This window comes from Rhizobacter koreensis (assembly GCF_013366375.1).
GTDB lineage: Bacteria > Pseudomonadota > Gammaproteobacteria > Burkholderiales > Burkholderiaceae_C > Schlegelella_A > Schlegelella_A koreensis.
This window is the reverse complement of record NZ_JABWMJ010000016.1, coordinates 1-84,051: the sequence shown is the minus strand read 5'-3', so window position 1 is coordinate 84,051 and position 84,051 is coordinate 1. Positions and strand designations below refer to the sequence as shown.

The 84,051-nt window shown below is 68.1% G+C and carries 76 protein-coding genes and 1 pseudogene; 33 read left to right on the top strand and 44 right to left on the bottom strand.

Annotated features, from left to right (window positions below; translation table 11 throughout):
• Positions 1-294: 294 nt before the first annotated feature.
• The 3 genes from HQN59_RS23805 to HQN59_RS23795 are packed head-to-tail and all read right to left on the bottom strand — an operon-like array spanning position 295 to position 4,110.
• Complete coding sequence (locus tag HQN59_RS23805; protein WP_176071635.1) at positions 295-1,077, bottom strand: enoyl-CoA hydratase-related protein; 783 nt, start codon at positions 1,075-1,077, stop codon at positions 295-297.
• Positions 1,078-1,121: 44 nt separating this feature from the next.
• Entirely contained in the window at positions 1,122-2,132 is a 1,011-nt protein-coding gene (locus HQN59_RS23800; protein WP_342451294.1) for a tripartite tricarboxylate transporter substrate binding protein, read from the bottom strand.
• Between the two features lie 4 nt (positions 2,133-2,136).
• Positions 2,137-4,110, bottom strand: coding sequence for an acetoacetate--CoA ligase (locus HQN59_RS23795; RefSeq protein ID WP_176071634.1), 1,974 nt, complete (start codon positions 4,108-4,110; stop codon positions 2,137-2,139).
• A gap of 209 nt (positions 4,111-4,319) precedes the next feature.
• On the opposite strand from HQN59_RS23795, the gene HQN59_RS23790 reads away from it, so the two are divergent.
• Genes HQN59_RS23790 through HQN59_RS23760 form a run of 7 tightly spaced genes read left to right on the top strand, consistent with a single transcriptional unit; the run spans position 4,320 to position 10,994 of the window.
• Positions 4,320-5,153: an IclR family transcriptional regulator domain-containing protein gene (locus HQN59_RS23790; protein ID WP_176071633.1), complete on the top strand. Its 834-nt coding sequence runs from the start codon at positions 4,320-4,322 to the stop codon at positions 5,151-5,153.
• Positions 5,150-5,911, top strand: a complete 762-nt coding sequence (locus HQN59_RS23785) for an enoyl-CoA hydratase-related protein (RefSeq protein ID WP_176071632.1) — start codon at positions 5,150-5,152, stop codon at positions 5,909-5,911. Before HQN59_RS23790 ends, HQN59_RS23785 begins: the two co-directional genes overlap by 4 nt.
• Position 5,912: 1 nt before the next feature.
• A complete protein-coding gene (locus HQN59_RS23780) occupies positions 5,913-7,337 on the top strand; it encodes an MmgE/PrpD family protein (protein WP_176071631.1) in 1,425 nt (474 codons plus the stop codon).
• 7 nt (positions 7,338-7,344) lie between these two features.
• On the top strand, positions 7,345-8,487 hold the full coding sequence (locus HQN59_RS23775; RefSeq protein WP_176071630.1) for an acyl-CoA dehydrogenase family protein: 1,143 nt from the start codon (positions 7,345-7,347) through the stop codon (positions 8,485-8,487).
• 14 nt (positions 8,488-8,501) lie between these two features.
• The gene (locus HQN59_RS23770; protein WP_176071629.1) at positions 8,502-9,311 is read left to right on the top strand and encodes an NUDIX hydrolase; all 810 of its coding nucleotides are present in this window, start codon (positions 8,502-8,504) and stop codon (positions 9,309-9,311) included.
• Positions 9,312-9,336: 25 nt separating this feature from the next.
• Entirely contained in the window at positions 9,337-9,807 is a 471-nt protein-coding gene (locus tag HQN59_RS23765; protein WP_176071628.1) for a MaoC family dehydratase, read from the top strand.
• Complete coding sequence (locus HQN59_RS23760; RefSeq protein WP_342451293.1) at positions 9,804-10,994, top strand: acyl-CoA dehydrogenase family protein; 1,191 nt, start codon at positions 9,804-9,806, stop codon at positions 10,992-10,994. Before HQN59_RS23765 ends, HQN59_RS23760 begins: the two co-directional genes overlap by 4 nt.
• Before the next feature lie 18 nt (positions 10,995-11,012).
• On the opposite strand, the gene HQN59_RS23755 is transcribed toward HQN59_RS23760, so the two are convergent.
• A complete protein-coding gene (locus HQN59_RS23755) occupies positions 11,013-13,007 on the bottom strand; it encodes an acetyl/propionyl/methylcrotonyl-CoA carboxylase subunit alpha (protein WP_176071627.1) in 1,995 nt (664 codons plus the stop codon).
• 15 nt (positions 13,008-13,022) lie between these two features.
• Positions 13,023-14,594, bottom strand: a complete 1,572-nt coding sequence (locus tag HQN59_RS23750) for a carboxyl transferase domain-containing protein (protein WP_176071626.1) — start codon at positions 14,592-14,594, stop codon at positions 13,023-13,025.
• 169 nt (positions 14,595-14,763) lie between these two features.
• Between HQN59_RS23750 and HQN59_RS23745 the strand changes: the two genes are divergently transcribed.
• Positions 14,764-16,263 carry an acyl-CoA carboxylase subunit beta gene (locus HQN59_RS23745; RefSeq protein WP_176071625.1) on the top strand — a complete coding sequence of 500 codons (1,500 nt, stop codon included), beginning with the start codon at positions 14,764-14,766 and terminating at the stop codon, positions 16,261-16,263.
• A 32-nt stretch (positions 16,264-16,295) separates the two neighbouring features.
• A complete protein-coding gene (locus HQN59_RS23740; protein ID WP_176071640.1) occupies positions 16,296-17,795 on the top strand; it encodes an acyl-CoA carboxylase subunit beta in 1,500 nt (499 codons plus the stop codon).
• A 42-nt stretch (positions 17,796-17,837) separates the two neighbouring features.
• Here the strand turns inward: HQN59_RS23740 and HQN59_RS23735 are convergent, their stop codons facing one another.
• The 5 genes from HQN59_RS23735 to HQN59_RS23715 are packed head-to-tail and all read right to left on the bottom strand — an operon-like array spanning position 17,838 to position 24,663.
• Positions 17,838-19,847: an acetoacetate--CoA ligase gene (locus tag HQN59_RS23735; protein ID WP_176071624.1), complete on the bottom strand. Its 2,010-nt coding sequence runs from the start codon at positions 19,845-19,847 to the stop codon at positions 17,838-17,840.
• 23 nt (positions 19,848-19,870) lie between these two features.
• The gene (locus HQN59_RS23730; RefSeq protein WP_176071623.1) at positions 19,871-20,716 is read right to left on the bottom strand and encodes an alpha/beta fold hydrolase; all 846 of its coding nucleotides are present in this window, start codon (positions 20,714-20,716) and stop codon (positions 19,871-19,873) included.
• Positions 20,717-20,733: 17 nt separating this feature from the next.
• Positions 20,734-21,894 carry an acetyl-CoA acetyltransferase gene (locus HQN59_RS23725; RefSeq protein ID WP_176071622.1) on the bottom strand — a complete coding sequence of 387 codons (1,161 nt, stop codon included), beginning with the start codon at positions 21,892-21,894 and terminating at the stop codon, positions 20,734-20,736.
• A complete protein-coding gene (locus HQN59_RS23720) occupies positions 21,891-22,319 on the bottom strand; it encodes a Zn-ribbon domain-containing OB-fold protein (RefSeq protein ID WP_176071621.1) in 429 nt (142 codons plus the stop codon). Before HQN59_RS23720 ends, HQN59_RS23725 begins: the two co-directional genes overlap by 4 nt.
• Before the next feature lie 58 nt (positions 22,320-22,377).
• Positions 22,378-24,663, bottom strand: a complete 2,286-nt coding sequence (locus HQN59_RS23715; RefSeq protein ID WP_176071620.1) for an acyl-CoA dehydrogenase family protein — start codon at positions 24,661-24,663, stop codon at positions 22,378-22,380.
• Between the two features lie 161 nt (positions 24,664-24,824).
• On the opposite strand from HQN59_RS23715, the gene fabG reads away from it, so the two are divergent.
• Together fabG and HQN59_RS23705 are read left to right on the top strand one after the other, a co-directional pair.
• The gene (gene fabG / locus HQN59_RS23710; protein WP_176071619.1) at positions 24,825-25,583 is read left to right on the top strand and encodes a 3-oxoacyl-ACP reductase FabG; all 759 of its coding nucleotides are present in this window, start codon (positions 24,825-24,827) and stop codon (positions 25,581-25,583) included.
• A gap of 18 nt (positions 25,584-25,601) precedes the next feature.
• On the top strand, positions 25,602-27,728 hold the full coding sequence (locus tag HQN59_RS23705; protein ID WP_246295124.1) for an acetate--CoA ligase family protein: 2,127 nt from the start codon (positions 25,602-25,604) through the stop codon (positions 27,726-27,728).
• A gap of 6 nt (positions 27,729-27,734) precedes the next feature.
• On the opposite strand, the gene HQN59_RS23700 is transcribed toward HQN59_RS23705, so the two are convergent.
• Positions 27,735-28,193: a MaoC family dehydratase gene (locus HQN59_RS23700; RefSeq protein WP_176071618.1), complete on the bottom strand. Its 459-nt coding sequence runs from the start codon at positions 28,191-28,193 to the stop codon at positions 27,735-27,737.
• Between the two features lie 140 nt (positions 28,194-28,333).
• On the opposite strand from HQN59_RS23700, the gene HQN59_RS23695 reads away from it, so the two are divergent.
• Genes HQN59_RS23695 through HQN59_RS23685 form a run of 3 tightly spaced genes read left to right on the top strand, consistent with a single transcriptional unit; the run spans position 28,334 to position 31,777 of the window.
• A complete protein-coding gene (locus HQN59_RS23695) occupies positions 28,334-29,467 on the top strand; it encodes an acyl-CoA dehydrogenase family protein (protein ID WP_342451292.1) in 1,134 nt (377 codons plus the stop codon).
• A complete protein-coding gene (locus tag HQN59_RS23690) occupies positions 29,464-30,555 on the top strand; it encodes an acyl-CoA dehydrogenase family protein (RefSeq protein WP_176071616.1) in 1,092 nt (363 codons plus the stop codon). The genes HQN59_RS23695 and HQN59_RS23690 overlap by 4 nt, the downstream gene beginning before the upstream one ends.
• A 13-nt stretch (positions 30,556-30,568) precedes the next feature.
• Positions 30,569-31,777, top strand: coding sequence for a CaiB/BaiF CoA transferase family protein (locus HQN59_RS23685; RefSeq protein ID WP_176071615.1), 1,209 nt, complete (start codon positions 30,569-30,571; stop codon positions 31,775-31,777).
• A 32-nt stretch (positions 31,778-31,809) separates the two neighbouring features.
• Here the strand turns inward: HQN59_RS23685 and HQN59_RS23680 are convergent, their stop codons facing one another.
• On the bottom strand, positions 31,810-32,718 hold the full coding sequence (locus HQN59_RS23680) for an enoyl-CoA hydratase/isomerase family protein (RefSeq protein WP_176071614.1): 909 nt from the start codon (positions 32,716-32,718) through the stop codon (positions 31,810-31,812).
• Here HQN59_RS23680 and HQN59_RS23675 point away from each other — a divergent pair.
• From HQN59_RS23675 to HQN59_RS23655, 5 genes are read left to right on the top strand one after another with little or no spacing between them, the layout of a single operon-like run.
• On the top strand, positions 32,705-33,676 hold the full coding sequence (locus HQN59_RS23675) for a Bug family tripartite tricarboxylate transporter substrate binding protein (RefSeq protein WP_176071613.1): 972 nt from the start codon (positions 32,705-32,707) through the stop codon (positions 33,674-33,676). The genes HQN59_RS23680 and HQN59_RS23675 overlap by 14 nt on opposite strands.
• A 55-nt stretch (positions 33,677-33,731) precedes the next feature.
• Positions 33,732-34,703, top strand: a complete 972-nt coding sequence (locus tag HQN59_RS23670; RefSeq protein ID WP_176071612.1) for a Bug family tripartite tricarboxylate transporter substrate binding protein — start codon at positions 33,732-33,734, stop codon at positions 34,701-34,703.
• Between the two features lie 5 nt (positions 34,704-34,708).
• Positions 34,709-35,176 carry an acyl-CoA thioesterase gene (locus tag HQN59_RS23665; RefSeq protein WP_176071611.1) on the top strand — a complete coding sequence of 156 codons (468 nt, stop codon included), beginning with the start codon at positions 34,709-34,711 and terminating at the stop codon, positions 35,174-35,176.
• The gene (locus HQN59_RS23660) at positions 35,173-36,096 is read left to right on the top strand and encodes a thioesterase family protein (RefSeq protein WP_176071610.1); all 924 of its coding nucleotides are present in this window, start codon (positions 35,173-35,175) and stop codon (positions 36,094-36,096) included. Before HQN59_RS23665 ends, HQN59_RS23660 begins: the two co-directional genes overlap by 4 nt.
• Positions 36,089-37,303, top strand: coding sequence for a CaiB/BaiF CoA transferase family protein (locus HQN59_RS23655; RefSeq protein WP_176071609.1), 1,215 nt, complete (start codon positions 36,089-36,091; stop codon positions 37,301-37,303). The genes HQN59_RS23660 and HQN59_RS23655 overlap by 8 nt, the downstream gene beginning before the upstream one ends.
• A 75-nt stretch (positions 37,304-37,378) precedes the next feature.
• Here HQN59_RS23655 and HQN59_RS23650 read toward each other — a convergent pair whose 3' ends face one another.
• The 22 genes from HQN59_RS23650 to HQN59_RS23550 all read right to left on the bottom strand — a co-directional run bounded on the left by HQN59_RS23650 (position 37,379) and on the right by HQN59_RS23550 (position 60,258).
• A complete protein-coding gene (locus HQN59_RS23650; protein WP_176071608.1) occupies positions 37,379-38,458 on the bottom strand; it encodes an MBL fold metallo-hydrolase in 1,080 nt (359 codons plus the stop codon).
• A 4-nt stretch (positions 38,459-38,462) separates the two neighbouring features.
• Positions 38,463-38,732, bottom strand: a complete 270-nt coding sequence (locus HQN59_RS23645) for a hypothetical protein (protein ID WP_176071607.1) — start codon at positions 38,730-38,732, stop codon at positions 38,463-38,465.
• A 243-nt stretch (positions 38,733-38,975) separates the two neighbouring features.
• The gene (locus HQN59_RS26640; RefSeq protein ID WP_259372774.1) at positions 38,976-39,104 is read right to left on the bottom strand and encodes a hypothetical protein; all 129 of its coding nucleotides are present in this window, start codon (positions 39,102-39,104) and stop codon (positions 38,976-38,978) included.
• A gap of 86 nt (positions 39,105-39,190) precedes the next feature.
• A complete protein-coding gene (locus HQN59_RS23640; protein ID WP_176071606.1) occupies positions 39,191-40,363 on the bottom strand; it encodes an acyl-CoA dehydrogenase family protein in 1,173 nt (390 codons plus the stop codon).
• Between the two features lie 19 nt (positions 40,364-40,382).
• Positions 40,383-41,153 (bottom strand): enoyl-CoA hydratase/isomerase family protein, encoded by a 771-nt coding sequence (locus tag HQN59_RS23635; protein ID WP_176071605.1) that lies wholly within the window; start codon positions 41,151-41,153, stop codon positions 40,383-40,385.
• The gene (locus HQN59_RS23630; protein ID WP_217704289.1) at positions 41,150-42,322 is read right to left on the bottom strand and encodes an acyl-CoA dehydrogenase family protein; all 1,173 of its coding nucleotides are present in this window, start codon (positions 42,320-42,322) and stop codon (positions 41,150-41,152) included. Before HQN59_RS23630 ends, HQN59_RS23635 begins: the two co-directional genes overlap by 4 nt.
• Before the next feature lie 10 nt (positions 42,323-42,332).
• Complete coding sequence (locus HQN59_RS23625) at positions 42,333-43,490, bottom strand: acyl-CoA dehydrogenase family protein (RefSeq protein WP_176071604.1); 1,158 nt, start codon at positions 43,488-43,490, stop codon at positions 42,333-42,335.
• Positions 43,491-43,500: 10 nt separating this feature from the next.
• Entirely contained in the window at positions 43,501-44,289 is a 789-nt protein-coding gene (locus HQN59_RS23620) for an SDR family NAD(P)-dependent oxidoreductase (RefSeq protein WP_176071603.1), read from the bottom strand.
• Positions 44,290-44,296: 7 nt separating this feature from the next.
• Positions 44,297-44,788, bottom strand: coding sequence for a MaoC family dehydratase (locus HQN59_RS23615; RefSeq protein ID WP_176071602.1), 492 nt, complete (start codon positions 44,786-44,788; stop codon positions 44,297-44,299).
• Positions 44,789-44,834: 46 nt separating this feature from the next.
• Positions 44,835-45,722 carry an SDR family oxidoreductase gene (locus tag HQN59_RS23610; RefSeq protein WP_176071637.1) on the bottom strand — a complete coding sequence of 296 codons (888 nt, stop codon included), beginning with the start codon at positions 45,720-45,722 and terminating at the stop codon, positions 44,835-44,837.
• The gene (locus HQN59_RS23605) at positions 45,719-46,180 is read right to left on the bottom strand and encodes a PaaI family thioesterase (protein WP_176071601.1); all 462 of its coding nucleotides are present in this window, start codon (positions 46,178-46,180) and stop codon (positions 45,719-45,721) included. Before HQN59_RS23605 ends, HQN59_RS23610 begins: the two co-directional genes overlap by 4 nt.
• The gene (locus tag HQN59_RS23600; RefSeq protein WP_176071600.1) at positions 46,177-46,668 is read right to left on the bottom strand and encodes a PaaI family thioesterase; all 492 of its coding nucleotides are present in this window, start codon (positions 46,666-46,668) and stop codon (positions 46,177-46,179) included. The genes HQN59_RS23605 and HQN59_RS23600 overlap by 4 nt, the downstream gene beginning before the upstream one ends.
• Positions 46,669-46,706: 38 nt before the next feature.
• Positions 46,707-47,852, bottom strand: coding sequence for an acyl-CoA dehydrogenase family protein (locus HQN59_RS23595; RefSeq protein ID WP_176071599.1), 1,146 nt, complete (start codon positions 47,850-47,852; stop codon positions 46,707-46,709).
• Positions 47,849-49,858 (bottom strand): acetyl/propionyl/methylcrotonyl-CoA carboxylase subunit alpha, encoded by a 2,010-nt coding sequence (locus HQN59_RS23590; protein ID WP_176071598.1) that lies wholly within the window; start codon positions 49,856-49,858, stop codon positions 47,849-47,851. Before HQN59_RS23590 ends, HQN59_RS23595 begins: the two co-directional genes overlap by 4 nt.
• An 8-nt stretch (positions 49,859-49,866) precedes the next feature.
• A complete protein-coding gene (locus HQN59_RS23585) occupies positions 49,867-50,664 on the bottom strand; it encodes a crotonase/enoyl-CoA hydratase family protein (protein ID WP_176071597.1) in 798 nt (265 codons plus the stop codon).
• A gap of 2 nt (positions 50,665-50,666) precedes the next feature.
• Positions 50,667-52,256, bottom strand: a complete 1,590-nt coding sequence (locus HQN59_RS23580) for an acyl-CoA carboxylase subunit beta (RefSeq protein ID WP_176071596.1) — start codon at positions 52,254-52,256, stop codon at positions 50,667-50,669.
• Between the two features lie 118 nt (positions 52,257-52,374).
• Entirely contained in the window at positions 52,375-53,541 is a 1,167-nt protein-coding gene (locus HQN59_RS23575) for an MFS transporter (RefSeq protein WP_176071595.1), read from the bottom strand.
• Positions 53,542-53,648: 107 nt separating this feature from the next.
• On the bottom strand, positions 53,649-54,602 hold the full coding sequence (locus HQN59_RS23570) for a hydroxymethylglutaryl-CoA lyase (protein WP_176071594.1): 954 nt from the start codon (positions 54,600-54,602) through the stop codon (positions 53,649-53,651).
• 12 nt (positions 54,603-54,614) lie between these two features.
• A complete protein-coding gene (locus HQN59_RS23565; protein WP_176071593.1) occupies positions 54,615-56,639 on the bottom strand; it encodes an acetyl/propionyl/methylcrotonyl-CoA carboxylase subunit alpha in 2,025 nt (674 codons plus the stop codon).
• Between the two features lie 10 nt (positions 56,640-56,649).
• Positions 56,650-58,257: a carboxyl transferase domain-containing protein gene (locus HQN59_RS23560; protein WP_176071592.1), complete on the bottom strand. Its 1,608-nt coding sequence runs from the start codon at positions 58,255-58,257 to the stop codon at positions 56,650-56,652.
• A gap of 49 nt (positions 58,258-58,306) precedes the next feature.
• Positions 58,307-59,095, bottom strand: a complete 789-nt coding sequence (locus tag HQN59_RS23555; protein WP_176071591.1) for an enoyl-CoA hydratase/isomerase family protein — start codon at positions 59,093-59,095, stop codon at positions 58,307-58,309.
• Positions 59,092-60,258, bottom strand: a complete 1,167-nt coding sequence (locus HQN59_RS23550; RefSeq protein WP_176071590.1) for an acyl-CoA dehydrogenase family protein — start codon at positions 60,256-60,258, stop codon at positions 59,092-59,094. The genes HQN59_RS23555 and HQN59_RS23550 overlap by 4 nt, the downstream gene beginning before the upstream one ends.
• Before the next feature lie 249 nt (positions 60,259-60,507).
• Between HQN59_RS23550 and HQN59_RS23545 the strand changes: the two genes are divergently transcribed.
• From HQN59_RS23545 to HQN59_RS23520, 6 genes are read left to right on the top strand one after another with little or no spacing between them, the layout of a single operon-like run.
• On the top strand, positions 60,508-61,131 hold the full coding sequence (locus HQN59_RS23545) for a TetR/AcrR family transcriptional regulator (protein ID WP_176071589.1): 624 nt from the start codon (positions 60,508-60,510) through the stop codon (positions 61,129-61,131).
• Between the two features lie 6 nt (positions 61,132-61,137).
• Complete coding sequence (locus HQN59_RS23540) at positions 61,138-61,644, top strand: MaoC/PaaZ C-terminal domain-containing protein (protein WP_176071588.1); 507 nt, start codon at positions 61,138-61,140, stop codon at positions 61,642-61,644.
• Positions 61,645-61,691: 47 nt separating this feature from the next.
• Complete coding sequence (locus HQN59_RS23535) at positions 61,692-63,365, top strand: FAD-dependent oxidoreductase (RefSeq protein WP_176071587.1); 1,674 nt, start codon at positions 61,692-61,694, stop codon at positions 63,363-63,365.
• 10 nt (positions 63,366-63,375) lie between these two features.
• Positions 63,376-64,251 carry an SDR family oxidoreductase gene (locus tag HQN59_RS23530; RefSeq protein ID WP_176071586.1) on the top strand — a complete coding sequence of 292 codons (876 nt, stop codon included), beginning with the start codon at positions 63,376-63,378 and terminating at the stop codon, positions 64,249-64,251.
• Entirely contained in the window at positions 64,248-65,138 is an 891-nt protein-coding gene (locus HQN59_RS23525; protein WP_176071585.1) for an SDR family oxidoreductase, read from the top strand. The genes HQN59_RS23530 and HQN59_RS23525 overlap by 4 nt, the downstream gene beginning before the upstream one ends.
• Complete coding sequence (locus HQN59_RS23520) at positions 65,135-66,382, top strand: CaiB/BaiF CoA transferase family protein (protein ID WP_176071584.1); 1,248 nt, start codon at positions 65,135-65,137, stop codon at positions 66,380-66,382. The genes HQN59_RS23525 and HQN59_RS23520 overlap by 4 nt, the downstream gene beginning before the upstream one ends.
• A gap of 85 nt (positions 66,383-66,467) precedes the next feature.
• Here the strand turns inward: HQN59_RS23520 and HQN59_RS23515 are convergent, their stop codons facing one another.
• On the bottom strand, positions 66,468-67,643 hold the full coding sequence (locus HQN59_RS23515) for a CaiB/BaiF CoA transferase family protein (RefSeq protein ID WP_176071583.1): 1,176 nt from the start codon (positions 67,641-67,643) through the stop codon (positions 66,468-66,470).
• 426 nt (positions 67,644-68,069) lie between these two features.
• Between HQN59_RS23515 and HQN59_RS23510 the strand changes: the two genes are divergently transcribed.
• The 8 genes from HQN59_RS23510 to HQN59_RS23475 all read left to right on the top strand — a co-directional run bounded on the left by HQN59_RS23510 (position 68,070) and on the right by HQN59_RS23475 (position 77,620).
• The gene (locus HQN59_RS23510; RefSeq protein WP_176071582.1) at positions 68,070-69,227 is read left to right on the top strand and encodes an acyl-CoA dehydrogenase family protein; all 1,158 of its coding nucleotides are present in this window, start codon (positions 68,070-68,072) and stop codon (positions 69,225-69,227) included.
• A gap of 244 nt (positions 69,228-69,471) precedes the next feature.
• A complete protein-coding gene (locus tag HQN59_RS23505; protein ID WP_176071581.1) occupies positions 69,472-70,272 on the top strand; it encodes an ABC transporter ATP-binding protein in 801 nt (266 codons plus the stop codon).
• A complete protein-coding gene (locus tag HQN59_RS23500) occupies positions 70,262-72,214 on the top strand; it encodes an AMP-dependent synthetase/ligase (RefSeq protein ID WP_176071580.1) in 1,953 nt (650 codons plus the stop codon). Before HQN59_RS23505 ends, HQN59_RS23500 begins: the two co-directional genes overlap by 11 nt.
• 2 nt (positions 72,215-72,216) lie before the next feature.
• On the top strand, positions 72,217-73,104 hold the full coding sequence (locus tag HQN59_RS23495; RefSeq protein ID WP_176071579.1) for a branched-chain amino acid ABC transporter permease: 888 nt from the start codon (positions 72,217-72,219) through the stop codon (positions 73,102-73,104).
• 5 nt (positions 73,105-73,109) lie between these two features.
• Entirely contained in the window at positions 73,110-74,183 is a 1,074-nt protein-coding gene (locus HQN59_RS23490) for a branched-chain amino acid ABC transporter permease (RefSeq protein WP_176071578.1), read from the top strand.
• Positions 74,184-74,233: 50 nt separating this feature from the next.
• The gene (locus HQN59_RS23485; protein WP_342451291.1) at positions 74,234-75,478 is read left to right on the top strand and encodes an ABC transporter substrate-binding protein; all 1,245 of its coding nucleotides are present in this window, start codon (positions 74,234-74,236) and stop codon (positions 75,476-75,478) included.
• Between the two features lie 65 nt (positions 75,479-75,543).
• Positions 75,544-76,794, top strand: a complete 1,251-nt coding sequence (locus tag HQN59_RS23480) for an ABC transporter substrate-binding protein (RefSeq protein WP_176071577.1) — start codon at positions 75,544-75,546, stop codon at positions 76,792-76,794.
• 31 nt (positions 76,795-76,825) lie between these two features.
• On the top strand, positions 76,826-77,620 hold the full coding sequence (locus HQN59_RS23475) for an ABC transporter ATP-binding protein (protein WP_176071576.1): 795 nt from the start codon (positions 76,826-76,828) through the stop codon (positions 77,618-77,620).
• A gap of 138 nt (positions 77,621-77,758) precedes the next feature.
• Here the strand turns inward: HQN59_RS23475 and HQN59_RS27125 are convergent.
• The 9 genes and pseudogenes from HQN59_RS27125 to HQN59_RS23425 form a co-directional block, all read right to left on the bottom strand.
• A pseudogene (locus HQN59_RS27125) lies at positions 77,759-78,583 on the bottom strand (hypothetical protein); the annotation flags it as partial.
• Positions 78,580-78,969 carry a MaoC family dehydratase gene (locus tag HQN59_RS23460; RefSeq protein ID WP_176071575.1) on the bottom strand — a complete coding sequence of 130 codons (390 nt, stop codon included), beginning with the start codon at positions 78,967-78,969 and terminating at the stop codon, positions 78,580-78,582. The gene HQN59_RS23460 and the pseudogene HQN59_RS27125, both read right to left, overlap by 4 nt.
• Before the next feature lie 11 nt (positions 78,970-78,980).
• Positions 78,981-79,382, bottom strand: coding sequence for a MaoC family dehydratase (locus HQN59_RS23455; RefSeq protein WP_176071574.1), 402 nt, complete (start codon positions 79,380-79,382; stop codon positions 78,981-78,983).
• Positions 79,379-79,792: a Zn-ribbon domain-containing OB-fold protein gene (locus tag HQN59_RS23450; RefSeq protein WP_176071573.1), complete on the bottom strand. Its 414-nt coding sequence runs from the start codon at positions 79,790-79,792 to the stop codon at positions 79,379-79,381. Before HQN59_RS23450 ends, HQN59_RS23455 begins: the two co-directional genes overlap by 4 nt.
• A gap of 2 nt (positions 79,793-79,794) precedes the next feature.
• Entirely contained in the window at positions 79,795-80,946 is a 1,152-nt protein-coding gene (locus HQN59_RS23445; protein WP_176071572.1) for a thiolase family protein, read from the bottom strand.
• A 22-nt stretch (positions 80,947-80,968) separates the two neighbouring features.
• A complete protein-coding gene (locus tag HQN59_RS23440) occupies positions 80,969-82,084 on the bottom strand; it encodes an NAD(P)H-dependent flavin oxidoreductase (RefSeq protein ID WP_176071571.1) in 1,116 nt (371 codons plus the stop codon).
• A gap of 28 nt (positions 82,085-82,112) precedes the next feature.
• Entirely contained in the window at positions 82,113-82,874 is a 762-nt protein-coding gene (locus HQN59_RS23435; RefSeq protein WP_176071570.1) for an enoyl-CoA hydratase/isomerase family protein, read from the bottom strand.
• A gap of 103 nt (positions 82,875-82,977) precedes the next feature.
• On the bottom strand, positions 82,978-83,580 hold the full coding sequence (locus HQN59_RS26385) for an SDR family oxidoreductase (RefSeq protein ID WP_342451290.1): 603 nt from the start codon (positions 83,578-83,580) through the stop codon (positions 82,978-82,980).
• Positions 83,581-83,626: 46 nt separating this feature from the next.
• Positions 83,627-84,051, bottom strand: a 425-nt coding sequence (locus HQN59_RS23425) for an AMP-binding enzyme (RefSeq protein WP_425342768.1), incomplete at its 5' end; no start/stop codon positions are given.

The window sequence follows — 84,051 nt, the reverse complement described above, 5'->3', positions numbered from 1 at the left end:
TACAGGGGCTCAACCGGGGCGCCTCCGGCGGCCTGGCAGGGGCCCGGGATTGAAGAACTTCAAACCGCAGCCAATCCACTTAACTCAGGCCGCTGCGTGTTCAAACCAGCGGAGCCGGCTCTCGCCAGCATCGAGAGATTTTGTCTGCGAATTTCTAACTCACGACACTAGGCCTCGTTCAACGCCGCTTTGGCCGACCGCGCGTACGTCGGTTCAAGCCTCGCGCTATCGGGTCCGATTGCGACGATCGGCACAGCAAGCGCGGGGCACCTGCCCGACGGTAGGGCGCGGCGGTCAGCGAAAGAGCGAGAAGTCAGGCTTGCGCTTCTCCAGGAAGGCGCTGGCGCCCTCCTGCTGCTCGCCGGTCTGGAAGTAGTTGGGCGCCACTTCCTTGATCAACTCGTTCATGTCGCGGCCCATGATGGGCTGCATGTGGTGGTAGAACGAGCGCTTGACGATGCGCAGGCAGGTCGGACTCAACGAGAGCAGCTCGTCGGCGTACTTGCGCACTTCCTCGTCGAGCTTCTCCTTGGGCACCACGGAGTTGACCAGACCCCATTCGAGCGCCTGCTGCGCCGTGTAGCGCCGACACAGCATCCACAGTTCTCGCGCACGCTTGTGGCCGAGCACGTTGGCTGCATGCGAGACGATGTAGCCGCCCGCCGGCGAGCCCACCCGTGGGCCGTTCTGACCGAAGATGGAGTGGTCCGCCGCGATGGTGAAGTCGCAGAAATAGGCGATGTGGTGACCCGCGCCGATGGCGTAGCCGCTGACGCGCGCGATCACCGGCTTGGGGCATTCGACGATCAGGCGGTTGAACTTGAAGTCCAGATCCTGCAGGCCACTCTTGCCGCCGCTGCCCTTCTCCCAATTGACGTCGCCGCCGACGCAGAACGCGCGATCGCCGGTGCCCGCAAGCACGATGACGCCCACCTTGGGATCCGCCGCGGCCTCGGCGAGCAGGCGTTCCATCTCGACGATGTTGTCGCCGGTGAAGGCATTGAGCTGCTTGGGCCGGTTGATGGTAATGGTGCCGACAAAATCCTTGACGTCGAGATAGACCTCTTTGTCTGACATGCTCATGGATCTCCTGTAAGGGTTGCGGGAACGGGGGGTAGATTTCAGTTGATCCTGATCTGGGCGTCACGGACGATCTTGCCCAGGCGGACCATCTCGGAGCGGATATGCGCCGCGAATTCCTCGGGTGTGGAGGTGGTGACCTCGGCGCCGAACGCGGCCATGCGCTCGCGCGTTTCCGGCAGCGCCATCACCTCGATCACCGCTGCGTGCAGGCGTTCGATCACCGGCCTCGGCGTGCCCGCGGGAGCCAGCAACCCGACCCAGGCAGTGGACTGGAAGCCCGGATAGCCGGACTCGGCCACCGTGGGCAGACCGGGCAGCACGGCCAGTCGCTTCGGGCTCGTCGTCGCCAGGGCCTTGAGCTTGCCGGCCTTGATCTGCGCAGCCGAGGACGAGACGCTGTCCACAAGCACAGGTACCTGGCCGGCGATGACTTCGGCGACCGCCGGCGAACTGCCCTTGTACGGGATGTGCAGCAGATCGATTCCCGCCGCCGCCTTGAACAGTTCGGCCGCCAGGTGCGTCGACGTACCGTTTCCGGACGAGGCATAGCTGAGCTTGCCCGGTTGCGACTTGGCGAGCGCGACCAGCTCGGCCAAGCTGTTGACCGGCACCGAAGGATTCACCGAGATGATGTTGGGCACCTCCGCCAGCAGGCTGATGGGTGCGAAGTCGGACACGGGGTCGTAGGCGAGCTTGCCGAACAAGGCCAGGTTGGCGCCGTGCGTCGCGTTGAAGCCTATGAACAGCGTGTAGCCGTCGGCCGGCGATCGCGCCGCCGCTTCGGCGCCGATGTTGCCGCCGGCGCCACCTTTGTTGTCGATGACGATCTGCTGGCCCAGCCGGTCCGCCAGGCGCAACGACAGCGTGCGCGCGACGTTGTCCAGCACGCCGGCCGGGGTCGACGGGACGATGATGCGCACCGGCTTGTCGGGGTAGCGCGGTTGCGCCCCAACGGTGACGGCGACGACGGCAAGGGCCGCCGCACCCAGGCGGATCTGGCGTATGACGTTCACTGTGCGTCTCCTGTGTCGATGCACGGCGTGGAACACCGCACTAGTGGCGGCGCAACGCCAAGTTCAAGAACCAGTCGAGGCTCGCAGGGTTCGCCAACGCATCGCGATGGGCGACCTTGTGCGCCGGCTGCCCCAACAGCAGCTTCTTCACGGGCACCTCGAGCTTCTTGCCTGTGAGCGTGCGCGGGATCTCGGGCACTTCGATCACGTCGTTGGGCACATGGCGCGCCGACAGCTGCTCGCGGATGGCCGCCTTGATGCGCTCGATCAGCGCGGCATCGAGGGAGCAGCCCGTTCGCAGCACGACGAACAGCGGCATCCAGCTCTCGCGCCCGAGGTACTCCAGGTCGACGACGAGGCTGTCCAGCACCTCGGGCAGCGCCTCGACCACGCGATAGAGCTCGCTGGTGCCCATGCGCACACCGTGGCGGTTGATCGTGGCGTCGCTGCGGCCGTAGATGACGGCGCCACCGCGGGGCGTGATGCGCAGCCAGTCGCCGTGCCGCCAGACGCCCGGGTACACGTCGAAGTAGGTCTCGTTCAGGCGCTTGCCGCCAGGATCGCTCCAAAGGTAAAGCGGCATCGACGGGATCGGCGACACGCACACCAGTTCGCCCACTTCGTCGACCAGTTCGCGCCGGGCGTCGTCCCATGCGCGCACGTCGGCACCCAGGCAGCGCGCCTGCATCTCGCCCACGAACACCGGCAGCGTGGGCACGCCGCCCACAAAGGCGCCGGCGAAGTCGGTGCCGCCGGACATCGGCGCGAGCCACACGTCGCGGCGCACGTTGTCATAGATCCAGCGGTAGCTCTGCGGCGCCAGAGGCGATCCGGTGGAGCCGATCGTGCGCAGCCGGCCCAGCGCCGCGATCCGGCGCGGCTCGACGCCGTTCTTCTCGCACATCGAGAAGAAGGCCGCGCCGGCGCCGAAGAAGTCGAGGTCCATCTCGCCACAAAAGCGCCACAGCGTGCCGTAGTCGGGCCACGCCGGGTTGCCGTCGTAGATGCACATCACCGCGCCTACCAGCAGCGAAGCCACGTTGAGGTTCCACATCACCCAGCCGGTGGTCGTGAACCAGTGGAAACGGTCACCCGCGGCCACGTCGTTGTGCAACGCCATGGTCTTGACATGCTCGATCAGGATGCCGCCGTGTCCGTGCACGATGGCCTTGGGCAGCCCTGTCGTGCCGGAGGAGTACACGACCCACAGCGGGTGGTCGAAGGCGAGGCTTTCCACACGCAGAGGCGTCGAACGCCCGACCGTTTCGGCCCAGGCCACGCCATTTGGCCAGCCGCGTGGTTTGGCGGCGGCATCAAGGTAGGGCACCAGCACCAGCCGCTCCACGCTGGGCAGGTCTTCCAGCAGCCGGGCGACGATCTCGCGCCGGTCGTGCGCCTGGCCGCTCCAGCGGTAGCCGTCGACAGCGATCAGCACCTTGGGCTCGATCTGGCGAAAGCGGTCGACGACCGCCGCCAGACCCATCTCGGGCGAGCAGAGCGACCACACCGCGCCGACGCTTGCAGCGGCCAGGAAAGCCGTCACGGCCTGGGGGATGTTGGGCAAGTAGGCCACCACACGATCGCCGGGCCGTACGCCCTGCTCGCGCAGCCACAGCGCCAGCGAGGCCGTCTCGCGCTCGAGCCGCTCCCACGAAACCTCGTCGCGGGCGCCGGCCTCGTTGCGGAAGACCAGCGCCGGACGGTCGCTGCTGCGCTGGCGGAAAACCTGGTTCACGTAGTTCGTGCGCGCGTTCGGGAACCAGCGCGCGCCCGGCATCGATCGCTCGGCGAGGACTGGGGCTCGTTCGCCCTCCAGCGGCAACGCGAAGTGCTCGACCAGTGCGGTCCAGAAGGCATCGAGGTCGTCGACTGACCAGCGCCACAGCGCTTGGTAGTCGGCGAAGCACAGCCCCTTCTCCCGGGCGAGCCAGCCCTGGAACGCAGTGATGCGGGCCGCCGCCGAGCGTTCGGCCGTGGGCTGCCAGATCGGCGGAAGGTCGTCGTCGGTCGTCATGCTGCGGCATTGGCGAACAGCTTTGCCGGCAATGATATACCGAACGATCGTTAGTTTGATCGACTACTTCAATATCCTGGCAAAGGCTCTCCTGGGGTCATCACCGATGCCTGATCCGTTGACGTCATGAACGGAGCTTGTTAGCGTGAGCCTTGTATTGAACGGCCATTCCGATATCAGAACACATGGAGACATTGTTCCTGCCTGCCGTGGACATCCGCGAGCCGATCGATGACGAGTCGCGGGCCGACCCGGCGCCGATGGCGCTGTCTCGGGTGCTGACCCTGCTGCGCCTGCTGGCGGCCGAGCCCGCCGGGCTGCCGCTCGCGCGATTGCACCCGATGCTCGGTGCACCGAAGACCAGCGTGCACGCCCTGCTTCGCGGTCTGGTCGGCGAGGGATACGTGCAACGTGACGGCGTGATGTACCGACTCGGCCCGCAGTCGTTCGTGCTCGGTGCCGCACTCGTCTCTGCACGTTCGCTCGCGACGATTGCGATGCCGTTCCTGCACGAGGCCCGCGAGAACTCTGGCGAGACGGCCGTGCTGGCGGTCATCGACCGCTCGGCCAGGGTGCTGACCTATGTCGCGGTTCTCGAGAGTCACAGGCTGGTGCGCTATTCAGTGCCGGAAGGGACCACACGACCGCTGTTCGCAACCTCGGCCGGGCGGGTTCTGCTGGCGCACCAGGACCCGACCTGGATGGCCGAGTACCTGCGTACGGCTGAACTCGAACCGCTTACCTCCAAGACCGTGACCGACCGGCGCCAGCTCGCCCGCTTGATCAAGCGCGCACGCGAGCAGGGCTATGGCTCGACGCTTGGCGAAGTCACGCTCGACGTCGCCGGATTTGCGGCACCGGTGTTCGATCACGACGGCCGGGTGGACGCTGCGATCGTCGTCGCTGCTCCGCTCGATCGCGGGCGCGCCGCTGGCGAACGGCTCGCGACGGCGGCACGGCAAGCCGCTGCGCGGCTTTCCGAAGCGCTGGGTCATGGGCCCCGATATCCGCAACCAAACCGCAAGGCACGCGAATCCGCATGAACAACGAACTCCTCTACGAAGTCGAAGACGGTATCGCCGTCATCACCATTAACCGCCCGGAGCGCAAGAACGCCATCAACCGTGCCGTGCGCCAGGCCATGTTCGAGGTCTGGCCGCGTTTCGAAGCCGACGAGTCGGCGCAGATCGCCATCCTGACCGGCAAGGGAGACACGTTCTGCGCCGGCATGGATCTGGTGGAAGCCGCCGACACGGCGCTGCGCATACCGCCGCGCAACTTCATGCCGGTGCTCGGCGAGACCATCGAAGTCACGAAACCGGTCATCGCCGCCGTGCAAGGCTACGCCTTTGCCGGCGGCTGGCTGCTGGCGCAGATGTGCGACCTGTGTGTGGCCGACGAGACGGCCAAGTTCGCCATCACCGAGGGCCGCGTGGGCCGCGGCATGCCTTGGGCGTCGCCGGTGATCCACATGCTGCCGCAGCGCATCCTGATGGAGGTGGCGATGACCTGCGACCCGCTGTCGGCGCAGCGCGCCTACGAGCTCGGCTACGTGAACCGGGTCACGCCGCCGGGCCAGGCGCTGCAGGGCGCCAAGGAACTCGCCGCCCGCATCCTCGTGAACGCGCCTCTAACCGTGCGCGGCGCCAAGGAAATGGTTCGCATGGCCACCGAGATGGGCCGCACAGCGGCACTGCGCGCGTCCTGGCGCGCCTTCGATGCCGTTTATCTCAGCGAGGACGCGCTGGAAGGGCCGCGCGCCTTCCGCGAAAAGCGCAAGCCGCAATGGAAAGGACGTTGACATGATCGCGAACATCTCTCTTTCCCGTACCCCTGTCGTCGCTGGCCGCATCGGCCCCGCACAAGGCCTCACTGCAGCGCTGGCCGAGCGCGCTGCCGCGTGGCGGCATGAGGAGCTGGCCGCAGACATGCGGGAACTCGTGCGCCAGTGCGTGCTCGACTGGATTGCGGTCTGCCTGGCCGGCGCCCATGAACCGCTGACGCGGATGCTGGCCGAGGAGGCGCGCGAACAAGGCGGGCACGCACAGGCCACGGTCGTCGGCCAGGGGTTCGCCACGAGTTGCCGGCAGGCTGCCCTGGTCAACGGCGCCGCCTCGCATGCGCTCGACTTCGATGACGTCAACATGAGCTTCAGCGGCCACCCGAGCGTGGTGTTGGTGCCGCCCCTGCTGGCTCTGGCCGAGGCGCGTGGCGCCAGTGGGGCCGAGTTCATGGCCGCGTTCGTCGCCGGCTACGAGACGCTGTGTCGCATCGGCGCGGCCGTGTCGCCGGGCCACTACACCGCAGGGTTCCATGCCACCGCCACGCTCGGCACGTTCGGCGCCGCAGCTGCCTGCGCGCATCTGCTCGGCCTGGGTGCCGCCGACACGGCGGTGGCGCTCGGGATCGCGGCCACCGAGGCGGCAGGCCTGAAGTCGATGTTCGGCACGATGTGCAAGCCTTTGCACGCCGGCAAGGCGGGTGCCGACGGCCTGCTGGCGGCGCAGCTGGCAGCCCGCGGCTTCACCAGCCGTGCCGACGCGATCGAAGCCAGCCAGGGCTTCGCAGCGACGCATGGTCCGGACTTCCGTCCCGAGGCAGCGTTGCGCGACCCGGACTGCGGGCTGTACCTGCGGCAGAACCTCTTCAAGTACCACGCGGCCTGCTACGGAACGCACGCTGCCATCGAAGCCGCCCGGTGCCTGACGGAGCGTCACGAACTGCGTGACGAGGACGTGATGCGCGTCGTCGTGCATGCGTCTTCGATGAGTGACAGCGTATGCAATATCGCCGAGCCACGCAGCGGACTGGAGGCCAAGTTCAGCCTGCGCCACACAGTGGCGATGGCCATTGCGGGGATCGACACCGCCAAGCTTACCAGCTACTCGGACGCGCAGACCGACGATCCCGACCTGAAGCGCCTGCGAGAACGCGTGCGCGTCGAACTGCACGGCGAATGCTCCGAGCTGACCCAGGCTGAAGTGGTGATCAAAACGACGCACGGTGCCACGCTACGGCAACGCCATGACGCCGGAGTGCCCGAGCGCGACTTGTGCGCGCAGCGTGCCCGCCTCGAGCGCAAGTTCCGCTCGATGGCAGCACCCGTCGTCTCCGCCGAGGTGTGCGATGAGTTGATCGATCTGGTGGATCGCCTCGACGAGCTGCCCGACCTGTCTCCGCTGGCCGGCCTGCTGGCGGGGGTACCTCTGGACGCTGCGAGGCATTGAAGCAGTCATGAACTTCCTCGACGAAGAACGACAAGCCTGGAAGGACTCGGTGCGCCGCTGGCTGGACCGCGAAGTGGGCCGCGAATATGTCCGCAAGTGCGACATGGACCGTGCCTTTCCTTACGAGGCCTACGAGAAGGCGGCCAAGCTCGGCTTTCACCGACTGCTGGTACCGGAGGCCGACGGCGGCGACGGCGGCGATGTCTTTTCCTATGCGCTGATGTGCGAATCCCTGTCGGCCTACGGCGTCGACTTCTCCGTGGCGATTGCCGGCGGCATATTCACCGCGATGAACTTTTCCCTGCATGGCACGGCAGACCAGAAGCAACGCTTTCTGCAGCCCTTCATGCGAGGAGAGATCCGCTTTCCGATCTCGATGTCGGAGCCGGGCGCCGGCTCCGACGTGGCCAACGTGCAGACCCGCGCCGAACGCGACGGCGAGCATTACGTGCTCAACGGCCAGAAGCTGTGGTGCAGCGGCGCCGGCAACCGCGGTGCGGTGATCCTGATGCTGGTTCGCACGGCGCAGACCCCGGACAAGCGCGACGGGCTCAGCGTTTTCATCGTCCCCAATGACCTGCCAGGGCTGACGATCAGGCCGCTTCAGACGCTGGCGCGGCGCTCGGTGGTGACGACCGAGATCTTTCTCGACAACGTGCGCGTGCCGGTGGCGAACCTGCTCGGCGAGCCGGGGGAAGGCTTCAAGATCATTGCCGGCGAGCACTTGGCGCTCGAACGTGTCGCGGTGGCGGCGAGCTACGTCGGCAATGCCCAGGGGGCCGTCGACGACGCTCTCGCCTATGCCCAGCAGCGCGTGCAGTTCGGCAAGCCGATCTTCGAGTTCCAGGTCATCCGCCACATGCTGGCCGACATGCAGACCCAGACCGACGCTGCGCGGCTTCTGACCTACCGTGCCGCCGACTTGGCGGCGCAGGGGCTGCCGTGCCGCAAGGAGGTGGCGATGGCCAAGCTGTTCGCGTCCGAGACGCTGCAGACGGTCTCCCGGCAGGCGGTGCAGATCTTCGGCGGCCTCGGCACGACGCCCGAGGCCGACGTCGAGCGCTACTTCCGCGAGGGCATGCAGGCCACCATCGGCGGCGGCACCTCGCAGATCCAGCGCACCATCATCGCGCAGGAAATGCGCCTCTGACCCGCGAGCCGCCCATGGCCGACCACATCGTGTCCGCGCCAAACCCCGCGGTACAAGCCGCCACGCTCGTGCTGGTGCGCGACGGGCCTGGCGGGCTTGAGACGCTGATGGTCGTGCGCCATCACGAGATTGATTTCGCGCGTGGCGCGGCGGTGTTCCCGGGCGGCAAGGTGGCCGCGGCCGACCGCGACGAGCGGTTGCGGCGGCACCTGCGTTCTAGCGTCACTTTAGACGGGGATGATGCCGCCCTGCGCATCGCCGCCGTGCGTGAAGCGTTCGAAGAAAGCGGCTTGCTGCTGGCGCGCCGCCATGGTCGGCTGCTCGACGCCGACGCACTCTCCGAACTGTGGCGCCGCTGGCATGAGCGCACGGCGGCGTCGGCCGAGGCCTTCGTCGACATGGTGCGTGCCGAAAGCCTAGAGCTGGCACTGGACCTGTTGCACCCGTTCGCGCATTGGGTGACACCCGAGGTCTCGCCCAAGCGCTTCGACACCTACTTCTACATCGCCGCCGCACCGCCGGGTCAGGTGGCCTCGCACGATGGCCGCGAGGCGGTCGATTCGTTCTGGGTCAACCCCCGCGACGCCTTGCGCGACTGCGAGGACGGACGTCGCGTCATCATCTTCCCGACCCTGTGCAACCTGGCGCTGCTCGGAACGAGCCCCGATGCTGATGCAGCCATCGCCGCCGCGAGGGCGCGTGCCGTGCGGCGCATCCAGCCCACGCTGGGTCGGCATGGCGACGGACGTCACATCCCTGTGCTGCCCGCGGACAGCGGCTACCCACCGCTGTCCTCGGCATTGATGAATCTGGTCGCACGCTGACCCAGGACCGGCCAGAGGCACACCCATGGATATCCTTGGCATCGGACTGCACTTCGAGGACCTGCCGGTCGGGCGGCGGTTCCGCACCATCGGCCGCACCGTGACCGAGGCCGACATCGTCAACTTCTGCTCGTGCACCGGCATGACCGAGGTGCTGTTCACCGACCTGGAGTTCCTGCGCACCGAATCGGACATCAAGGGCCGGGTGGCCCCTGGCGCGTTGGCCTACACCTTCGCCGAGGGGCTGCTGGTGCACGCCACGATGCAGCACACGGGCTACGCGTTCCTCGAGATGGACTTCAAGGTCCACAACCCGGTGTTCGCCGGCGACACGCTGCACGTCGAGTGTGAGGTGATCGAGGCGCGGCGCAGCAAGAGCCGCCCCGGCCGCGGCCTGGTGCGCACGTGCAACCGCATCGTCAAGCACGACGGAACGCTGGCCATCACCTACACGCCGCTGCGCATGATCAAGTGCCGCGCGGAAGTCGTCGCGTGAATCCACGGCAGGTCGCCGGCGCGTTGAGCACACCGGCCTTCGCGCTCGGCGAGGAGCAGCGCCAGATCCAGCAGATGGTGCGCCGCCTTGCGCGCGAGCGCGTCGCGGCGCGTGCCGACGCGATCGACCGCACGGCCGAATACCCGCAGGACATGTTCGAGTTGCTGCGCGACGCGGGCCTGTTTGCGATCCCCTTTCCGCATGAATTTGGCGGCACCGGCAGCATGCTGTCGGCGGCTGTGGCCATCGAGGAACTGGGGCGCGTCTGCTACAACACCGCGTACCTGCTCGTCGTGCAGTGGGTGCCCTTCGGCGCCATCCTCGCCGCCGGCACCGACGAGCAGAAGCGCCGCCTGCTCGGGCCGCTGGCGGCTGGCGACTTGCGCGGCGCGTTCTCGACCACCGAGCCGCACAGCGGCTCCGACGTCGCCGGCATCCGCACTCGCGCGCGCCGCTGCGAAGGCGGCTACCGCATCAGCGGCTCGAAGATCTGGTGCACCAACTCGCCGGTGGCGGATTTCGTGCTCGTCGCCGCAAAGACCGGCGAGGCCGGCACCGCGGGCGCCATCAACCTGTACATCGTCGAGCGCGGCAGCAAGGGCTTCACGGTCGGGCGCAAGGAGGACAAGATGGGCGCGCGCGGCGTGCCGTCTTGTCCGCTCTTCCTCGACGACGTGTTCGTGCCCGAGGCCAACCGCATCGGCGACGACGGGCACGGCTTCAAGGCGGTGATGGAGGCATTCAACAAGAGCCGGCCGCTCATCGGCGCACGCGGCGTGGGCCTCGCGCAGGGCGCCATCGACCTGTCCATCGAGTTCGTGAAGAGCCGCGTCACCTGGGGCCGCGCGGTGAGCGAGTACCAGGGCATCCGCTGGATGCTGGCCGACATGGCGACGCAGACCGAAGCGGCCCGGCAACTGGTCTACAGCGCCGCCGCCGCGGTGGACGCGGGCCTAGCCGGCACTGCGCTGGCGCCGGTGGCGGCCATGGCCAAGTGCTTCGCCACCGATACCGCGATGCGCGTGGCCACCGACGCGGTGCAGCTGTTCGGCGCCGCGGGCATCTCGGCCGACGTGCCGATCAACCGCTACTTCCGCGACGCGAAGGTGCTGCAGATCATCGAGGGCACCAACCAGATCCAGCGCAACATCATCGGCGACAGCCTGCTGGGCAAGGCGCAGCGCTGAGCGTCGCCCCGCCGGCGATCACTCCGGAGTGATCGACACCACCACCGCGTTGCGCTCGACCGTCTGCCCTGCCTGGCAGGCCACCGACGACACCGTGCCCGAGCAATCGGCCACGATGCGCATCTCCATCTTCATCGACTCCAGGATCGCGACCACCGCGCCCTTCTCGACGCGATCACCCGGCGCCACCTGCACCTTCAGGATCAGCCCCATCATCGGCGCCTTCACATCGCCGCTGGCCTGCGCCGACGCGCTGATGTAGGAGAGATACGGAATCGCCTTCAGCGCGTGCATGCCGCGTCCGTCCTGCACGTACAGCATGTCGCCGTCGCCGTGCACGCTGACCATCTCGCGCCGGCCGTCGACGACCGCCAGGAATCGGTCCGGTGCATCGGCGGGCGCCAGCCGCAGGCGCAGCCGCGCGTCGTCGACACCGACCAGCACGCTGCCGTCCGCGCCCACCGGACCGAAGCGGATCTCGGCGCTCACGCCGTCCGTGGCCTCGACATGCAGGCTGGGAACCGGAGCCAGCCCGTCGTCCCCGGCGCCGAGCTGCCAGCCGCTGCCGGCCCAACCTGTCCAACGGCTGCGGCCTTCGTGCTCGCGCTGGCCGCGCAGCCACTGCACGGCCGCGATGGCCAGGGTCTGGCCGTCGTGGCGCGCCTTGTCCAGCGCCCAGCCTTCGATCTGCTCGTCGATCAGCCGGGTATGGAAGGTCGCCTTGCGCGTCTCGGGCAGGTCGATCAGGTGCTGCAGGAAGCCGATGTTGCTGGTGACACCAAACACCACCGTCTCGTCGAGAGCGCGTTCGAGCCGGTCCAGCGCCTCCTGGCGCGTGGGCGCGTGCGTGATCAGCTTGGCCAGCATCGAGTCGTAGAAAGGCGTGACCTCGCTGCCCGATTCGATACCCGTCTCGACCCGCACGCCGGCGCGCGGAAAGCGCACCTGCGACAGCCGGCCCGTGGACGGCAGGAAGTTGGCCGCCGGGTCTTCCGCGCAGATGCGCGCCTCGACGGCATGGCCGCTGATGCGCACCTCATCCTGGCGCAGCGGCAGGCCCTCGCCGGAGGTAGTGCGCATCATCAGCTCGACGATGTCCAGGCCGGTGACCGCTTCGGTGACCGGGTGCTCGACCTGCAGCCGCGGGTTGACCTCGAGGAAGTGGTAGTCCTGCTCGCCGACGATGAACTCGACCGTGCCGACGCCCCGATACGCGAGCCGCTCGCCCAGGCGCACCGCGTCGGACGCCATGCGCTCGCGCATCGCGGCACTGAGGTTCGCGGCGGGCGCCTCCTCGATCACCTTTTGATGGCGGCGCTGCAGCGTGCACTCGCGCTCGTACAGGTGGATGACCTTGCCTCGGCCGTCGCCGGCGATCTGGATCTCGATGTGGCGGCCACGGCGGATCAGCTTCTCGACGATCAGGCCGGCGTCGCCGAAGGCGTTTTTCGCCTCGCGCATCGCCGACTCGATCTCCTGCTCGAGGCCGTCGAGCGACTCGATGCCGCGCATGCCCTTGCCGCCGCCGCCCGCGGCAGCCTTCAGCATCACCGGCAGGCCGATGCGGCGCACGGTGGCGGCGATCTCGGTCGGATCGGTGCTCGGTGTCCGGCTGCCGGGCACGATGGGTACGCCGGCGGCTTCGGCCTCGCGCTTGGCCGCGGCCTTGTCGCCCAGACGCTCGATGACCTCGGGCGTCGGGCCGATGAAGACCAGCCCGGCCGCCTCGACAGCGCGCGCGAAGGCGGCGTTTTCGGCCAGGAAACCAAAACCCGGGTGGATGGCCTCGGCGCCCACGGCCTTGGCCGCGGCGATCACCGCGTCGATGCGCAGATAGCTCTCGGACGCCGCGGCGCCGCCGATTTCGACCGACTCGCCGATCTCGCGCACATGCAGGGCGTCGCGGTCGGCCGCGGAGTGCACGCCCGCGGCAGCCACGCCCAGGCGGCGGCAGGTGCGGGCGATCCGGCAGGCGATTTCGCCGCGGTTGGCAATCAGAATCTTCTTGAACATGTCGCTTCGCCAGTCCTACATGCGGAACACGCCGAAGCGCGACGGAACCGCCGGCACCCGGCCGGCCAGATCCAGCAGCATTGCCATCACGTCGCGCGTCTCGGCCGGCTCGACGATCAGGTCGCACCAGGTGTTGCGCGCGAAGTTGTAGGCGTTGGCAAAGTCCTCGAAGGTCTTGCGCACCGGCGCCTTGTAGGCCTCGCGTTCGGCGTCGGTCCAGCTCGTGCCGTCGCGCTTGTGCTGGTCGTCCTTGACCATCGCCAGCGTGGTGGCAGCCTGATCGGGTCCCATGATCGCGGCGCGGCCGTTGGGCCACATGATCATTGCGTTGGGCTTGAAGGCGCGGCCGCACATGGCAAGGTAGCCCGCGCCGTAGGAACCGCCGATGATCAGCGTGTACTTGGGCACGTTGGCGCAGGTCATCGCGGTGATCATCTTCGCGCCGTGCTTGGCGATGCCGGCCTCCTCGGCCTCGCGGCCGACCATGAAGCCGTTGATGTCGGCCATGAACAGCAAAGGGATGTCGCGCTTGCAGCACAGGTCGATGAACTGCGTGGCCTTGAGCGCGCTCTCGGAGAACAGCACGCCGTTGTTGCACAGGATGCCGATGTCGAAACCCTGGATGCGCGCGAAGCCGGTGATCAGCGTATCGCCGAAATCTGGCTTGAACTCGTGCAGGTCGCTGCCGTCGATGAGGCGCAGCAGGATCTCGCGGTTGCTGGTGGGCACGCGCGGATCGGCGCTGATCAGGCCGTAGATCTCGCGCGGGTCGTGCAGCGGCTCGCGCGGCTGGGCCACGTCTCGCCGCTGCTTCGGCACATCGCCGAGGTGGCCGACGAGGTCGCGCAGGATGGCGATGGCGTGCGCGTCGCTCTCGGCCAGCCGGTCGGTGACGCCGTCCTCGCGGTTGGCGCGCTCGGCATCGGCGGGCGCCGGCACGGCCGAGCCGAAAGCCAGCGCACCGCGATCGCGCACCACCACCACCTCGTCGCACATTGCCGCGACGAACGCGGCCGAATCCGCCGCGGGCCCGTGGACGCTGCAGATCTGCGCGATGCCCTCGCGCGACATGCGCGTCTGGTTGTACAGGATCGATCCGAACTGGCCTTCGTCGGCAAACACCCCCTGCTTGGCACCGGGTGGCTGCGCGCCCGGCTGCAGCATCGTCACGCAGGGCAGCCGGTGCTGCCACGCGAAGCGCTGGGCGCGCACGTGCCGTTTGCAGGTGTGGGCGTTGTAGGCACCGTCGTTGACGGTCGGATCGCTGGCGATGACCATGCACGGCCGCCCGGCAATCATGCCCACGCCGGTGACGACGCCGGCACCAGGCGGGTCGTCGCCGTACAGACCCTCGCCCGCGAGCTGGCACAGCTCCAGGAAGGGCGACCCTGGATCGAGCAAGGCGCTGATGCGCTCGCGCACCAGCATCTGGCCGGCATCGCGCAGGCGTTGGCGCGCCGGGGCCGCGCCCGCCGCCAAGGCCGCGGCGCGGCGCGCGCGCAGATCGGCCAGGCGCGCCTCGTAGGCTGTACGGTTGACCTGCAGCTCGTCGGCGCTTGCGGTGATGGCGGATGCGAGAACGCTCATGGCGCACTCCGGCTGCGGCTCGGTGGCGCCATCAAGCGCACTCGAAGGGTGATGGGATGCATGTGTCGTAGGACCTGTGTCGCGAAGCAGCGCCGCATTGCAGGAGCGGCGGGCATGTCGCTAGAATACCAAACATTTGTTAGGTCCACCAACTCGCCCGCACACTCTCATGACGACCCACGCAGCGTCCACCCGAACCCGCGACTCGCGAGTTGACCAGCGACAAGACGCCTACCAGGGCCTGCTGGCGACGCTGCGTGCCCGCCACGACGAGGCGCTGGCAGGCGGCAGCGAGAAGGCCCGCAAGCTGCACCTGAGCCGCGGCCAGCTGCTGCCGCGCGAACGTGTGCGCGCCCTGCTCGACCCCGGATCACCCTTCTTCGAGATCGGCCAGCTCGCCGGCGCCGACCTGTACGACGGCGTGCCGCCCGGCGCCACCATGATCACCGGCGTGGGCAAGGTCTGCGGCCGCTGGTGCATGCTGCTCGTCAACGACGCCACCGTCAAAGGCGGCACGATGTTCGGCATGACGACCAAGCGCCACACACGCGCCCAGTTGTTCGCCTGGCACCACCGCCTGCCCTGCATCACGATGGTCCAGTCCGGCGGAGGCTTCCTGCCCGACCTGGCCAACATCTTCCCCGACGAGGGGCAGGCCGGTTCGATCATGTACAACCAGGTCAAGATGTCGGCAGAAGGCATCGCGCAGATCGCGCTCGTGCACGGGCCGTCCACCGCCGGGGGCGCCTACATCCCGGCGCTGTGCGACGAGGTGGTGATCATCCGCAACCAGGGTGCGATGTTCCTGGGCAGCCCGCAGCTCGTCTTCGCGGCCACCGGCGAGGTGATCGACGTCGAACCGCTGGGCGGCGCCGAGATGCACAGCCGAGTGAGCGGCGTCACCGACCACATGGCCGAGAACGACGAGGACGCGCTGGCCATCACCCGGCGCATCGTCGACCACCTGGGCGAGCCGCCGCGCCTGCGCTGGACGCGCGCCGAGCCCAAGCCGCCACTGCATGACCCGCAAGAGCTCACGGGCCTAGCCGGCGTCGGCGTCATCGAAGGCGCGGGCTGCCACGACATCCTCGCGCGTCTCGTCGACGGCAGCCAGTTCCAGGAATTCAAGCAGCTACACGGCGAGACGCTGGTGTGCGGCTTCGCTCACATCGAAGGTTACGAAGTCGGCATCGTCGCGGGCCACGGCGAGCTCACGGCGCAGGCCTGCGCCAAGGCAGCGCACTTCGTGCAGCTGTGCGGCCAGCGCGACATCCCGCTCGTGTTCCTGGTCGATTCGCCCGGCTTCGCCGACAGCGGCCAGGCCGGTCAGGCCACGGTCGGCAGGCATGGTGCGAAGCTGCTGAACGCGGTGGCCAATGCCGAGGTCCCCAAATTCACCGTCATCACCGGCCGCGCCCACGGCGCGGCCTACCACGCACTGGGCGGCCGCGCGCTCAAGCCCAATGCGTTGCTGATGTGGCCCGGCGCCCGCGCCTCGGCCCAGCTCGACGCGCCCGACGACGAGGCTGGGGCGATGAACTGGGCGCGGCACCTGTGGTGCGACGCCATCGTCGAGCCCGAGCAGACCCGCGCCGTGCTCGCCCAGCTGCTCGACATCGCCGGTCGTTTGCCGGCCCGGCCCACCACCTACGGCGCGTTTCGCATGTAGCCGGCACCGGCTGCGCGCAAGCTTCGAGCGGCATGTCACCGTTTCAGACCGCAGCTGCCACCGCAGGCGCCGCCTTCGACGGGCGATGCGCCGCCTTCGATGGAATGGCCGCGGCGCTCCAGATACGCCGCGACGAGGCCTCGGCAGGTGGCAACGAACGGGCCCGCAAGCTCCACCAGAGCCGCGGCCAGATGCTGCCGCGCGAACGCATCGCGGCGTTGCTTGACCCGGGTGCACCATTCTTCGAGATCGGCCAGCTCACCGCCGCCGACCTGTACGAGGGCGTGCCGCCGGGCGCCACCCTGATCACCGGCGTGGGCCGGGTCGCGGGACGCGCCTGCATGCTGATCGTCAACGACCCCACGGTGAAGGGGGGCACGATGTTCGGCATGACCACCAAGCGGCATGTGCGGGCGCAGATGTTCGCCTGGCAGCATCGGCTGCCTTGCATAACGATGGTCCAGTCGGGCGGAGCCTTCCTGCCCGACCTGGCCAACATCTTCCCCGACGATGGCCAGGGCGGATCGGTGATGTACAACCAGGTCAAGATGTCGTCCGAGGGGATCGCGCAGATCGCCCTCGTCTTCGGCCCTTCGACGGCCGGCGGCGCCTACATCCCGGCGCTGTGCGACGAACTGGTGATCGTGCGCAACCAGGGTGCGATGTTCCTGGGCAGCCCGCAGCTGGTGTATGCCGCCACAGGCGAGGTAATCAACTCGGAGGCACTGGGAGGCGCACTGATGCACAGCAGCGTGAGCGGCGTGGCCGACCATCTGGCCGAGGACGACGCCGATGCGCTGGCCATCACGCGCCGCATCGTGCATCATCTGGGCGAGCCGTCGCCGCTGCGCTGGACCCGCGCCGACGCGCAAGCACCGATGTACCCGGCCGCCGAACTGCGGGGCCTGGCCCGCCTGCCCGGCCAGGGCGCCGCCGACGGCCGCGAGATCATTGCGCGACTCGTGGACGGCAGCCGCTTCCAGGAGTTCAAGCCCCTGCATGGCGAGACGCTGCTGTGCGCGTTCGCCCGCATCGAAGGCTTCGAGGTCGGCATCGTGATGGGTCAAGACGCGCTCACGGCCCAGGCCGGCGCCAAGGGCGCACACTTCGTCCAACTGTGCGGCCGGCGCGACATCCCGCTGGTGTTCCTCGTCGACTCGCTCGGCTTCGCCGCCAGCGACGAAGCGAGCCAGGGCGGCATCGGCAGGCATGGCGCCAAGCTGCTCAACGCGGTGGCCAATGCCGACGTACCCAGGTTCACCCTCATCGTCGGCCAGGCCCATGGCGCCGCCTATCATGCGCTGTGCGGGCGCGCCTTCAGGCCCAACGCATTGCTGATGTGGCCCAACGCGCGCGCCGCCGCTTCGCCAGATGCGCCCGACGACGAGGCCAACCCCCTGAATTGGGCACGCCACCTGTGGTGCGATGCGGTCGTCGAGCCCGAGCAAACGCGCAGCGTGCTGGCCCAGTTGCTCGACATCGCCGGCCGCACGCCGGCCCAGCCGAGCGCCTACGGCGCGTTTCGCATGTGAGCAGGCCGCCGGGCGACCTCGGCTGAAGCCCCCACCCGGACCTCAGCCGAGCCGCCCGTCACCCTCGAGCCAACGCGCGACTTCGCCCTTGAAGTCCACGAAGTACTGCAGCGCGGCCGGATTCATCATCGCGTCTCGGCTGGCCACCTTCTCCGGCGCCGCGCCCAGCAGGATCTTGCGCACTGGCACTTCCAGCTTCTTGCCGGTGAGCGTGTAGGGCACCGCGTCGATCGCGTAGAAGCGGTCCGGCACGTGGCGCGGCGAGCCCTGGGTGCGCAGCGCCCGCGTGATGCGCGCCTGCATCGCGGCGTCGAGCGCATGGCCCGGCTTGGCGACGACGAACATCGGCATGAAGAACTTGCCGCCCGGCAGATCGAGATTGACCACCAGGCTGTCCTGCACGCCCTCGACGTTCTCGACGATGCGGTAGATCTCGGCCGTGCCGATGCGAACCCCGGCGCGGTTGAGCGTCGAGTCGGAGCGGCCGTAGATGTAGCAGCCGCCGCGCCGGTTGACCTTGAAGAAGTCGCCGTGTCGCCACTGGCCAGGGTAGACGTCGAAGTAGCTCTCGCGGTAGCGCCGATGGTCGGTGTCGCCCCAGAAATACAACGGCATCGACGGCATCGGCTTGCGGATCACCAGTTCGCCGACGCTGTCGATCAGCGGCTGCCCGTCGTCGTCCAGCGCGTGGGCATCGACGCCGAGCAGCCGCGTCTGGATCTCGCCGGCGTACACCGGCAGCGTGGGCGAGGCGCCCACGAAGGCCGAACAGACGTCGGTGCCGCCGCTCTGCGAGGTCAACCAGAGGTCCTGCTTGACCTCGCGATAGAACCACTCGAAGGTCTCCGGGGACGCAGGTGCCCCCCCCAGAAGCACCGACTGCAGTGCAGACAGGTCGTACTTCTGCGCCGGCCGCACGCCGGCCTTCATCATCATCTGCACGAAGGTCGGGCTGGCGCCGAACATCGTCACGCGATGTTCGGCCGCGAGTTGCCACAACCGCTCGACATCGGGCGCCAGCGGGTTGCCGTCGTACAGCACGATGCGCCCGCCCTGGCACAGCCCCATGACCATGAAGTTGAACATCATCCAGCCGGTGGTCGTGTAGAAGAACAGGCACGAGTCCGGCGTCTGGTTGGCGTGGAAGGCGATGACCTTGTGGGTTTCGAGTGTCATGCCGCCGTGGCTGTGCGTGATCGCCTTCGGCAGGCCGGTCGTGCCCGAGGAATACAGGATCCATAGCGGGTGCGAGAACTCCACGTCCTCGTAGTGGAAGTCCTCATGCCGCAACGCCCGTTCGCTCATCACCTCGGACCACAGGCGCGCGCGCGGCGTCGGCCTTGGCGCGGCCGGGTCGAGGTCGGGCAGGAAGACCAGGTGCTCCAGCGTTGGCAGGCCTTCCACGAGTTGCGCCAGTTCGCCGCGGCGGTCGTAGTCCTTGCCCCCAAAGCGGTAGCCGTCCACCGCGAACAGAAGCCGGGGCTCAATCTGCTGAAAGCGTTCGAGGATGCTGCGCGCGCCGAAGTCGGGCGAGCACGCGGACCAGACGGCGCCGATCGCGGTGGTGGCCAGCAGCGCCACCACGGCCTCCGGCGTGTTCGGGAGGGTCGAGACCACGCGGTCTCCGGGTCGGATGCCCATGCGGCGCATGGCCTCGGCCAGCGTGGCCACCTGGTCACGCAGATCCTCCCAGTTCAGGGTTGTGGGCAGGCGAATCTCGCTGCGATGGTGGATGGCCGGTCGCCCGCGCTGACCCTTTCGAAGCATGTGCTTGGCGAAGTTCACCCTTGCACCGGGGAACCACACCGCACCGGGCATCACTCGCTCGTTCAGCACACTCGTGTACGGAGCGGACGAGTCGATCTCGAAGTACTGCCACAGCGCCTCCCAGAAGTCCTCCACGAAGTCGACCGACCATTGCCACAGCGCGGCGTAGTCGGCGAAGTCCAGGCTGCGGTGCTCGCGCAGCCAGTCCATGAACCGGGCCAGCTGCGACGTCTGCACGAGCGCCGGGCTCGGGGTCCACAGCAGGTCGCCTTCCTGGATTGTCATGAGAATGCTCCGGGTGAAGTCTGTCAGCGATGCGTCTCAGCCGCATGCGCATTGCGGCCGACGAAGCCGATCAGCAGCCTGTTGACCGCGTCGGGTGCCTCGAACGCGACCCAGTGGCTCGCATTGGGGACGACCCGGCAGACGATATGCGGTGCGCAGCGGCGCAGATACCCGGCGCGTGAGGCGGTATCCGGCCGCGGCAGTGGATCGCGCGCCGGCAGGATCGCCAGAATCGGACAGGCCACCCGTCGAAGGCTGGGCCCCAATGTGTCCTGATAGCCCAGGAAACGCGACTTGAAACGCGTCATGGCGTGGTTGCGGCGCTGCATCGCCACCGTCAGCGCGTCGATGTTGCGCGGATCGGCGATCATCATCATCTCGAGGTTGGCGCGGTGGATGGCATCCGCTTCGGCGTCGCTCGCGCCGGGCGGCACGGGCCTCAGCGGTGGGCGATGCCAGCCGTCCGGCGGAAAGCCGCCCGGCGCCAGCAGGCAGGCGGCGAACACGTGTTCGGGCAGTTGCGCCGCCAGCCATGCCGCCACCACCCCACCCCAAGAAAAGCCGGCGACGGCAAAGCGCAGCCCCGGTGGCACCAGCCCCGCGGAGAGGGCCGCCGTCAGGCAGCGGCCGTAGCCGTCGAGGTCGGTGTCACGCGGCACGTCGATCGACTCACCCATCCCGGGCAGGTCTGGAATCACCAGAGTGAACCGGCGCGACAGCGGCTCGATGTTGCGGACCCAATGTGTCCACGAGCCGGTGCCACCGTGCAGCAGAAGCAGCACGGGCCCGCTGCCCACCCGCAGCGCCTTCACGCCGGCGACCGTGACGTGCTCGATCCGCAGACCGGGGTAGAACGCCTCGGGGCGCATGTCGTGCGAGTGTGAACTCACAGCGTGATCTCGGTGCCGAGCACGTTGGTGATCTGGCTGGACAGCACGCCGCCGTTGCCGTGGCACAGTGCCAGCTCGGCGCCCGCCACCTGCCGCTCGCCGCCTTCGCCACGAAGCTGCCGCACCGCTTCCACCAGTGTGAACATGCCGTACATGCCAGGGTGCACGCAGGACAGGCCGCCGCCGTTGGTGTTGACCGGCAGCGAGCCGCCCGGCGCGATGGCGCCGCTGGCGACAAAGGGTCCGCCCTCCCCCTTGGCGCAGAAACCCAGGTCCTCGAGGAACAGGACGGTGTTGATCGTGAACGCGTCGTACAGCTCCACCACGTCGAAGTCGCGCGGCGACACGCCGGCCATGGCCATCGCGCGCTGCCCCGAGTCGATGGCCGCGGTGCGCGTCAGGTCGGCCATGGCGACGATGTTCATGTGCGTGGTGGCCGCCGCTGCGCCGAGCAGGTAGACGGGCTTCTTCGGCAGGTGGCGCGCGCGATCGGCGCGCGTCATCACGATCGCCGCGCCGCCGTCGGTGACAAGGCAGCAGTCGCGCGCCGTCAGCGGGCTCGACACCATGCGCGAGGCCAGCACGTCGGCCACGGTCAGCGGGCCGCGCATGAAGGCCTCGGGATTCTTGTTGGCCCAGACCCGGGCCGCCACCGCCACGGCCGCCAGCTGCTCGCGGGTCGTGCCGTACTCGTGCATGTGACGCGAGGCCGCGAGCGCATACGACGTCGCCGGGAAGATCGGCGCGTAGGGCGCCTCGTAGGCGAAGGGTTTGACCGACGACACCAGCTTGCCGGCGGCGGTGCGCTGGTTGCTGCCGTAGAAGATCAGCGCCGTCTCGCACAGGCCGGCGTCGAGTGCCATGGCCGCCATCTGCGTGTATGACAGAAAGGTCGAGCCGCCGGTGCGGTTGTTGTCGGTGAATTTCGGCTGGATGCCGAGCATCTCGGCGATCAGCAGCGCCGACAGCGGGTTCGAGTTGCCCGGCAGCGAACCGAAAACCGCATCGACGTGGCGCGTCGTCAGGCCGGCCTCGGCCAGCGCCTTGACGCTGGCCTCGACGGCGATCTCCTCCGAGCTGCGGCCCGGCGCCTCGCCCAGGCCGGCGAGCGCCGCACCGACGATCGCGGCGCGGCCGCGGATGCCGTGGCCGCTCATCGCGTGCTCCCTGCGCCATCGGCAGCGGCGTCAGGATCGAACACCACGCAAGGCTCGCCGCCGGCCCCCTGCCCGACGCGCGCCCGCACCGCCATGCCGATGCGCACCGTGTCGGGCGGGACGCCGTCGACGCGTCCCATCATCCGCGGGCCCTCGGCGAGATCGACCAGCACGACGTTGTATGGTCCGCCCTTGTCGGCGCTGCGGTTGACGACGCTGACGGCATACACCGTGCCGCGCCCGCTCGGCGCCTGCCACTCGAGCGCGACACTGCCGCAGTGGCTGCACGCCAGTCGCGGATAGAAGACGTGCCGCCCGCACGCGGCGCAGTGCTGGATGCGGAAGTCGCCTGAGGCCAGGTGCTGGGCGAACACCGCGTCGGGGCCCGGTCCTCGGGTCCAGTCCGCGCTGGGGTCGATCGTCATGGGGTCATGCTCCTGGGGCAGGGGATCGGGTTCGTTCGGCGCAAGCCGCGGCGGCGCTTCAGCCCGGCAGCTCGAGCACTGCCTTGGCGAGGATGTTGCGCTGGATCTCGTTGCTGCCGCCGTAGATGCTCGCCGGGCGCGCCGCGAAAAACGCATGTGCCGGATGCAGGGCGCCGCCAGGCAAGGCAATCGACTCGTCACCGACGCCGGCGGCGCCGGCGGTCTCGAGCATCAGGTCGGCGACGCGCTGCTGCGCCTCGGTGACCCAGATCTTCAGCATCGACACTTCGGCGCCGAGCTCACCGCCGCGGCGCAGCACCTCGACGCAGCGCACGTACATCGCCTCGAGGTCGTCGATGTCGAGCCGCAGCTGGTCATAGCGCGCGCGCCAGGCGGCATCGCCGTCCAGGCCCGAGGCGCGCCCCAGCTCGAGCAGGCGCCCGAGCGGCGCGCGCGCGGCGCGCGGGCTGCCGATCATGATGCGCTCGCTGCCGAGCAGCGACTTGGCCATCGTCCAGCCCTGGTTCAACGCGCCGACGAGATTGGACTTGGGCACGCGCACGTTGTCGAAGAAGGTTTCGCAGAACTCGGCATTCCCGCCCAGGTTGCGGATGCGCTTGACGGTGATGCCGGGCGTGCGCATATCCACCAGCAGGAAGCTGATGCCCTCCTGCTTCTTGGCCTTCGGGTCGGTGCGCACGAGCAGGAAGATCCAGTCCGCCTCGTGCGCGAACGAAGTCCAGATCTTCTGGCCGTTGACGACGAACTCGTCGCCGTCGAGCACGGCGGTGGTGCGCAGGCTGGCGAGGTCCGATCCCGCCGACGGCTCGGAGTAACCCTGGCACCACAGAACTTCCCCGGAGAGGATGCGCGGCAGGATCTCGCGCTTCTGCTGCTCGGTGCCGTAGCGGATGATCAGCGGCCCCAGCATGATCACCGCCATGTTCGGCGCAATGACGATGCCGTGGCGGTCGAACTCCGACTGCAGGGCCACCTGCTCGTAGCCCGACAGGCCCATGCCGCCGTATTCCTTCGGCCAGTTCGGCGCCACCCAGCCCTTGCGGTAGAGCTTCTCGTGCCATGCACGCGTTTGCTTCAGGCTCAGGCGGGTGGGCGGGAAACGCCAATCGGACGGGAAGTTCTCGGCCAGCCAGCGCCGCAACTCGTCGCGGCGGATCGGCTGCTCGCCGCCGGCGATGATCTCGGGCGCCGACGCTTCCTGACCGTCGCCGGCCCGCTCGTTGTAGCGGCGCCGGTGCGTCGTCGCGTCGCCGAGCCACACGGCGCCGAACATCGCCTTCTTCAGGTACAGGCCGATGTTGCACTCGTCGGTGTAGCCGATCCCGCCATGCAGCTGGATGCAGCCCTTGGTGACCTCTAGCGCCGCTGCCGAGGCGCGCGCTTTGGCCTGGCTCGCGGCGATCGCCACGCGGTGCCCGTCGGCGTCGTGTGCGTCTGCCACGGCGGCCGACTGCAGCACGGCCGAGCGCGTCAGTTCGATCTGGATCAGCATGTCGGCGGCGCGGTGCTGCAGCGCCTGGAAGCTGCCGATCGGGCGCCCGAACTGCTCGCGCATCGAGATATAGGCCACGCTCGTCTCGAGCGCCTTGGTCATGACACCGAGCAGCTCGGCGGACGCGGCGATGCGCGCCAGGTCGAGCGCCCGGTCGAGCACGGCCCTGGCGCGCTCGGCGCCGGCCACCACCTGCGCCGGCCCGACCTCGGCCGCCTCAAAGCGCAGCTCGCCCCAGAAGCCGCCGTCGACGCGTGGCTGCGTCGCCAGCTGCAGACCGCGCTGGTCCGCCTCGACGAGCAACAGCACCGAACCCTGCGGCGCCTGCGCTGCCACGACGAAGGCGTCGGCCCCTGCGGCGCCAGCGACGAAGCGCCGGCACCCCTCCAGCACGAGACCCGCACCGCGCGGTTCGGCGCGCAGCGTGGCGTCGTCGTCTGCGGCGAGCGCGAGCTGCGCCTCGCCGCGCGCCAGCGCCGGCAACCAGCGCTCGCGCAGTACGCTCGACTCGCCGTGCAGCAGTGCCCACGCCGGAAGCAGCGCACCGGCCACGAGCGGCTCGGGCGCGAGCGCGCGTCCACACTGCTCGAGCAGCACCGCAGCCTCGACCACACCGAGCCCGCTGCCACCGAGCGACTCGGGCAGGCACAGACCGAGCCACCCGAGGCCGGCCAGGCGCTGCCAGCGCGCCCGGTCGTGCCCTGGGAACTGGCCGCGCCATTCGCGCAGCCGATGTGCCTCGCCGTCGGCCGCGAAGAAGTCCGCTGCCGCAATGCACAGCATGCGCTGCACGTCGGTGCGCTCGTCAAGCCTCTGCGTCAGATCGATCATGTGCACCTCCGTCCGTGGCCAAACTAGCCGCATCGACACCGCGGGTACGGGGCGCGCAGAGCGAACGCAGGCCCACTCCCCGCATGTCCCCCCTGGCGCGGCGCGTCAAGCTGTGGCAGTCTCTAGTCTAACAAACACTCGTTTGGCACGGGAACAGCAGCATGTTCAACGGCAAAGCCCTTGAGGGGAAGGTCGCCATCGTCACCGGCGCGGGGCAGGGAATCGGCGCGGCCATCGCACGCGCGTACGGCGCGCAGGCGGCCCCAGTCGCGGTGGTCGACTGGGACGTCGAGGCGGCCGAGCAGGTCGCACAGTCGATCCGCGCCGCCGGCGGCAAGGCTGCGGCCTTCAAGTGTGACGTCGCCGACCGCGCGGCGGTCGACGCGATGGTTGCGGCGGTGGCGACCGCCTTGGGGCCGGTTGACGTGCTCGTCAACAACGCAGGCATCACGCGCACCGCGATGCTGCACAAGATGTCGGCCCATCAATGGCAGCAGGTGATCGACGTGCACCTCACCGGCAGCTTCAACTGCCTGCAGGCGGTGGTCGGCGGCATGATGGAACGCCAGCGCGGCTGGATCATCAACACCGTATCCACCGCCGGCATCCTGGGCACGATCGGCCAGATCAACTACGGCTCCGCCAAGGCCGGTCTGATCGGGTTCACCAAGTCGGCGGCGCGCGAGCTGGCGCGCTACAACATCATCGTCAACTGCGTCGCCCCCGGCGCCGCCACACCGATGACCGAGACCATCCGCACCGACGAACGGTTCAAGCAGCGCACGCTGGACCGCATCCCGCTGGGGCGCTGGGCCGAGCCGGAGGAGATCGCGCCGCTGTGGGTGTTCCTGGCCTGCGAGGGCGCGAGCTACGTCACCGGTCAGCTGATCGGCGCCGATGGCGGCATGTCGATCCACTGAGCTGCGACGCACCACCCGATGAACTCCCCCATGGCACCGCGCGGCGCGCTCACGCCGCTGTTCGAACCGCGCGCCATCGCCGTCTACGGGGCGTCGTCCGACCCCACGAAGATCGGCGGCAGGCCGCTGAACTTCCTGAAGTCCAGCGGCTTCGATGGTCCGCTGTACCCGATCAACCCGAAGGCGGCGCAGATCCAAGGCCTGCCCTCGTTCGCCACGGTCGGCGCCGTACCGGGTCCGGTGGATCTGGCCATCGTCGCCGTGCCGGCACCGGGCGTGCTGGCCGCGCTCGAGGACTGCGCCGCCAAAGGGGTGGGCGGAGCCGTCGTGCTGAGTTCTGGTTTCGCCGAGGTGGGCGGCGCTGGCGTCGAGTGGCAGGCCCGCATCACGGCGTTGGCGCGGCGCACCGGGATGCGCGTGGTCGGCCCCAACTGCATGGGCCTGATCAACGTGCGGCGGCGCCTGCTGGGCACCTTCACGCCCAGCGCCGCCGGTTTCGGCCTGATGCCCGGGCGCATCAGCTTGGTCAGCCAGAGCGGCGCCTTCGGCGGCTATTGCCTGTCGCTCGTACGCCAGCGCGGCCTGGGGCTGAACCTGTGGATCACCACCGGCAACCAGTGCGACGTCGATGTCGCCGACTGCATCGACCACTTCGCGCGCGACGAGGGCACGCAGGTGATCGCCGTCTACCTCGAGGCGGCCACCGACAAGCACCGCCTGGTGGACGCCTTGGCGCTGGCGCGCGAGCGCGGCAAGCGTGTCGTCGTCATGAAGGTCGGCCGCTCGGAGGCAGGCGCCCAGGCTGCGGCATCGCATACCGCGTCGCTGGCCGGAGCCGACCAAGTCTACGAGGGTCTGTTCCGCCAGTATGGCGTGTGGCGGGCGCGCAGCATCGACGAGCTGTTCGACGTGGCGTACGCCTGTTCAGTGCCCGTGCCGGCACCTTTGGGCCGTCGGGTCGGCCTGCTCACCGTCTCCGGGGGCGTGGGCGCGCTGATGGCCGATGTGGCCGGTGACTGCGCACTCGACGTGGCGCCGATGCCCGACGATGCACAGCGCCGGTTGAAAGAGCTCGTGCCTTTCTGCGGCCCACGCAACCCGGTGGACATGACGGCGCAGCTCGTCAACGACCTGACGCTGTTCGGCCGCAATTTCCAGATCATGCTGGAGGACGGCGGTTACGACGTGGTGGTCGCGTTCCTGTCCAGCGTCGGGCAGGTGATGGACCTCAGCCGCTCGTTGCTAGAGCAACTGCAGGCCGTGCTCGCTCGCTTCCCGGATCGGACCGTGGTCTTCTCGTCGCTGGCCACACCGGAGGTGCGCCAGATGTACGAGGCCGCCGGCGTGCTGTTGTTCGACGAACCCACGCGCGCGGTGCGTGCTGCCAGCGCCTTGGTGCACTTCGCCGAGCAAGCGCGCCGTGCGGCACGGCAGGATCCACCGCCGCCCCTGCCCACCGGCGCGGTGCCGCCACCGGCGCGGGCCGTCAACGAGGTGGACGCCAAGGCGATCCTGGCCAGTGCGGGCATCCCCGTGGTGGCCGAACGCGTCGCGGCGGACGGTGACGCAGCCACCCGCGAGGCCGCAGCGTTGGGCTATCCCGTGGTACTGAAGATCGCCTCGGCGGACATCGCACACAAGAGTGAAATCGGCGGCGTCATCGTCGGCTTGCGCGACGAGTCACAGGTGCGCGATGCCTACCGCACCCTGATGCAGCGTGCCGCCGATCGCGCGCCGCTGGCGCGCGTCGACGGGGTGGTCGTTGCGCGCATGGCCGAACCCGGCGTGGAGACCATCCTCGGGGTCGTGCGCGACCCGGTGTTCGGGCCTGTGGTGATGTTCGGGCTGGGTGGCATCTTTGTCGAAGCCTTCCAGGACGTGGTCTTCCGCGTCGCACCTTTCGGCGTGACCGAAGCGCAGGCCATGGTCGCCGAAGTCAAGGGCCGCGTGCTGCTTCGAGGGGTGCGCGGCCAGCCACCGGCCGACGAGGACGCATTGGTGCGGGCGATCGCGGCGCTCTCGGTGTACGCCGCGGCGCACGCCGAGGCGATCGATAGCATCGACATCAACCCGCTGCTGGTACTGCCGCGCGGCCGCGGCGTGCTGGCGCTCGATGCCCTGATCGTGCCAACCGACGCTGCCTGAAGGGCGTCAGACGAGATCGTCGACGCGGCCGCGGCGCATCATCAGCTTCTCGCCGAACTCGAACACCTGTTCGTTTCGCTGGTTGAAGACCCGCACCCGCCCTTGCATGATCCCGCGCTTGCCGTCGGAGAGGTTCTTCTTCGCCTCGACGGTGATTTCGGCGCGCAGCGTGTCGCCCGGGCGTACTGGCACGGTGAACCTGAAGTCGTTCAGTTCGAGCGCGGCGATCGTCGCCGGCCCCAGGATCTCCTCCATCATTCCCGCCGCGAGTGCCGCCGTCAGCAAACCAGGGCAAATGCGCCCGCCGAAGTCGGTGTGCTTCTTCGCGAACTCCTCGTTGATGAAGATCGGCAGCTTCAGCCCGGCGAGGGACGTGAACAGCACGATGTCGGTCTCGGTGACGGTTCGGCCGTAACTTCGGAACACGTCCCCGGGGTTGAGGTCATCGAGCGAGCGGTTGGACATGGCTTCTCCTGGGCATTCAGGATTCGGGTTGAACCGGGTGGGCAAACTAACAGTTGGTAGAATACTCTGCCATTTTGGCTTGTGCCACCCCGCCCCGGAACCACGCCCACCCCATGTTGTTCTTCGAGCCCGGACTCGCCTTGCCTCCCACCGCCGTGCGCACGGCAGCATTGCGTGCGCAGGTGCGCCAGTTCATCGCCGAAGAGATCGCCAGCGGCGGATTCGAGCCGCAGTGCAACTCGTGGACCGAAGGTCTGGACGGCGCGTTCAGCCGCAAGCTCGGACAGCGCGGCTGGATCGGCTACCACTGGCCGACAGCCTACGGCGGCCACGGTGGCAGCGCCTTCGACACGCTGACGATCAACGAGGAACTGCTCGCCGCGGGTGCCCCGGTGGCTGCGCACTGGATCGCGGCGCGGCAGAGCGCACCCTTGTTGATGCGCTTCGGCAGCGAGGCTCAGCGCCAGGCGTTCCTGCCGCGCATCGCCGCCGGCGACACCTATTTCGCGATCGGCATGAGCGAGCCGGACGTCGGCTCCGACCTTGCCTCTGTGCGCACCCGCGCCGAGTTCTCGGGCGGCCGCTGGCGGCTCCAGGGCCGCAAGGTTTGGACCAGCGGCGCGCACATCGCGCACTTCGCCATCGTGCTGTGCCGCACCGCGCCGCTCGACCCCAAGACGCGGCACGCGGGCCTGAGCCAGTTCATCGTCGACCTCAAGGCGCCCGGCGTGTCGATCCGGCCCATTGTCATGCTCGACGGCAGCCACCACTTCAACGAGGTCACCTTCGACGGCGTCGAGCTGGCGCCTGACAGCCTTGTCGGCCAGGCCGGCGACGGCTGGAAGCAGGTGACGAGCGAACTTGCTTACGAACGCAGCGGTCCGGAGCGCTTCCTCAGCACCATGCCCATCGTCGAGCGTTGCCTGCGCCTGGTCCTCACGGACGCACCGGCTGCGGCTGACATCGCGGCAGGCCGTCTGTTGGCGCGGCTGATGACCCTGCGCAACATGAGCCTAGCCATCTGGGGCGCGCTCGAAGCCGGGCGATCACCGGCCATCGAAGCCGCGATGGTCAAGGACCTGGGGACGAACTACGAGCGCGACACGCTCGAACTCGTGCGCGACGCGATGGACGCCGACGCGCGTGTGGCCGGCGATTCGGCCCTGGCGCACCTGTTGGTCGCCGCCTGGCCACTCGCCCCCACCTATAACCTGCGCGGCGGCACCAACGAGATCCTGCGCAACATGATCGCCAAGCAACTGCAGGCACGATGAGCGAGCTCGCCCAACCGTTGGCCGAAGCGGCCGACCGACTGTTCTCGCAGCGCTGCGACAGCCGACTGGTGGCTTCGGCCGATGCGGGCCAGTGGCCGCAGGCGCTGTGGTCCGCTGTCGACGAGTTGGGGCCGGGCCTGTTGCTCGCGCCCGAGTCCGCAGGCGGCGCCGGCGGCGACTGGCTGGACGCCTGTACGCTGCTCGAGCGTGCGGCGGCACACTGCGTGCCGCTGCCGATCGGGCAGACGCTGCTGGCCGGTTGGCTGCGCTCGCGCGCCGGGCTGCGGCCGGTCAGCGGGCCGGCCGCCCTGGCCTTCACCGCAGCCCCCTTGGCCGCGATGCGCGAGGCCGGCCGCGCCGATGCGGCGGAGTCCGACGTTGCGCCCGTGCTTTGGGCGGAACACGCCCACCAGATCGCCTTCGTCGGCGCGGACCCCGCTGGCACGGCCCAGCTGCTGTGGCTGCCGAAGGGGTGCATGCAGACGCGTCCCCTCACGCGCAGCTTCCCCCCTTCGGCGCGCGTGACCTGTACCGGTGTCGCGCTGCACGCACCCGCGAGCGCCGAACCGGCTCGGGCCTGGTGTGTGCCCTTGCCCGGACTCAGCCTGACCGAGGTGCGCGCGCGGGCCGCTCTGCTCACCGCCGCGCAGATGGCCGGCGCGCTGGGGCGCCTCCTCGACATGACGCTGGCGTACACCGGAGAACGCGTACAGTTCGGTCGCTCGATCGGCCAGTTCCAGGCCGTTCAGCACCAGCTGGCGCAGCTGGCCGAGGAGGCCGCCGCCTCGCGCGTGGCGGTACATGCGGCCGCGGCCACCGAAGACCCACACTGCTTTGTTGCCGCAGCGGCCGCGGCCAAGGTGCGGGCGGGCGAGGCCGCGAGCCTGGCTGCGCGCATTGCGCACCAGCTGCACGGCGCCATCGGCGTCACCGCCGAGCACGCGCTGCACCTGTCCACGCGCCGGCTGTGCTGGTGGCGCGACGAGCACGGCAGTGAGGCCTTCTGGGCGCGCGCGCTGGTGCAGGCCCTGAGGGACGGCGGCATGCGGTCGGCCTGGCAGGCTGCGGTGGCCTGCACCTCGCGTTGAACGGACTCGAACCATGAGCGCACTGCGCGGCATCCGGGTGATCGACCTCACCGCCTACCTGCTCGGGCCCTTCGCCACGCAGATCCTCGGCGACATGGGCGCAGACGTCGTCAAGATCGAGTCGCACGAGGGCGACATTGTGCGCGGTATCGGACCGACGCGTTCGCCGGGCATGGGCGGCATCTTCCAGCAGAACAACCGCAACAAGCGCAGCGTCGTGCTCGATCTCAAGCAGCCGGCCGGCCGCGATGCGCTGCTGCGCCTGGCCGCCAAGGCCGACGTGTTCGTCTACAACGTTCGTCCGGCGGCGATGGCCAGGCTGGGGCTCTCGTACGAGGCGCTCGCTGCCGTCAACCCGGGCATCGTCTACGCCGGCGCGGTCGGCTTCGGCCAGGACGGCCCGTATGCCGCGCGGCCCGCGCTGGACGACCTGATGCAGGGCATGTCAGGCATCGCCGGGCTGTACGCGCGAGCCAGCGGCGGCGAGCCGCGCTACATCCCGATGGCCATGGCCGACCGCTACACCGGCATCGCGCTCGTCAATGCCATCCTCGGCGCCCTGGTGCACAAGCTGCGCACAGGCGAAGGGCAGTCGCTGGAGGTGCCGATGTTCGAGTCGCTCGCGCAAGGCGTGCTGGGCGATCATCTGATGGGCCATTCGTTCGATCCACCGCTGGGGCCGCCGGGCTATCCGCGCCACCTGAGCCCCGACCGCCGGCCCTTCCGCACGCAGGACGGCTACCTGTGCGCCTTCCTCATCAGCGACGGCCAGTGGCGTGCCGTGCTCGATCGCATCGGCGAGCCCGAACTGTTGGATGATCCGCGCTTTGCCACGCTGCAGGCACGCACCGACCATTCGCGCGAGGTGTACGCCTGGCTGGACGCCGTCTTTCGCACGCGCACCACGTCCGAGTGGCTGGCCATCCTGGGTGAGGCCGATGTGCCGGCTGGCCCGCTGCACACGCTCGAGTCGCTGCTGGAAGACCCGCACTTGAACGCCGTGGGCTTCTTTCAGCACCTGCAGCATCCGACCGAAGGCACGCTCGTGAGCCTGCGGCCGCCGTCGCGCTGGTCACGCACGCAGCCGGAGATCCGGCGTGCGCCGCCGCGCCTGGGCGAGCACAGTGCCGAACTGCTGCGCGAGGCCGGCTATTCCGCCGCGGAGATCGCCGAGATGGCGGCCGCCGGCGTCACGGTCGCGGCGGGCGACGGGTGCGGCTGATGGCCATCGCCCGTCGCCCGCCGCGCGCGGAACTACACGCCGCGGAAACGCGGCGCACGCTTCTCGAGCAGGGCCGCAACGCCTTCCTTGGCATCGGCCATCTCGAGCGTGCGCGACTGCAGCAGCGCCTCGATCTCGCCAGCCGACCTCGGGTCCCATTCGAGGCCACGGTAGAGCGAGCGCTTCATCATTCGAACGGCCACCGGTGCATTGGCTGCGATCTCGTCGGCCAGTTCGCGAGCCCGCGCCAACACCTGTCCCGGCTCAACCGCATGGTTGGCGATTCCCAGCTCAGCGGCCTCGGCGCCCGAAAACACGCGCCCGGTGAACAGCAACTCCGCCGCACGCGGAACGCCGCACACGCGTGGCAGAAGATAGCTGATGGCCATGCCCGAATGCAGGCCCAGGCGCGCGAAATTGGCACCGTAGCGCGCCTCGCGGTTGGCCACGCGGATGTCGCACACCAGGCCGAGCCCGAAGCCGCCGCCGATGGCGTGGCCGTTCATCGCCGCAATCACCGGTACTGGCACGTCAAGGATGCTCAGGAACGGCCGGTAGATCGCGTAGGACGCCTCATGCGGCAGTTCGCTGCCCCGCTCGAGCAACGCGCTGCGGAAGTCCGCGCCCGAACAGAAGTTGGCCTCGCTGCCGGTGATCACGACACAGCGGATGGCACGGTCTCCCTTCACTTCGTCGATGACCTGCTGGAATGCCTGCAGCAACTCGGGCGCCATCGCATTGCGCTGCTCGGGGCGGTTGAGCGTGATCTCGCAGACGGAGCCGCGACGATCGACGAGTACGGCAGAAGCGGTCATGGAGTTCCTTTGGATTGGCACATGGCAAGTGTAGGCGCGGCGGGCGGCGTGGGCAGTCCGTCGAAGCCTGCGCGAGGCGCCATGTGAGGAGAACCCATTCAACGGGGGTGCAATGAAAATGCTCAAGCGACTTCTGATCGGCCTGCTGACCGCAGCGGGCCTGATGGCCTCGGTGCCGGCTTCGGCTCAGGCCTGGCCTTCGCGGCCGCTGCAAATGATCGTGCCTCAGGGCGCGGGCGGCAGTACCGATGCGCTGGCGCGGCTGGTGGCGCAGGCGCTGGGTGAGCGTCTGGGCCAGAACGTGGTGGTCGACAACCGCGCGGGCGCTGGCGGCGTGCTCGGAATCGGCGCTGCGGCCAAGGCGGCACCTGATGGGTATACGCTGCTGCTTGGCTCCAACACCACCGTGGCCGCCAACGCGTTCCTGTATGCGAGCTTTCCGGTCAAGCCGCTCGAAGACTTCACGCCGCTCGCGATGGCCGCCGATGCGCCATTTGTCTTCGTCGTACCGGCCCACTCGCCGCTCAAGTCGATGAGCGACCTGATGGCCGCGGCCAAGGCGGCGCCGGGCAAGCTCAACTATGGATCGGGGACCAGCTCGGCGCTGCTGTGTACCGAACTGCTCAAGCGCGCCGCCGGAATCGACTTGACGCGCGTGCCCTACAAGTCGTCCGCGCAGGGACTCAACGATCTGATCGGCGGGCAGCTCGACGTCACCTGCGAGCCGCTGTCCAGCAGCATGCCCAACGTCAAGGCCGGCCGCATGCGCGCTCTGGCACAGACCGGCGCCCAGCGCTCGCCCCTGGCCCCCGACATCGAGACCGTGGCCGAAGCGGGGATCAAGGGCTTCGAGTACAGCGCCTGGTTGGGATTCTTCGTGCCGGCGGGCGTGCCGCGCGAGATCTCGTCACGCCTGGCGGCAGAGTTGCTGGCGGTGCTGAGGCTGCCGGCAACGGCCGACAAGATCCGCGGCATCGGTTTCGAGCCCCGCACCGCGGACGCCGACGCGCTGGCAGCGACGCATCGCGCGGAAATGGCCACCGTGGCGGCCACAGTGCGGGCAGCCGGCATCAAGGCCGAGTGAGGCCACATCCCGATTGCACAACCCTGTTGCACTCCCTCTCCAGGAGCGAACCCCGATGAACCGCCGTACTTCCGCGCTGCGACGTCTGCTGCTCAGCGCGACCCTGCTGCTGCCGCTGCTGGCCGACGCCGCCGAGCCCTATCCCTCGCGGCCGATCCGCATGATCGTGCCCTTCGGCGCCGGCGGCACCAGCGACGTGGTGGCACGGCTGCTGAGCGCCAAGCTCTCCGAGTCGCTCAAGCAGACCGTCAACGTCGACCCGAGGCCGGGCGCCAACGGCATCATCGGCACCGACATCGTGGCCAAGGCCGCGCCCGACGGCTACACGCTGCTGCTCACCGTGGCCAGCGCGCAGACGCTGACCCCCGCGCTGTACAAGCTGCCCTTCGATCCGGTGAAGGACTTCGCGCCGGTGTCGCTGGTGGCCAACCTCGGTGGCGTGTTCCTCGTCAACGCGAACCTGCCGGTGCGCACGATGCAGGAGTTCGCGGCCGAGGCGCGCACGCGCCCAGGCCGCTTCAGCTACGGCGCCGGCACGAGCCTGTTGCGCCTTATCGGCGAGCAGCTCAGGCAGGCCATCGGCGCAGACATCACCATGGTGCCGTACAAGGGCACCGGTCCGCAGATGGCCGCGGTGGTTGGCGGCGAGGTGGACGCGGTGGTCGACCCCTTTGTCGGCATGGCCCACGTCAAGTCGGGCAAGGTGCGTCCGCTGGCCGTGCTGATGAACAAGCGCTCGCCGCTGCTGCCCGACGTGCCCACCTTCGAAGAAGCCGGCATCAAGGGCATCGCGCTCGACTCCTGGGCTGCGGTGCTGGCGCCGGCGGGCACGCCGCCGGAGATCGTCGCCAAGCTGTCGTCGGAGATCGCGCGCATCGTCGCATTGCCCGACGTGCGCGAGCGTCTGGCGACACTCAACTACGAACCGGTGGGCAGCACGCCGGCCGAGCTCGCCCGCACGATCGACGCCGAGATCGTCAAGTGGAAGCGCGTGGTCAAGGAATCCAACTACAAGGCCGAGGAATGAACAGAATGGCCGCAATCCGACCACCGACCGCTGCAAGCCTGCCCCTGTTCATCGAGACCCATCTCGGCCGCGTGTCGCCCCTGGAGTGCGATCAGCTGGGCCACATGAACGTCCAGTACTACGTGGCCAAGGTCTCGGATGCGGCCTGGCACGTGATGGCGTCGATCGGCATCACGCCCGGCTACATCCGAGAGCGGCGCCGCGCGCCTGCGGCGGTGAAGCAGGAGGTTCTGTACTTGAAGGAGTTGCTCGCCGGCGACCTGGTTCGCATGGAAAGCGGCGTGCTCGAGGTCAGCGAGCGCAAGATCACCTTCTTCCACCGTCTGACCAACGTCGAGACAGGCCAAACGGCGATGAAGAGCAAGGTCTTCACGGTGATGATGGACCTGGACGCGCGGCGCTCCACAGCGCTGGATGCCGAGGTGCTAGCGCGTGCGCGCCAACGGCTGCTGCCCGCCGGGAGCGACGAATGACGGCGCCGGGCCACCTGATGAGTGAACGCGTCTTCGTCACCGGCCTCGGCTCGGTGAGCATGTCCGACTGCGACCAATGGGGCCACATGAACGTGCAGCACTACCTCGCGCGCGCCAGCGACGCGCAGGCCCACCTCGCGGCACGCATCGGCCTCGCGCCCGGCCGGCTGCGCAGGGAGCGCTTGGCTTTGCGGCCACTCACGGACCGCACCCTGTTCAAGCGTGAACTGCGTGGCGGCGACATCCACGCGATCCGCTCGGGCATCCGTGCCATGCACGACGACGGCACGCTCGACATCGCCAGCCGGATGACCAATCTGGAGACCGGTATCGAGTCGGCGGCTTTCGAGACGCGACTGCGTCTGACGGGCGCCGGCGAGACGCCGCTGCCATGGCCGGCCGATGTGGTGGCGGCCGCCCGCGAGCACACCGGCGATCTGCCTGAGATTCCCCCGCCGTCGCCGATGGCCGCGATACTGCCGCCAGGACCGCCACCGCTCGAGCGAATGCTGCTCACCTACCGCGGCTCGGTCGAACCCTGGGACTGCGATGTCGACGGCGTGGCGCCGCCGCGCGCGCACATCTCGCGCTTCAACGATGCCATCACGCATCTGTTCCGGGCGATGCATCTGGACCGCAAGGTGCTGTTTGCCTCCGGCACCGGCTCGGCGGCACTGGACTACGACATCGCCTATCACCGGCCGCTGCGCGCTGGCAGCGCGGTGGAGGTCCGCAGCGGCGTGCTGGCGGTCGGCGAGAAGGTCTATCACATCGTCCACCACGTGGTCGACTCGAGCGACGGAGGCCTGTACACCAGCATCGTGGTCGCCGCCCTCTTCTTCGATCTGAAGCAGCGCAAGTCCGTAGCCATCCCTGCCAACATCCGGGCCTCGGCAGAGCGCCTGATCGCCCATGGCTGAGATCGGCCAAACCGGCCCCCGTGCGCTGGATGGGCTGCGCGTGCTGGACCTCTCGCGCGTGCTGGCCGGCCCGCTGTGTGCCCAGATGCTGGCCGACCACGGCGCCGAGGTGATCAAGGTCGAGCCGCCCGAAGGAGACGAGGCCCGACGCATCGGCCCGCCGCTGGACGAGCGCGGCGAATGCGCCTACTTCGCGGCCCTGAACCGTGGCAAGCGCTCGATTGCGCTGGATCTGTCCCGCCCCGCCGGCTGCGTCGTGCTCGAACGGCTGCTCGCAGGTGCCGATGTGCTGATCGAGAACTTCCTGCCCGGCACGATGGAGAAGTGGGGCCTGGGCTACGAGAGCACGCTCGCGGCGCGCCACCCGTGGCTCATCTACTGCGGCGTCAGCGGTTTCGGTGCGGACGGGCCGCTCGGCGGCCTGCCTGGCTACGACGCGGTGGCGCAGGCGATTTCCGGGCTGATGAGCATCAACGGCACGCCGGAATCGGGCCCGGTGCGCCTGGGCGTGCCGGTAGTCGACTACCTCACCGGCTACAACGCGATGGTCGGCGTGCTGCTGGCCCTGGCTGCGCGTGAACGCACCGGTGCCGGCCAGCGCGTGGAAGCGACGCTGTTCGACACCGGCCTCGCACTGCTGCTGGCCCCGCACGCGTCGAACTGGTTCTACTCCGGGCGCATCCCGCAGCGAATGGGCAGCGCGCATCCGAACATCGTGCCGTACGACTGCTATACCGCGGCCGACGGGTCGATCTTCCTCGGCGTCGTCAACGACGGCCAGTTCCATCGCCTGTGCGAGTGTGTGCAGCGTCCTGACCTGGCATCAGATCCACGTTTCGCCAATCCCGTGTCGCGACGCGAGCACCGTGAGGCGCTTCGTACCGAGCTCGAACGCACGCTGGCGCGCTACGAGGGTGCCGAGCTGTGCGAGATGCTGATGCGGCGCGGCGTGCCCGCCGGCGTAGTGAACAACGTGGCGCAGGCCCTGTCGCACCCGCACGCCGCGCACCGCGAGATGGTGGTGGAGGCCGACGGGCATCGGCACATCGGCGTGCCGGTCAAGCTCGGTGCCACGCCGGGGCGCGTGGCCAGTCTGCCGCCGAGGTTGAGCCAGCATGCCGAAGGCATCCTCGCCGAGCTGGGGCTGGACGCTGCGGAACGCGAGGCGCTGTACCGCGATGGCACGGTCAGGCCGCCGCCCGCGTAGCGGCGACCGCGCACGGCCGGGGGCCGCTTTGACGAGGCGCTGCCCGTCAGGGCCGCAGGCCAGTCATCCTGGATGTCAAGCGGACACGCGGCGGTACCAGGCGACGCCGTCGGCGTCGAACTCGCGTCGCACCTCGCCAAGGTTCATCAGGTAGTTCAGGTTCGCGATGCTCTCGCCGCTGGCCAGCCCGAGTTGCATGCTCCCGTCAGCGGGGTCGATCGCTCGCGCGAACAGAGCGCCGAAGACATCGATCACCCGCTTCGGTTCGTCCAGCGTCCTCAGCAAACGCGCCAGCGATCGATGGTGCCCCTGCGCGAGGTAGTCCAGCCGCGCGTGCAAGCCGCGGAACGGCTCGTTGTGCGCCGGCAGCACCAGCACGTTGTCAGGCACCGTGGCCTTGATCTTCTGGATCGACGTCAGCCAGTCGTTCAGCGGATCGGCATCGGGCTCGGTCGGGTGGACCGACACGTTCGACGAGATGCGCGGCAGCACCTGATCGCCGCTGATCAGGATGCGGAGATCAGGGCAGTACAGGCAGGCATGCTCCGGCGAATGACCCGTGCCGACGACAACCTGCCAGTCATGCGCCCCGATCCGCACCGTCTCAGCGTCCCGAATGCGCCGGTAGCTGTCGGGCAGCGCGTGAATGAACTGGCCGAACTTGCCGAATCGCGCGCGGTAGTCCTCGATCGCCGCTTCCGGCCAGCCGGCGCGGCGGTAGAACCGGATGGCGTCTGGCGGAGCCTCACGCCCGGTGTCCGCGGTCAGCACCCGGCAGTTCAGGTATTCCGTCTTGGTCATCCACAAGTGGCAGTCGAACTTGCGCGTCAGCCAGCCGGCCATGCCCACGTGATCGGGATGCATGTGCGTGGCGAACACCCGGCCGACCCTTCGCCCGTCATTGCCCTTGGCGAGCAATTGCCGCCACGCGGCCAGCGTCTCGTCGGTGCGCATGCCGGTATCGACCACCGCCCAGGCGTCGCCGTCGTCGAGCGCCCACAAGTTGATGTGGTCGAGCTGCATCGGCATGGGCATGCGCATCCACATCACGCCAGGCGCCACTTGCAGCGCTTCGCCCGTCGCCGGCACTGTTTCGAATGGGTAGACGAGCGGCGGCTTGCCATTTCGGGACTCGGAGTTCACCGGATCGGTCATTGGTTCAGGCTCCTTTCGGATTCGGTCGGCGCCGCGGCGCCGAATCGGCTCGTTTCGATGGTTCTTGTCTCACGTCAGACCGGCCGTGAAGGGCATGAGCGACTCGATACCGCGCGTCGGCCCATACCTTGACCGACTCGATCATCGCGGCAGCGGCATTGTTGGCCGGCGACAGCCTGACCATCTTCAGCCCCGCCTGCTTGACCTTCTCGATGTCGCCGGCCTCGTCGCACTCGACCTGCGCGCAGGTGCTGCTCACGATGTACTCGCCCATCTTCGTCAGCACCGTCTGCCTGCGCGCCGGCAGGCAGGCTATGCCAGCGCTTCTCCCTGATCACGTCATTGGCGACCAAGTAGCCGAGATTGTCGCCGATCATGGAAGCGTGCGAGCGCTTGTGGTTGTCACCGGACACCCCTGCCACCCGCAGCGGGCCCACACTGCCGGCCACCGCCAGCGCGGACGCGACCGGCATGCCGGCCGCCAGCAGAGCACGAACAGCAATGGCGCCTCTGCTGATCAAGGCGCGGGTCCCTCTTCGGCGTCCGACAGCGGCGGCAGCGCGGTCCAGGAGCGTCGCGTGGCGAGCGCGGCGCAGGCGGCCAGCACATCGAGCGCCGGCAGCCCGAACCCCAGCGGCAGCAGCACGCTCACAGTCCAGTTCAGCACGCCCGGGCCGCTGGTGGCCGCGGCGCCGACAGCGAGTTCGTGCCAGGTGCATGGTCACCACGCATTCAGCCTCGCCGCTGGTCGAAGGCGCGCCCGTACACCATCGAGGCGATGGTGTTGCGCAGGATCTCGGTGGTGCCGCCTCCGAGCGCGAAGCCGCGGGAGTCGCGCACCATGCGCTCGAGCGGCAGCGCGCGCGTGAAGCCGGCATGGCCGTGGATCTGCAGCGCCTCGTTGGTGACGCGCTGGACCATCTCGTTGGCGTAGAGCTTGGCCATCGCCGCCTCCAGCGGGTCGGGGAAGCCGTCGACGAGGTGGGTCGCAGCGCGGTAGATCATCAGCCGCGCGGCGTGGATCTGCACGGCCATGTCGGCGACCTTCCACTGCAGGCCCTGGAACTCGCAGATCGGGCGGCCGAACTGCTCACGCTGCTGCGAGTACGCCTTCGCCGCCTCGTAGGCGGCCTGCGCGACGCCCAGGCACATCGCTGCGTTGCCCACGCGCTCGGGGCCGAACGAGCTCATCAGGCGCTTGAAGCTGCGCGTGGAGCCCGGGTCGCCTTCCATGATGACGTTGGCCCGCGGCACGCGGCAGCGGTCGAAGAACAGCTCGACCTCGGGCATGCCTCGGCCGCCCATCTTGCGCTCCGGGTGGCCGACTTCGAAACCGGGCGTGCCGCGCTCGACGACCAGCGCGCCAATGCCCTTGGGCCCTTGCGTCTTTCCCCAGCGCGCGAACACGAAGACGTGCGTGGCGAGGTGGCCGCCGGTGCAATAGGCCTTCTGGCCGTGCAGCACGATGTGGTCGCCGTCGGGCGTGGCCGAGGTGACCATGTCGGTCATGCCCGAGCCCGCGCCCGGCTCGCTGATCCCGATGGCGAAGTTGAATTCGCCGCTCACGCAGCCGGGCAGCCAGCGCTGCTTCTGCTCGTCGCTGGCCATGACGGCGATCGCGCGCGAGGGTCCGTTGATCGCGATCTGCGCCACCAGCGCGGTGTTGAAGCACACGCGCGCGATCTCCTCGAGCAGGATCGTGCCCTGGATCACCGGCGCGCCCGAGCCGCCATAGGCCTCGGGGATGACCATGCCGAGGTAACCCAGCCGGGCGAGCAGGTCGCGGTTCTCGGCGGGGAATTCTTCCTTCTCGTCCCAGTACGCCGCCTTGGCGGCGAACGCGCGCTCGGCGGTCTTGCGGATGTCCTGGCGGAAGGCTTCGAGGTCGGGGTCGAGCTGGAACATGGTCTATCCGGTGTTGGGTTCAATGGCCGACGAAGTTGGGCTTGCGCTTCTCGAGGAAGGCGGCCACGCCCTCCTTGCGGTCGTCGCTCTGCAGCACGAGCCCCTGCGCATTCGCCTCGAGGTCGAGGAACGCTTCCAGGCTCGGCTGCATCGCGGCGCGGAACATGCGCTTGCCCATCGCCAGCGCGAAGGTGGCCGACTCGGCCAGTTCGCGCGCCAGCGCGAGCGCGCGGGCGTCGAGCGCATCGTCGGCGAGCACCTCGTTGACCATGCCGAGTTCGCGCGCTTCGGCCGCCGGCACAACGCGCGCGCTCATCATCAGCTCGCGCGCGCGCAGCACGCCGATGTACTGGGTGAGGAAGTAGGCCGCCGCGCCGTCCGGCGCGAGGCCGATCTTCTTGAACACGAGACTGAAGCTGGCGTTCTCCGACGCCAGGATCAGGTCGCACGCGAGTGCGAGGCTCCAGCCCACGCCGACCGTGGCGCCGCGCACCGCGGCGATCACCGGCTTGTCCATGTTGGCCAGTCCGGCGATGACGCGGTGGGCGCGCTGGATGCGCTGGCGGCCCGACAGCACGTCCAGCCCCTTCATCGTGCCCACGTCGGCCCCGGCGCAGAACGCGCGGCCCTCGCCGCGCAGCAGCACGGCGCGCACCTCGCCGTCCTTCTGCAACGCGACGGTGGCGTCGGCGAGCTGCTCCATCATCTCCGGCGTCAGCGCGTTCAGGCGCTCGGGCCGGGCCAGGGTGACGAGGGCGAGCGCGCCCTCGCGCTCGACGCGCACGGTCATGACGGGCTCCTGCTGCTTTGGATGTCGAAGATATGGTTGGCGATGTTGTTCTTCTGCGTCTGCGTGGTGCCGCCGGTGAGCGTGAGCATGCGCACGTCGCGCACCATGCGCTCCAGCGGCAGCGAGCCGAAGTAGCCGTAGCCGCCGAACATCTGCTGGCACTGCACGGTCACGCGCTGCGCCATCTCGGTGGCGAAGACCTTGGCGATCGAGCAAAGCGCAGGGTCGGGCCTGCCGGCGTCGATCAGCGCCAGCGCCTTGTAGCAGAGGCAGCGCGCGGACTCGATCTCGATCAGCGCATCGGCCATCATCCGGCGCAGGCCCTGCATCTCGGCCAGCTTCTGGCCGAACTGCTCGCGCACGGTCATGTACTCGCGCGCCAGGTCGAACGCGCCTTCGGCGACGCCCAGCGCCATCACGCCCATGCCGACGCGGGTGCCGTTGTAGAGGGTGAGCGGCCTGACGAAGCCGGCCGAGTTGGCGGGGTCGCCCGCGGTGACGATGTTGGCAGCCGGCACGCGCACGTTGTCGAAGAACAGCTCGTTCTCGGCCGCGCCGCGCACGCCCATCTTGCCTTCGAGCTTCTTCACCGTGAAGCCGGGGCGGTCGCACTCGACGATCACCGTGCCGATTCCGCGCGCGCCGCTGCTCTTGCCGAAGCGCGCGTAGACCAGGTGCATGTCGGCGCGATCGCCAAAGGTGGTGAAGATCTTGCTGCCGTTGATGACCACCTCGTCGCCGTCGCGGACGGCCGAGGTGCGGATCGCGGTGCCGTCGGAGCCGGCCTGCGGCTCGGTCCAGGCGATGCTGCACTCGAGCTCGCCGCTGACGAAGCGCGGCAGCAGCCGCCGCTTCATCTCGATGGAGCCATGGTTGGCAATGATGCGCGGCGAGACGTTCTGGTCGTGCACGATCATCGCCGTCAGCAGGTCGACCTTGGCCAGCTCCTCGATCACGAGGTAGGTGTCCACCAGGCCGGCGCCGCTGCCGCCGTACTCGCGGTCCATGCTCAGGCCGAGGTAGCCGAGCTCGGCGAGGCGGTGCTTGTTCTCCTCGGGGAACAGTTCCTCGCGGTCCCAGCGCGCCGCACGCGCGCGGAACTCGCCCTGCGCCAGCTTGCGAGCCGCGTCGCGCAGCTGACGCTGCTCGTCGTTCAGTTCGAAATCCAAGGCGTGTCCTTCACTTGGTCTTCAGGCCCATCAGGCCCGCGATCAGGTTGCGCTGCATCTGCGACGTGCCGGCGGTGATGGTGGTGGCGCGCGCGTCGCGGTAGTGGCGCTGCATGTCGAACTCCATGATGTAGCCGTAGCCGCCCATGATCTGCATGCCCTGGTTGGCGATGTTCGCGTAGGCCTCCGAGCCGAACAGCTTGGCCTGCGAGATGGCCATCAGCGCGTCCTCGCCGCGCTCGAGCTGGAACGCAGCGCGCCACATCAGCATGCGGCTCGCCTCCACCGCGGTCTGCATGTCGGCCAGCAGGTGCGCGATCGACTGGAAGCTGCCGATCGGCCTGCCGAACTGCCTGCGCTCCTTGGCGTAGGCGAGCGCCAGATCCACCGCTGCCTGCGCGCAGCCTGAATAACCAGCGGCCGTCATCAGCCGCTCGAGCTGCAGGCCAGACAGCATGTAGGCCCAACCCTTGTGCGGTTCGCCGACCAGCCGGTCGGCCGGCACGCGCACGTCGTCGAAGAACACCTCGTAGGTGCCGAGCGCGCGGCGGCCGAGCGTGTCCAGCTTGCGCAGCGTGATGCCCGGGGTGTCCTTGTCGACGAGGAACAGGGACAGCGACTCCTGGTGCGGCCCTTCGGGCTTGCTGCGCGCGTACAGGTTGATGACGTTGCGCTCGGCGCCGGCGCCGGTGGAGAACACCTTCTGCCCGTTGATCACCCAGTGCTCGCCGTCGCGGCGCGCACTGGTGCGCATCGCCCCGGCGTCGGACCCAGCGCCTGGCTCGGTCATCGAGATCGACATCTTGATGCGGCCGTCCATCAGCTGCGGCAGCCAGTACCGGCGCTGCGCCTCGGTGCCGTTGTGCAGGATGTTCAGGCCGTTGAAGACGCAGGTGCCGTAGGCGCCGAGGAAGTCGTAGCTCTTGCGGCCCAGCTCCTCGGCGATGATGGCGAAGTCAATCACGCTGCCGCCCAGGCCGCCCACCGGCTCCGGGAACGGCATGCGCAGCAGGCCCAGCTCGACGAAGGCGTCATACAACTCACTCGGGTAGCGGGGCTCCTGGTCGCAGCGGCGGATGTACTCGGGTGTGGCGATGCGGTCGAGCATGGCGCGCACGCTGTCGCGCAGCAGGTTCTGCTCTTCGGTGAACGAGAAGTCGATCGGCATGGCGTGCTCCTCAGCGCGCGACATAGGGCGGCAGCCCGGTCGCGGCGGTGAGCCCGCCGTCGGCCACCAGCGCCGCACCGGTGATGAACGAAGCCTCGTCAGAGGCAAGGAAGGCGATCGCCGCGGCAATCTCCTGGGCGCTGCCCATGCGCTGCAGCGGGTGCGCCGCCGCCATCATGGTGCGCAACTCGTCGGCGCGGTCGCCGGCTAGGATCTGCGTGACGCGCGTGTCGATGCCGCCCGGGCAGACACAGTTGACGCGGATGCCCTGCCCTGCGCATTCCAGCGCCGCGGCCCGGGTGAGGTTCACGACGCCCGCCTTGGCCGCGTTGTACGCCGGCATGCCGACGTCGCCGGCCATGCCCGACACCGAGGCGGTGTTGACGACGGCGCCCCTGCCCTGCCGGCGCATCACCGGCAGCGCGTACTTCAGGCCGAGGAACACGCTGGTCAGCGTGACCGCGAGCGTGCGGTTCCATGACTCGACGGTGGTCTCGCAGAGCAACGCTGGCTCGCCGTAGCCGGCGTTGTTGACGAGCAGGTCGAGTCGACCCCAGCGCTGCAGCGCCAGCGCCACGGTGTCCTCGATGGCAGGCGGTTCGGCCGCGTCCATCTTGATCCACGCGGCCTCGCCACCGGCCTCGGCAATGGCCTGAGCAGTCGCCCGCGCACGCGTACCGCTGAGGTCGGCCACCAGTACGCAAGCGCCCTCGGCCGCGAAGCGGAGGGCACTCGCCTGGCCGATGCCCGAACCGGCGGCGGTGACGATGGCGACCTGGCCTTCGAACCGCCGGCTCATCCCGGCCTCACTCCGCCTCGACCGTGCCCCGGGGCAGGAAGGTGATCGTCTCGGTGAAGTCGACCAGAACCTCGCCGTGCTGATTGATCACGCGGTGACGCAGGTCCATCAGCGTGTAGCCGCGCGAGGTGGGCGGCCGCAGCCAGGCCTCGCCCTCGACGTGCACGGTGTCGCCCGGAAACAGCGCACCCTTGACGCGCGCCTGTACGCCCGTCATGCCGCCGAAAGGGCCGTGCTCGCGGCCTTCGAGCACCTGATCGATGACGCCAGCCACCGTGGGCGCGAGCAGCCCCATGCCCAGCGAGATGATCATCGGCCCCGGCGCGAAGCGGTTGCGGTGCCGCCCCGACATATGGGCCTTGATGTACTCCATGTCGATGAAGAAGGGCTCGTGCAGCCCGACCACATTGACGAAGGTGACGATGTCGGTTTCGGTGATGGTGCGGTTGTGCGTGCGGAAGGGCACGACGCGTGCGTCGGCCAGCGGCTCGGTGGACATGATGGGCTCCTCGTGCTTGCCTGTGGGTTGTGCGCTGCCGTGCCGATCAATCGGCACCCGGCTTCAGACACTCGGGCATCTTCGCCAGCGGAAAGCCCTCGTAGGGCCGGCTGCGGCTGTGCTCCTCGAGCTTCCAGGTCTGGCGTGCGTTGGGCACGCCGCCGTCGACGCGGATGAACGAGCCGGTGATATAGGCCGCTCCCTCGGACAGCAGATACACCACCGCCGAGGAGATTTCGGCTTCGGTGCCATAGCGTTGCAGCGGCGCGGTCTTCATCAGGCTGCGGAACTTGGCCTGCATCTCCGGGCCGTAGGTGTCGAAGCCGCTGCTGGCGATGAAGCCCGGCGCCACGGCGTTGACGCGCACGCCGGCATGACCCCATTCGCAGGCCGCCGTCTCGGTGAAGGACAGCATGCCCGCCCGCGCAGCGCCGCTGTGCGCCATGCCAGGCATGCCCATCCACATGTCGGCGATGATGTTGACGATGGCGCCGCCGTGGCCCTCCATCCACTGCGTATAGGCTTCGCGCGAGACGAGGAAGCCGCCGTGCAGGTTGTTGCGCACCACCGCGTCCCAGCCCTTGAGCGTGATGTCGCGTACCGGCTGCGGGTACTGACCGCCGGCATTGTTGACCAGGCCATCGATGCGTCCGTGGGAGGCCAGCACGTCGGCGATCATCTGCTTCACGCCCGACTCGTCGCGGATGTCGCAGGAGTGGATCGTCACCGTCACCTGCGGGGCAGCCGCGCCGATCTCGGCCTGCACCGCCTGCAGCTTCTCGACCTTGCGGCCCACCAGCGCAAGCGCGGCGCCCAGGCTGGCCAGTTCATGCGCGATGCAGCGGCCAATGCCGCTCCCGCCACCCGTGACGATGATGGTCTGCCCGGCGAACAGGCCCGGACGGAAGACGGAACGGTAGGATGCTGTGGTCATGGTTTGCTTGGTTGGGGTTCGTCGACGGGCTTGAGCATGAAATTGCCGTGGCCGATGGCAATGGGCTTGTCGGGGCTGGATTGCCATGCTTCGACGCGCAGGTGAGCCACCCGCCTGCCCTGCTTGACCATGAACACCTGGGCGTAGGTGTCCACCGGACGGCCGGAGCGCAGGTACTCGAAGGTGAAGTTGATGGTCTTGGGCAGATCCGCGCTGTCCATGTCCCACAACAGGTAGAACAGGCCCGCACATTCCAGGAAGCCGCCGATCGCGCCGCCGTGCAAGGCCGGCAACGCCGGGTTGCCGATGAGCTTCTTGTCGAAGGGCATGCAGGCACCGAACTGATCGCCACGGATGTCCAGGCGCACGCCCAGAAAGCGCGCGTAGGGCACCAAGTTCACCAACGGTTCCCAGTCGCGACTGTGGCGCGCCGCAGCGACGATGCTCTCGATCGTCATGGCTTGAACCCTTCCAACATCGTGAGCGCCGCTTCCAGCGGGATGACCGGCCCGTCTGTGAACATGAAGATTCCCGACGAGGTGGCGATCGGGTCGTCAGGGCTGTCGTGATAGGCCGCGCCGCGGACGAAGGCCAGTTCGTGCCCGAGCTTGTAGCAAACGGCGCCGCCAAGAATCTCGCGCCCTGGAGTGGCCGGCTTCAGGTAATCGATGCGCAGATCGAGCGTGGCCATCGGGCGCAGATTGTTCAGCTTCACGTAGATGGCCAGACCGTAACAGCTGTCCAGCAGCGCCGTGATCACGCCACCGTGCACCACACCGCTTGCCGGATTGCCAACCATCCGTTCGTCCGGCAGCACCTTGATGACACACCAGTCGGGCTCGACCTCGTGCAGCCTCAACCCCAGTTCGCGGCTGTAGGGCGAGATCACGGTGATCTGCTGCCACTTGCGGACCTTGTCCGCTTGATTGCTTTCGACTTCAGGCATTCAAATTCGCTCCTTCACCAAGTGCGCGAGTGCGCTCTTCACATGCGCTTGGCCACTTCTTCGAGCATGACCTCGGTGGCGCCGCCGCCGATGGCCTCCACGCGCGCATCCCGCACCATGCGCTCGATGGCGGCCTCGCGCATGTAGCCGAAGCCGCCATGGAACTGCTGGCAGTCATAGAGCACCTCGTTGACCAGCTCGCCGCACAGCGCCTTGACCATCGACACCTCCTTGACGCATTCGCGGCCCTGGGCGTCGAGCCAAGCGGCGTGGTAGACGAGCGCGCGCGCCGCCTCGACCTGAGCGGCACGCGCGGCCAGGCGCTGGCGGATCGCCTGCTTGTCCCACAGCGTGGCGCCGAAGGCCTTGCGTTCTCGCACATAGGCCACCGTCATCTCGATCGCCCGCGCCGCCTCGCCGACACAGGCGGCGCCCAGCACCATGCGCTCGTTCTGGAAGTTGCGCATGATCTGGTAGAAGCCCTTGTTCTCCTGCCCGAGCAGGTTCTCGGCGGGGATGCGGCAGCTCTCGAACACCAGCTCCGCGGTGTCGCTGGACAGCCAGCCGCTCTTCTTCAACGCCCGGCCGACCCGGAAGCCCGGTGTGCCCTTCTCGACGGCGAAGATCGAGATGCCGCGCGACCCCTTGGCCGCTGCGTCGGTCTTGGCCCCCACGAAGTACAGGTCGGCATGCACACCGTTGGTGATGAACATCTTGCTGCCGTCGATCACCCAGTGATCGCCATCGCGCACGGCGCGGCTGCGGATGCCGGCCACGTCGGAGCCTGCGTCGGGCTCCGTCACCGCCACCGCGCAGACCTTGTCGCCCCGTATCACCGCCGGCAGCCACCGCTGCAGTTGCTCGGGCGTGCCGAAGTTGGCCAAGTGCGGCGAGGCCATGTCGGTGTGCACCGTGACCGTGACCGCGAAACCGCCGAAGGTCGAGCGGCCGAGCTCTTCTGCCAGGATGGCGGAGTACAGGGTATCGAGCGCCGAGCCGCCATACTGCTCGGGATAGCGTATGCCCAGGTAACCCAGGCTGCCCATCTGCCGCAACACCTCGCGCGGCACCATGCCCGCTTCTTCCCAGGCGCCGGCCTTGGGCACGATCTCCTGCTCGATGAAGCGGCGCAGGTTGTCGCGGAACTGTCGATGTTCGTCGGTGAAGTAGATCGGCTCGTTCATGTCGTCGTCTCAGTTTCGATGGTCACCAGGAGATCTCCGCCCCGCACCGAATCGCCGACGCGGCAGCGCAGCTCGGCCACCGTGCCATCGGCCGGCGCGGCCAGGGTGTGCATCATCTTCATCGCCTCGACGATGAGCAGCGGCTCGCCGGCCCGTACGCGGGCGCCTGTCGCCGTCGAGACAGCGGCCACCAGACCCGGCATCGGTGCACGCAGCACGTTGCCTTCCCCCGCCTTGCCGGCTGCCGCAGCTGCCAATGCATGGGCCGTGCGGTCGATGCGCGTGAAGGCGTGGATGCCCTGCTCGCTGTGCAGCCACACCCGTTCGGTACCCGCCTCGCGCGCCGTCAGGAACGTGAACGCCTCGCGCACGCCTTCCCGCTCGATCTGGAGCCGTTGGCCGTCGAGCCGTGCGGCGACGTGCATGCGGCAGTCGCCTACTTCAACCCACCAGCCCACGCCCTGGCGCCGCACCAGCGCACGGTGCAGGTTTCGGGCGGCGTCTTCAAACAGCACCAGAACGCCGGCCGGCACCACGTCGCCCAGCAGCCGCCAGGCGCCCAAGGCGTGCCAAGGTGAGGCCTGTGCGCTGGACTGCGCCGCCAGCACGCAACCCAGCGCAGCCTGCGCAATCGCCGGTGCCGCGTCGCCTCGCGGCACCCAGCCGCCGGGAAAGCCGCGTTCGATGTAGTGCGTGCTGAGCGGGCCCCCGAATGCAGGCGCGCGCACAAGGTCGGCCAAGAAGCCCAGGTTGCTGCGCACGCCCAGCAGCCGGTACGCGCCCAGAGCGCTGCTCAAGCGCCGCGCAGCCTGGTCGCGCGTGTCCCCGAAGGCGATCACCTTGGCCAGCATCGAGTCGTAGTGCGGCGTGACCGCGCTGCCAGCCCGCACCCCACTGTCGACGCGGACGCCTTCGCCCGCCGGTTCGTCGCAGACGACCACGGTGCCGACCTCGGGCGTGAAGCCGGCCGCCGGATCCTCGGCACACACGCGCGCCTCGATGGCCCAGCCGCGGCGCGCGATCTGCGCCTGCGTGAACGCGAGCGGCTCGCCGGTGGCCACGCGCAGCTGCCACTCGACGAGGTCCAGTCCCACCGTGGCTTCGGTGACCGGGTGCTCGACCTGCAGCCGCGTGTTCATCTCGAGGAAGAAGGTGTCGCCACTGGCCGCATCGTGGATGAACTCCACGGTGCCGGCCGAGTGGTAGCCGATTGCTTGGCCGATCGCCAGCGCATGGCGGTACAGCGCTTCGCGCTGCACCTCGCTCAGGTGGGCGGCCGGCGCCTCTTCGATGACCTTCTGGTGGTTGCGCTGGATCGAGCACTCGCGCTCGAACAGGTGCACCAGATGACCGTGCTGGTCACCGAGCAGTTGCACCTCGAGGTGGCGCGGCTCGGCAAGGTAGCGCTCGAGCAGCACGCGGTCGTCGCCGAAAGATGCCTTCGCCTCGCGGCGCACGGTGGCCAGGGCAGGCGCGAAATCCGCCGGCTGGCGTACCACCCGCATGCCCTTGCCGCCGCCGCCCGCCGAGGCCTTGATGAGCACCGGCCAGCCGATGCGCGCGGCAGCCTGCGCCAGCACGGCGTCGGCCTGATCGTCTTCGTGGTAGCCCGGCACCACCGGCACGCCGTGCTCGACGGCAATGCGCTTGGACTCGATCTTCGAGCCCATGCGCCGGATGGCCTCGCGCGAGGGGCCGACAAAGACGATGCCCGCCGCTTCGCAGGCGTCGATCAGCGCCGGGCTCTCGGACAGGAACCCGTAGCCTGGGTGCACCGCCTGGGCGCCGCTGGCCCGTGCCGCGGCCAGGATCACCTGAGCGTCCAGGTAGCTGCGCGCGGCCTCGGCCGGTCCGATGCGCACCGCAGCGTCGCACTCGGCCACGTGGCGCGCATCGCGGTCGGCGTCGGAGTAGACGGCAACGCTACGCAAACCAAGCTGTCGCGCGGTGCGCGCAATGCGGCAGGCGATTTCGCCGCGGTTGGCGATCAGCAGGGTGTCGAACATTGCCCCGCTCACCGCTTGCGCCACGCGGGCGACCGCTTCGCGAAGAAGGCCTCGATGCCCTCGCGCCCTTCGTCGGTCTCCCAGGCGTCGGCCAGCTTGTCCGCGCCGTAGATCATGCTCGTGGGCAGGTCGTGGCTGTCCACGTAGGTCACCAGCTTCTTGGTGGCCGCCACCGCACCGGGGGCGCATTGCAGCAGATCGGCCAGCTCCCGCTCGACCGCAGCGTCAAGCTCCGCCGTCGGCACCACCTCGGACACCAGGCCGAGCCGCCGCGCCTCCGCAGCGCTCATGCGCTTGGCAGTGAGAAAGGTGCGGCGCGCGTTCGCCTCGCCCATGCGCGCGACGACGTAAGGGGAGATGTTGGCCGGGATCAGCCCGAGCCGCACTTCCGTCAGGCAGTAGCTGCCGGTGTCAACCGCAACGGACACGTCGCACACCGAGATCATGCCCACGCCGCCGCCATAGGCCGGCCCGTTGACCCGGCCGATCAGCGGCATCGGCAGCTCGTTGAGCGCACGCAACATCAACGCCAGCTCGAAGCTCTCGGCCACGCGCTGCTCGCGCGTCTTCTTCATGTTCTGCTGCATCCAGCCGAGGTCGCCGCCGGCGCAGAAGGTGGCCCCGGCGCCCGTGAGCACGACCGCACGCAAGCCCTTCTCTCCCGCGAGCCAGTCGGCGGCCTTCTTCAGCTCCGCGATCAACGTGGCGTTGAGCGCGTTGTGGGTGTCGGGGCGGTTCAGCGTCAGGCGCGCGACTCCGCGGGCGTCGACATCGAGCAACAGAGTCTGTAATGCGGGTGGGGTCATGGTCACATGCGATAGACAGGGGTCGCCGTCTTGCGGATTGGGCGGCGCGCGCACAGTGCGAGCGCCAGGCCCAGCACGTCGCGCGAGGACGACGGGGCAATCAGGCCGTCGTCCCACAGCCGCGAGGTGGCGTAGTAAGGATCCGATTGGCGCGCGTACTGCTCGCGCACCGCACGTTCCGTTTCCGCCAAGCGTGCCTCGTCGGCCGGGCCGCGCAGGTTGGAGCGTGCGAGTTCCAGCATCACGTTGCTGGCGATGTCGGCGCTCATCGTCGCCACCTGCGCGCTCGGCCAAGCGAACAGGAACTCGGGCTCGAAGCCACGCCCGCACATGCCGTAGTTGCCCGCGCCGTAGGAGCCGCCGACGATCAGTGTGAGTTTGGGCACGCGTGCGCATGACACGGCGTAGACCATGTTCGCACTGTGCTTGGCGATCCCGGCGCGCTCGGCCTCGCTGCCGACCATGAAGCCGGCGATGTTCTGCAGAAACAGCAGAGGCACGCCGCGCTGGTTGGCCAGCTCGATGAAGTGCGTGCCCTTCAGGGCCGCCTCGGCGACGAGCGCCCCGTTGTTGCCGAGGATGCCGACCGGATGGCCGTGGATGCTGCCGAAGCCGGTGACGAGCTGGGCACCCCAGTCGGGCTTGAATTCGTGCCACTCGCTGCCATCGACCAAGCGCGCGATGATCTCGCGCGCGTCGTAGGGCTGCTTGGGGTCTGCCGGCACCAGGGCGTCGAGTTCGGCCGTGTCGTACAGCGGCGGACGCGGCGCCAGCGGCGGTGCCGGCAGCGCCGCCGCCGGCAGGCTGGCGACGATCTCGCGCAGGCGCGCCAGCGCCTGCGGCTCGTCGTCGGCCAGGTGGTCGTTCACGCCCGAGACCAAGGTGTGCATCGCCGCGCCGCCCAGCGTCTCCCCATCGACGGTTTCGTTGATCGCGATCTTCACGATCGAGGGGCCGCCGAGGTGGATGCGCGCGTTGCCGCGCACCATGATCACCTCGTCCGACAGCGCCGGAATGTAGGCGCCGCCGGCCGTGCAGCCGCCGAACACGGCGGAGATCTGCGGCACGCCGTCCTGCGACATGCGGCACTGCTGGAAGAAGTTGTTGCCGAAGTGGTCGCGATCCGGGAACACACGATCCTGCTCGGGCAGGAAGGCGCCGCCGCAGTCCACGAGATAGAGCACCGGCAGCCGCAGCCGCCAGGCGATCTTCTGCGCGCGGCGGTGCTTCTTGACCGTCTCGTGGAAGAAGGAGCCGCCCTTCACCGTGGCGTCGTTGGCGATGAACATGCATGGCTGACCGGCGACGATACCGACGCCGGTGACGATGCCCGCGGCCGGCACCTCGTTGCCGTACTGTCCCCAGGCAGCCAGCGGCGAGAGCTCCAGGAATGCCGTGCCGTCGTCGCACGCGAAGTCGATGCGTTCGCGCGCCAGCAACTTGCCGCGCGCGCGGTGGCGCTCGATGTGCGCATCACGACCGCCGACGGCCACCAGCGCGAGGCGCTCGCGCAGCAGCGAAAGCTGCTGCCGCCCGTGGCGCTCCGACGCCTGATCCTCGCCAGCGACGAAGCGGCTCGTGATCAACGCCATGTCGACGGCCCGGTGGTATAGCGCGCGTTCGGCTTGGTCACAGCAGACAAGTTCATGACGAGGGCCTTCGCGTCAAGCGGGTGGTTCGAACGGGCATCTTACGTCAGTCAAACATTCGTTAGGGGTGTGCTTGCGTGGTCAGCGGCCAAAGCGCGACGCTCGTCAGCGCCGCGACCATGACGAACGCGAGCCGGTAGCCACCTCCGACAGCCAGGACGACGCTGAACAGCACGGCGGCCATCACATAGGCGATCAGCAGGAGCAAGGTCGCACCGGCCATGGCTTCGTTGAGCGACTCACGCGGTGCAATGCGGGCCATTTCTGCAAACAGGACGCCGTTCCAGCTCGCCACCGTCAAACCACCGAGCACCGACAGCGTCACCACCGCCCAGGCTGGCCAGGCAGGTGTGCAGAACGCGAACGCGAGCGTGGTCAACGCCGACGCGGCGGCCATCCAGCGCAGTACGCGCAGGCCGTCGCCGAGCCTGTCCGAGGCGAAGCCGGCCAGCGGTCGCCCGAGCACGCTGACCGTCTGCATGAGCGCGAACTGCCCCCCGGCCGCCACCAGCGACCATCCCAATTGCGAGACGAGGTAGGTCACGAGAAACGCGAACCAAGTGCTCTGCCCCGTCGCCAGGCATCCTCCGACGATCCCCATGCGGCGCATGCCGGGCATGGCGACGAGCGTCTGCAGCGGGCGGCGCAGGGCATCCATGGAGCCGAAGTGCCGCCAGCGCAGCCGCAGCGTCCGGTCCCGTTGCGCATCGACTCGCCGCCGCCATGGTTGCACCGCCGACAGCGCGGCTGCACCCAACGCGGCCGCCACCAGGATGGCCCCTTCCAACCCGAGCCATTGCGCCGCACCCGGGAGAAGCAGGCCCGCCGCCACGCCGCCCAGCGGCACGCCGGCCTGCTTGACGGAGAACAGCAGATTACGGTGGCTTGGCGGCGCATAGCGCTGCAACACGTCCATCCCGGCCGTCGACGGCGGGCCGATCGACAGGCCGATGATCAGCGAGCCCACCACCGGTGCCCCGGCCGACGGCAGCGCGCACAGCAGCGCGCCGGCGACGCCGAGCGCCATGCCTATCTGCAAGGTGCGCATCGAGCCGAGGCGACGCTGCAGTGGCGCGGCGAGCAGCAACACGAAGATGGAGCCGCCCGAGATCAGCGCCGTCAGGTAGCCGACGCTCTCGGCCGGCCAGCCGACGCGGGGCCCCAATGTCGGTGCAAGCGTCGGCGGAATGCGCGACAGGAACGATACGGCCGTCTGCACCACAAGCATGGCCACCAAGGGCCCGACCCAAGCCTCGGCCGACTCGGGCGGGTGAATCGGCGGCGGAGGCGATTCTGCGGAATCCCCGCTCTGTGCCATCGGAGCCGGTGACCGGTTCAGCAGCGCATCGCGGCAAGCGTGCCGCTGCGCATCAGCCGACCGTTGAGCGGCCGACCGATGATGCGTTCGGCCAGACGGGCAGCCTCGACGAGCTGCTCGAGGTCGAGCCCGGTGTCGACGCCCATTTCTTCGCACATGAAGGCCATGTCCTCCGTGCAGATGTTGCCTGCTGCGCCGCCGTGCTTGTGGCCGGCGAAAGGGCAACCGCCCAGGCCCGCCACCGAGCTGTCGAACAAGTCAACACCCATCTGCATCGCGGCATAGACGTTGGCACCGCCCACGCCGCGCGTGTCGTGCAGGTGCAGACCGATGCGCGCCTGCGGCACCAACTCGCGCACGGCACCGATGCGGCGCTTGATCTCCTCCGGGTTGGCCCAGCCCATCGTGTCAGCGAGGTAGAACGCCGGGAACCGAATGCGACGATCGGCGCAGGCGTCGACCAGCCAGCGCACGACATCGGTGACGGCCGACACCGGGACCGGCCCGCCGAGGTTGCAGCCGAAGGCGGTGACGACGTAGGCCTGCTCGAACGGAATGCCCAACGCGATGTAGCGGTCGATCCACGCCAGCTGGCGCTCGCGGTTCTCGGCCACGCTGCAGTTGTTGTTGCGCTGCGAGAAGGGCTCGGTGACGTAGAACACCACCTTGCCGTCGATGTCGATGTTGTCGCAGGCGCGCGCACGCTCGAAGCCGCTCTCGTTCAGCCACAGCCCCGTGTAGCGCGTACCGGGCCGCTTGCGCAGCCTGGCGAACAGCTCGGGCGAGTCGGCCATCTGCGGCACGGCGCGCGGGCTGACGAACGAGGCGCACTGAACCTGCCTGAGGCCTGAGGCGGCCAGCGCATCGATCAGGGCCAACCGATCGTCCAGCGGATAGGTTCCCTTCTCCATCTGGAAACCCTCGCGCGGGCCTTCCTCGTGAAACTCGACGCGTCGCGGCAGCATGGACATCTTGGTTCTCCCTCAGGACGTCGCGGCCGGGGTGACCTCGGCCAGTCTTTGGTGGCGCTCCACCATGTCGCCGACCGCGCAGTTCAGCAGCGTCAGCGTTCCATCGATTGGCGCGCTCACATGCAGCTCCATCTTCATAGACTCCAGCACGATCACCGTCTGGCCTGCACCCACCGCATCGCCGGGGGCCGCCTTCAGCGCCACCACCTTGCCCATCATCGGTGCGAGCAGGGCGCCGCCGGCACCCTCTTCGCCCAGCGCACCGCCGAGGTAGGGCGTGCAGCCAAAGACGCTGCGCCCGAGCGCGCTGACGACCTCGATGCCCGCCGCAACCTCGGCCACGGCCACCTCGATCACCCGTTGACCAACATGCAGCAGGCGGCGCCCGGATGCCAGCGCCGCCGGCACATGCAAGGCCGCGGCCACGGACTGCTCGGCGAGCAACAGCTGCACTGTGCCGTCGGTCGCCGGCGCGGAACATCGAACCGGCCACTGCGCCTGGCCGGCGGACAGCACGACGCTCGGCAGCGGGGCGACCGCGACAGTGCTCACGCCCAGCCGCCAGCCGGTGAAACTGCCGGCCTCGCTCCAGCAGCCCAGTTCAGGCGCCAGGGCGCGCTCACGCTGCAACCAGTGAAGGGCTGCAGCAGCAACGTGTTCGATCGGCTCGGCCGCCGTCACCGGCGTGGCCGTGGCCGCGGCAGTGCTTTCGTCGATGAGCCGAGTGTGGAAACTCGCATCGCGCGTCTGCGGCCAGTGCAGCAGCTCGTGCAGGAACTGCAGATTGGTCGTCAGACCGATGACCGTGGTGTCGCGCAGGCCTGCGGCCAGTGCGCGCCGTGCCGAATCGCGGTCGGACCCGCTGGCGATCAGCTTGGCGATCATCGAGTCGTAGTACGGAGAAACCTCGTCGCCGCTGTCGACCCCCGCCTCGACACGTACCGCGGAACGGCCGAAGTCGACACGCTCGAGGCGGCCCGTGGTGGGCAGGAAACCGGCAGCAGGATCTTCTGCACACAGGCGCGCCTCGAAGGCATGGCCATCGCAGCGCACATCGGACTGCGCCAGCGGCAACGCACCGGTGTCTGCGATGCGCAGTTGCAGTTCGACCAGGTCCAGGCCGGTGACCTCCTCCGTCACCGGATGCTCGACCTGCAGCCGCGGGTTGACCTCGAGAAAGAAGTACTCGTCGCCGGCAACCACGAACTCGACCGTGCCCAGCCCTCGGTAGCGCACCGCCTCGGCGAGTTTGACGGCGTCGGCCAGCAGTCGCTCGCGCAAGGCCATCGGCAGCCCTGCGCTCGGCGCCTCTTCGATGACCTTCTGGTGGCGGCGTTGCAGCGTGCACTCGCGCTCGTAGAGGTGGATGGCGCGGCCATGGCCGTCGCCGGCGACCTGCACCTCGATGTGGCGCACACGCGGCAAATATCGTTCGACGATCATCTCGCCGTTGCCGAAGGCCTTCCCGGCTTCGCGCATCGCGCTTTCGATGCGGGTCTGCAAGCCGTCGAGCGATTCGATGACCGCCATGCCGCGGCCGCCACCGCCGGCCACCGCCTTGAGCAGCACCGGCAGCGGCATGCCCTGCACCGTCGACGCCACGGCCGCCGCGTCGCTGATGCCTCCCCGGCTGCCGGGCACGACAGGCACCCCCACCGAAGCAGCCTCGAGCTTGGCCTGCGCCTTACCGCCCAGACGTTCCATCGTCTCCGCGGTCGGACCGATGAAAACGAGGCCGGCAGCGTCGAGCGCGCGCACGAACTCGGGGTTCTCCGAGACAAATCCGAAACCCGGATGCACGGCGTCGGCCCCCACCCGCTTGGCCGCCGCGACGATTGCGTCGATGCGCAGGTAGCTGTCGGCGGGAGCGGCAGCGCCGAGTTCGACGGATTCACCGATCTCGCGCACGTGGCGCGCATGGCGGTCGGCGGCCGAGTGGACCGTGGCGACTTTCAGGCCGAGGCGGCGGCAGGTGCGCGCGATGCGGCAGGCAATCTCGCCGCGATTGGCGATCAGAACCTTGTTGATGCGTTGCATGATGGGGGCCTCAGAAGCGGAACACGCCGAAAGGCGTGGGTTTGGCCGCAGTCCGGGAGGCCAGGTCGAGCATGAGGCCCATCACGTCGCGCGTCTCGGTGGGCGCGATGATGCCGTCGACCCAAAGATTGGACGAGAAGTTGTCCGCCGGCTGAAAGTCCTCGTAGATCTTGCGCACCGGCCGCTTGAAGGCCTCCTCCTCCTCGGGCGTCCACTCACGCCCTTCGGTCTTGTTGATCTGCCGGCGCACCAGCGCCATCACGGTGGCCGCCTGCTCGGGGCCCATGATCGCGGCGCGAGCATTGGGCCAGGCGAACATGGCCGTGGGATTGAACGGACGACCGCACATGGCCAGATAGCCTGCGCCGTAGGACGCGCCGATGAGGATCGTGTACTTCGGAACGTTGGCCGACGCCATCGCGGTGATCATCTTCGCGCCTGCCTTCGCGATGCCGGCCTGCTCGGCGGCGCGGCCGACCATGAAGCCGGTCACGTCGGCCAGGAACAACAGCGGGATGTCGCGCTGGCAGCACAGGTCGATGAAGTGCGCCGCCTTCATCGCGCTTTCCGGGAACAGCACGCCCTGGTTGGCGAGGATCCCGATCTCGTGGCCGTGGATGCGCGCGAAGCCCGTCAGCAGCGTGTCGCCGTACAGCGGCTTGAACTCCTGGAAGCGGCTGTCGTCGACCAGCCGGGCCAGGATCTCGCGCGTATCGGTCGGGATCTTCGGGTCGCGGCTGATGAGGCCATGGATCTCCCGCGGGTCGTGCCGCGGCGGTCGGCTGGGCAGCTTGGTCCAGCGCGGCCTGGGCGGCTCGCCCAGTTCACGCAAAACCTCACGCGTGAGTGCCAGCGCATGGCGGTCGTCGCTGGCGATGTGGTCGGTCACGCCGCTGACGCTGCAATGCATCTGTGCGCCACCGAGCGACTCGCCGTCGACCGTCTCGCCGGTGGCGGCAAAGGTCAACTCGGGGCCGCCGAGGTACATGTAGCCCTGTTCCTTGACGATCACGATCTCGTCGCAAAGCGCCGGGATGTACGCACCACCCGCCGTGCAGGGCCCGAGGACCACCGCGATCTGCTGGATGCCCTCGGCGGACATGCGGACCTGGTTGTTGAAGATGCTGCCGAACTGCCCGACGTCGGGGAAGATGTTGGACATGTCAGGCAGGAAGGCGCCACCGCTGTCGACGAGCGTCACGCACGGCAGCCGGTGCGCCCAGGCGATCTGCTGCGCGCGCACGTGCTTCTTGCATGTCATGCCGTAGTAGGTGCCGCCCTTCACGGTGGCGTCGTTGGCGATCACCATGCACGGCCGGCCATTGATCAGACCGATGCCGGTGATGATGCTCGCACCCGGGGGCACGCCTTCATAGAGCCCCTCGCCCGCCAGCATCCCGAGCTCGAGAAACGGCGAACCAGGATCCAACAGCACCTCGACGCGGTCGCGCGGCAGGATCTTGTTGCGCGCGAGGTGCTTTTCGCGTGCCTTTTCCGGGCCGCCTGCCAGCGCCTGCCGGCGGCGCTCATGCAAGGTCGAGATCAGCGACTCATAGGCCGAGCGGTTGGCCTGGAACTCGGCATCGCTGGTTGACGCTCGGGGTACGAGGATGGTCATTGATAGAGTACAAATGGACGGCCGGGCGATTGCAACCCCGCCCCGCCTGTCACGACTTGAAGACAGGTGGCCGGCGCGCTTCGAAGGCGGCCAGGCCCTCGGAGACATCGTCGTTGAGCAGTTCGCGGGAGATCCGCACCTGCTCCAGCTCCAGCCCCTCGTTCAGCGGCTGGTCGAGGCCCTGCCGCGCCAGGTGCTTCATGGTTGCCAGACCGATACGGCTGCGCGAAGCGAGTTGGGCGCAGTACGCCATCGAAACCTCCGCCAGCTTGTCGGGTTCGACGACGTAGTTCACCAAGCCCCAGGCGAAGGCTGTCGACGCGTCGATCCAGCGCGCGCTGTAGAATAGGTCCAGCGCGCGCCGCACGCCCACGATGCGCGGCAGGCGCTGCGATCCGCCCCAGCCCGGTACCAGGCCATACTGCGCGTGCTGATCCCCGAACCTGAAGTCGCTGGACGCGAAGACCACGTCGCAGGCCATCATCAGCTCGCTGCCTCCTGCCAGCGCCAGGCCCTGGCAAGCGGCCACCACCGGCAGCGAACTCGCTTCCAGGCGCTGCAAGACCACGTGGCCGTAACGAATGAAGTGCTCAATATCGGCTGGACGGCTGCGCAAGTGCTTGACCTCGTCCAGGTCGGCACCGGTGCAGAAGTGCTTGCCCTGCGCCCGAACGAGCACAGCACGAACCCCCGAGCCCGGCGCCTCGAACTCGTCCAACGCCTCGGCGATCGCTGCGTGAACCGCCAACGACAGGCAATTGAACTTGTCGGGGCGCGCCAGCTCGATCACGCCGACGCCACCCTCGCGGCTGATGCGCACGGGCTTGTCCGTGCTCATCGCTTGTTCTCCGCAGCATATTGCACCGCCATGCGGCCAGCGCGCTCGCGCGCGACGATGAGCTTCATCACCTGCGCCGTGCCGTCGCCGATCTCCAGGCCCATCACGTCGCGCAGGCGCTGCTGGTGCGGCAGGTCCATGCTCCATCCGTAGTGTCCGAAGGTCAGAATGCACTGGTGGATGGCGTCGAACGCCGTCTTCGGCCCCATCCATTTGACCATCGCCGCTTCCGCGGTGTGCGGCTGCCCGGCATCGCGCAGCGCCAGTGCGTGATAGCTCAGCTGGCGACACGCCGCGATCAGGGTCTCGAACTCGACGATGGGGAACGACACGCCCTGGTACTGCACCAGCGGCGCACCCATGGCCTGGCGCTCTTTGACGTACTCCCAGGTCTCGTCGATCGATGCCTGCGCCGCGCCAAGGCACTGCAGCGCGATCAGGATGCGGCTGAAGTCGAAGCCCTGCATCACCTGCGTGAAGCCCTTGCCCTCTGGGCCCATCATGTTCTCGGCCGGCACGCGCACCTCGTCGAAGAACACCGAGCCGCGGCCGATGATCTTGCTGCCCAGATCGTTGAAGCGCGTGCGCTGGATGCCGGGCAGGTCCATCGGCACCAGGAAGGCACTGATGCCGCGTGCGCCTACGTCGGCGGCGCCGGTGCGGGCGAACAGGATCATCGCATCGCACTGGTCGGAGAAGGTGATCGAGGTCTTTTCGCCGGAGAGCACGAAGTGCTGGCCCTCGCGCCGCGCCTTGAGCTGCAGATTGGCCGCGTCTGAGCCGCCACGCGGCTCGGTCAGGCCGAGGCCGATGATGGCCTCGCCGGCGACGAGCCGGGTGTTCCAGTGGCGCGCCAGCTCGGGGTTTGCATTGCGGTGGACGATGGCACCCATCAGCGACCCCAGCAGCTGCAGATAGCTGATGTTGAAGTCGCCGTAGGCCATCTCCTCGGTGATGATCCCTGAGGTGACGCCGCTCAGCCCGAGACCGCCGTACTCCTCCGGAAGGTCGACACCGATCAGACCGAGTGCGCCGATCTCCTTCATGAGGGCGCGATCGAATCCGGGTTCGGCCTCGCGCGCCTGGTAGCGGGGCTTGAGCTTCTCGCGGGCAAAGCGACGTGCAACGTCGCGCAGCGCGATCTGGTCCTCGTTAAGCAGCATCTGTAGCACTCCTGAAGGCTGGTTCCGTCTGGCCGGTGATGGCCCATCGGATCGCTACGGGCGCTCCACGCTGCGATGACACCGCCACGCCTGGAACCCGTCGATCCCTGTCGGCCTCATTGGCAGACTCGGTTCGATATGATAGCATGTCAAACATACGTTAGTTAGCTTTACCCAGCACTGACCGGCTAACTGGGACTCGGGAAAGTAGAATCCAGCGATCGTCTCCAATCCTTCGGGCCCTCGAACATGACCACCAAGACTCGTGAGGCCAGCGTTCGCACCGAGGCGGACACCGCCACGCGCGAACGGATACTCCTCGAAGCCGCGCGGTTGTTCCGCCATCATGGCTACGCGGCGACAACGCTGCGCGAGGTGGCTGATGCTGCCGGCATCAAAGCCGGCAGCATCTACTACCACTTCGAATCCAAGGAGCAGATCCTCGGCGAGGTGTTGGACAAGGGCATACAAGCCGTCGCCGATGCAGTTCGCCAGCGGGTGGAGTCGCTGCCAAAGGACGCGACGGCGCGCATGAAGGTCGCCGCGGCGATCGAGGGGCATCTCTGGGGTCTGCTGCACCATGGCGACTTCACGTCCGCCAACATCCGCATCTACGGCCAAATTCCGCCGGCGGCGAAGAACCGCCACCGCAAGGTGCGACGCGAGTACGCCGACTACTGGGATGCGCTGCTCGACGAAGCCACTCGGCGCGGCGAGTTGCGGCGCGACATCGGCGCCACCGTCGCGCGCTTGTTCGTGATCGGCGCGCTGAACTGGACTGTCGAGTGGTACAACCCGCAGAAGGGTTCTTTCGACGACTTCGTCAAGCAGATCACCACGATCGTGTTCGACGGCACCTTCGTGAGAGAGTAGGCCAAGGTGAGCGTGAAGACGGGTTGGGAGGGGCGCTTCTTCGAAGACTTCGAGGTCGGCGACGAGTACCGTCACCCGCTGGGTCGTACCGTCACCCAGCACGACAACATCTGGTTCACGCTGCTGACGCAGAACGTCGCGGCGGTGCACTTCGACGGGCACTACGCCGCCAAGACCGAGTTCGGCAAGCCATTGGTGAACTCCTGTTTCACGCTGGCGCTGGTGACGGGCCAATCGGTTATCGACGTCTCGTACAACGTCTTCGCCAACCTCGGCTGGGACGAGGTGCGATTGCCGAACCCGGTGTTCGAGGGTGACACGATTTACTCACGCTCGACGGTGCTCGAAACGCGCGAGTCGAAGTCGCGGCCGAGCCTCGGCGTGGTGACCGTCGCCACGGAAGGCTTCAACCAGGACGGAGTGGTTGTGTGCACTTTCAGGCGCACGCTGCTGGTCTACCGGCGCGGCATGGCACCGGACCGCGCGCCGCCGGTCCCCCAATCCCATCACTGAACAACTGACCGAAAGCGCGTACGCGTCGGCGTGCGCGGGCAATACCCGTGAACGACCAGGAACTCATCGACCGCTACGGCCCGCGCGAGGCCATGGAGTACGACGTCGTGATCGTCGGCGCCGGCCCCGCCGGGCTGGCCACGGCAATCCGGCTCAAGCAACTGAATCCGCAGGCGTCGGTCGTGGTCATCGAGAAGGGCTCGGAACCGGGGGCCCACATCCTCTCCGGCGCGGTGATGGACCCGCGCGCCATCACCGAACTGCTGCCCGACTGGAAGGAACGCGGCGCGCCGCTGCTGCAGCCCGTGACGGGTGACGACGTTCTCTTCCTGTCGCCCACGGGCAGCCGGCGCACGCCCGACTGGCTGGTGCCGCGCAATTTCCACAACCATGGCTGCTACGTCGTCTCGCTGGGCAACGTGGTGCGGTGGCTGGCGCAGCAGGCCGAAGGCCTGGGCGTGGAGATCTTTCCCGGGTTCGCCGCCGGCGCGGTGCTGTACGACGAGCAGGGTGCGGTGCGCGGGGTCGCCACCGGCAACATGGGCATGTGCAAGAACGGAGAACCCGGCGATGCGTTCCAACTCGGCATGGAACTGCTCGGCAAGTACACGGTCTTTGCCGAGGGTGCACGTGGCCATCTCGGCAAGCAGCTGATTGCCCGCTATCGCCTCGACGAGGGCCGAGATCCGCAGACCTTCGCGATCGGCATCAAGGAGCTGTGGGAAGTCGATCCGCAGCGCGCCCAGCCCGGCCGGGTGGTGCACACCGCCGGCTGGCCGATGACCGACGACACCTTCGGCGGCGGCTTCCTCTACCACCTGTCGGACCGCAAGGTGACGCTGGGCTTCGTGATCGGGCTCGACTACCGCAACCCGCACATGAGCCCGTTCGAGGAGATGCAGCGCTGGAAGACCCACCCGGCGGTCCGTGCGCACATCGAGGGCGGCAAACGCCTGGGCTACGGCGCGCGGGCCATCAACAACGGCACCCCGCAAGCGCTGCCCAAGACGGTGTTCCCGGGCGGTGCGCTGGTCGGATGCGATGCCGGCTACCTCAATGCGGCGCGCATCAAGGGCAGCCATGCCGCCATCAAGAGCGGCATGCTGTGTGCCGAGGCCCTGGCCCCGGCGCTCGCCGCAGGGCGCCTGCGTGACGAGCTGACGGCCTACCCCGAAGCCTTCACGGCCAGCTGGCTGCACAACGAACTGAAGCAGTCGCGCAACTTCAAGCTGTGGTTCAAGAAGGGCAAGCTCATGGGCCAGTTGATGACCGGCGTGGAGCAGTGGCTGCTGCCCAAGATCGGCGTCGCGAGTCCGCCTTGGACCCTGCACTCAACCCGGCGCGACCACGAAGCGCTGCTGCCTGCCGATCAGGCCGCTCCGATTGCCTACCCCAAGCCCGACGGCGTGATCAGCTTCGACCGTCTGGGTTCGGTGTTCCTGAGCAACACCAATCACGAAGAGAACCAGCCCGCACACCTGACGCTGAAGGACGCGTCAGTGCCCGTGGACGTCAACCTGACGCGTTTCGCAGGACCCGAAGCTCGCTATTGCCCGGCCGGCGTTTACGAGTTCGTCGAGGGCGAAGCCGAACAGCCGCGGCTGCAGATCAATGCGCAGAACTGCGTGCACTGCAAGACCTGCGACATCAAGGACCCGACACAGAACATTGTCTGGGTGACTCCCGAGGGCGGCGGCGGCCCGGTCTACGCCGGCATGTGAGACCGAGACCATGACAGCAGACACGCCTGTTTCGTTCGGGTTCGACGACGCCGCGCTGGCCGCGCTGCCGCTCGTCTACCAGCCCGGTCTGTTCGACGGCCAGGTGGTGATGGTGTCGGGCGCCGGCAGTGGCATCGGCAAGGCCATCGCCTTCCTGTATGCACGGTTAGGCGCGAGACTCGTCATTTGCGGCCGCGACCGCGCCAAGCTCGATGCATGCGAAGCCTGGCTTCGGCGCCTGGGCAGCCCCGACGTGCTGGTGCAGCCCACCGACATCCGCCGCAGCGAGGCCGTCGCGCAGCTGTTCGACGCCGCCTACCAACGCTTCGGCCGCGTGGACGTGCAGGTCAACAACGCCGGTGGCCAGTTTCCGAAGGCCGCGCTCGACATCAGTCCCAAGGGCTGGAAGGCGGTGGTCGACAACAACCTGAACGGCACCTGGTTCATGATGCACGAGGCCGCCAAGCGCTGGCGCGATGCCGGCAAGCCCGGCAGCATCGTCAACATCGTGCTGACTTTCCAGCGCGGCTTTCCCGGCGTGGCGCACAGCTGCGCGGCGCGTGCAGCGGTCACCTACCTGTCTAAGACGGTGGCGGTAGAGTGGGCGCCCTACGGCATTCGCGTCAACTGCGTGGCCCCCGGCGTCATCGAAAGCAGCGGCTTCGCCCACTACGCGCCCGAGGCCCGGGCGAAGTTCTCGCGCGGCAACCCGATGCTGAGACATGGCAACGTGCAGGACATCGCCAACGCGGTGGTCTACCTCACCGGACCGAGCGGCGACTTCGTCAACGGCGAACTGCTCAACGTCGACGGCGGCGGCATCCTCTGGGGCGAGCTGTGGACCATCCCCAAGCCGGCCTATTTCAACGCGGGGCAGACGCCATGAGCACTTCCGAGGATCAGCCGCGCTTCGGGCCGGGAGACCAGGCCCTGGCCGAGCTGCCGACGGTCTACCGCAGCGACCTCTTCGCGGGCAAGGTGGTGCTCGTGTCCGGCGCCGGCAGCGGCATCGGCAAGGCCATCGCCTTCCTGTACGCCCGCCTCGGTGCCACGCTGGCCATCTGCGGCCGCAAGGCCGATGCGCTCGAGCGCTGCGCCGAACAATTGCGCACACTCGGCGGCGGCCGTGAGGTTCTCGCCTTCCCGATGAGCATCCGCGATCCGGATCAGGTCGAAGCACTCTTCGAAGCCGTGTGGCAGCGCTTCGGCGGATTGGACGTGCTGGTCAACAACGCCGGCGGCCAGTTCGCGGCCCACGCGATGGACTTCACCGAGAAGGGCTGGAACGCGGTCATCGACACCAACCTCAACGGCACCTGGTTCATGATGCAGGCCGCCGCCAAGCGCTGGGTGCACGACGGCAAGCGCGGCGGCAACGTCGTCACCATTGCGGCAGCGGTGGACCGCGGCCTCCCCGGCATGGCGCACACCGCGGCCTCGCGGGCCGGCGTGATCGCGCTGTCCAAGACGCTGGCGGTCGAGTGGGCCGAGCACGACATCCGCGTCAACTGCATCGGCGCCGGCGCGATCGAGAGCAACGGCTTCAACAACTACAAGGAAGAGCACGTCGGCGGGCTGTTCCGCACCAACCCGATGCTGCGCGCCGGCGACGTGCAAGACGTCGCCGAAGCCGTGGTCTACCTGACCGCGCCGTCGGGCAAGTACATCACCGGCGAGACGATCAACATCGACGGCGGCATGGTGCTGTGGGGCGACTTCTGGCCCGCCGGCATGCCCGACTACTTCCGGCCGCCAGGCCCGTCCGCTTCATGACGCATCAAGACGCATCCTCGCCACAACCCGTCGGTCCGCTGACCGGCGTGCGCATCGTCGATCTCACCAGCGTCGTGATGGGGCCCTTCGCATCGCAGATTCTGGCTGACTTCGGCGCCGACGTAATCAAGGTCGAGTCGCCCGAGGGCGACACGGTGCGCTACATCGGGCCGAGTCGCAGCAAGGGCATGGGTCCGATGTACCTGGCGCTCAACCGCAATAAGCGCAGCATCGCGCTGGATCTCCGCAAGCCGGAAGCGCTGGCCGCACTGCAGCGGCTGATCGAAGGTGCCGACGTGCTGCTGTTCAACCTGCGGCCCGCCTCGATGGCACGCCTAGGTCTGAGCTACGACGACGTCGCCAAGGTGAACCCGCGCATCGTCTACTGCGGCTGCTATGGCTTCGGCGAGGCTGGCCGCTATGCCGGCAAGCCGGCGCTCGACGACCTGATCCAGGGCTCGGTGGCGCTGCCTGCGCTGGTGGGCCGCATCACCGGCGAACCGCGCTACCTGCCCACCAACCTGTGCGACCGCACGACCGGCCTGACCGCCGTCTACAGCGTGATCGCCGCACTCTACGCGCGCGAGAAGACCGGCCGCGGGCAGGCCATCGAAGTGCCGATGTTCGAGACCATGACGCAGTTCGTGCTCTCCGACCACATGTTCGGCAAGACCTTCGACCCGCCGCTGGCCGACGCCGGCTATGTTCGGCTGCTGTCCAAGGACCGCCGACCGCTGCGGACCCAGGATGGCTACGTGTGCGTGCTGATCTACATAGACCGTCACTGGAAGAGTTTCTGCGAGATGCTCGGCCGTCGCGACATGCTCGAGGATCCGCGCTTCCTGGCCATGTCCGACCGCACGCGCAACGTCGATGCGCTGTATGCCTTCGTGGCCGAGGTGATCGCGACGCGCACGACCGCCGAGTGGATGGAAGCGCTTGCCCGCGCCGACATCCCGGTGGCGCCGATGCACACGCCCGACAGCCTGATGGATGACCCCCATCTGGCCGACGTGGGGATGTTCGAATGGATCGAGCACCCGACCGAAGGTCGCATCCGGCAGATGAACGTGCCGGGGTCGTGGTCCGGTACGCCTCCAGGGGTGCGCCGTCATGCCCCGCTCCTGGGAGAGAACACGCGCGAGGTGCTGGCCGAAACCGGCTGCTCGGCCGAAGAGATCGCGCGGCTGCTTGAGGCCGGGGCGGCATGCGAAGCTGCGGCCAACCCCGACCTGAAACCCTGAAGTCGGCTGCCCGTTCGGGGCAGCTGGTGGGGCCGCTCTCGAGGAGCTCGCCCCCATCGCCGCCACGGCGGCTCTGTGTTGGACGTCACCCCCCCTTCGACCGGGGCGGTGCGCCTGCACGCAGCCGGCCGCTGGCGCACAGCGCGTCGATCTCCTCTTGGTCGATGCCCCAGCGGCGAAGCTGCACGAAGGCGGCGGCATCGTCGCTGTGAGGCGGCCGCGGCAAAGCTGCGGGCGTACCCTCGAAGCGCGGCGCCGGCGCCGGTTGCCGCACGCCGGCGATCTCGACGAAGGTCTCGCGCTCTCGGTTGTGCGGATGCAGATGCGCCTCCCGCGGCGAGAGCACCGGCGCGAAGCAGGCGTCGCTGCCCTCGAGCAGCACGCACCACTGCGCGCGGGTGCGCGTGGCGAAAATGGCGGCCAACCTGGCCTTGTACTCGCGCCAGCGCGAGGGATCGTCGAAGTCGATCGCGTCGGGTGCAAGGCCCAGGCGCTCGAGCAGCAGGACGCGGAACTTGCGCTCGATCGGCGCGATGCTGACGTACTCGCCGTCGGCGCAGCGGTAGACCTCGTAGTGCGGAGCGCCCGAGTCGAGCAGGTTGGTGCCACGCTCGCCAAGGTGCGCGCCGGCGCCGAAAAGTCCGAACATCGAGGTCAGCAGCGCCGCCGCGCCATCGACCATCGCCGCATCGACCACCTGCCCCGGACGACCGCGCTGCACGCGCCAAAGCGCCGCCAGCATGCCGAAGGCCAGCATCAGCCCGCCACCGCCGAAGTCGCCCACCAGGTTCAGCGGCGGCGTCGGTGCCACGCCCTCGCGGCCGATGGCATGCAGCGCGCCGGACAGGGCGATGTAGTTCAGGTCATGCCCGGCCGCCTGTGCAAGCGGCCCCTTCTGGCCGAAGCCGGTGACGCGGCCGTAGACGAGCTTCGGGTGCTCGGCCAGGCAAACCTCGGGGCCCAGTCCAAGGCGCTCCATCGTGCCCGGCCGGAAGCCCTCGATCAGCGCGTCGCTGGCGGCCACGACGCGGCGCGCGAAGGCCACGCCCTCGGCGGACTTGAGATCCACCGACACGGTGCGCTTGCCCCGGTTGAGCAGATCGAGATGCGGTGGTCGCTCAACCCCGAGCCCGCTGGCCACCAGCCTATCCAGGCGCAGCACTTCGGCGCCGAGGTCAGCGAGCAACATGCCGCACATGGGCCCGGGGCCGATGCCCGCGAACTCCACCACCTTCATGCCGCCCAGAGGCCCCTTGACCATCGATGAATGCTCGCTTGCGAGTGAGGAGAGATCAACAGAACGTGCCGGCCAAGCCCTTTCGCCCGGGCCGTGGCGAGAAGGCCCGGCCCGTTCCACAGAGCCGGGCGTCCCCTCGCCCGCGTCCCAGGGTCGGCCAACCAGCAGCTGGGCTGCTCGTTGGCGCAGGGATGCCTGACCTTCAGTTAGGATAGCAGCGTACGATCAAACGTTCGATAGGTTCGCACAGATGATCTGATCCGGAACCGTCGCCTCAGAGCCCCGAGTCTCGATTGGGCTTTGGCCGCGTAGTCGCCCCGTGGAGCCTGCCTTGGCACAGGAGTTCGGGGCCTGCCGCCGCCGTCTGACCATCCCCTCGGCAAGGGGATCGTCCCACAACCGCCGCACCCGCCCTTCGGCATCCCCGTCGCCTAGCAACTGGAGAGAACGATGGATTTCGAGTTCAGCCCCGAACAGCGCGCGATCGCCGAAACGACGCGCCGATTCGTCGAGAAGGAGATGCCGCGTCGAAAGGTCCTTCAGTGGGTGCGCGACAAGGTCGAACCGCCGCAGGAACTGTTCGAGAAGTTGGGGGCCTTGGGTTACTACGGGTTCCTGCTGCCCGAGGCCTACAGCGGCCTCGAGAGGCCCGATCCGATGGGCATGCTGGCTTTCGTGGAGCAGTTCGCGCGCGCCTCGGCCGCCGTCACGACGGCGTGGGGGCGCGCCGCAGTCATCCTGGCGCCCCTGGTGGCCAAGTTCGGGTCCCCAGAGCAGAAGGACCTCGTGCTGCCTCGCGTCATGCGGGGCGAAGTCTTCATGGCGCTGGGCCTGACCGAGCCCGGCTCTGGCAGCGACGCGGCCTCGCTACGCACCACGGCCGTTCGGCGCCCCGACGGCTGCTGGGTCATCAATGGCGAGAAGCTGTACTGTTCGCAGGCGAAGTCGGCGGGATTTCTGATCCTGGCTGCGCGCACCAACCCAAAGGTGGCCAAACAGGAAGGCATCTCCACCTTCCTGGTTCAGGATCCGGGACGCAACCCCTCGATTGAGCTCACCCGCATCGAGACGATGGGCCTCGGTCCTGTGCCCACATTCTCCATGCATCTGCGCAATCTTGTCCTGCCGCCGGACGCGCTGATCGGGGAGGAACACAAGGGTTGGCAATGCGTGCTGGGTGGTCTGGACAACGAACGCCTCTACCACGGCGCAATCGGCGTCGGCGCCTCGCAGGCGATCATCGACGAGGTGGTCGCCTACGTGAAGCAGCGCGAGCAGTTCGGCAAGCCGCTATCCAAGCTGCAGTCGGTGCGCCACAAGATCGTCGACATGCAGCTGCGCGTGGAGGCAGCACGGCTGCTCGTCTATCGTGGTGCCAGCGTGCTCGATCGAACGGGGAGCTGCCATAACGAGGCCTCCTTCGCCAAGGTGGCAGGCGCCGAGTGCTACATGCATTGTGCCTACACAGGGCTGCAACTGCTGGGCGGCTACGGCTATACGGTGGACTCTGGATTGCCGATGCACTTCCAGGACGCCAAGCTGTTCGAGATCGGCGGTGGCGCAATGGAGGTGCAGCGCGACATCATCGCCCGCGGGCTCGGGCTCTGACGCCTGCGGTGCCGCAGCGGGGCGTGATGAGGCAGCACACCCTTGCGCGCTACCCGGGGAAGTGCTGATGCGAGTTGGGCTAACGTTTGTTAGATTACGCTCGTACAACTCAGCCTCGCCAAGGTAGGGCCGGGTTTGTGGCGCCCGGAATTCATCGTTTCCCGCTGTCCGTATCGTCATAGTAGAAAGTTGAAGCCTCGATGGCCCTTACGTTAGGTAGTTTCTCGAACCTCGGAGTGCCCGCATGAGCGCCTCGTTTGCATCGGCCACTGCGCTGCTCGAGTGCCACGGGCTGGAACGGCGGTTCGGCGGTTTGGTGGCCGTGACTGGCGTGGACCTGCGCATCGACCGCGGCGAGATCTTCGGGCTCGTTGGCCCCAACGGCAGTGGCAAGACCACGCTGGTCAACGCCATCACCGGCTTCTACCCGCCGCAGAAGGGGCGCATTCTGCTCGACGGTGCCGACATCACCGGCATGAAGCCCTATCTCGTGGCCAAGCGGCGTCTCGCACGAACATTCCAGAACCTGGCGCTGTTCAACGGCATGTCCGTGCTGGACAACATCATGCTCGGGCGCCACGTGCACCTCAGGCCCAGCGTGGCCAAGACCGCCTTGTACTGGTGGCTGGGCCAGCCCGAGGAGATTGCCCACCGCCGCGTCTGTGAGGAGATCATCGAGTTCCTTCAGTTGCAGGGCGTGCGCGACGAGCCGGTCGAGTCGCTGCCTATCGGCTTGAAGAAGCGCGTCGAGCTGGCGCGCGCGCTGGTCGCCGAACCCAGCTTCCTCATCCTCGACGAGCCGATGGCCGGAATGAACCAGGAGGAGAAGGAGTACATGGCGCGCTTCGTGCTCGACGCGCGCGACGAGCGCGGCATTACCGTATTGCTGATCGAGCACCACATGGACATCGTGACCGGCATCTGCGACCGCATCATGGCGCTCAACTACGGCGAGGTCATAGGAACGGGATTGCCCCGCGAAGTGGTGGCCAACCCGCGCGTGGTCGAGGCCTACCTCGGAAAGGGCCAGCAGCATGCAGCGTGAAGACCACGCGCTGACGGCGTCCCCGGTCTCTTCCGGTGGCGGCTGGGATCTGAACCCCGAAACGACGCTGACTCGGCTGCTGGCGCTCAACGCCCGCACTCAAGGGGCCCGCGTAGCGATGCGCGAGAAGGCGCTGGGCATCTGGCAGGAGTTCACCTGGGCCGAGGTGCTTGACGAGGTGCTCGCCGTGGCCGCGGGCCTGGAGCAGATGGGTTTCGCCCCCGGCGATTCGCTGCTGGTCCTGGGCGACAACCGGGCTCGGCTGTACATGGGCATGCTGGCTGTAGGTGCACTCGGCGGCTATGCGATGCCGGTGTACCCCGACGCCACGCCCGCCGAGGTACTGCACTTTGCCAGCGAGGCAAGGGCACGGTTTGCACTCGCCGAGGACCAGGAACAGGTCGACAAGGTGCTCGAGTTGCGCGAGACGGCCCCGGGCCTGACACACGTCGTGTACGACGACCCGCGTGGCTTGAACAACTACCGGGTCGCGGGCCTGGTCGGCTGGGAAAGGCTGCGCGACGCAGGCGCCGCACGACTGCGAGATCAGCCCGCCCTGCGCGACGACATCATCCAGCGCTCGCGGCCCGAGGGGCCGGCGGTGTTCGTGCACTCGTCCGGCACCACCGGCAAGCCAAAGGGCGTGGTGCTGCAGCAGCGCAACGTCCTCGCAGGGGTGAGCAACGCGGCCAAGGGCCAAGTCTTCGGCTTCGACGAAAAGATCCTCGCCTACCTGCCGATGGCCTGGATCGGCGACTTTGCCGTATCCATGGCGGCCGGCGTGGCGCTGCGCTTCACCATCAACATCCCCGAGCGCTCGGAAACGGTGCTGCGCAACCTGCGCGAGATCGCCCCCACGCTTTACCTCGCTGCGCCGCGCAGCTGGGACAACATGCTCACGACAATTCGCGTGCGCATGGAGGATTCCACGCCGCTGAAGAAGCGGATTTTCGATCATTTCATCGACCGGGGCATCGCCGCCGAACGCCTGAAGCTTGAGGGCAAAGCGCCGTCGGCGGCACAGCGGGTCATGCTGCGGCTGGGCGAATGGATCGTATTCGGCCCGGTGAAGGACCAGCTTGGCCTGAGCCGCATGCGGGTGGCACTTACCGGCGGCGAGGCGATGGGCGAGGACACTTTCCTCTTCTACCGCGCGCTGGGCATCAACCTGCGTCAACTCTACGGCCAGACCGAAAGCAGCGCCTTCAATTCGGTGCAGGCTGCCGACGCGGTGCGGCTGCACACGGTGGGCCGGCCGCTGCCGGGTGTCGACTGCCGCATCGCCGACGATGGAGAAATTCTGCTGCGCTCCGGCAGCATCTTCAACGGCTACTTCCAGAACGAGGAGGCGACACGCAAGACGCTGGTCGACGGCTGGCTCCACACGGGTGACGCCGGCTACGTCGAACCGGACGGGCATCTGGTGGTGCTGGGCCGTGTGTCAGAGGTCGTCCACACGGCCCGAGGCGAGCGATACATCCCGGGCTACATCGAGAACCGCATCAAGTTCAGCCCCTACGTTCGCGACGTGGCCGTGCTCGGCGCCGGGCGGGACCACCTGTGCGCGATGGTCTGCATCGACAGCGAGGCCGTCGGGCATTGGGCCGAGGTCCGAGGCATCCCCTACATCTCCTATGCCGACCTGTCGCAAAAGCGCGAGGTCTACGACCTGGTGGCCGGCGTGATCCGGCACGTCAACGGAGCCCTCCCCGAAGCACTGCGCATTAGGCGCTTCGTCAACCTGCACAAGGAGTTCGACGCCGACGACGGTGAGATCACGCGCACCCGCAAGCTGCGACGCAACGTGATCGACGAGCACTACGCCGCCGTCATCCAGGCCTTGTACTCGGATACCCGCTCGGTGCGGATGAAGGCGCAGATCACCTACGACACCGGGGAGACCGGTGTCATCGAGCGTGAACTCGCGCTGGAGGATCTCTGATCATGGATTGGCCGTTCTTCTTCGAGCTGGCAATCAACGGCGCCCTGTCCGGGCTGATGTACTCGCTGGTAGCGCTGGGGATCGTACTGATCTACAAGTCCTCGTCGGTGCCCAACCTGGCGCAGGGCGCGCTGGCGATGTTGGGCGCTTACGTGGTGCTGGCGTTGTTCGAGACGATGAAGCTGCCCATCTGGGCGGCGCTTGCCGCGGGCATGGTGGTGATGTTCGGCATCGGCATGGGCATCGAGCGCGTGGCGCTGCGCCGTCTCGCAGGCCGCCCGCTGATCATGATCCTGATGATGACGCTGGCGCTGGACATTTTCGTGCGCGCCAGCGCGCTGGTGGCCTGGGGCGGCACCAACCGTGTGTTGCCGCTGCCGATCTCGGCCGACCCCCTGTTCATCGGGCCGGTACTCGTCAACCGCAGCTACGTCGCAGGCGGTGTGATTGCGCTGTCGCTGTTCGGGTTCTTCGTTCTCTTCTTCCGCACACGCATGGGCATCGTGCTACGCGCCATCTCCGACGACTACACCGCCTCGTGGTCGGTGGGCATCTCGGTGGAGCGCGGAGTGGCACTGTCTTGGGCGATGTCCGCGGTGGTGGCCACCCTGGCCGGCGCTCTTTGGGGTTCGATCCAGGGGGTTGATCAGTCGCTCTCGCTGCTGCTGCTGATGGGCATCACGGTGGCCGTGCTGGGGGGACTGGACAGCATCGGCGGCGCCATCCTCGCGGGGCTGCTTCTGGGCATGTTCCAGAGCGTTGCATCGGGCTATCTCGATCCGATCGTCGGCGGTGGCAGCCGAGAACTCGTCGTGGCCGGTACCTTGGTGTTCACCATCCTGGTCCGCCCGCACGGCCTGTTTGGCCGCGAAGACATTCAAAGGATCTGATCACCATGTTCTTTCGACAGGCTGGAATTCATCACAGCACCTACCGCGGGGACAGGCAGCTGTTCCCCATTCCATTCGATCGTTGGCAGATTGGCGTACTGGTCACGCTGGCGCTCGCGGCGCCGGCGCTGCTGAGCCCGTTGTACATGAAGAGCTACATGCTGCCGTGGCTCATCTGGACAGCCGCCGCGCTGGGGCTGAACCTGATCCTCGGCTGGGCCGGACAGTTTCACTTCGGGTACGCCGCGATCATGGGCATCGGCGCCTACACGGCGGTGCACGCGACGCTGCACCGCGTGCCGTTCGAGATCGCGCTGCTCCTCGCCGGCGCGATGTCCACGCTCATCGGCAGTGCGTTCGCGATCACGGCGCTGCGCGTGCGCGGCCTTTATCTTGCGCTCAGCACACTGGCATTGCAGTTCGTGATGGACTGGGTGATCAACAAAGTGCCCGCAGTCAGCGGTGGCACCCAGGCCACGATCCAGGCGCCACCGATGCGCTTGCTGGGCGTCGAGATCACCTCGGATGCCGGACTCTATTACGTGGCGCTGGTTTGGTGCATCCTGGTCACGGTGTTCATGCTCAACCTGCGCCGGTCGGGCCTGGGCCGCGCCCTGGTGGCCGTACGCGAGAAAGACTTCGCCGCTGCCGTGATCGGCGTCAACAGCTTCTACTACAAGCTGGTCGCCTTCGCGATGTCTTCGTTCATCGGCGGCGTCACCGGGGCCATCCTCATTTTCACCTTCTACCGCGCGGTCACGCCCGAGCAGTTCGCCGTGAACGTATCGATCCAGGTGCTGGCAATGGTGATCGTGGGCGGGCTCGGCAGCGTGATCGGCTGCTACTTTGGCGTGGCGTTCATCCTGCTGTTGCCGGGCGTCGTGGCAAACCTTATCTTCGCCGCTGCCCAGGCCGCCGACCTGAAGATTGGTATCGAATTGCTGGCACACATTCCGGCTTTCTTGTACGGCGTGTTGATCATCGGGTTTCTCCTGTTCGAACCGCTTGGCTTGGCCAAGATCTACAGCAACCTGCGCAACTACTTCATCTTCTGGCCCTTTGGCTACGCCAGAAGGTGAATCTAGCCTCCTTCCGTTTCCAGCCAACCTACCCGACGAGGAGTGTCACCGTGATCCAAAGATTCAGACTGTTGCTCGGCGCCACCGCGCTCGTCCTTGGGGCGCAGGCATCCTTCGCGGCCGAGCCGATCCGCTTCGCGCTCTGCTACGACCTCACCAAGGCGTACACCTTCGTCACACCCCAGTTTGCCCAGGCTGCTAAGGACTACGCGGCACTGACCAATCTGCGAGGCGGCATCGAAGGCAACCCGGTCGAGATCATCGTGCAGGACCACGGCAACGAGCCTCAACGCGGCATCGAGTGCTACGAGCGCGTGAAAGGCCAGGCGCTGACGGTCGACCTGCTGTCCACACCCGTTTCCCGCGCCGTGCTGCCGCGGGCCATGAAGGATGGTGAGGTCATGATCCAGGCCATGGTCGGGCGGGGCGATGCTGTCGACGGCGAGGTATTCAACTGGGTGTTCCCGCTGGGCCCGACCTATTGGGGCCAGGCAGCAAACATCGTCGGTCACTACAAGAAGCAATCGGGTGGCTCGCTCAAAGGCAAGAAGATCGCGTTCCTGTACATCGACTACCCGTTCGGCCAAGAGCCGATCCCGGTGATGCAGGAGTTGCAGAAGCGGGAGGGCTTCGAGCTTCAGTTGTTCCCCTACCCGCTTCCTGGCAACGACCAGTCTTCGGCGTGGTCACAGCTCCGACGCTTCCAACCCGACCTGATCGTGCACTGGGCCTTTTCGGCCATGCATGTCGTGGCTGCCAAAGAGGCAAAACGAAATGGCATTCCGTTGGAACGGATCGTCAGCGTCAACTGGCTGAACGACGTGGACATTGCCAATATCGGCGCGGAGGCAGCCAAGGGCATTCGGCGGGCAACGCCTGTGGTCAGCGGCACCGATCACCCGACCATCAAGACCATCCTCCAGGAACTCTACGACAAGGGAAAGGGGAGTGGCGATCGCAAGCTCGTGTCGGACATCTATTATGCGCTGGGTCTGGCCACGTACTCGACGATCTTCGAAGGCGCCCGACTCGCGCTGAAGAACGAGAAGGCGCCACTCACCGCTGCGAAGATGCGCAAGGGGCTTGAGAGCATTCGCGATTTCGATGCCGCTGGACTGCAGCCCGCCTTGACCGTCACAGGCAAAGACCATGGCGGTGGCGGCAAGACGCGAATCGAAATGTGGGACGGCAGCAAGTGGGTCCCGCAGAGCGACTGGTCCGCCGAATACGCCGACCTTGTCTGGAGCACCGTCAAGCAGCACTCTGGCGAGTTTGCCAAGTCCGCAGGCAAGTAACGACGAACAGCGGCGCCGCGACCGGGATGACCTCGGACGCGGCGCCCTCAACCGGAGCACGCCCCATGCGATCCAGCCTGATTCGAGCCATTGCCGCCGTAGCACTCGTTACCGCCACGGCAACCGCACAGGCCCAAGCCGCCGATCCCGTCCGCTTCGGCCTGTGCTACGACCTCACCAAGATCTACGTCGCAGCCGTGCCGCAGGTGGCTCAAGCCGCCAAGGACTTTGCCGACCTGCTGAACCTCCGAGGGGGGCTTGAAGGGCATCCGATCCAGGTGACGGTTCAGGATCACGGCAACGAGCCCCAGCGCGGCATCGATTGCTACGAACGGCTCAAGCGCGAAGGCGTGATGGTCTTCGACTTCTTCTCAACGCCGGTGTCACGCGCGGTGCTGCCGCGCATCATGCAGGACGGCAACATCCTGCTGCAGCCTCTAGTGGGCCGGGGCGATGCGGTGGATGGCGAGGTGTTCAAGAATGTGTTCGTGCTGGCGCCCACATACTGGGGCCAAGCCGCGAACATCGTCAGCTACTTCAAGAAGCAGGCCGGCGGCAACCTGAACGGCAAGAAGATTGCGTTCCTTTACCTGGATACCCCGTTCGGTCGCGAGCCGATCCCGGTGTTCGAGGCTCTCAAACGCCTCGAACGATTTGACTTCCAGACCTTCCCTTTTCCTGTCCCGGGCAATGACCAGAGCGCGGCATTCGCGCAGATCCGCCGATATCAACCCGACTGGGTGGTGCTGTGGTCCTTCTCGCCGCTGAATCCGATCTCCTTCCGCGAGATGCAGCGCAACGGGATCCCCATCGAGCGCATGGTGACGGGCAACTGGATCAACGAAGTCGACATCAACAACTTTGGCGCCGCCGCCGCCAAGGGACTGAAGCGGTCTGCCGTGGTGAGCGGCGGCGCCGAACATCCGCTGGTGCAGGACATCCTGCGCGAGTTGTACGACAAGGGCAAGGGCAACGGCGACAGAAAACTCGTCGCTGACTCTTATTACAACACCGGCCTCGCAGTCTACTCGTCGGCATTCGAGGGCGTGCGCCTTGCGATCAAGACTCAAGGATGGCCACTCACGCCGGAGAAGATTCGCCAGGGCATGTACCGCCTGAAGAACCACGACGCCAAGGGCTTCATGGCGCCGATCACCGTGACGCCGCAGGACCACGGCGGTGGAGGCAAGACGCGCATCGACATGTGGGACGGCACCAAGTGGGTGCCGCAGACGCCCTGGTTCGCCGACTACACCGGCCTGGTGAGCACGCTCATCAAGGCCAACTCGGCGGACTTTGCCAAGGCGAACAAGTGACCGCGAATTCCACGCTGGAACCGAGCCTCCCATGACGACCGCCCTGACGCTCAACAACATCGAGGTCATCTACGACCACGTCTTCCTGGCCATCAAGGGTGTCTCCATCGAGGTGCCCCAGAGCGGCATGGTGGCACTGCTGGGTGCCAATGGCGCCGGCAAGAGCACCACGCTCAAGTCGATCAGCGGGCTACTGAAGTCCGAGCGTGGCGAAGTCACGCGCGGCAACGTGCAGTTCATGGGTCAGGACATCGGCCGACTCGCGCCCCAAGACCGTGTCAAGTTGGGCATTGCGCAGGTTCTCGAAGGCCGTCGGGTCTTCGAACATCTGACGCCAGAGGAAAACCTGATCGCAGCTTCCGCCGTGCATGGAGGCCGAGCCGACATGCTGCGTAACCGCGACCGGGTCTATGCCTACTTTCCACGCCTGTATGAGCGCCGCACCGCAAAATCGGGCTACCTGTCGGGCGGTGAACAGCAGATGCTGGCCATCGGACGAGCGCTGATGACGCAGCCCAAACTGCTGATGCTCGACGAGCCCAGCCTGGGCCTGGCCCCTGTGATCGTCGCCGAGATCTTCGACATCCTGCGCCGCATCAACCGCGAGGAGGGCATGTCGATCCTGCTCGTCGAGCAGAATGCCATCGCGGCGCTCGATGTGGTCTCTCACGGCTACCTGATCGAGAACGGGCGCGTTGTGATGCACGACGAGGCCGAGGTGCTACGCAACAACCCCGACATCCGCGAGGCCTACCTCGGCGGCGCCGAGGGCCGCGACTTCAAGGACATCAAGCACTACCGGCGGCGCAAACGCTGGCTGGCTTGAATCCTCCGGAGCCGGCGTTCGTCGGCCCTCGGGTCAAAGTGGTACGAACACCGGCAGCGGCGGCCCGCCTTCACTGGGATGAAAGCGCACCGCCACGCGCTGGCCGATGCGTAGTGCATCGGCATCGGCATCGACGATGTTGGTCATGACCGTCGGCCCTTCATCGAGCGTCACATAGGCGACGATATACGGCACCTCGGCACCTCGGCACGTCGCATGATGCTGAAGCTGTAGATCGTGCCCTGCCCGCCCGCCTGCCGCCACTCGGTGTTCACGCTGCCGCAGAACGGGCAGCCGTCGCGCGGGTAGTGATGGTGCTCGCCGCACTCGCTGCAGCGCTTGACGAGCAACCTGCCCTCGGCCGCGGCATCCCAGAACGGCTTGGCCTCGGGGTAGACGGTGGGTGCGGGCATGCTCCGCCGCGAGATCGTCAGACTGGGCGTGGTGCGAGGCGGCGACGCGGATCCACGCCAGCTGCTCGCTCGTCGTGCCATGCTCGTGCATGTGGCGCATCGCCGCCATCGCGTACATGTTCACGGTCGTCGGCGCGTAGGGCAGCTCGAACGGAACATCGGGCGCGGGCCCGTAGTTACGCGGCGCGGTCCCCGTGGCCATGCCCTCGGCCTTGGGCCGCCCGGCGAGCGTGATCAGCGCGACATTGCAGCGCCCGGCGGCAATGGCCGCCGCGGCGTGCGCGACATGCACCACGTAGGACGAGCCACCGGTCTCGGTGGTGTCGACATGGCGAAGCTTCAGGCCCAGGTACTCGACCATCGAAAGTGCACCCAGCCCGGGTGCATCGCCGGCGCAGAAGTAGCCGTCGACGTCCTGCATCGCCAGCCCGGCGTCGGCCAGCGCACCGCGCGCGACCTCCGCGTGCAGCTGTGCCACCGACTTGTCGTCGGCGCGACGGATCGGGTGCTCGTACGCGCCCGCGATGCAGGCGGTGTTCTTCAGGCTCATGCGCCCGCTCCTGCCGGCTTGACCGTCGCGGTGCCCTTGATGACATCCTGCCCCTTGCCGTTGCGCACCCACACGTCGTAGACCGGCGGCTCGCTGCCGATGCGCAGCTCGCCGCCGCCCGTCACGTCGTCGTCGATGCGCACCGGCTGCACGAAGCGGATCTCGAGGTGGATGCGGTTCAGCGCATCGAGCCCCAGGGTGTTCTTCAGCGCCTGCCAGATCAGAGCCACCGACATGGTGCCGTGGGCGATGATGCCGCCCATCGGGCTCTCCGCCGCGAAGTCCTTGTCGACGTGGATGGGGTTGTAGTCGTTCGTGACCGCGGCGTACTTCAGGATGGTGTCGAAGTCCACATGCTTGGTCGACGGTGTCAGCTGCGCCTGCATGCGGCCCTCCTCTACTGCGCCAACAGCGTCGTCATGACGCCGGTGAACAGCAGCTCGTTCGATCCGACGGCACGCGTCTCGCTGCGCACGCGCACCCACTTGCGCTCCTTCTTGATCTCCTTGTCGAGGCACCACACGTCGGTGCGGATGGACTCGCCGATGCGCGGCATGCGCCGGATGTCGAAGGTCTGCCCGCCGTGCACGCCGCCCGGCGGGCGCGGCGAGTTCAGGGTGAGCACGGCGTCGATGACGATCATCGCCAGCATGCCGGCGGGCATGACGCCGGAGTCGTCGTCGTTGGGGTAGACGCTGCGCCACTTCGCGACGGTGGCGTCGTCCACCGCGAACTCGCGCGCGCCGTAGTGCTTGCCCGGCTCGTAGTGGGCAAAGTTGAAGACCGGTCCGTCGCTCATGCGGGCTCCACTTGAGGAATCTGCTGTTCGCTGCCGGAACGCGACTCGAAGCACACGCGCACAGCCATGCCGATGCGCACCTGCGCGGGGTCGCAGCGCAGCACGTTGCACATGAAGCGGAAGCCCTCGTCGAGGTCGACCAACGCCAGTACGTACGGGGCGTCGCCTGCGAACGACGCTATCGGCGCGCGGTGGATCACCGAGAAGCTTGCGATGCGCCCGCTGCCCGCGGCCTTCTCCCAGTGCAGTTCCGTCGCATGGCAATGCCGGCAGGCGTTGCGCGCATAGAACTGCGCCTTGCCGCAGGCGCTGCAGCGCTGGAAGCGGAACTCACCCAGGTTGGCGCCTTCCCAGTACGGGCGGCTAATGCTGTCGGGCACCGGCACCGGCTTGGCTGGCACGTCGGACATGGTCAGGCCCTCCCCATCAGGATCGAGCAATGGCCCGAGAAGATGCCGCCGAGCGTGTGCGCGAGCGCGACCTCGGCGTCCTTGACCTGGCGTGCCCCGCATTCTCCGCGCAGCTGGCGCACCGCCTCGACGACGTGAAACATGCCACCGGCCGCACCCGATGATCCGTACGACAGCAGCCCACCGTTGGTGTTGAGCGGGAACTTGCCGCCGATGGCGAACTCGCCGGCGAGCGCCGCCGGGCCGGCCGCGCCGCGCTGGTAGAAGCCCATCGACTCGAGCTGGATCAGCAGCGTGCTCGTGAAGCAGTCGTAGATGTGCGCGCAGTCGACGTTGGAATGCTTCAGCCCGGCGCGGCCCAGCGCGTCGGCCACCGACTCGCGGCAGCCGAAGTCCACCAGCGAGGGCGCGGCAAAGATGTGCTCGTGGGTGTGACCCTCCCCGGTGGCGAGCAGTTCGACGGCGCGCTTGGGCAGGTCGCGCCCCGTCTCGGAGGCGCTGACGAGCACCGCCGCGCCGCCGTCGGAGACCAGGCAGCAGTCCAGCATGCGCAGCGGCGAGGCGATCAACTTGGACCTGCGCACATCGTCCATCGTGATCGGCTTCTTCATGTGCGACTGCGGATGCAGCGCCGCGTTGGCGCGCTGGTTCACTGCCACCGCGGCGAGGTGGTCGCCGTTGAGCCAGCCTTCGTGGAAGTAGACCTGCGCGGCCATCGCGAAGGCGGCCGGCACACTCATGCCGTAGGGTTGCTCGTACTGCTCGTGGCCCACGTCGGCCAGCGCGGCCTGCACCCTCTCGCCCATGCCGGTGAGGCGGTTGTCGCCGGTCACGCACAGCACGTGGCGGCACATGCCCGAGCTCACCAGCGACTCGGCATGCCGCACGAGCAGTCCGCCGGTCATGCCGCCCATGCAGATCGAGGCGTTGACCTTCGGCCGGATGCCGAGGTACTCGGCGAGCACGCCACCGAGCATCAGCTGCGGCGAGGCGAACGAATAGGCGGTGAGCAGGCCGTCGATGTCCGACGGCTTCAGTCCCGCGTCGGCCAGCGCGCCGAGACTGGCCTCGGTGTGCAGCGACATGCACGTGCTCTCCGGCAGCGCACCTACCTGCGTGTCGTGCACGCCACTGACGATGGCTTTGGTGGCCATGGTTCTCCCCGGTGGAGCGGAATCAGGGCAGGCTGACGACGAGGTCGCGCTGCAGCCGGCGCAACTGCTCGACGGCGCCGTCGACGAGATCGGCCATGATGTCCTTCGCCGGCCGGCGCGCCCTGACCAGCCCGCCCGCCTGGCCGGCGATGTTGTAGAAGAGGTCGTGCCGCCTGGCCGCGAGCGCAGCAGCCAGGAAGTCCTCCATCAGGATGCGCTGGTGCGGCGTCTCCAGTGTCGGCAGTCCCGACTCCGCCCAGGCCTGCGCGATCTCGCCGTGGTAGGCACGCACGGTCTTTCCCGTCCAGATCTTGCTGATGCGGAAGGCTTCGGAGTCCGACGCGACGATCTGGTCCTTGCACGCATCGAACAACTGACCCTCGTCGGCAACGAGGAAGGCGGTACCGATCCACACCGCCTGCGCGCCCAGCGCGAGCGCGGCGACGATGCCGCGCCCGTCGGCGATGCCGCCGGCGGCCAGCACCGGTGTCGGGCTCACCGCGTCCACCACCTGCGGAATCAGCGGCAGCGATGCCACCGTGCCGGTATGGCCGCCGGCCTCGGTGCCCTGCGCGACGATCGCGTCGACACCGGACTTCTTCTGCCGTGCCGCATTGCGCACCGAACCCGACAGGCCGATCAACTTCATGCCCTGCGCACGCGCGCGCTCGAGCAGGAAGTCCGGGTCGCCGAGCCCGGCGGCGAAGACCGGCACGCGCTCGTCGAAGATCACCTCGAGCACCGCCTTCGCGTAGTCGATGTTGACTACCGTCTCGTCGGCCGGCTTCACGTCGGGCAGGCCGTAACGGCGGATCAGCTCCTGCACGAAGTCGGCGTGCTTCGGAAAGCGCGCGCGGATCTCGTCGCGCACGGCCGTGCGCGTGGGCGGCGCATCGGCGATGCGCGCCGGCAGCAGCAGATCCACGCCGAAGGGCTTGTCGGTCAGTGTCCTCACGGCGCGGATGCGGCGGCGCGTCTCTTCCGGCGAGAGCCCAGAGCAGCCGAGCACGCCGAGGCCGCCCGCCTGCGACACCGCCGCCACCAGTGCCGGCGGGGTGGCGCGGCCGCCCACGCCCATGCCGGCCAGGAAGATCGGCACCTCGATGCCCCAGGCATCGCAGAAAGAGTTGTGCAGCATGGCCCGGCTCATCGTGCACCCCGGCCCGTCACTTGAAGACCGGCTTGCGCTTGGCGCGGAAGGCGGCGACGCCTTCCTTCACGTCGTCGGTCTGGAACAGGAACGGGAAGGCGTCGATCGCATAGCGCATGTCGTCGCCGCCGATGCCCTTGTTGTAGAACGACTTGGCCATCTGCAGCGCCATCTGCGGCTTGGCCGCTAGCTTCTCGGCGAAGGCCATCGCCTCGTCCATCAGCTGCTCGGGCGCCACGGCGCGCAGCGCAATGCCCAGACTCACCGCCTCAGCGGCCGAGATGGGCTCGCCCAGCATGCTCATCTCCTTGGCCTTGGGCCTGCCAACGATCTGGTGCAGCCGCAGCAGCGCAAAGCCAGGCAGCAGGCCGAGCTGGATCTCGGGCACGCCGAACTTCGCGCGTTCCGAGGCGAGGATGAAGTCGCAGGCGATCGCCAGCTCGAAGCCACCGCCGAAGGCGATGCCATTCACCGCGGCGATCAGCGGCTTGCGACAGCGCTCCGGCGCCTCGAGCACCGGCAGCACGCCGGCGATGAAGTCGCGCGCCTGTTCGGGCGACTCGGGGAAGGTACTGATGTCGGCCCCGGCGCAGAAGGCCTTATCGCCGCGGCCGGTGAGGATGCCCACGCGGATCTCGGGGTCGGACTCGATCTTCGCCAGGCCCTCGGTCACGCCCTGCCGGATCCCAAGCGAGATGGCGTTCAGCTTGGTGGGCTCGTCCAGGGTGAGGACCGCGACACGGCCCTTCGTTTCGAATTCGACGCTGCCGATGCGCATGCGGTGCTCCGTCGGGCAATTTCCAGCCTCATGGCAGGCTACCAAACGTTCGACAGGGTCGTCAACCGGGGCTTTCCACCGGCAGCGCGCTCCGCAGTCCGCCCTAACTTGCCCACGGGATCGCAACGAGATAGCCGGCGTCCACCGGCAGGTTGATGCCTGCGACGGCGGAGGCCTGGGCAGACGCGAGGAAGGCCACCGCCTGCGCAATCTCCCGGACCTGCACCAGCCGCCCGGGAGCACGCCCTTCTCGAGCGCGAGCGTCTGCGTGGAGCCAGGCGAGAACGCGTTCACGCGCACCTTCCTCGGCACCATTCCGCCCCCAGGCACTCACTCGGTCAGGTTGATCAGGCCCGCCTTGACAGGCCCGTACGAAAACAGCGGGCAGGAGCCCATGCCGGCCAGCGACGCGATGTTGACTATCGCCCCGCCGCTCGCACGCGCGGCACGGGTAGGCGCCGCGCAGGTCGACCCGGGCGACGAAGCTCCACTGGCCCATCGTCAGTTCCTCGGGCGGCATCGTGCGCTGCGGCACGCCGCACTGCGCATCCACAGCAGCCACGGCCGCATCGACGGACGCGTCGCCCACATCGAGCGAACCCACAAAGCTGCCGGCGGCCACGGCGAGCACCTGTACGCAGGCCTCGCCGATGCCGCTGGCGCGACAGGTCACCACGGCCACCCCTCCAGAGAAGTCGATCCGCACGTCAGCCTCCATTCGCCGGGCTGCCCTGTTCGGCGCGCAGCACCCGCTAGAGCGGCAACTGGAAGCCGCCCAGCTTGCCGCGGCAAAGCGCCTGCAGTTCCTCCAGCGTGAGCGTTGCGCCGGTTCGTAGCACGACCAACGCCGCCACCCGTTCGCCCCACTGCGCGTCAGGCAGGCCGACGGCCGCCGCCTCGAGCACCTGTGGCAGTTGGTATGGCACACGCTCCACTTCGCTGGAGGCGATGTTCTCGCCGCCGCTGACAATCATTTCCTTCTTGCGGTCGGTGAGAAACACGAATCCCTCGGCATCGACATGGCCGGCGTCGCCGGTGCGGAACCGGCCGCCGGAGAGCCGGCCGCGCAAATCTGAACACGGCGTAAAGTGGACTGGCTGCTCCGATGGGCGAGGATAGAGCCCGAGATTCAGGAGCAGAGAACATGAGCAGAAGACCACGGCGCAACCACTCGGCG

What these genes read in the sequence shown, in the direction of transcription:
- HQN59_RS23505 (WP_176071581.1), top strand. Translation starts at nt 69,472, where the DNA reads ATGAGCGCCTCGTTTGCATCGGCCACTGCGCTGCTCGAGTGCCACGGG.
- HQN59_RS23555 (WP_176071591.1), bottom strand. Translation starts at nt 59,095, where the DNA reads ATGAGCACGGACAAGCCCGTGCGCATCAGCCGCGAGGGTGGCGTCGGC.
- HQN59_RS23755 (WP_176071627.1), bottom strand. Translation starts at nt 13,007, where the DNA reads ATGTTCAAGAAGATTCTGATTGCCAACCGCGGCGAAATCGCCTGCCGG.
- HQN59_RS23565 (WP_176071593.1), bottom strand. Translation starts at nt 56,639, where the DNA reads ATGCAACGCATCAACAAGGTTCTGATCGCCAATCGCGGCGAGATTGCC.
- HQN59_RS23765 (WP_176071628.1), top strand. Translation starts at nt 9,337, where the DNA reads ATGGATATCCTTGGCATCGGACTGCACTTCGAGGACCTGCCGGTCGGG.
- HQN59_RS23580 (WP_176071596.1), bottom strand. Translation starts at nt 52,256, where the DNA reads ATGGCGTTGATCACGAGCCGCTTCGTCGCTGGCGAGGATCAGGCGTCG.
- HQN59_RS23745 (WP_176071625.1), top strand. Translation starts at nt 14,764, where the DNA reads ATGACGACCCACGCAGCGTCCACCCGAACCCGCGACTCGCGAGTTGAC.
- HQN59_RS23545 (WP_176071589.1), top strand. Translation starts at nt 60,508, where the DNA reads ATGACCACCAAGACTCGTGAGGCCAGCGTTCGCACCGAGGCGGACACC.
- HQN59_RS23605 (WP_176071601.1), bottom strand. Translation starts at nt 46,180, where the DNA reads ATGACGATCGAGAGCATCGTCGCTGCGGCGCGCCACAGTCGCGACTGG.
- HQN59_RS23725 (WP_176071622.1), bottom strand. Translation starts at nt 21,894, where the DNA reads ATGAGCGGCCACGGCATCCGCGGCCGCGCCGCGATCGTCGGTGCGGCG.
- HQN59_RS23715 (WP_176071620.1), bottom strand. Translation starts at nt 24,663, where the DNA reads ATGATCGATCTGACGCAGAGGCTTGACGAGCGCACCGACGTGCAGCGC.
- HQN59_RS23635 (WP_176071605.1), bottom strand. Translation starts at nt 41,153, where the DNA reads ATGACCGTGCGCGTCGAGCGCGAGGGCGCGCTCGCCCTCGTCACCCTG.
- HQN59_RS23435 (WP_176071570.1), bottom strand. Translation starts at nt 82,874, where the DNA reads ATGCGCATCGGCAGCGTCGAATTCGAAACGAAGGGCCGTGTCGCGGTC.
- HQN59_RS23740 (WP_176071640.1), top strand. Translation starts at nt 16,296, where the DNA reads ATGTCACCGTTTCAGACCGCAGCTGCCACCGCAGGCGCCGCCTTCGAC.
- HQN59_RS23460 (WP_176071575.1), bottom strand. Translation starts at nt 78,969, where the DNA reads ATGCAGGCGCAGCTGACACCGTCGACCAAGCATGTGGACTTCGACACC.
- HQN59_RS23450 (WP_176071573.1), bottom strand. Translation starts at nt 79,792, where the DNA reads ATGTCCGACGTGCCAGCCAAGCCGGTGCCGGTGCCCGACAGCATTAGC.
- HQN59_RS23785 (WP_176071632.1), top strand. Translation starts at nt 5,150, where the DNA reads ATGAACAACGAACTCCTCTACGAAGTCGAAGACGGTATCGCCGTCATC.
- HQN59_RS23590 (WP_176071598.1), bottom strand. Translation starts at nt 49,858, where the DNA reads ATGTTCGACACCCTGCTGATCGCCAACCGCGGCGAAATCGCCTGCCGC.
- HQN59_RS23780 (WP_176071631.1), top strand. Translation starts at nt 5,913, where the DNA reads ATGATCGCGAACATCTCTCTTTCCCGTACCCCTGTCGTCGCTGGCCGC.
- HQN59_RS23720 (WP_176071621.1), bottom strand. Translation starts at nt 22,319, where the DNA reads ATGACGATCGACCCCAGCGCGGACTGGACCCGAGGACCGGGCCCCGAC.
- HQN59_RS23510 (WP_176071582.1), top strand. Translation starts at nt 68,070, where the DNA reads ATGGATTTCGAGTTCAGCCCCGAACAGCGCGCGATCGCCGAAACGACG.
- HQN59_RS23610 (WP_176071637.1), bottom strand. Translation starts at nt 45,722, where the DNA reads ATGACCACAGCATCCTACCGTTCCGTCTTCCGTCCGGGCCTGTTCGCC.
- fabG (WP_176071619.1), top strand. Translation starts at nt 24,825, where the DNA reads ATGTTCAACGGCAAAGCCCTTGAGGGGAAGGTCGCCATCGTCACCGGC.
- HQN59_RS23530 (WP_176071586.1), top strand. Translation starts at nt 63,376, where the DNA reads ATGACAGCAGACACGCCTGTTTCGTTCGGGTTCGACGACGCCGCGCTG.
- HQN59_RS23685 (WP_176071615.1), top strand. Translation starts at nt 30,569, where the DNA reads ATGAGCGCACTGCGCGGCATCCGGGTGATCGACCTCACCGCCTACCTG.
- HQN59_RS23515 (WP_176071583.1), bottom strand. Translation starts at nt 67,643, where the DNA reads ATGGTCAAGGGGCCTCTGGGCGGCATGAAGGTGGTGGAGTTCGCGGGC.
- HQN59_RS23615 (WP_176071602.1), bottom strand. Translation starts at nt 44,788, where the DNA reads ATGTCCACCGAGCCGCTGGCCGACGCACGCGTCGTGCCCTTCCGCACG.
- HQN59_RS23595 (WP_176071599.1), bottom strand. Translation starts at nt 47,852, where the DNA reads ATGAACGAGCCGATCTACTTCACCGACGAACATCGACAGTTCCGCGAC.
- HQN59_RS23770 (WP_176071629.1), top strand. Translation starts at nt 8,502, where the DNA reads ATGGCCGACCACATCGTGTCCGCGCCAAACCCCGCGGTACAAGCCGCC.
- HQN59_RS23490 (WP_176071578.1), top strand. Translation starts at nt 73,110, where the DNA reads ATGTTCTTTCGACAGGCTGGAATTCATCACAGCACCTACCGCGGGGAC.
- HQN59_RS23650 (WP_176071608.1), bottom strand. Translation starts at nt 38,458, where the DNA reads ATGACCGATCCGGTGAACTCCGAGTCCCGAAATGGCAAGCCGCCGCTC.
- HQN59_RS23585 (WP_176071597.1), bottom strand. Translation starts at nt 50,664, where the DNA reads ATGACCCCACCCGCATTACAGACTCTGTTGCTCGATGTCGACGCCCGC.
- HQN59_RS23475 (WP_176071576.1), top strand. Translation starts at nt 76,826, where the DNA reads ATGACGACCGCCCTGACGCTCAACAACATCGAGGTCATCTACGACCAC.
- HQN59_RS23690 (WP_176071616.1), top strand. Translation starts at nt 29,464, where the DNA reads ATGAGCGAGCTCGCCCAACCGTTGGCCGAAGCGGCCGACCGACTGTTC.
- HQN59_RS23500 (WP_176071580.1), top strand. Translation starts at nt 70,262, where the DNA reads ATGCAGCGTGAAGACCACGCGCTGACGGCGTCCCCGGTCTCTTCCGGT.
- HQN59_RS23575 (WP_176071595.1), bottom strand. Translation starts at nt 53,541, where the DNA reads ATGCTTGTGGTGCAGACGGCCGTATCGTTCCTGTCGCGCATTCCGCCG.
- HQN59_RS23750 (WP_176071626.1), bottom strand. Translation starts at nt 14,594, where the DNA reads ATGAGCGTTCTCGCATCCGCCATCACCGCAAGCGCCGACGAGCTGCAG.
- HQN59_RS23620 (WP_176071603.1), bottom strand. Translation starts at nt 44,289, where the DNA reads ATGAGCCGGCGGTTCGAAGGCCAGGTCGCCATCGTCACCGCCGCCGGT.
- HQN59_RS23455 (WP_176071574.1), bottom strand. Translation starts at nt 79,382, where the DNA reads ATGAGCGACGGACCGGTCTTCAACTTTGCCCACTACGAGCCGGGCAAG.
- HQN59_RS23600 (WP_176071600.1), bottom strand. Translation starts at nt 46,668, where the DNA reads ATGCCTGAAGTCGAAAGCAATCAAGCGGACAAGGTCCGCAAGTGGCAG.
- HQN59_RS23520 (WP_176071584.1), top strand. Translation starts at nt 65,135, where the DNA reads ATGACGCATCAAGACGCATCCTCGCCACAACCCGTCGGTCCGCTGACC.
- HQN59_RS23645 (WP_176071607.1), bottom strand. Translation starts at nt 38,732, where the DNA reads ATGGGCGAGTACATCGTGAGCAGCACCTGCGCGCAGGTCGAGTGCGAC.
- HQN59_RS23560 (WP_176071592.1), bottom strand. Translation starts at nt 58,257, where the DNA reads ATGACCATCCTCGTACCCCGAGCGTCAACCAGCGATGCCGAGTTCCAG.
- HQN59_RS23440 (WP_176071571.1), bottom strand. Translation starts at nt 82,084, where the DNA reads ATGCTGCACAACTCTTTCTGCGATGCCTGGGGCATCGAGGTGCCGATC.
- HQN59_RS23675 (WP_176071613.1), top strand. Translation starts at nt 32,705, where the DNA reads ATGAAAATGCTCAAGCGACTTCTGATCGGCCTGCTGACCGCAGCGGGC.
- HQN59_RS23445 (WP_176071572.1), bottom strand. Translation starts at nt 80,946, where the DNA reads ATGGCCACCAAAGCCATCGTCAGTGGCGTGCACGACACGCAGGTAGGT.
- HQN59_RS23640 (WP_176071606.1), bottom strand. Translation starts at nt 40,363, where the DNA reads ATGTTCCAGCTCGACCCCGACCTCGAAGCCTTCCGCCAGGACATCCGC.
- HQN59_RS23730 (WP_176071623.1), bottom strand. Translation starts at nt 20,716, where the DNA reads ATGCGCCCCGAGGCGTTCTACCCCGGTCTGCGGATCGAGCACGTCACG.
- HQN59_RS23655 (WP_176071609.1), top strand. Translation starts at nt 36,089, where the DNA reads ATGGCTGAGATCGGCCAAACCGGCCCCCGTGCGCTGGATGGGCTGCGC.
- HQN59_RS23625 (WP_176071604.1), bottom strand. Translation starts at nt 43,490, where the DNA reads ATGCCGATCGACTTCTCGTTCACCGAAGAGCAGAACCTGCTGCGCGAC.
- HQN59_RS23670 (WP_176071612.1), top strand. Translation starts at nt 33,732, where the DNA reads ATGAACCGCCGTACTTCCGCGCTGCGACGTCTGCTGCTCAGCGCGACC.
- HQN59_RS23805 (WP_176071635.1), bottom strand. Translation starts at nt 1,077, where the DNA reads ATGTCAGACAAAGAGGTCTATCTCGACGTCAAGGATTTTGTCGGCACC.
- HQN59_RS23480 (WP_176071577.1), top strand. Translation starts at nt 75,544, where the DNA reads ATGCGATCCAGCCTGATTCGAGCCATTGCCGCCGTAGCACTCGTTACC.
- HQN59_RS23700 (WP_176071618.1), bottom strand. Translation starts at nt 28,193, where the DNA reads ATGTCCAACCGCTCGCTCGATGACCTCAACCCCGGGGACGTGTTCCGA.
- HQN59_RS23570 (WP_176071594.1), bottom strand. Translation starts at nt 54,602, where the DNA reads ATGTCCATGCTGCCGCGACGCGTCGAGTTTCACGAGGAAGGCCCGCGC.
- HQN59_RS23525 (WP_176071585.1), top strand. Translation starts at nt 64,248, where the DNA reads ATGAGCACTTCCGAGGATCAGCCGCGCTTCGGGCCGGGAGACCAGGCC.
- HQN59_RS23775 (WP_176071630.1), top strand. Translation starts at nt 7,345, where the DNA reads ATGAACTTCCTCGACGAAGAACGACAAGCCTGGAAGGACTCGGTGCGC.
- HQN59_RS23550 (WP_176071590.1), bottom strand. Translation starts at nt 60,258, where the DNA reads ATGCTGCTTAACGAGGACCAGATCGCGCTGCGCGACGTTGCACGTCGC.
- HQN59_RS23795 (WP_176071634.1), bottom strand. Translation starts at nt 4,110, where the DNA reads ATGACGACCGACGACGACCTTCCGCCGATCTGGCAGCCCACGGCCGAA.
- HQN59_RS23735 (WP_176071624.1), bottom strand. Translation starts at nt 19,847, where the DNA reads ATGACAATCCAGGAAGGCGACCTGCTGTGGACCCCGAGCCCGGCGCTC.
- HQN59_RS23495 (WP_176071579.1), top strand. Translation starts at nt 72,217, where the DNA reads ATGGATTGGCCGTTCTTCTTCGAGCTGGCAATCAACGGCGCCCTGTCC.
- HQN59_RS23660 (WP_176071610.1), top strand. Translation starts at nt 35,173, where the DNA reads ATGACGGCGCCGGGCCACCTGATGAGTGAACGCGTCTTCGTCACCGGC.
- HQN59_RS23665 (WP_176071611.1), top strand. Translation starts at nt 34,709, where the DNA reads ATGGCCGCAATCCGACCACCGACCGCTGCAAGCCTGCCCCTGTTCATC.
- HQN59_RS23705 (WP_246295124.1), top strand. Translation starts at nt 25,602, where the DNA reads ATGAACTCCCCCATGGCACCGCGCGGCGCGCTCACGCCGCTGTTCGAA.